Origin of the sequence: Streptomyces sp. NPDC079141 (genome assembly GCF_040686775.1) — a bacterium.
In the GTDB taxonomy this organism is placed as follows: Bacteria; Actinomycetota; Actinomycetes; order Streptomycetales; family Streptomycetaceae; genus Streptomyces.
This window is the reverse complement of record NZ_JBFBLP010000005.1, coordinates 1-108,488: the sequence shown is the minus strand read 5'-3', so window position 1 is coordinate 108,488 and position 108,488 is coordinate 1. Positions and strand designations below refer to the sequence as shown.

115 protein-coding genes, 1 rRNA gene and 4 pseudogenes (1 of these 120 running past the window's edge) are annotated in these 108,488 nt (G+C 70.6%); 56 read left to right on the top strand and 64 right to left on the bottom strand.

The genetic code is table 11. The features are described 5' to 3' along the window. The 3 genes from ugpC to AB0Q90_RS17190 all read left to right on the top strand — a co-directional run. A protein-coding gene (gene ugpC, locus AB0Q90_RS17200) for a sn-glycerol-3-phosphate ABC transporter ATP-binding protein UgpC (protein ID WP_363161315.1) crosses the window boundary here: on the top strand, window positions 1–76 show its end. 1,013 nt of this gene lie to the left of the window's left edge; only the last 76 of its 1,089 coding nucleotides appear in the window; the start codon falls outside the window, past its left edge; its stop codon occupies window positions 74–76. Window positions 77–281: 205 nt separating this feature from the next. Continuing rightward, window positions 282–737 carry a hypothetical protein gene (locus AB0Q90_RS17195; protein WP_363161316.1) on the top strand — a complete coding sequence of 152 codons (456 nt, stop codon included), beginning with the start codon at window positions 282–284 and terminating at the stop codon, window positions 735–737. Between the two features lie 37 nt (window positions 738–774). Beyond that, on the top strand, window positions 775–1,509 hold the full coding sequence (locus AB0Q90_RS17190) for a nucleotidyltransferase family protein (protein ID WP_363161317.1): 735 nt from the start codon (window positions 775–777) through the stop codon (window positions 1,507–1,509). A 116-nt stretch (window positions 1,510–1,625) separates the two neighbouring features. On the opposite strand, the gene AB0Q90_RS17185 is transcribed toward AB0Q90_RS17190, so the two are convergent. From AB0Q90_RS17185 to AB0Q90_RS17160, 6 genes are all read right to left on the bottom strand, one after another. Next, window positions 1,626–3,233 carry a DoxX family protein gene (locus AB0Q90_RS17185; protein WP_363161318.1) on the bottom strand — a complete coding sequence of 536 codons (1,608 nt, stop codon included), beginning with the start codon at window positions 3,231–3,233 and terminating at the stop codon, window positions 1,626–1,628. A gap of 117 nt (window positions 3,234–3,350) precedes the next feature. Then, complete coding sequence (gene rlmB / locus AB0Q90_RS17180; RefSeq protein WP_363161319.1) at window positions 3,351–4,292, bottom strand: 23S rRNA (guanosine(2251)-2'-O)-methyltransferase RlmB; 942 nt, start codon at window positions 4,290–4,292, stop codon at window positions 3,351–3,353. Between the two features lie 85 nt (window positions 4,293–4,377). Further along, entirely contained in the window at window positions 4,378–5,775 is a 1,398-nt protein-coding gene (gene cysS / locus AB0Q90_RS17175; RefSeq protein ID WP_363161320.1) for a cysteine--tRNA ligase, read from the bottom strand. A gap of 53 nt (window positions 5,776–5,828) precedes the next feature. Continuing rightward, complete coding sequence (ispF, locus tag AB0Q90_RS17170) at window positions 5,829–6,326, bottom strand: 2-C-methyl-D-erythritol 2,4-cyclodiphosphate synthase (protein ID WP_363161321.1); 498 nt, start codon at window positions 6,324–6,326, stop codon at window positions 5,829–5,831. Then, window positions 6,316–7,077, bottom strand: a complete 762-nt coding sequence (gene ispD, locus AB0Q90_RS17165; RefSeq protein WP_363161322.1) for a 2-C-methyl-D-erythritol 4-phosphate cytidylyltransferase — start codon at window positions 7,075–7,077, stop codon at window positions 6,316–6,318. Before ispD ends, ispF begins: the two co-directional genes overlap by 11 nt. Window positions 7,078–7,372: 295 nt before the next feature. Then, a complete protein-coding gene (locus AB0Q90_RS17160) occupies window positions 7,373–7,855 on the bottom strand; it encodes a CarD family transcriptional regulator (RefSeq protein WP_003953493.1) in 483 nt (160 codons plus the stop codon). 612 nt (window positions 7,856–8,467) lie between these two features. Between AB0Q90_RS17160 and AB0Q90_RS17155 the strand changes: the two genes are divergently transcribed. Continuing rightward, on the top strand, window positions 8,468–9,148 hold the full coding sequence (locus tag AB0Q90_RS17155) for a DUF461 domain-containing protein (protein ID WP_363161323.1): 681 nt from the start codon (window positions 8,468–8,470) through the stop codon (window positions 9,146–9,148). Between the two features lie 95 nt (window positions 9,149–9,243). On the opposite strand, the gene AB0Q90_RS17150 is transcribed toward AB0Q90_RS17155, so the two are convergent. Continuing rightward, window positions 9,244–9,924 carry a response regulator transcription factor gene (locus AB0Q90_RS17150; RefSeq protein WP_015659563.1) on the bottom strand — a complete coding sequence of 227 codons (681 nt, stop codon included), beginning with the start codon at window positions 9,922–9,924 and terminating at the stop codon, window positions 9,244–9,246. Further along, complete coding sequence (locus tag AB0Q90_RS17145) at window positions 9,921–11,198, bottom strand: ATP-binding protein (protein WP_363161324.1); 1,278 nt, start codon at window positions 11,196–11,198, stop codon at window positions 9,921–9,923. Before AB0Q90_RS17145 ends, AB0Q90_RS17150 begins: the two co-directional genes overlap by 4 nt. A gap of 235 nt (window positions 11,199–11,433) precedes the next feature. Between AB0Q90_RS17145 and phoU the strand changes: the two genes are divergently transcribed. The 5 genes from phoU to AB0Q90_RS17120 all read left to right on the top strand — a co-directional run bounded on the left by phoU (window position 11,434) and on the right by AB0Q90_RS17120 (window position 14,066). Further along, window positions 11,434–12,123, top strand: coding sequence for a phosphate signaling complex protein PhoU (phoU, locus tag AB0Q90_RS17140; protein WP_363161325.1), 690 nt, complete (start codon window positions 11,434–11,436; stop codon window positions 12,121–12,123). 161 nt (window positions 12,124–12,284) lie between these two features. Further along, window positions 12,285–12,449 (top strand): hypothetical protein, encoded by a 165-nt coding sequence (locus AB0Q90_RS17135; RefSeq protein ID WP_363161326.1) that lies wholly within the window; start codon window positions 12,285–12,287, stop codon window positions 12,447–12,449. 119 nt (window positions 12,450–12,568) lie between these two features. Continuing rightward, entirely contained in the window at window positions 12,569–12,817 is a 249-nt protein-coding gene (locus AB0Q90_RS17130) for an SCO4226 family nickel-binding protein (RefSeq protein WP_363161327.1), read from the top strand. Between the two features lie 30 nt (window positions 12,818–12,847). Continuing rightward, entirely contained in the window at window positions 12,848–13,099 is a 252-nt protein-coding gene (locus AB0Q90_RS17125) for an SCO4226 family nickel-binding protein (RefSeq protein WP_363161328.1), read from the top strand. 469 nt (window positions 13,100–13,568) lie between these two features. Next, a complete protein-coding gene (locus AB0Q90_RS17120) occupies window positions 13,569–14,066 on the top strand; it encodes a hypothetical protein (protein WP_363161329.1) in 498 nt (165 codons plus the stop codon). A gap of 78 nt (window positions 14,067–14,144) precedes the next feature. Here AB0Q90_RS17120 and AB0Q90_RS17115 read toward each other — a convergent pair whose 3' ends face one another. Next, on the bottom strand, window positions 14,145–14,906 hold the full coding sequence (locus tag AB0Q90_RS17115) for a phosphoglyceromutase (protein WP_363161330.1): 762 nt from the start codon (window positions 14,904–14,906) through the stop codon (window positions 14,145–14,147). A 151-nt stretch (window positions 14,907–15,057) separates the two neighbouring features. Here AB0Q90_RS17115 and AB0Q90_RS17110 point away from each other — a divergent pair, with 151 nt between their 5' ends. After that, a complete protein-coding gene (locus tag AB0Q90_RS17110; RefSeq protein ID WP_363161331.1) occupies window positions 15,058–16,353 on the top strand; it encodes an MFS transporter in 1,296 nt (431 codons plus the stop codon). On the opposite strand, the gene AB0Q90_RS17105 is transcribed toward AB0Q90_RS17110, so the two are convergent. From AB0Q90_RS17105 to AB0Q90_RS17095, 3 genes are all read right to left on the bottom strand, one after another. Then, a complete protein-coding gene (locus AB0Q90_RS17105) occupies window positions 16,337–16,564 on the bottom strand; it encodes a hypothetical protein (RefSeq protein WP_363161332.1) in 228 nt (75 codons plus the stop codon). The genes AB0Q90_RS17110 and AB0Q90_RS17105 overlap by 17 nt on opposite strands. A gap of 321 nt (window positions 16,565–16,885) precedes the next feature. Beyond that, a complete protein-coding gene (locus AB0Q90_RS17100; protein ID WP_363161333.1) occupies window positions 16,886–17,098 on the bottom strand; it encodes a DUF397 domain-containing protein in 213 nt (70 codons plus the stop codon). After that, window positions 17,095–17,970, bottom strand: a complete 876-nt coding sequence (locus AB0Q90_RS17095; RefSeq protein ID WP_363161334.1) for a helix-turn-helix transcriptional regulator — start codon at window positions 17,968–17,970, stop codon at window positions 17,095–17,097. The genes AB0Q90_RS17100 and AB0Q90_RS17095 overlap by 4 nt, the downstream gene beginning before the upstream one ends. A gap of 155 nt (window positions 17,971–18,125) precedes the next feature. Between AB0Q90_RS17095 and AB0Q90_RS17090 the strand changes: the two are divergent. From AB0Q90_RS17090 to AB0Q90_RS17080, 3 genes and pseudogenes are all read left to right on the top strand, one after another. Next, window positions 18,126–18,368 (top strand): annotated as a pseudogene (locus tag AB0Q90_RS17090) (ATP-binding protein); the annotation flags it as partial. A 1-nt stretch (window position 18,369) separates the two neighbouring features. Then, window positions 18,370–18,615 (top strand): annotated as a pseudogene (locus tag AB0Q90_RS17085) (helix-turn-helix domain-containing protein); the annotation flags it as partial. A 61-nt stretch (window positions 18,616–18,676) separates the two neighbouring features. Then, window positions 18,677–19,273 (top strand): Uma2 family endonuclease, encoded by a 597-nt coding sequence (locus tag AB0Q90_RS17080; protein WP_363161335.1) that lies wholly within the window; start codon window positions 18,677–18,679, stop codon window positions 19,271–19,273. Window positions 19,274–19,281: 8 nt separating this feature from the next. Here AB0Q90_RS17080 and AB0Q90_RS17075 read toward each other — a convergent pair whose 3' ends face one another. Further along, window positions 19,282–19,746 carry a DUF2000 domain-containing protein gene (locus AB0Q90_RS17075; protein WP_363161336.1) on the bottom strand — a complete coding sequence of 155 codons (465 nt, stop codon included), beginning with the start codon at window positions 19,744–19,746 and terminating at the stop codon, window positions 19,282–19,284. On the opposite strand from AB0Q90_RS17075, the gene AB0Q90_RS17070 reads away from it, so the two are divergent. Then, window positions 19,745–20,554 carry an AraC family transcriptional regulator gene (locus AB0Q90_RS17070; protein ID WP_363161337.1) on the top strand — a complete coding sequence of 270 codons (810 nt, stop codon included), beginning with the start codon at window positions 19,745–19,747 and terminating at the stop codon, window positions 20,552–20,554. The two genes, AB0Q90_RS17075 and AB0Q90_RS17070, sit on opposite strands and share 2 nt — an antisense overlap. 9 nt (window positions 20,555–20,563) lie before the next feature. After that, entirely contained in the window at window positions 20,564–21,229 is a 666-nt protein-coding gene (locus AB0Q90_RS17065) for a class I SAM-dependent methyltransferase (protein WP_363161338.1), read from the top strand. On the opposite strand, the gene AB0Q90_RS17060 is transcribed toward AB0Q90_RS17065, so the two are convergent. The 5 genes from AB0Q90_RS17060 to mshA form a co-directional block, all read right to left on the bottom strand. Continuing rightward, window positions 21,211–22,002, bottom strand: coding sequence for a hypothetical protein (locus AB0Q90_RS17060; protein ID WP_363161339.1), 792 nt, complete (start codon window positions 22,000–22,002; stop codon window positions 21,211–21,213). The two genes, AB0Q90_RS17065 and AB0Q90_RS17060, sit on opposite strands and share 19 nt — an antisense overlap. Window positions 22,003–22,105: 103 nt before the next feature. Then, a complete protein-coding gene (locus AB0Q90_RS17055; protein WP_363161340.1) occupies window positions 22,106–23,086 on the bottom strand; it encodes a hypothetical protein in 981 nt (326 codons plus the stop codon). A 19-nt stretch (window positions 23,087–23,105) separates the two neighbouring features. Beyond that, window positions 23,106–23,624, bottom strand: coding sequence for a SigE family RNA polymerase sigma factor (locus tag AB0Q90_RS17050; protein WP_363161341.1), 519 nt, complete (start codon window positions 23,622–23,624; stop codon window positions 23,106–23,108). Between the two features lie 217 nt (window positions 23,625–23,841). Beyond that, window positions 23,842–24,342 (bottom strand): YbjN domain-containing protein, encoded by a 501-nt coding sequence (locus AB0Q90_RS17045; protein ID WP_363161342.1) that lies wholly within the window; start codon window positions 24,340–24,342, stop codon window positions 23,842–23,844. Next, window positions 24,335–25,672 (bottom strand): D-inositol-3-phosphate glycosyltransferase, encoded by a 1,338-nt coding sequence (gene mshA, locus AB0Q90_RS17040; RefSeq protein ID WP_363161343.1) that lies wholly within the window; start codon window positions 25,670–25,672, stop codon window positions 24,335–24,337. The genes AB0Q90_RS17045 and mshA overlap by 8 nt, the downstream gene beginning before the upstream one ends. 290 nt (window positions 25,673–25,962) lie before the next feature. Here mshA and AB0Q90_RS17035 point away from each other — a divergent pair, with 290 nt between their 5' ends. From AB0Q90_RS17035 to AB0Q90_RS17025, 3 genes are all read left to right on the top strand, one after another. Then, window positions 25,963–26,682, top strand: a complete 720-nt coding sequence (locus tag AB0Q90_RS17035; RefSeq protein ID WP_363161428.1) for a class I SAM-dependent methyltransferase — start codon at window positions 25,963–25,965, stop codon at window positions 26,680–26,682. A 235-nt stretch (window positions 26,683–26,917) separates the two neighbouring features. Then, window positions 26,918–28,000: a C40 family peptidase gene (locus tag AB0Q90_RS17030; protein WP_363161344.1), complete on the top strand. Its 1,083-nt coding sequence runs from the start codon at window positions 26,918–26,920 to the stop codon at window positions 27,998–28,000. Between the two features lie 312 nt (window positions 28,001–28,312). Then, on the top strand, window positions 28,313–29,602 hold the full coding sequence (locus AB0Q90_RS17025; RefSeq protein WP_363161345.1) for a SpoIIE family protein phosphatase: 1,290 nt from the start codon (window positions 28,313–28,315) through the stop codon (window positions 29,600–29,602). A gap of 15 nt (window positions 29,603–29,617) precedes the next feature. Here AB0Q90_RS17025 and AB0Q90_RS17020 read toward each other — a convergent pair whose 3' ends face one another. The 3 genes from AB0Q90_RS17020 to AB0Q90_RS17010 all read right to left on the bottom strand — a co-directional run bounded on the left by AB0Q90_RS17020 (window position 29,618) and on the right by AB0Q90_RS17010 (window position 31,365). Then, entirely contained in the window at window positions 29,618–29,953 is a 336-nt protein-coding gene (locus tag AB0Q90_RS17020) for a DUF2516 family protein (protein ID WP_363161346.1), read from the bottom strand. Window positions 29,954–30,058: 105 nt separating this feature from the next. Then, window positions 30,059–30,706 carry a hypothetical protein gene (locus AB0Q90_RS17015; RefSeq protein ID WP_363161347.1) on the bottom strand — a complete coding sequence of 216 codons (648 nt, stop codon included), beginning with the start codon at window positions 30,704–30,706 and terminating at the stop codon, window positions 30,059–30,061. A gap of 80 nt (window positions 30,707–30,786) precedes the next feature. Continuing rightward, window positions 30,787–31,365 (bottom strand): helix-turn-helix transcriptional regulator, encoded by a 579-nt coding sequence (locus tag AB0Q90_RS17010; protein WP_363161348.1) that lies wholly within the window; start codon window positions 31,363–31,365, stop codon window positions 30,787–30,789. Window positions 31,366–31,543: 178 nt separating this feature from the next. Between AB0Q90_RS17010 and AB0Q90_RS17005 the strand changes: the two genes are divergently transcribed. Both AB0Q90_RS17005 and AB0Q90_RS17000 read left to right on the top strand, forming a co-directional pair. Beyond that, window positions 31,544–32,467, top strand: a complete 924-nt coding sequence (locus tag AB0Q90_RS17005) for an NAD(P)-dependent oxidoreductase (protein ID WP_363161349.1) — start codon at window positions 31,544–31,546, stop codon at window positions 32,465–32,467. Between the two features lie 470 nt (window positions 32,468–32,937). Then, window positions 32,938–33,849 (top strand): annotated as a pseudogene (locus AB0Q90_RS17000) (RNA polymerase sigma-70 factor); the annotation flags it as partial. A gap of 69 nt (window positions 33,850–33,918) precedes the next feature. Here the strand turns inward: AB0Q90_RS17000 and AB0Q90_RS16995 are convergent. Beyond that, window positions 33,919–34,260 (bottom strand): helix-turn-helix domain-containing protein, encoded by a 342-nt coding sequence (locus AB0Q90_RS16995; protein ID WP_363161350.1) that lies wholly within the window; start codon window positions 34,258–34,260, stop codon window positions 33,919–33,921. A gap of 63 nt (window positions 34,261–34,323) precedes the next feature. On the opposite strand from AB0Q90_RS16995, the gene AB0Q90_RS16990 reads away from it, so the two are divergent. Beyond that, window positions 34,324–35,208 (top strand): NAD(P)-binding domain-containing protein, encoded by an 885-nt coding sequence (locus AB0Q90_RS16990; protein ID WP_363161351.1) that lies wholly within the window; start codon window positions 34,324–34,326, stop codon window positions 35,206–35,208. Here the strand turns inward: AB0Q90_RS16990 and AB0Q90_RS16985 are convergent. From AB0Q90_RS16985 to AB0Q90_RS16955, 7 genes are all read right to left on the bottom strand, one after another. Next, window positions 35,177–35,674 carry an HAD domain-containing protein gene (locus tag AB0Q90_RS16985; protein WP_363161352.1) on the bottom strand — a complete coding sequence of 166 codons (498 nt, stop codon included), beginning with the start codon at window positions 35,672–35,674 and terminating at the stop codon, window positions 35,177–35,179. The two genes, AB0Q90_RS16990 and AB0Q90_RS16985, sit on opposite strands and share 32 nt — an antisense overlap. A 15-nt stretch (window positions 35,675–35,689) precedes the next feature. Beyond that, entirely contained in the window at window positions 35,690–37,687 is a 1,998-nt protein-coding gene (locus AB0Q90_RS16980) for an ATP-binding domain-containing protein (RefSeq protein ID WP_363161353.1), read from the bottom strand. Window positions 37,688–37,727: 40 nt separating this feature from the next. Next, window positions 37,728–38,342 carry a TetR/AcrR family transcriptional regulator gene (locus tag AB0Q90_RS16975; RefSeq protein ID WP_363161354.1) on the bottom strand — a complete coding sequence of 205 codons (615 nt, stop codon included), beginning with the start codon at window positions 38,340–38,342 and terminating at the stop codon, window positions 37,728–37,730. A 34-nt stretch (window positions 38,343–38,376) separates the two neighbouring features. Continuing rightward, window positions 38,377–40,470: an aminoglycoside phosphotransferase family protein gene (locus AB0Q90_RS16970; RefSeq protein ID WP_363161355.1), complete on the bottom strand. Its 2,094-nt coding sequence runs from the start codon at window positions 40,468–40,470 to the stop codon at window positions 38,377–38,379. A 231-nt stretch (window positions 40,471–40,701) separates the two neighbouring features. Beyond that, window positions 40,702–41,595 (bottom strand): GntR family transcriptional regulator, encoded by an 894-nt coding sequence (locus tag AB0Q90_RS16965; RefSeq protein WP_363161356.1) that lies wholly within the window; start codon window positions 41,593–41,595, stop codon window positions 40,702–40,704. A gap of 177 nt (window positions 41,596–41,772) precedes the next feature. Continuing rightward, window positions 41,773–42,492, bottom strand: coding sequence for an HAD family hydrolase (locus AB0Q90_RS16960; protein WP_363161357.1), 720 nt, complete (start codon window positions 42,490–42,492; stop codon window positions 41,773–41,775). Window positions 42,493–42,521: 29 nt separating this feature from the next. Further along, on the bottom strand, window positions 42,522–43,400 hold the full coding sequence (locus tag AB0Q90_RS16955) for a winged helix-turn-helix domain-containing protein (RefSeq protein WP_363161358.1): 879 nt from the start codon (window positions 43,398–43,400) through the stop codon (window positions 42,522–42,524). 151 nt (window positions 43,401–43,551) lie between these two features. Between AB0Q90_RS16955 and AB0Q90_RS16950 the strand changes: the two genes are divergently transcribed. Next, entirely contained in the window at window positions 43,552–43,740 is a 189-nt protein-coding gene (locus AB0Q90_RS16950) for a hypothetical protein (protein WP_363161359.1), read from the top strand. A 35-nt stretch (window positions 43,741–43,775) separates the two neighbouring features. On the opposite strand, the gene AB0Q90_RS16945 is transcribed toward AB0Q90_RS16950, so the two are convergent. The 3 genes from AB0Q90_RS16945 to AB0Q90_RS16935 all read right to left on the bottom strand — a co-directional run bounded on the left by AB0Q90_RS16945 (window position 43,776) and on the right by AB0Q90_RS16935 (window position 46,882). Further along, a complete protein-coding gene (locus AB0Q90_RS16945; protein WP_363161360.1) occupies window positions 43,776–44,678 on the bottom strand; it encodes a GntR family transcriptional regulator in 903 nt (300 codons plus the stop codon). Between the two features lie 283 nt (window positions 44,679–44,961). Continuing rightward, entirely contained in the window at window positions 44,962–46,206 is a 1,245-nt protein-coding gene (locus tag AB0Q90_RS16940) for a GNAT family N-acetyltransferase (protein ID WP_363161361.1), read from the bottom strand. 61 nt (window positions 46,207–46,267) lie between these two features. Next, window positions 46,268–46,882: an aerial mycelium formation protein gene (locus AB0Q90_RS16935; protein ID WP_363161362.1), complete on the bottom strand. Its 615-nt coding sequence runs from the start codon at window positions 46,880–46,882 to the stop codon at window positions 46,268–46,270. A gap of 146 nt (window positions 46,883–47,028) precedes the next feature. Between AB0Q90_RS16935 and dtd the strand changes: the two genes are divergently transcribed. Then, on the top strand, window positions 47,029–47,466 hold the full coding sequence (gene dtd / locus AB0Q90_RS16930) for a D-aminoacyl-tRNA deacylase (protein ID WP_363161363.1): 438 nt from the start codon (window positions 47,029–47,031) through the stop codon (window positions 47,464–47,466). Window positions 47,467–47,480: 14 nt separating this feature from the next. Here the strand turns inward: dtd and AB0Q90_RS16925 are convergent, their stop codons facing one another. The 6 genes from AB0Q90_RS16925 to AB0Q90_RS16900 form a co-directional block, all read right to left on the bottom strand. Next, window positions 47,481–48,446, bottom strand: coding sequence for a folate-binding protein (locus AB0Q90_RS16925; RefSeq protein WP_363161364.1), 966 nt, complete (start codon window positions 48,444–48,446; stop codon window positions 47,481–47,483). A 10-nt stretch (window positions 48,447–48,456) separates the two neighbouring features. Further along, on the bottom strand, window positions 48,457–48,894 hold the full coding sequence (locus AB0Q90_RS16920; protein ID WP_363161365.1) for a transcriptional repressor: 438 nt from the start codon (window positions 48,892–48,894) through the stop codon (window positions 48,457–48,459). A 16-nt stretch (window positions 48,895–48,910) separates the two neighbouring features. Next, on the bottom strand, window positions 48,911–49,486 hold the full coding sequence (locus AB0Q90_RS16915; protein WP_363161366.1) for an FABP family protein: 576 nt from the start codon (window positions 49,484–49,486) through the stop codon (window positions 48,911–48,913). 204 nt (window positions 49,487–49,690) lie between these two features. Next, entirely contained in the window at window positions 49,691–50,524 is an 834-nt protein-coding gene (locus AB0Q90_RS16910; protein ID WP_363161367.1) for a hypothetical protein, read from the bottom strand. Continuing rightward, complete coding sequence (locus AB0Q90_RS16905) at window positions 50,521–51,705, bottom strand: hypothetical protein (RefSeq protein WP_363161368.1); 1,185 nt, start codon at window positions 51,703–51,705, stop codon at window positions 50,521–50,523. The genes AB0Q90_RS16910 and AB0Q90_RS16905 overlap by 4 nt, the downstream gene beginning before the upstream one ends. Continuing rightward, on the bottom strand, window positions 51,702–52,496 hold the full coding sequence (locus AB0Q90_RS16900) for a hypothetical protein (RefSeq protein WP_363161369.1): 795 nt from the start codon (window positions 52,494–52,496) through the stop codon (window positions 51,702–51,704). Before AB0Q90_RS16900 ends, AB0Q90_RS16905 begins: the two co-directional genes overlap by 4 nt. A 101-nt stretch (window positions 52,497–52,597) precedes the next feature. Between AB0Q90_RS16900 and AB0Q90_RS16895 the strand changes: the two genes are divergently transcribed. Then, window positions 52,598–52,960, top strand: coding sequence for a DsrE family protein (locus AB0Q90_RS16895; RefSeq protein WP_363161370.1), 363 nt, complete (start codon window positions 52,598–52,600; stop codon window positions 52,958–52,960). Here the strand turns inward: AB0Q90_RS16895 and AB0Q90_RS16890 are convergent. The 9 genes from AB0Q90_RS16890 to AB0Q90_RS16850 form a co-directional block, all read right to left on the bottom strand. After that, window positions 52,954–53,334: a VOC family protein gene (locus tag AB0Q90_RS16890; protein WP_363161371.1), complete on the bottom strand. Its 381-nt coding sequence runs from the start codon at window positions 53,332–53,334 to the stop codon at window positions 52,954–52,956. The genes AB0Q90_RS16895 and AB0Q90_RS16890 overlap by 7 nt on opposite strands. Before the next feature lie 10 nt (window positions 53,335–53,344). Beyond that, window positions 53,345–53,605 (bottom strand): DUF3099 domain-containing protein, encoded by a 261-nt coding sequence (locus tag AB0Q90_RS16885; RefSeq protein WP_363161372.1) that lies wholly within the window; start codon window positions 53,603–53,605, stop codon window positions 53,345–53,347. 92 nt (window positions 53,606–53,697) lie between these two features. Further along, complete coding sequence (locus AB0Q90_RS16880; RefSeq protein ID WP_003991226.1) at window positions 53,698–53,985, bottom strand: DUF1416 domain-containing protein; 288 nt, start codon at window positions 53,983–53,985, stop codon at window positions 53,698–53,700. Between the two features lie 33 nt (window positions 53,986–54,018). Next, on the bottom strand, window positions 54,019–54,864 hold the full coding sequence (locus AB0Q90_RS16875; protein ID WP_363161373.1) for a sulfurtransferase: 846 nt from the start codon (window positions 54,862–54,864) through the stop codon (window positions 54,019–54,021). A 125-nt stretch (window positions 54,865–54,989) separates the two neighbouring features. Further along, entirely contained in the window at window positions 54,990–55,070 is an 81-nt protein-coding gene (locus tag AB0Q90_RS16870; protein WP_350751515.1) for an Ms5788A family Cys-rich leader peptide, read from the bottom strand. Window positions 55,071–55,290: 220 nt separating this feature from the next. Next, a complete protein-coding gene (locus tag AB0Q90_RS16865; RefSeq protein WP_363161374.1) occupies window positions 55,291–56,028 on the bottom strand; it encodes a DUF2993 domain-containing protein in 738 nt (245 codons plus the stop codon). Between the two features lie 323 nt (window positions 56,029–56,351). Further along, a complete protein-coding gene (locus AB0Q90_RS16860; RefSeq protein WP_363161375.1) occupies window positions 56,352–57,437 on the bottom strand; it encodes a hypothetical protein in 1,086 nt (361 codons plus the stop codon). Between the two features lie 3 nt (window positions 57,438–57,440). Beyond that, a complete protein-coding gene (locus AB0Q90_RS16855; protein ID WP_188289428.1) occupies window positions 57,441–57,695 on the bottom strand; it encodes a MoaD/ThiS family protein in 255 nt (84 codons plus the stop codon). A 37-nt stretch (window positions 57,696–57,732) separates the two neighbouring features. Continuing rightward, the gene (locus tag AB0Q90_RS16850) at window positions 57,733–58,605 is read right to left on the bottom strand and encodes an alpha/beta fold hydrolase (RefSeq protein ID WP_363161376.1); all 873 of its coding nucleotides are present in this window, start codon (window positions 58,603–58,605) and stop codon (window positions 57,733–57,735) included. A 195-nt stretch (window positions 58,606–58,800) separates the two neighbouring features. Between AB0Q90_RS16850 and AB0Q90_RS16845 the strand changes: the two genes are divergently transcribed. The 7 genes from AB0Q90_RS16845 (at window position 58,801) to AB0Q90_RS16815 (ending at window position 66,543) form a co-directional block, all read left to right on the top strand. Beyond that, window positions 58,801–59,580, top strand: a complete 780-nt coding sequence (locus AB0Q90_RS16845; RefSeq protein ID WP_363161377.1) for a response regulator transcription factor — start codon at window positions 58,801–58,803, stop codon at window positions 59,578–59,580. Window positions 59,581–59,665: 85 nt separating this feature from the next. Continuing rightward, the gene (locus tag AB0Q90_RS16840; protein WP_363161378.1) at window positions 59,666–60,691 is read left to right on the top strand and encodes a LacI family DNA-binding transcriptional regulator; all 1,026 of its coding nucleotides are present in this window, start codon (window positions 59,666–59,668) and stop codon (window positions 60,689–60,691) included. Between the two features lie 209 nt (window positions 60,692–60,900). After that, the gene (locus AB0Q90_RS16835) at window positions 60,901–61,926 is read left to right on the top strand and encodes a trypsin-like peptidase domain-containing protein (RefSeq protein ID WP_363161379.1); all 1,026 of its coding nucleotides are present in this window, start codon (window positions 60,901–60,903) and stop codon (window positions 61,924–61,926) included. 19 nt (window positions 61,927–61,945) lie between these two features. Continuing rightward, window positions 61,946–62,113: a hypothetical protein gene (locus tag AB0Q90_RS16830; protein WP_363161380.1), complete on the top strand. Its 168-nt coding sequence runs from the start codon at window positions 61,946–61,948 to the stop codon at window positions 62,111–62,113. An 83-nt stretch (window positions 62,114–62,196) separates the two neighbouring features. Next, window positions 62,197–62,931 carry a response regulator transcription factor gene (locus tag AB0Q90_RS16825; protein WP_363161381.1) on the top strand — a complete coding sequence of 245 codons (735 nt, stop codon included), beginning with the start codon at window positions 62,197–62,199 and terminating at the stop codon, window positions 62,929–62,931. After that, on the top strand, window positions 62,928–64,382 hold the full coding sequence (locus tag AB0Q90_RS16820; RefSeq protein ID WP_363161382.1) for a HAMP domain-containing sensor histidine kinase: 1,455 nt from the start codon (window positions 62,928–62,930) through the stop codon (window positions 64,380–64,382). Before AB0Q90_RS16825 ends, AB0Q90_RS16820 begins: the two co-directional genes overlap by 4 nt. A gap of 82 nt (window positions 64,383–64,464) precedes the next feature. Further along, on the top strand, window positions 64,465–66,543 hold the full coding sequence (locus tag AB0Q90_RS16815) for a pectinesterase family protein (RefSeq protein ID WP_363161383.1): 2,079 nt from the start codon (window positions 64,465–64,467) through the stop codon (window positions 66,541–66,543). Window positions 66,544–66,548: 5 nt separating this feature from the next. Here AB0Q90_RS16815 and AB0Q90_RS16810 read toward each other — a convergent pair whose 3' ends face one another. From AB0Q90_RS16810 to AB0Q90_RS16800, 3 genes and pseudogenes are all read right to left on the bottom strand, one after another. Further along, entirely contained in the window at window positions 66,549–67,202 is a 654-nt protein-coding gene (locus AB0Q90_RS16810) for a hypothetical protein (protein ID WP_363161384.1), read from the bottom strand. Window positions 67,203–67,261: 59 nt separating this feature from the next. Next, window positions 67,262–67,750, bottom strand: a pseudogene (locus tag AB0Q90_RS16805) (ATP-binding cassette domain-containing protein); the annotation flags it as partial. A 215-nt stretch (window positions 67,751–67,965) separates the two neighbouring features. Then, window positions 67,966–69,786, bottom strand: a complete 1,821-nt coding sequence (locus AB0Q90_RS16800) for a bifunctional metallophosphatase/5'-nucleotidase (protein ID WP_363161385.1) — start codon at window positions 69,784–69,786, stop codon at window positions 67,966–67,968. Between the two features lie 191 nt (window positions 69,787–69,977). On the opposite strand from AB0Q90_RS16800, the gene mshD reads away from it, so the two are divergent. Beyond that, the gene (gene mshD / locus AB0Q90_RS16795) at window positions 69,978–70,904 is read left to right on the top strand and encodes a mycothiol synthase (protein WP_363161386.1); all 927 of its coding nucleotides are present in this window, start codon (window positions 69,978–69,980) and stop codon (window positions 70,902–70,904) included. Between the two features lie 30 nt (window positions 70,905–70,934). Here the strand turns inward: mshD and AB0Q90_RS16790 are convergent, their stop codons facing one another. Genes AB0Q90_RS16790 through AB0Q90_RS16770 form a run of 5 tightly spaced genes read right to left on the bottom strand, consistent with a single transcriptional unit; the run spans window position 70,935 to window position 75,268 of the window. Further along, entirely contained in the window at window positions 70,935–71,570 is a 636-nt protein-coding gene (locus AB0Q90_RS16790; protein ID WP_363161387.1) for an ABC transporter, read from the bottom strand. Further along, window positions 71,558–73,060 (bottom strand): ABC transporter permease, encoded by a 1,503-nt coding sequence (locus AB0Q90_RS16785; RefSeq protein ID WP_363161388.1) that lies wholly within the window; start codon window positions 73,058–73,060, stop codon window positions 71,558–71,560. Before AB0Q90_RS16785 ends, AB0Q90_RS16790 begins: the two co-directional genes overlap by 13 nt. Continuing rightward, window positions 73,057–73,917, bottom strand: coding sequence for an ABC transporter ATP-binding protein (locus tag AB0Q90_RS16780; RefSeq protein ID WP_363161389.1), 861 nt, complete (start codon window positions 73,915–73,917; stop codon window positions 73,057–73,059). The genes AB0Q90_RS16785 and AB0Q90_RS16780 overlap by 4 nt, the downstream gene beginning before the upstream one ends. Beyond that, the gene (locus AB0Q90_RS16775; RefSeq protein WP_363161390.1) at window positions 73,914–74,729 is read right to left on the bottom strand and encodes a zf-HC2 domain-containing protein; all 816 of its coding nucleotides are present in this window, start codon (window positions 74,727–74,729) and stop codon (window positions 73,914–73,916) included. Before AB0Q90_RS16775 ends, AB0Q90_RS16780 begins: the two co-directional genes overlap by 4 nt. Further along, window positions 74,726–75,268: an RNA polymerase sigma factor gene (locus tag AB0Q90_RS16770; RefSeq protein ID WP_363161391.1), complete on the bottom strand. Its 543-nt coding sequence runs from the start codon at window positions 75,266–75,268 to the stop codon at window positions 74,726–74,728. The genes AB0Q90_RS16775 and AB0Q90_RS16770 overlap by 4 nt, the downstream gene beginning before the upstream one ends. A 123-nt stretch (window positions 75,269–75,391) precedes the next feature. Between AB0Q90_RS16770 and AB0Q90_RS16765 the strand changes: the two genes are divergently transcribed. The 11 genes from AB0Q90_RS16765 to pstB all read left to right on the top strand — a co-directional run bounded on the left by AB0Q90_RS16765 (window position 75,392) and on the right by pstB (window position 87,024). Next, the gene (locus tag AB0Q90_RS16765) at window positions 75,392–75,778 is read left to right on the top strand and encodes a GntR family transcriptional regulator (protein WP_363161392.1); all 387 of its coding nucleotides are present in this window, start codon (window positions 75,392–75,394) and stop codon (window positions 75,776–75,778) included. Then, window positions 75,775–76,659, top strand: coding sequence for an ABC transporter ATP-binding protein (locus AB0Q90_RS16760; RefSeq protein WP_363161393.1), 885 nt, complete (start codon window positions 75,775–75,777; stop codon window positions 76,657–76,659). The genes AB0Q90_RS16765 and AB0Q90_RS16760 overlap by 4 nt, the downstream gene beginning before the upstream one ends. Then, window positions 76,656–77,651, top strand: a complete 996-nt coding sequence (locus AB0Q90_RS16755; RefSeq protein WP_363161394.1) for an ABC transporter permease subunit — start codon at window positions 76,656–76,658, stop codon at window positions 77,649–77,651. Before AB0Q90_RS16760 ends, AB0Q90_RS16755 begins: the two co-directional genes overlap by 4 nt. Beyond that, the gene (locus AB0Q90_RS16750; RefSeq protein ID WP_363161395.1) at window positions 77,648–78,547 is read left to right on the top strand and encodes a hypothetical protein; all 900 of its coding nucleotides are present in this window, start codon (window positions 77,648–77,650) and stop codon (window positions 78,545–78,547) included. The genes AB0Q90_RS16755 and AB0Q90_RS16750 overlap by 4 nt, the downstream gene beginning before the upstream one ends. A gap of 276 nt (window positions 78,548–78,823) precedes the next feature. After that, a complete protein-coding gene (locus AB0Q90_RS16745) occupies window positions 78,824–81,055 on the top strand; it encodes an RNA degradosome polyphosphate kinase (protein ID WP_363161396.1) in 2,232 nt (743 codons plus the stop codon). Continuing rightward, a complete protein-coding gene (locus AB0Q90_RS16740) occupies window positions 81,036–82,145 on the top strand; it encodes a CHAD domain-containing protein (protein WP_363161397.1) in 1,110 nt (369 codons plus the stop codon). The genes AB0Q90_RS16745 and AB0Q90_RS16740 overlap by 20 nt, the downstream gene beginning before the upstream one ends. A 41-nt stretch (window positions 82,146–82,186) precedes the next feature. Continuing rightward, window positions 82,187–82,609 carry an NUDIX hydrolase gene (locus tag AB0Q90_RS16735; protein WP_363161398.1) on the top strand — a complete coding sequence of 141 codons (423 nt, stop codon included), beginning with the start codon at window positions 82,187–82,189 and terminating at the stop codon, window positions 82,607–82,609. Between the two features lie 301 nt (window positions 82,610–82,910). Continuing rightward, window positions 82,911–84,038, top strand: a complete 1,128-nt coding sequence (gene pstS / locus AB0Q90_RS16730; RefSeq protein ID WP_363161399.1) for a phosphate ABC transporter substrate-binding protein PstS — start codon at window positions 82,911–82,913, stop codon at window positions 84,036–84,038. Window positions 84,039–84,141: 103 nt separating this feature from the next. Further along, on the top strand, window positions 84,142–85,146 hold the full coding sequence (gene pstC, locus AB0Q90_RS16725; protein WP_363161400.1) for a phosphate ABC transporter permease subunit PstC: 1,005 nt from the start codon (window positions 84,142–84,144) through the stop codon (window positions 85,144–85,146). Then, the gene (gene pstA, locus AB0Q90_RS16720) at window positions 85,143–86,204 is read left to right on the top strand and encodes a phosphate ABC transporter permease PstA (RefSeq protein WP_363161401.1); all 1,062 of its coding nucleotides are present in this window, start codon (window positions 85,143–85,145) and stop codon (window positions 86,202–86,204) included. Before pstC ends, pstA begins: the two co-directional genes overlap by 4 nt. Before the next feature lie 43 nt (window positions 86,205–86,247). Further along, window positions 86,248–87,024 (top strand): phosphate ABC transporter ATP-binding protein PstB, encoded by a 777-nt coding sequence (gene pstB, locus AB0Q90_RS16715; RefSeq protein ID WP_363161402.1) that lies wholly within the window; start codon window positions 86,248–86,250, stop codon window positions 87,022–87,024. Window positions 87,025–87,511: 487 nt separating this feature from the next. On the opposite strand, the gene AB0Q90_RS16710 is transcribed toward pstB, so the two are convergent. After that, window positions 87,512–88,510 (bottom strand): inorganic phosphate transporter, encoded by a 999-nt coding sequence (locus AB0Q90_RS16710; protein WP_363161403.1) that lies wholly within the window; start codon window positions 88,508–88,510, stop codon window positions 87,512–87,514. A gap of 7 nt (window positions 88,511–88,517) precedes the next feature. Continuing rightward, entirely contained in the window at window positions 88,518–89,138 is a 621-nt protein-coding gene (locus tag AB0Q90_RS16705) for a DUF47 family protein (protein WP_363161404.1), read from the bottom strand. A 224-nt stretch (window positions 89,139–89,362) separates the two neighbouring features. Here AB0Q90_RS16705 and AB0Q90_RS16700 point away from each other — a divergent pair, with 224 nt between their 5' ends. Then, window positions 89,363–89,704 (top strand): metal-sensitive transcriptional regulator, encoded by a 342-nt coding sequence (locus AB0Q90_RS16700; protein ID WP_363161405.1) that lies wholly within the window; start codon window positions 89,363–89,365, stop codon window positions 89,702–89,704. Window positions 89,705–89,737: 33 nt separating this feature from the next. Here AB0Q90_RS16700 and AB0Q90_RS16695 read toward each other — a convergent pair whose 3' ends face one another. Next, window positions 89,738–89,917, bottom strand: coding sequence for a hypothetical protein (locus AB0Q90_RS16695; RefSeq protein WP_363161406.1), 180 nt, complete (start codon window positions 89,915–89,917; stop codon window positions 89,738–89,740). Window positions 89,918–89,995: 78 nt separating this feature from the next. Beyond that, window positions 89,996–90,820 carry a hypothetical protein gene (locus AB0Q90_RS16690; RefSeq protein ID WP_363161407.1) on the bottom strand — a complete coding sequence of 275 codons (825 nt, stop codon included), beginning with the start codon at window positions 90,818–90,820 and terminating at the stop codon, window positions 89,996–89,998. A 594-nt stretch (window positions 90,821–91,414) separates the two neighbouring features. On the opposite strand from AB0Q90_RS16690, the gene AB0Q90_RS16685 reads away from it, so the two are divergent. Beyond that, complete coding sequence (locus AB0Q90_RS16685; RefSeq protein ID WP_363161408.1) at window positions 91,415–92,989, top strand: FAD-binding oxidoreductase; 1,575 nt, start codon at window positions 91,415–91,417, stop codon at window positions 92,987–92,989. A gap of 19 nt (window positions 92,990–93,008) precedes the next feature. Here the strand turns inward: AB0Q90_RS16685 and AB0Q90_RS16680 are convergent, their stop codons facing one another. The 3 genes from AB0Q90_RS16680 to AB0Q90_RS16670 all read right to left on the bottom strand — a co-directional run bounded on the left by AB0Q90_RS16680 (window position 93,009) and on the right by AB0Q90_RS16670 (window position 95,970). Continuing rightward, the gene (locus tag AB0Q90_RS16680) at window positions 93,009–93,719 is read right to left on the bottom strand and encodes a phosphatase PAP2 family protein (RefSeq protein ID WP_363161409.1); all 711 of its coding nucleotides are present in this window, start codon (window positions 93,717–93,719) and stop codon (window positions 93,009–93,011) included. Between the two features lie 204 nt (window positions 93,720–93,923). Next, window positions 93,924–94,931, bottom strand: coding sequence for a bifunctional lytic transglycosylase/C40 family peptidase (locus AB0Q90_RS16675; RefSeq protein WP_363161410.1), 1,008 nt, complete (start codon window positions 94,929–94,931; stop codon window positions 93,924–93,926). A gap of 124 nt (window positions 94,932–95,055) precedes the next feature. Further along, on the bottom strand, window positions 95,056–95,970 hold the full coding sequence (locus AB0Q90_RS16670; protein ID WP_363161412.1) for an oxidoreductase: 915 nt from the start codon (window positions 95,968–95,970) through the stop codon (window positions 95,056–95,058). Window positions 95,971–96,060: 90 nt separating this feature from the next. Between AB0Q90_RS16670 and AB0Q90_RS16665 the strand changes: the two genes are divergently transcribed. The 7 genes from AB0Q90_RS16665 to AB0Q90_RS16635 all read left to right on the top strand — a co-directional run bounded on the left by AB0Q90_RS16665 (window position 96,061) and on the right by AB0Q90_RS16635 (window position 104,056). After that, window positions 96,061–96,669 (top strand): TetR/AcrR family transcriptional regulator, encoded by a 609-nt coding sequence (locus AB0Q90_RS16665; RefSeq protein ID WP_363161413.1) that lies wholly within the window; start codon window positions 96,061–96,063, stop codon window positions 96,667–96,669. Window positions 96,670–96,967: 298 nt separating this feature from the next. After that, complete coding sequence (locus AB0Q90_RS16660; protein ID WP_003991275.1) at window positions 96,968–97,276, top strand: hypothetical protein; 309 nt, start codon at window positions 96,968–96,970, stop codon at window positions 97,274–97,276. Window positions 97,277–97,468: 192 nt separating this feature from the next. Beyond that, entirely contained in the window at window positions 97,469–98,299 is an 831-nt protein-coding gene (locus tag AB0Q90_RS16655) for a hypothetical protein (protein ID WP_363161414.1), read from the top strand. Beyond that, window positions 98,289–99,620, top strand: a complete 1,332-nt coding sequence (locus tag AB0Q90_RS16650) for a hypothetical protein (RefSeq protein ID WP_363161416.1) — start codon at window positions 98,289–98,291, stop codon at window positions 99,618–99,620. Before AB0Q90_RS16655 ends, AB0Q90_RS16650 begins: the two co-directional genes overlap by 11 nt. Next, complete coding sequence (locus AB0Q90_RS16645; protein WP_363161417.1) at window positions 99,617–101,176, top strand: SCO6880 family protein; 1,560 nt, start codon at window positions 99,617–99,619, stop codon at window positions 101,174–101,176. Before AB0Q90_RS16650 ends, AB0Q90_RS16645 begins: the two co-directional genes overlap by 4 nt. A 9-nt stretch (window positions 101,177–101,185) precedes the next feature. Continuing rightward, window positions 101,186–102,601, top strand: coding sequence for an ATP-binding protein (locus AB0Q90_RS16640; RefSeq protein WP_363161418.1), 1,416 nt, complete (start codon window positions 101,186–101,188; stop codon window positions 102,599–102,601). A gap of 15 nt (window positions 102,602–102,616) precedes the next feature. Further along, complete coding sequence (locus AB0Q90_RS16635; RefSeq protein ID WP_363161419.1) at window positions 102,617–104,056, top strand: type IV secretory system conjugative DNA transfer family protein; 1,440 nt, start codon at window positions 102,617–102,619, stop codon at window positions 104,054–104,056. Here the strand turns inward: AB0Q90_RS16635 and AB0Q90_RS16630 are convergent, their stop codons facing one another. Next, window positions 104,057–104,602, bottom strand: coding sequence for a GNAT family N-acetyltransferase (locus AB0Q90_RS16630; protein ID WP_363161420.1), 546 nt, complete (start codon window positions 104,600–104,602; stop codon window positions 104,057–104,059). 94 nt (window positions 104,603–104,696) lie between these two features. On the opposite strand from AB0Q90_RS16630, the gene AB0Q90_RS16625 reads away from it, so the two are divergent. From AB0Q90_RS16625 to AB0Q90_RS16610, 4 genes are read left to right on the top strand one after another with little or no spacing between them, the layout of a single operon-like run. Then, window positions 104,697–105,617: an ATP-binding cassette domain-containing protein gene (locus AB0Q90_RS16625; protein WP_363161421.1), complete on the top strand. Its 921-nt coding sequence runs from the start codon at window positions 104,697–104,699 to the stop codon at window positions 105,615–105,617. Further along, window positions 105,614–106,390, top strand: coding sequence for an ABC transporter permease (locus AB0Q90_RS16620; protein WP_363161422.1), 777 nt, complete (start codon window positions 105,614–105,616; stop codon window positions 106,388–106,390). Before AB0Q90_RS16625 ends, AB0Q90_RS16620 begins: the two co-directional genes overlap by 4 nt. A gap of 6 nt (window positions 106,391–106,396) precedes the next feature. After that, window positions 106,397–107,644 carry a histidine kinase gene (locus tag AB0Q90_RS16615; protein WP_363161423.1) on the top strand — a complete coding sequence of 416 codons (1,248 nt, stop codon included), beginning with the start codon at window positions 106,397–106,399 and terminating at the stop codon, window positions 107,642–107,644. Continuing rightward, window positions 107,641–108,312, top strand: coding sequence for a response regulator transcription factor (locus AB0Q90_RS16610; protein ID WP_363161424.1), 672 nt, complete (start codon window positions 107,641–107,643; stop codon window positions 108,310–108,312). The genes AB0Q90_RS16615 and AB0Q90_RS16610 overlap by 4 nt, the downstream gene beginning before the upstream one ends. Window positions 108,313–108,393: 81 nt before the next feature. Here the strand turns inward: AB0Q90_RS16610 and rrf are convergent. Continuing rightward, window positions 108,394–108,488 (bottom strand): 5S ribosomal RNA (rrf, locus tag AB0Q90_RS16605); the annotation flags it as partial.

Genomic DNA, 108,488 nt, shown 5'->3' with positions numbered 1-108,488 from the left:
CACGCTGCACGTCGTCCCGCGCTCCGGCGAGACCCACGTGTTCTCGACCTCCACGGGCGCGCGTCTCTCCGACTGAGGCACAGACCGGGCGTATCGCCCAGGTTGACGGCAAGGGCCCCGCAGGCTGCTGCGGGGCCCTTCTCGTTGTCGACAAATACCCCGGCAGACCGGTCATTTCGAGCAGTGAGCGTCAACCCATTACCCAAAAAGGGGCACCAGTTCATCCCCCGAACCGGTGACTAAATGTCGCCAAATCATTACCGGGCGCTACCCTCACTCGCGTGAAGCACTCCACTAACCAACAGACGCGTCGCGGCCGGGGCCCCGCCCGCCGTATCGGCCGCTCCCTCGCCCTCGTCCTGCCCGTCGTCCTGGTGCTCTCCGGGACCCTCGCGGTCACGCGGGTCAACTGGTCGGGGAACCCCTCGGACTCGGTGCTCACCGCGTCGGACGCCTCGGTGTCGGACGCCAAGCCGGGCGACACGCCCCGTGCCCCGCACGACGTGCTGCGCGACCAGCTGCTGACCGAGCTCCAGCAGGAGGACCCGGGCGTCGCGCTCACCCACCTCCAGGAGGCCGTGAACGGCCGCCCGTCGCTCGCCAGGCACTGCGCCTCCATCGCCCGTGCCCTGGGCCACGCCGCGGTCCGCCTGTACGGCCCGACGCGCGCCCAGTCCTACGCCCGCCCGGTCTGCGACACCTCCTTCGCGTCGGGAGTGCTGGCGGCGCACCACTGACACCTCCGGGAGCGGGACGCCGCCTTAGGGTTCGGGCATGACCGATCCGAACGCCGCGTCCCGCCCCGTGCAGGCCGTGATCCTGGCCGGCGGCCAGGGTTCACGGCTGCGTCCGTACACCGACGACCGGCCCAAGCCGATGGTCGAGATCCCCGGCACGGGGACGCCGATCATCGGCCATCAGCTCGCCTGGCTCGCCGAGGAGGGCGTGACCGACGTAGTGGTCAGCTGCGGCCATCTCGCGGACGTCCTGCGGGACTGGCTGGTCCATGCCGACCTGCCCGTGCGGGTCACGACGGTCGTCGAGGCCGAGCCCCTCGGCCGCGGCGGCGGCCTCAAGTACGCCGCCGCGCATCTGCCGCACCCCGACCGGCCCTGGTACGCCACCAACGGGGACATCTGGACCCGCTTCTCACTGCGGGACATGGCGGACTTCCATACGGAGCGCGACGCGGTCGCGACCCTTGCGCTGGCGCGACCGCGCATTCCCTGGGGCGCCGTGCGGACCGACGGGTTCGGGCACGTCACGGACTTCATCGAGGCCCCGCCGACGACGTACGAGATCAATGCGGGTGTCTACGTCTTCTCGCCGGAGTTCGCGGAGATGCTGCCCGAGCGGGGGGACCATGAGCGGACCACGTTTCCGCGGCTGGCGCGGGAGCGGCGGCTTGCCGGTTTTCCCCTTCCGCAGGGCGCCTACTGGCGTGCCATCGATACGGCGAAGGATCTGACCGAGGCTGCGAAGGAACTGGCGGCTCTGCGGTCGTCGTGACGGTCGGTGGGGGTTGAACGCGCAGTTCCCCGCGCCCCTTCAGGGGGCGCGGGGAACCAGGCGGGTTGTGATGTGCTGCCGGTGGGCTCAACCCAGGATGCCGCCCACCGGCCCGTCTACCCCAACAGGCCGCCCACCAGGCCCGGTTCACCGGAGGTGGATCCTCCGCCTCCCGAGCCGCCCGGCGTGCTGCCGCCGGTGGAGCCGCCCGAGGTCGGGCCCGAGCTGGTGCTGGGGGCCTCGTCCGCCGGAGTGGTCTGCTGGGGCGGGGCCTGGCCCGTGGTGCCCTGCGTCTGGCTGGGCGTACCCGCGGTGCTGGTGTCCCTGGTGGCGCCCGGCGTCGTGGCGGCGCCGGCCGTCGGGGCCGTGGTGGCGCCCTGGGTCGGGGAGGTGACGGCCGACGGGGTGCGCTTCTGGCGTTTGCCGGGCTCCGACGGGAGCGGGGAGCCGGGCAGTTCGTTGCGCGGGGGCTCGCCGGGGCCGGGGACGACCACGCGGTCGGCGTCGCGGACGGCGCCGCCGAGCAGCGAACCGATCAGCAGGGTCAGCCCGGTGACGATGGCGGTGATCAGGGCGCCGCGGCGCAGCACATAGCGGCGCAGCTCCCAGATCTCGGCGCGGGGGCCGAGCCGGCGCCAGGCGCCGCCCGCGAGCCGGCCGTCGATGGAGTAGACGGGGGCGCCGGCGATGATCAGCGGGGACCAGGCGGCGAGATAGATGATGTCGGGGGCGTCGTAGACCGGGACGCTCTTCCAGCTGACCGTGACGAGCAGCGCGGCCGACAGCAGCGCGCCGATCACTGCGGCGACCCGCTGCCAGCAGCCCAGGATCGTGAGTACGCCCACGATGACCTGGAAGAAGGCGATGACCAGGCCGGAGCCGACGGGGTGTTCGAGGGCGAACTGCCGTAGCGGCTCGGCGACTTCCCAGGGGTGCAGGGTGTTGAGCCACTTCATCATCGAGCCGCGCTTGCCGCCGTCGAAGTAGACGGGGTCGCACAGCTTGCCCATGCCGGCGTAGATGGAGATGAAGCCGAGGAAGATGCGCAGCGGGAGGAGAACCACGCCCAGGTTCATGCGGCGGCCCGGGTAATAGGCGTGCCGCGCGGGTTCGTCGCCCTGGCGCCGGGTTCGCGAGCCGTCGTCCGGGTCCGCGAACTGCTGGTCGTCGTAGGCGAGTTCCTCGTCGTAGACGCTGCCGACCTGGCGCATGTCGGGCAGCAGCCGGGTGCCGTCGCCGTCGGGCGGGGTGCGCTGTGCGCCGACGACGGGGGTCTCGACGGTCTGGGCGAGGTCGTCGTAACCGTCGTCGCCGTAGGGGCCGTTGTCCACGTCGACCCGCGGGATGACCTGGGTGGCGCCGGCGTCTACCGGTTCCTCGCCGTGGCGGACGCTGCCGCCCCGCACCGCCTGGAGCAGTCGGTGGGCGCCGGTGTCGTCCGGGGCGGACTTGCCGCTCCAGACGACCGGCCGACGGCGCGCGCCGGCCGCCGCGCCGACCACGGGCATGCGGGCGGTGTCCTCGCCGGCGGTCAAGTGCCGTGCGATCCGCGGTGATTGGGTGCGCCGCGCCGACGCGCCCAACTGCACGCGGAAGCTCGCATGATTGACGATGATCTGCGCCGGATCGCTCGGCACCTTCACCATGCTCAGCGCGGGAGCGTCGTCGAATCCCGACGAGCGGTCCCCCGTGGGTGTGCGGGGTGTTCTGGTGTCCACACTCATCTAACCGAGTGACGTGTGTTTAGGACACTGCTTTGACCTGCCGGATCTGTCCGGACCGCGTCAAGCTTGCCCTGAACACCCGGATTACCCCGTCCGGGTGAGGACACCGACACATGTTCAGGCGCGGCGGCGCGCCGCCTCGTACAGCACGATCCCCGCCGCCACACCGGCGTTCAACGACTCGGCGCCACCCGGCATCGGGATCCGCACCCGGAAGTCGCAGGTTTCGCCGACCAGGCGGGACAGGCCCTTGCCCTCGCTGCCGACCACGATGACAACGGGGCCGCCCAGGGCCTCCAGCTCGCCGAGTTCGACCTCGCCGTCGGCGGCGAGGCCCACGACGGCGATGCCGGCCTTCTTGTAGGCCTCCAGCGCGCGCGTGAGGTTGGTGGCGCGGGCGACGGGCGTACGGGCGGCCGTGCCGGCGGAGGTCTTCCAGGCGCCGGCGGTCATGCCGGCCGCGCGCCGCTCGGGGACGACGACGCCGTGGCCGCCGAAGGCCGAGACGGAACGGACGACGGCGCCGAGGTTGCGCGGGTCGGTGACCCCGTCGAGAGCGACGATCAGCGGGTCCTCCCCGTCGTCGTACGCGGCGCTCGCGAGGTCCTCGGGGTGGGCGTACTCGTACGGCGGGACCTGGAGGACCAGGCCCTGGTGGTTCAGGCCGTTGGTCATCCGGTCCAGCTCGGGACGCGGGGCCTCCATGAGGTTGATGCCGCCGCGTTCGGCCGCGAGCTGGAGCGCCTCGCGCACCCGCTCGTCGTTGTCGATGAACTGCTGGACGTAGAGCGTGTTCGCGGGCACGCCCTCGCGCAGCGCCTCGACGACCGGGTTGCGGCCGACGACCAGCTCGGAGGTGCCCTTGCCGCCCCGGCCGCGCGGCGCCGGACGGCGCTGGACCTGCTTGGCCTTGGCGGCGGCGATGCGGTTCTTCTTGTGCCCCTTGCGCATCTCGGCGGGCGGCGTCGGACCCTTGCCCTCCAGGCCCCGGCGTCGCTGGCCGCCACTGCCGACCTGCGCGCCCTTCTTGCCGGACATGCGGCGGTTGTTCGCGGCCATGACCTACCTGTTCTCTACGAAAGCAATATGTACGTCTATGCAGTGTGCCGCCCGGAGGCCCGGGCGGCACAATCGATCACTGCGCTCAGCGCGCGCCGAGACTCCAGCGCGGCCCCTGCGGACCGTCCTCGATCGCCAGCCCGGACTGCTTGAGCTGGTCCCGGATGGCATCCGCGGTGGCCCAGTCCTTACGGGCCCGCGCCGCCTCACGCTGGTCCAGGACCAGGCGTACGAGGCTGTCGACGACGCCGTGCAGGTCTTCGCCCCGGTCGGACTCCCCCGCCCACTGCGCGTCCAGCGGGTCCAGGCCGAGGACACCGAGCATGGCGCGCACCTCGGCGAGGCGGGCCACGGCGGCTTCCTTGTCGTCGGCGGCGAGGGCGGAGTTGCCCTGCCGGACGGTGGTGTGCACGACGGCGAGCGCCTGCGGGACGCCCAGGTCGTCGTCCATCGCCTCGGCGAAGGCGGTGGGCACCTCCGCGGCGGGCTCGACGGCGTGCCCGGCCATCTCCACCACGCGCTGCACGAAGCCCTCGATCCGCGAGAACGCGGACTCGGCCTCGCGCAGGGCCTCCTCGCTGTACTCGATCATCGAGCGGTAGTGCGGGGTGCCGAGGTAGTAGCGCAGCACGATGGGCCGCCAGTGCTTGACCATCTCGCTGACGAGCACGGAGTTGCCCAGCGACTTGGACATCTTCTCGCCGCTCATGGTGACCCAGGCGTTGTGCACCCAGTACTGGGCGAACTCGTCGCCGAAGGCCTTGGCCTGGGCGATCTCGTTCTCGTGGTGCGGGAAGATCAGGTCCAGGCCGCCGCCGTGGATGTCGAAGGCGGAGCCCAGGTACTTGTGGGCCATCGCCGAGCACTCCAGGTGCCAGCCGGGACGGCCGCGGCCCCACGGGGTCTCCCAGTCGGGCTCGCCCGGCTTGGTCGCCTTCCACATGGCGAAGTCGCGGGGGTCGCGCTTGCCGGAGACGCCCTCGTCGGGCTGGCGCAGGTCGTCGATGTCCTGGTTGGACAGCGCCAGGTAGCCCGGGAAGGAGCGCACGTCGAAGTAGACGCTGCCGTCCGCCTCGTAGGCGTGCCCCCGCTCGATCAGGCCGCGCATCATCTCGACCATCTCGGTGACATGGCCGGTGGCGCGCGGCTCGTAGGTCGGCGGCAGGCAGCCGAGGGCGGTGTAGCCGTCGTTGAACGCGCGCTCGTTCTCGTAGCCGATGGACCACCAGGGGCGGCCCTGGTCGGCGGACTTGGCGATGATCTTGTCGTCGATGTCCGTGACGTTCCGGACGAACGTGACGTCGTAGCCGCGGTACTCGAACCAGCGGCGCATGATGTCGAAGTTCAGCCCGGACCGGATGTGCCCGATGTGCGGTGCCGCCTGCACGGTGGCACCACACAGGTAGATCGAGACGCAACCCGGCTTGAGCGGGGTGAAGTCACGGATCTGCCGGGCGCTGGTGTCGTACAGGCGAATAGTCACGAGTCCAAGGGTAGTAGGCGTTCCCCAGTGCCTCCGACGGTTGTGGATAACAGTCAGCCTGCGGTTCTCGCCACCAGCGCGGTCGCCACGGCCATCAGGCCTTCACCCCTACCGGGGAACCCCAGTCCGTCCGTCGTCGCCCCGGAGACCGAGACCGGCGCTCCGGCCGCCTCCGAGAGAACCTTCTGCGCCTCGTCGCGGCGCTTGCCGATCTTCGGGCGGGGACCGACGACCTGCACCGCGATGTTGCCGATGACGAAGCCGGCCTCGCGCACGATCCGGGCCGCCTCCGTCAGCAGTACGACGCCGGAGGCGCCGGACCACTCGGGGCGCCCCGTGCCGAAGTGCTGCCCGAGGTCGCCGAGGCCCGCCGCGGAGAAGAGCGCGTTGCACGCGGCGTGCGCGACGACGTCCGCGTCGGAGTGACCGGCCAGACCGGTCCCCTCGCCCTCCCACTTCAGGCCCGCGCACCACAGCTCGCGGCCCTCCTCGAAGGCGTGGATGTCGGTGCCGATGCCGACCTGGGGAAGCAGCGGTGCCTCAGAAGCCATCGTTGAGCCTCCTGCGCGCGAGGACCGCCTCGGCCAGCACCAGGTCCAGCGGGCGGGTGACCTTGAAGGCCTCCTCGTGGCCGGGCACGACCACGACGGTCAGGCCGAGCTGCTCGACCATGCTGGCGTCGTCGGTGACGTTGTCGGTGACCGTCTCGTGGGCCCGGACCAGGGTCGCCCGGTCGAAGCCCTGCGGCGTCTGCACGGCACGCAGCCGGGCCCGCTCCGGCGTGGCGACGACCGGCTCGGGCTCGCCCTCGGCGGCCGGTTCGACCTCCTTGACGGTGTCGGCGAGCGGCAGGGCGGGGACCACGGCCACGGCGCCCTCCCGGACGGCATCGATCACGGCGTCGACGGTGTCCACGGGGACGAGCGGGCGGGCCGCGTCATGGACGAGGACGATGTCGTACTCGGGCGGCAGCGCGTCCAGGCCGAGCTTCACGGACTCCTGGCGGGTCTCACCGCCGGGGACGACCAGGAAGTCGGTCCGGTCGGGCAGCGCATGCGCGTCGAGCAGGGTCTTCACCTCGGCGGCGCCGTCCGGCGGGGCCACGACGACGACCAGGGAGACGGCACGGGACGCGGCCATCGCGTGTACCGCGTGAATGAGCATCGGGGTGCCGCCCAGCGCGCGGAGCGCCTTGGGGGCGCCAGGGCCGAGGCGCACGCCTCGGCCTGCGGCCGGGATGACGACTGCAGTGCGAATGGTCGTACGAGCCTGCGCGGGTGCAGGGCGCGATTCGTCAGACATCGGTTCCTGTCAGGTTTGTGTGCTGGCCTTGCGTGGGTATGGCCTGGGAAGTGCCGGGCGCGACGCCTTGACCGGACCCTTCCGTGACCCCGGTCGAGCCTGCTGCCCGGGCCCGGCACGCCAAGTATCGGGGGAACTCTCCCCGAAGGACGCACGGCGTGAAACGGCGCGCACAAATGAACATGCCGCAGCGCCCGGCGACTGTGAATACGTCATCGGGCACCGCGGCACTTCTTTTAGAGCGACACAGCTGTGTGCTGAGTGAGCTGAGCGGGCTGGCTGCCTGCCGGCTGCGTCAGGACGCGAGAACCTCGTCGAGCAGGGCCTCGGCCTTGTCCTCGTTGGTGTTCTCCGCGAGAGCGAGCTCGCTCACCAGGATCTGGCGGGCCTTGGCGAGCATGCGCTTCTCACCGGCGGAGAGTCCGCGCTCGCGCTCACGACGCCACAGGTCACGCACGACTTCCGCGACCTTGATGACATCGCCGGAGGCGAGCTTCTCCAGATTTGCCTTGTAGCGACGCGACCAGTTCGTGGGCTCCTCGGCGTACGGCGCGCGCAGCACCTCGAAGACCCGGTCCAGCCCGTCCTGACCGACCACATCACGCACGCCGACGAACTCCGCATTGTCCGCTGGCACACGTACCGTCAGGTCACCCTGGGCGACCTTCAGCACCAAGTAGGTCTTGTCCACGCCTTTGATCTGGCGAGTTTCGATGGCCTCGATCAGCGCGGCCCCGTGATGGGGATAGACCACGGTGTCGCCAACCTTGAACGTCATGTGACAGGTACCCCTTCCGTGGCTATCCAGGGTAACACGGAAACTGCGGGTTCTGAATGGCGTTTTCGCAGGTCAGGGCATATCTCGGGGCTTGACAACAGCAACAGGAACGTGCTTCGCGGGCCGTTCGGAAGGGGGTATTCGCAGGTCGGAGCGGCTCTCCGGGGGAGGTGAAACTCGCACGTTACACACATCCGGAGCCTCCGCCAAGCAGACGAACGTCCGCATATGTCCGGTTCCAAGTGTGCGACTTCCGCTACTCCGTTCGGTGTCCGGAGTCGGGTACCAGACGAATCCGGAATTGATCACGAGGATCGCTCGACGCACAGTCGTTGATCAATTTCCGGACGGTCGTGCATTCCTTCACGGAAAATTTGCGGATCACCGTCGCGGGTATGCCCACGGAACTTATGTGAATGCCGGAGGACCGTGGAGTCAAAGTGACTCGTGGGTCACTTGTGGGGGACGGGACGGGTGAAGGAGTGGCTCTTCGGGGCCTCAGGGGAGGGTCGGGTGCGGTGGCGCGGGAACGGCTCGGTAACCTAAGGCCGCTGACAGACACTTAGGGCGGCTTTATGCGCCCCCCGTTCGAGTCAAGGAGTTGCCGCCGCCGTGAGCAGCAGCCTTCGACGCGGCGCCCTCGCCGCCGCCGCCATCGCGTTCTCGATCGCCTCGCTCGCCGCGTGCGGCGCCGGCAACAACGCCCAGACGCTGGAGATCAAGCCGGACAACGCAGCCACCGCCGTCGGCGACATCAAGATCCAGAACGCGATCGTCATCACCCAGCCCGACCTGGAGTCGACCGGCCCCGCCGTCGTCGCCGCGACCCTGTTCAACAACGGCACCAGCGACCAGAAGCTGGAGTCGATCACCGTCGACGGCACCGACAAGACGGCCGAGCTCTCGCCCGCCAAGGGTGAGAGCCTGACCATCCCGGCCGGTGGCTCCCTCATCCTCGGTGGCGAGGACAACGCCTCCGCCGTGCTGCCCAGCAGCCGTGAGGCCATCAAGGACGGCAACGCCCAGAAGATCACCTTCACCTTCTCCAAGACGGGCGAGGTGAGCCTGCGCGCCTTCGTCGTGCCGTCCGAGAGCTACTTCACCGGCTGGGGCCCGACCGAGGTCCCGGCAGCGCCCGGCGAGGACACCGCGTCCCCGACGACGGAGCCGACGGACGAGGCCACGGGTGAGGCCACGGGCGAGGCCGAGGAGGGCAACGGCGCCACCGCGACGGACGCCGCCTCGGCCTCCGCGAGCACGGAGACGGACGAGCACGCGGCCGCCGGTCACTGAGCGGACGTACGGCGCCTGTGAAGCCGTAGAACGAAGGGCGGGGCCTCTGCGCGAGGCCCCGCCCTTCGTCGTACTCCTACGGTCTACGGCGTTGTTTACGGCTCAAACTTGTAGCCGAGGCCCCGCACCGTCACCAGGTAGCGCGGCGCGCCCGGGTCCGGCTCGATCTTGGCGCGCAGGCGCTTGACGTGGACGTCGAGGGTCTTGGTGTCGCCGACGTAGTCGGCGCCCCAGACGCGGTCGATGAGCTGCATACGGGTCAGGACGCGGCCCGCGTTGCGCAGCAGCATCTCCAGGAGGTCGAACTCCTTGAGGGGGAGGTCGACCTTGGAGCCGGAGACGGTGACGACGTGCCGGTCCACGTCCATACGGACCGGCCCCGCCTCCAGCGCGGCCGGGGTGACCTCCTCGGGCTCGCCGCGGCGGCGCAGGACGGCCCGGATACGGGCGACCAGCTCGCGTGACGAGAACGGCTTGGTGACATAGTCGTCGGCTCCTATTTCCAGCCCGACGACCTTGTCGATCTCGCTGTCCTTGGCGGTCACCATGATGACGGGGACATTGGAACGGCCGCGCAGCTGGCGGCAGACCTCGGTGCCCGGCAGGCCGGGCAGCATCAGGTCGAGGAGGACGAGGTCGGCGCCGTTGCGCTCGAACTCGTCGAGTCCGTCGGGCCCGGTGGTCGCGACCGCGACCTCGAAGCCCTCCTTGCGGAGCATGTACGACAGGGCGTCGGAGAAGGACTCCTCGTCCTCGACGACGAGCACACGGGTCACGGAAGGACCTCCGGGGCGGAAAGCGTTTCGTACGCGGTTGACTCGGGGGGTGTGACATGGGACGAGTGAGCGGACTGTCCGGCCTCGTCGTCGAGGGCGGGGTTCTGCGACGCACGGTCGCGGGCCGCGCCCGCCTCCGGCAGTCTCAGGGTGAAGGTGGAGCCCTGTCCCTCGGAGCTCCACACCGTGACCTCCCCGCCGTGCGAGGCGGCCACGTGCTTGACGATCGCCAGCCCCAGCCCCGTACCACCGGTGGCACGGGAGCGGGCCGGGTCGACGCGGTAGAAGCGCTCGAAGATGCGCTCCTTGTCCTTGTCGGAGATGCCGATGCCCTGGTCGGTCACGGCGATCTCGATGTGCTCCCCGCCGGGCGCGGTCACCCGGCGGGCGGCTATACCGACGCGGGTGCGGGCGGGCGAGTAGTTGACGGCGTTCTCGACGAGGTTGCCGAGGGCCGCGGCCAGCTGGCCCCGGTTGCCCCAGATGCTCAGCTCGGCGGTGCCGCCGGCGGCCATCGTGATCTGCTTCGTGCCGGCGGCGTGCCGGCAGCGGTCGATGGCCTCGGCGACCAGCTCGTCCACGCGGACGGGCTCGGCGTCCTCCAGCGGGTCGTCGTTCTGCACCCTGGAGAGGTCGATGAGCTCCTGCACGAGGTTGGTGAGCCGGGTCGCCTCGATCTGCATGCGCCCGGCGAACCGCTCCACCGCCTCCGGGTCGTCCGAGGCGTCCATGACGGCCTCGGACAGGAGGGAGAGCGCTCCGACCGGGGTCTTGAGCTCGTGGCTGACATTGGCGACGAAGTCGCGCCGTACCGCCTCTATCCGTCGGGCCTCGGTGAGGTCCTCGACGAGCAGGAGCACCAGACGGGAGCCGAGCGGGGCGACGCGGGCGGAGACCGCGAGGGCCTCGCCGCGTCCGGTGCCACGCCGGGGCAGGTCCAGCTCGACCTGGCGTATCTCGCCGTCGCGCCGGGTGTCCCGGGCCATCTGGAGCATCGGCTCCACGGACAGCTTGCCGCCACGCACCAGCCCGAGGGCGTACGCGGCGGAGCTGGCCTTGACGACGGCGTCGGCCTCGTCCAGTACGACCGCCGAGGAGCGGAGCACGGAGAGGACCGTGTCCACGCCCGGCGGGAGCACCGGATCGGTGTGCAGGGAGGTTCTGGTGGGTCGCGCCTGGTCGCGTTCGCTCCAGCGGAACGCCAGCATGGCGATGACACCGGTGAGTACCCCGGCGATCGCTGCCGCTGCGGCGACCGCCGCGTTCACGTCCATGCATCCAGGTTAGGCATGGCGTACGACATACCCACAGCCATCGGAGTGCGAGCTCGAACACTCGTCGCCCAGAGTTCACCCAGGAGCTAGTAATGGTTCATTTGGGGTGACGGAAACGGACGCGTACGGGGCCGAACGTGGGAGCGTGGGGTGCGAAGCGCCGGTTTCGACAGGACAGACACGCCGGGCCCCGGCCCCCAGAGCCCCCCGAACACACGCACGAGAGGGAACCCTGATGCGGGACGCGTACCACGAGGAACTTGACTCGATCAGCGACAGCCTGGTGGAGATGGCCCGCCTGGTCGGGTCGGCGATCGGACGCGCCACGACGGCGATCCTCGACTCCGACCTGAAGCTGGCCGAGAGCGTGATCGAGGCGGACCAGAAGGTCGACGACCTCCAGCACGACCTGGAGGCGCGGGCCATAGCGCTGCTCGCCCGTCAGCAGCCGGTGGCCACGGATCTCCGTATAGTCGTCACCTCGCTGCGTATGTCGGCCGACCTGGAGCGCTCGGGCGACCTCGCCCAGCACGTGGCGAAGCTGACCCGGTTGCGCTACCCGGCGCGGGCCATCCCGCACGACCTGCACGCCACGATCCTGGAGATGGGCCAGCTCGCGCAGCGCCTGATGGCGAAGGCGGCCGAGGTGATCGTCACGAAGGACATCGACCTCGCGCTCCAGCTGGAGCAGGACGACGACGAGATGGACCTGCTGCACCGCACGCTCTTCCAGCACCTGATGGACGAGCGCTGGAAGCACGGCATCGAGACCGCCGTCGACGTCACCCTGCTGGGCCGCTACTACGAGCGCTTCGCCGACCACGCGGTGGCGGTGGCCAAGCGCGTGGTGTTCCTGGTGACGGGCGAACACGCGGACGAGCTCCAGGCGGATGTGTCGCCGGTGGCGGGGGTTGAGGGGGCCTGAGGGGTCGGTCGGCGGGGTTGGTCGCTGCCCGTAGGGGCGCGATCACCGTCCGGGAGGGCGCCAATCCCTGCGCGGGGGCGTGCGAGAGCCTCCGTGCGCCGTTGATGCGCCCAGCGGAGCGGGCATGCAATGGGCACAGGCACGAGCCCTGAGGAGGGACCATGGCCGAATCCCCCGGCACGCCCGGCACGACGCCCGACCCCACGCAGGAACGCCAGACCGAGCAGCCCGCCGAGATCACGAACCTGATGCTGATCGGCGCGTGCGGCTGCGGATCGGGCTGTGGCTGCGGCTGCCAGTCCGGCAATCCGTGCCAGTGCGGGTGACGTCCGTACGACGATGAAGGGGCCCCGGCGCACTTGCCGGGGCCCTTCGTCGTGCCGTCGGAACGGTCGGGGCGCAGCATGGAGGTATGGGGCGGAAGCCCGGAAGGAGGTGGGCCGGCATGACGCAGTTCATGGACGTGCACCACGGGATGCAGGGCATCACGGCCGACCAGCTGATGGAGGCCCACAAGGCAGACCTCGCCATAGAGAAGGACGAAGGCGTGCACTTCGAACGGGCCTGGGCAGACCCGGTGTCCGGCATCGTCTACTGCCTGTCGGAGGCACCCTCGGCCGAGGCGGTCCTGCGCATCCACGAGCGCACCGGCCACAAGGCCGACGAGATCCACCCGGTGCCTCTGTCGGTCTGACGCGGCACGAAGAAGGAGACGGTGAGGGCCATGACACGGTTCATGGACGTCCACCACGGCATGCAGGGCATCACCGCCGACCAACTGGCCGAGGCCCACGAGGCCGTGCTCGCGACCGAGCGAGAAGAAGGAGTCCACTTCGAACATGCCTGGGCGGACCCGGAGTCCGGAACGGTCTACTGCCTGACCGAGGGCCCCTCGGCGGACGCGGTCAGCCGCGCCCACGAACGCGGCGGCGGCGCACGCCCGGACGAGATCCACGCGGTGCCGCTGGCGGTCTAGCGGGAACTGAATCCTCGTACGGGAAGACATCGAGCCAGCCGGCACGAAGCCCCCGGCCGGCGGAGGACTCGCAGGCCGGGGCGACCCGTGCGCCACCGGGGCGGACTGCCTGCCCCTGCCGAGGGCGGCCGCCCTCGTTCCTCTCGCCCGCCGCCTGCGGCCTGTCACCTGCGGCGTTGGGCGCAAAAGCATCGAAAGTACCTCAAGCACACCCCACATGGCCGATAATGTCCTATTAGTAGCCGGAACTCGGCACTAGGGTCCTGCCTCGGAGCTGCCCCCCACGGCCCGAGGCCATTGGCGCAGGGGGTGGGGGCGTATGGCGTGTTGCTGGCGACCGCTGCCGCGCGGTCCGCCCGGCCGTCTCGAAATCAGGCAGCGCAACTTCTCGCGGCCCACTACGTCGGGCCCCGCATCGCCCTGATTCACTCGGCACGACTTCCTTCCGTACGAAAGGAAAGGGAGAACAATGCGCCGTATCGCATTCGTGTTCGCCGCGGCCCTCGCCAGCGCCGGGCTGGCCATCGCGCCGTCCATGGCCGACAGCCCGCACTTCCTGTACGCGGATAACACCGTGAGCACCAGCACCGGAGCCCTGACGACCTCGTTCAAGGAGGCCGGACTGGGCACGGGCACCACCAGCGTCTCGATCACGCTCAGCGTCGACAGCGCGACCGCCAGCTACCAGTGCTTCAACAAGGCCGGCAACAAGCCTCAAGGCGTGCCGAAGTCGGCCGGGCCGACATCGCTGCTCGGCTCGGGCCAGTTCCCGGTCCGCCACGGGCAGACGACCGCCAGCCTGACCGTGGGCCCCGTCGCCTCGCCGATCAGCTGCCCGCCCGGACAGGCCCTGTTCCTGGAGGAGACCACTTACTCCGGCATCGTCGTGTCGGACGAGTTCGGTAACTCCATCCACGCCACTCCCGACCCGATCTCCAGTGGACCGATCCACGTCAGGGTCGGTTGACGGCTTGCCTGAAGCCTCACCGCAGCAACAAGCCCCTGCCCGCGGCACATTCGCGGGCAGGGGCTTGATCAGTCTGTGTTACTTCTTCTTGCCCTGGTTCTTGACCGCCTCGATCGCCGCCGCGGCCGCCTCGGGGTCGAGGTAAGTGCCGCCGGGGTTGAGGGGCTTGAAGTCCGCGTCCAGTTCGTAGGACAGGGGGATGCCCGTCGGGATGTTCAGGCCCGCGATGTCGGCGTCGGAGATGCCGTCGAGGTGCTTGACCAGGGCGCGGAGCGAGTTGCCGTGGGCGGCCACCAGGACCGTGCGGCCGGCCAGGAGGTCGGGGACGATGCCGTCGTACCAGTACGGGAGCATGCGCGTGACGACGTCCTTCAGGCACTCCGTGCGGGGGCGGAGCTCCGGCGGGATCGTCGCGTAGCGGGGGTCGGCGGACTGGGAGAACTCCGTGCCGTCCTCAAGCGGGGGCGGCGGGGTGTCGTAGGAGCGGCGCCACAGCATGAACTGCTCCTCGCCGAACTCGGCGAGGGTCTGGGCCTTGTCCTTGCCCTGGAGGGCGCCGTAGTGGCGCTCGTTCAGGCGCCAGCTGCGGTGGACGGGGATCCAGTGGCGGTCCGCGGACTCCAGCGCCAGCTGGGCCGTGCGGATCGCGCGCTTCTGGAGGGACGTGTGGACCACGTCGGGGAGGAGGTCGGCGTCCTTCAGGAGCTCGCCGCCGCGGACTGCCTCCTTCTCGCCCTTCTCGTTGAGGTTGACGTCCACCCAGCCGGTGAACAGGTTCTTCGCGTTCCATTCGCTCTCGCCGTGGCGGAGGAGGATCAGCTTGTACGGTGCGTCGGCCATGTGTAGGAGCGTAATCGAAGCCTTTGATCCCTTGCGCGTCCGCTCGAAGAGCGGACGGTTGACGGGATCTGTTAATTGAGTGGCCGATCATCGCCGGGCGTTTGTAAGTTGTGCTCACCGCCTGAGCCGCTTACACCCCGGGGGATCCCCTATGTCAGTCGCCGCCCTGAGACGTGCCGCCCGGGAGACCGTCTCCGGGCTCCCGCGTGAGTTCTGGTGGCTGTGGACCAGCACCCTGGTCAACCGGCTCGGCGCCTTCGTCGCCACCTTCATGGCGCTGTATCTGACACTCGACCGCGGCTACTCCGCCACTTACGCCGGTCTCGTCGCCGCCCTGCACGGCCTCGGCGGGGTGATCTCCTCCCTGGGTGCCGGGGTGATGACCGACCGGCTCGGGCGGCGGCCCACGCTGCTCGTCGCGCAGGCCTCCACCGCCGCGTCCGTCGCGCTGCTCGGGTTTGTGCACCACCCCGTCGCCATCGCGGGCGTCGCCTTCCTCGTCGGCATGGCCTCCAATGCCTCCCGGCCGGCCGTGCAGGCGATGATGGCCGACATCGTGCGGCCCGAGGACCGGGTGCGCGCCTTCTCGCTCAACTACTGGGCCATCAACCTCGGCTTCGCCGTCTCCTCCATGGCCGCCGGGTTCATCGCCGAGTACAGCTACCTCGCCGGGTTCCTGATCGAGGCGGCCATGACGGCGGTCTGCGCGGTCGTCGTCTTCCTGAAGCTGCCCGAGTCCCGGCCCGAGGGCGGCGGGACCGTCAAGGCGGAGGACGCGGTCGGGATGGGGACCGTGCTGCGCGACGGGCGGTTCATGGGTGTCGTAGGGCTGTCCTTCCTGGTCGCGCTGATCTTCCAGCAGGGTTCCGTGGGACTGCCCGTGGCCATGGGCGAGGCGGGCTTCACCCCGGCCGACTACGGACTGGCCATCGCCGTCAACGGCGTCCTGATCGTCGTCCTGCAGATCCCGGTCACCCGGTTCATCGAGCACCGCGACCCCGGCCGGCTGCTCGTGATCTCGTCCGTCCTCGCCGGCTACGGCTTCGGTCTCACCGCCTTCGCCGGGTCGGTCGGCGTCTTCGCCCTCACCATCTGCGTGTGGACACTGGCGGAGATCGTCAACGCGCCGACGCAGACCGGTCTCGTCGTCCGGCTCTCCCCCCTGCACGGACGCGGCCGCTACCAGGGCATGTACACCATGTCCTGGGCGGTGGCCTCGCTTGTCGCCCCGCTGATGTCCGGCCTCGTCATCGACCGCTACGGCGCCGAGTGGCTGTGGGCGGCCTGCGCCGTCATCGGTACGGCGGCGGGGCTCGGGTACGCGGCGCTGATGCGGACGCTGCCGACCGAGGAACCGGCCGCGGAAGCCCCGGCTGCCGCGAAGCCCGCCACCCGGGAGACCCATGGGCGGCGGGCTTCGGATCAGGCGCTCAGAAGGAGAGCGTGACGCCGACCTCGTGGTACTGCGCGGCGGTCGCCAGGGCCTGGCCCTGGACCGCGCCGATCTGGGCGCCGACCTGGGACAGCACGTCCGCGCTGCTGACGGCCGTGGGGCCGGCGGTGACGGTGGCGGCGGGGCCGCCGCTCATACCGCCGGAGACGGAGTCGAGGTCGGCGTCGGAGATTTCGAGGGTCTGGACCTGGGGAGCGGAGTTCATGGGGAAACTGCCCTTCACATGGGGATTCACGAGGGGGGAAAGCGTGTCGCGGGGGGCGGTGTGAGGGATCAAACCACGGAGCACCGCAGGCATCCACTGAACCGCCGCTCCCACCTGGGCAGTTGACGACCCCGGCTCCTCATCCGTGCAAACACGGTCACCGCTCAGGGGCAGTTTCTCTACATGTCCGCACCTCATAGCCTGCCCACAGGCCTTGCCGTCGCCACTGCGAAGCGGACATCTCCGCACCAACCGAGCGCCTACGCATCCCAGTTGCGCACGCCCTGTGCAGATTCCGGATTCCGGCTGTCCGGGTCCGGATCAGCCCTCGGACGCGTACGGCACGAAGTCGGCCCACGAGGAGGGCGAGAGGGTGAGGCGGGGGCTGGTTTCGCCGTATTTGGAGTCGCGGATGTGGATGGTGCGGGGGGCTACCGCGATCTCGACACAGGACTCGCCATCGTTGCCGCCGCTGTAGCTGCTCTTGAACCACGCCAGTTCGGAGGCGTCCCCGGCGGCGGTCTTGCGGATCATGTCTCTCCCAGCAGTTGCTCGATGAGGGCCAGCGACTCCCACGGAGGAAGGGCCTGCGCTCGGATGGTGCCATACCGCAGTTCAAGGATGCGCAGATGTTTTGGGTCCGAGGTAGGACGGCCGCTGAACGCCCCGTCCGAGCGCCCCACCGCTGTGCCGTCCGGGAACTTCAGCACCTCGATCCTTCCGTCCAGACCGGAGTGGACCTCGCAGCTCATCGGCATCACTTGAAGCACGACGTTGTGCAACCGCCCGATCTCAAGCAGATGTTCGAGCTGCCGTCGCCACACCATTGTGCCCCCGACAGGACGTCGTAGAACCGCCTCCTCCAGCACGAAGTGAATGGACGGAGCCGGATCGCGCTCGAACACCGATTGCCGGGCCAGACGGGCCGCCACCATACGGTCCACGTCGTCCGGGGAGTACGGCGGTTGCGCCGCACCGATCACGGCCTTGGCGTGCTCCTGCGTCTGCAACAGCCCGGCGATGACGTGGCACTCGTACACCCCGATCTCAACCGCCTGAGCCTCCAGCTTCCCCAGCTCCCGAACCTTCTTCGGGTACCGGACCTTCTTCACGTCCTCCCACATGGCCGCGATGAGCCCGCCCGCGTCCAACACCTCGTCGGACCGGTTCAGATACTCCTGCCGAGGAATCCGCTTCCCGCCCTCGATCTTGTAGACGAGGCCCTCGCCGTACCCGATCGCCGCCCCGAACTCCGGGGCTCGCATCCCCGCCGCCTCCCGCCGCAGCTTCAGTTGCCGTCCGACCGTGGCGATGACCGCTACGCCCCACTCGTCGTCCGGGTCCACCTCCCAACCCGGCTCGTCCGCCTCGGTCCTGAGCCGTCCCGCCTCCGCGTCCACCGACATCCCGCACTCCTCCGCCGTACCACCGAATCACGACGGCCCTTACCCGTACGACCGGTCCTGACAGCCCCTACATCACTGGACAACGACTGGACAGTCACTGTACGCAACGGCGTCGTCACTGTTCACGGTAAGCGCACACCACAACGCTGAGTGACGTGAATCAGGAAACCGCCGAACTCAACCGCCTCATCCGCAACTTCAGCATCCAACTGTCCCCCACACCCCGCGGCGCCCGCCTCGCCCGTCTCCTCGCCACCGAGCAACTCCGCAGCTGGGGACTGCCGTTCGAAGAGGCGGCCCATATCGTCGCCGAACTCGCCGCGAACGCAGTCACCCACGGACGCGTCCCGGGCCGCGACTTCCGCCTCACGCTCTACGTCGTCGGCGACACCCTCCGTACGCGACGTCAGCCCCGACGCCGTACGCCACGCCCTCACCACCGACCTGCCCCCCGAGCCCCTGTGCCGCCCGGCCGCCCTGCTGGCCCACCGCCTGGCCACCCAGCTACCGCCCCCACCCCCCTTCACAGCACCGGCACCCCAGCGCCACCCCCTCCAGAACTGCGACGGCTGCGACCACGCCTTCCGCGCCCCGGAACCCGGCCGCTGCCCCGACTGCCGATCAGACCTCCCAAAGGCCGCCTAGCATGAAAGCGACGATCCTTGCGCCCGGACTGCCTGGGCACGGACAACGAGGAGCGAGCGCCATGACCATCGCCCCGGACAACGCGCGACAGGGCGCCTCTCCTCTCTACCGGGCCATGCGGGACTTCGTGCAGTCCACGGACGACACCCTTCCCGGCAAGTTCGAGATCACCAAGGAAGGGATCGTCCTCGACATGATGTCGCCCTCCAAGCCGCACGAACTCACTGCGCTGCGCGTCCGGAAGCGCTTGGAGAAGGTGATGCCAGAGGTACTCGTGGCCCACACCGGCGAACCCGACGTCGAGGACGCCTCCGAGGGCATCATGCGCCGCCCCGACGTGATGGTGATCGCCGAGACGGAGATGGAGGGAGACGGCTCCTTCGACCCTCGCTCGATCATGGCTGCCGTAGAGATCGTCTCCCGCTCCAACCCCGACAACGACTGGATCAGCAAGGTCCGCGACTACCCACTCATCGGCATCCCCATCTACGCGATCTTCGACCCCCGTACCGGCACCGGCGCCGTCCTCACCGACATCCACCCCACCCCCGACGGCCCCCGCTACGCCACCCGCAAGGACTTCGTCTACGGCGAGGACGTCACCATCGCCGACTGGACGATTCCGACGGACGGTCTGCCGCTCTACCCGGCGACCTGAGTTGATGCTCAGGGGTGCATCCGCGCCCCCTTCAGCGCCTTGTCCACCGCGTTGCGCGGGCCGTACACCGCAAGGCCCACCACATCCAGCTCCGCCGTCCCCACCGCCCGCACCGCCGCCCGGTTGTCCCGGTCGTTGCCCGTCGAGAACAGGTCGCTCGTGAAGACCGCCCGGGGTAGCGCGCGAGAGAGCACGCGCGCGTGGGCGTTCTTCAGCGTCTCCTTCGTGCCCTCGAAGACCAGGACCGGCTGGCGGAACATCGGCAGGTACGGGACGCCGTCCGCGTCCTCGTAGGGCTCGCCGATCACCTCGGGGAGCTGCGTGCCCAGGCCGCTGACCAGGAACGCGGTGACGTTCAGGCGTTGCCAGGGTTCCAGGTCGTCCCGCAGCAGGACGGCGATCTTCGTGTCGAAAGCGCTCATGGGACGAGACTGCCGACCGCGGCCCGACCCCGTCTTGTACGTTCTTTGCATGGCCGCCCGGCAGGAAGTCACCGCGTGGCGTCCCCGCGTTCCGGGCGTCACGGAGGTCTTCCACGCCCACTTCACCGAGTACGCGTACCCGATGCACGTCCACGAGGCGTGGACGCTGCTCATCGTGGACGACGGGGCCGTGCGGTACGACCTCGACCGGCATGAGCACGGCACCCCGAACGACACGGTCACCCTGCTGCCGCCGCACGTGCCGCACAACGGCTCCCCGGCGACCCCGGACGGCTTCCGCAAGCGCGTGCTCTACCTGGACGGCACCCATCTCGACGACAGCCTGATCGGGGCCGCCGTGGACGGGCCGGACCTGCGGGATCCCGTACTGCGGCGGCGGGTGGGGCAGGTGCACACCGCGCTCGTGCGGCCCGGCGAGGAGCTGGAGGCCGAGAGCAGGCTGACGCTGATCGGTGAACGGCTGCGCGGGCTGCTGCGGCCAAGGCTCGTCACAGAGGTACCGGCCCGTGACCCCGCCCTCGCCCGGCGGCTGCGCGAGCTCCTCGACGAGCGGGTGGTCGAAGGGCTCTCGCTGGAGGAGGCGGCCGGGCTGGTGCAGGCCCACCCCGCCCATCTCGTACGGGCGTTCAGCACCGCGTACGGCATCGCCCCGCACCAGTACCTCAACTCCCGCCGCGTCGACCGCGCCCGCGGGCTGCTCCTCGACGGGCGGCCGATCGGCGAGGTCGCGGCGGCGACCGGCTTCTACGACCAGGCCCATCTCACCCGGCACTTCCGGAAGTTGGTGGGGACGACCCCCGGACAATATGCCGGGACAGGAAGGCGACGGACCTCTTAGTCTGCGCGTATGGACTGGCATGAGTGGCATGGTGCGTACGACAGTCCCGACTCCTACCTCGCCCGCCGGCTGGCCCTTGTCCAGCACCGCGTCCGGCTCGCCCTCGACGAGGCGCCACCGGGGCCGCTGAGGGCCGTCAGCCTCTGCGCCGGGCAGGGCCGCGATCTGATCGGCGTACTCGCGAAGCATCCGCGGGGCGGTGACGTCCGCGCCCGGCTGGTCGAACTGGACAAGCGCAACGTCGAGGCGGCGCGGGCGGCGGCCGCGGCCGCCGGGCTCTCCGGCGTCGAAGTCGTCGTAGGAGACGCGGCGTTGACCGATCACTACGCCGGTATGGTGCCCGCCGATCTGGTCCTGGTGTGCGGGGTCCTCGGCAATCTCACGGATGCCGACACCGAGCGCACCCTCGACCACTGCACCCGGTTGTGCCGGACGGGCGGCACGGTGGTGTGGACGCGGACCCGGCACTACGACACACGCGTGTGCGAGTGGCTGGAGAAGCGCGGCTTCGAACGGCTGTGGGTGACCGGGCCGGACATCCCGTACGGGGTCGGGGCGCACCGGTTCACGGGTACTCCCCGGCCACTGCCGGCCGGGGAGCGCATGTTCACGTTCGTGGGCTACGACGCCCTGCACCGCCCGGCGCCGGGCACGGCTCAGGTGACGTCTACGTAGTCGCCCGCGGACGTCGCCCCGCCCGTCGTGGACGTCTCGCTGAACGTCCAGCGCCAGTAGCCGTCGGCGGAGGCGGTGACCGTGGTCTTCAGGTAGCCGGTGGAGCCCGCCTGCACGATCTTGACCGTGTTGTACGTGCTGGTCCCCGCCTTGCGGAACTGGAGCTTGGCCGACTTGCCGCCGTAGCCGACGTAGGCGTGCTTGACCCAGTCGGCGCGGGTGAGCCTGCCGGTGACGGTGAGGGTCTTGCCCTTGGCGACCGGTTCCGGGGAGGCGTTGACGGTGGCCTTCGCCATGCGCTTGACCTGGACGGTGCCGAAGCCGGTCAGGTACTCCTCGGCGTCGGGCCGGCCGTCGGGGCCCCAGGTGCTGGCGGAGACGGCGATCTTCCAGGTGGTGGCGTCGTTGTTGGAGTCCAGCCGGTAGGGCGGGTCGATGTAGAGCTCGCCCTCGACGGACCCGTCCTCGTAGTAGGTCTCGCTGCCCGAGTAGATGCCCCCGCTCTGGGCTCCCTGCGCGACCGTGACGTCGTGGTACAGGAAGGGGGATGTCCCGACGTCGTTGTACGCGTAGCCCGAGGGCCGCTTGACGTCGAACGTGAAGTCGGGGGTCACCTTGGCGGTGGTGCCCACGATGATGGGCTTGCCGTTGTTGATGACCAGGTTCGACACCGTGATCCCGGTGTCTGCTGCCTCCGCGGCCGGCGCGGTGAACGCCACGAGGGCGAGCGCTCCCGCGAGCGCAACCGCGGAGCCGGATCTGCCTGCGCGCATGCACAACCTCTTCAGGTGGTTGGGGGGTTCTGGCTTCGGCAGGCTAACAACCGGCATGGGCACGACTGTTCGTGAGCCCCTCTTGTGAGCGGGGTTCAACTGCTCACTTGGAGACGACCCAGGGCTGCCACTTCTCGCTGGTGGCGGCCTGCGTGATCTGCTCCATGGTCAGCGGCGGTTCCTCCACGCGCGCGGGGCCGTGCTTGTTGTCCGTGCCGTTGGACACGGTGATCACGATCCGGGTGCCGTCCTTGCGCAGCACGTCGGCCGTGCGTCGTACGAAGGTCCCGTCCGTGTCCTCGTAGGCGATCTGTACCGAGCCGTCGTCGAGGTTGCGGGCCGAGCACGAGGTCTGGCGCAGGCCGGGATCGCGCCGTTCCTGGCAGGAGTAGAACTTCTTGAGGTCCTTCTCGTCGGCCTGGCGCGGCTTTTTGCCCTCGTCCTTGCCAGCTCCCTTCGCCGCTTCTTTCGCCGTGGACTTGTCGGGAGCCGTCCTGCCGCTCTTGTCCGTCTCCTCCGGTGTGCTTCCGGCGGCCTCTCGCGCCTCCTCCTTGCTGAGCGCCTCGACCGTGGTGAGCTGGAAGCCGCCCTGCACGCTCACGGCCACCTCGGCCTGCCCGCCGTCCGCGGTCATCAGCAGCCGTCCGCCCGCCTCGACGGGAAGGCCGCTGTCCTGCTTGTCCCCGTCCCACCACCGGTATCCGCCGGTCGCCGGGTCGCCGGGCAGCAGGTCCTTGAGGGTCTTCACCGCCGCCTCGCCGGTGAGGGCGGTCTTGCCTGCCGGGGCCGAGGTCCGGGATGCCGCCAGGGAGAATTCAGGGATGGTCACGGCGGATTCGGAACCCGCGGCCGTCGTGCCGCCCGCACCTTCTCCCCGCAGGCCGCCGAAGAGAACACCGCCCACGAGACCGACGCCGAGGGTGAGTCCCGCCGCGCCCCACTGTGCCTGCCTGCGTCGCCTGAGCCGCCGCCCCCTGGTCATTCCGCCGGTCACCAGATCGGTGGCCGGCGGCGGAAAGTCTCGTACGTACTCGTCCAGAACCTGCCCCAACCGGGGCCCGAAGTCCTGCTCTTCCTCATTCACCGTTGCTTGCCGCCTTCCTTCACAGTCCGACGAGAGCGTCGTGCTCGCCGCCGAGCGCCTCCCGGAGCTTCGCGAGCGCGCGCATGCTGCGGATCCGCACGCTTCCCGCGCTCAGACCGAGGTCGGCCGCGGTCTGGGAGACGCTTCTGTCCTCCCAGTACCGCAGCACGACCACGGCCCGGTCCTGCGGCGCCAGCTGTGCCAGGGCCTGGGACAGCGCCACCCGCAGGGCTGAGTCCTTCGCCTCCACCGACCTGTCCGGCAGGTGTTCGACCGGCCTCTCGTACGTCCGATGCAGCCGGACATACGAGAGGTACGTGCGCATCAGAACCGTGCGCGCGTAGGCCTGCGGATTGTCCGCCGAACGGACTTTCCGCCAGGACACGAAGATCTTCCCCAGGGCGGTCTGCACCAGGTCCTCGGCCAGATGCCAGTCCCCGCAGACCAGGAGCGCGGTTCGGAAGAGGCGTGGGCTCACGGCCTGCATGAACTGCTCGATCTCGGCCTGCCGACGAGCAGCCCCACCCCTGCCGACCATGGACCATTCCCTCCCGGTAACCCGTACGCGCTCACACCTGACATGACGCCGCGGGCTGCTCGCTTTGTTACGCGGCCGGCGCGAGAAGTTCGCCGGAGGCACCGGCTCATGCCGGCACAGGCGAAGGCCGCGGCCCTCATCTAAGAGAGCCGCGGCCTTCGACAGAGCCCGCCGTACCGGCGCAAGGCCTCCGCGGGCTGGATTCGGAAAGCGGGAATCAGCCCGCCGGACGCTGCGTCAGATGCGTGAACGCGTCCAGGTTGCGCGTCGACTCGCCCCGGGAGACCCGCCACTCGTACTCCCGGCGGATGGCGCTCGCGAAGCCCAGTTCCAGGAGGGTGTTGAAGGCGCCGTCGGCGGCTTCGAGGACCTGGCCGAGGAGGCGGTCGAGCTCTTCGGGGGTGATGGAGGTCAGGGGGAGCTTGGCGGTGACGTAGACGTCGCCCAGTTGGTCGACCGCGTAACTCACGCCGTACAGCTTGAGGTTGCGCTCCAGGAGCCAGCGGTGGACGCCGGGTTCGTTCTCGTCGGGGTGACGGATGACGAAGGCGTTCAGGGAGAGGGAGTGGCGGCCGAGGAGGAGGGAGACCGTCGTCGAGAGTTTGCGGGTGCCGGGGAGCTGGACCACGTAGGTGCCGGCGTCCGGGCTCTCCCAGGAGAGTTCGGCGTCCTTGAGGAAACCCTCGACGACCTGCGCTGCCTTGTCTGCCTCAGCCATGGTGCGAGCGTACGCGACGGCGGTGGGCCTGGGCCGCTGCCGTGTACACGTCCGCCGTGGCGGCGGCCGCGGTGTCCCAGCCGAAGGACTGGGCGTGCCGGGCTGCGGCGTCGCCCATGCGGAAGGACAGCTCCGGGTTGTCGGCGAAATCGCTCAGCACGCGCGCGTAGGCCTCGGGCTGGTGGCCCTGGACGAGGAAGCCGGTCCGGCCGTCGCGTACGGCCACCGGGAGGCCGCCGACCGACGCCGCGAGGACCGGGGTACCCGCCGCCTGCGCCTCTATGGCAACCAGGCCGAAGGACTCGCTGTAGGAGGGCATGACGAGCACCGAGGCGGCGCGGAACCAGTCCGCCAGCTGCTCCTGGCCGACCGGCGGGTGGAACCGTACGACGTCGGCGATGCCGAGGCGGGCCGCCAGCTTCTGGAGGCCCTCGGGCTTGGCGAGGCCGCTGCCGCTGGGGCCGCCGACCACGGGGACCACCATGCGGGAGCGCAGGTCGGGGCGCTGGTCCAGGAGTGCGGCCACCGCGCGCAGCAGGACGTCCGGGGCCTTCAGGGGCTGGATGCGGCCCGCGAAGAGCGGGATGAGGGCGTCCTGCGGGAGGCCCAGGCGGGCGCGGGCGGCGGCGCGGCCGTCGGCGGGCGAGAAGCGGTCGAGGTTCACACCGGGGTGGACCACGGCCACCTTGGCGGGGTCGGCCGTGTAGTGGCGTACGAGTTCGTCGGCCTCCTCCGCCGTGTTCGCGATGAGGCGGTCGGCGGCGGCGACGATCTGGGTCTCGCCGATGACGCGGGCGGCGGGCTCGGGGGTGTCGCCGGCGGCCAGGTTGGCGTTCTTGACCTTGGCCATGGTGTGCATGGCGTGCACCAAGGGGGCGCCCCAGCGCTGGGCGGCGAGCCAGCCGACGTGGCCGGAGAGCCAGTAGTGCGAGTGGACCAGGTCGTAGTGGCCGGGGCGGTGGCCGGCCCATGCCTGCATCACGCCGTGCGTGAAGGCGCACAGCTGGGCGGGGAGTTCCTCCTTGGCAAGGCCCTCGTAGGGGCCCGCGTCGACGTGCCGGACGGTGACTCCGGGCGCCATCTCGACGGTCGGCGGGAGGGCGGCGGTGGTCGCGCGCGTGAAGATCTCGACCTCGATGTTGATCGCGGCGAGGCGCTGCGCGAGCTCCACGATGTAGACGTTCATGCCGCCGGCGTCGCCGGTGCCGGGCTGGTGGAGCGGTGAGGTGTGCACGGAGAGCATCGCGACGCGGCGGGGGCGGCGGTGCAGACGCAGCCGCGGGGGTGCCGCCGGGGAGCGACGCCCGAGCCTGCTGACGTAGTGGCTCACGTGGCGGTCCTCCTCGCTGCGGGCATGCCTGCGGGAGGACGTGCGGGGCCCTCCACGGGGGTGCAACGCCGGAAGTGGCCACTCCATTTCCAGCCGCGGGTTCTTTGCCGAATCATTACCGACACTCGCTCAACCGTTCGAGAGCGGGAGGAGTCCCCCGGGCGCATACCCTCGTACACATGACAGCCCGCGCCGCCGCCCTCCCCCACGCTCGGCTTCGCTCGCGCGGGGGGACCCCCATCGTCGGCACGGTGACGCGCGGGACGACCAATCCGAACCGGCTGCGCCGCATGGACCGCTGGATCGCGGCGGCGCACGGCGCCGAGCTGCGCCGCGCCGCCGATCCCGTCGCCGTCGACCTCGGATACGGGGCGGCCCCCTGGACGGCGGTCGAGCTGCTCACGCGGCTGCGCGCGGCGGCGCCACGCGCGCGCGTGGTCGGCGTCGAGATCGAACCGGCGCGGGTCGCGGCGGCCCGGCCGTACGAGCGCGAGGGGCTCGTCTTCCGGCACGGCGGCTTCGAGATCCCGGTCCCCCAGCGGCCGCTGCTGATCCGGGCGGCCAACGTGCTGCGCCAGTACGACGAGGCCGAGGTGGCCGCCGTGTGGGAGCGGCTGTGCGCGCGACTGGCACCGGGCGGACTGCTGGTCGAGGGGACCTGCGACGAGATCGGGCGCCGGCATGCGTGGGTCGCGCTCGGCCAGGAGGGGCCGCGCACGGTGACCTTCGCGACCCGGCTGGGCTCCCTGGAGCGCCCCTCGGACCTGGCCGAACGGCTGCCGAAGGCACTCATCCACCGCAACGTCCCAGGCGAACCCGTGCACGCCTTCCTGCGCGACTTCGACCGCGCCTGGGCCGCCGCCGCGCCCTACGCCTCCTACGGCGCCCGTCAGCGCTGGATCCGCGCGGTGCGGGATCTGACGGCCGACTGGCCGGTGACGGACGGGCCGGTGCGCTGGCGGCAGGGCGAAGTGACGGTGGCGTGGGCGGCGTTGGCCCCCCGCGGATGACTCCGCACACCCGGTGACCTGCGGGGAACGATCTCCGTGAGTCGTTCGTCACAAAGGCGGGGAGATCGTCGTGCGGGGGCGGGAAAAGGGGGATGCACCAGAAGTCGCCGGTAGCCGCTGGTAGCCACCGGTAGCGCTGTGTCTGTCGGCACCTCTGTCGTTTTGCGCCGCGGCATGGCACGATCCCCCAGGCATCCGTAAGTTACTGACGGTAAATCAGGTTGGGGGAAGAGGTATGGGTACGGGCAGGCGCAGCCTGATCACTGCTGCCGTGACCGTGGTCTGCGCGGTCACCGTGCTGGCGACACCCGGGACCGCGTTCGCGAGTCCGAGCCCCAAGCCCACACCGAGCGCGTCGGCGAGCCCGTCGACTCCCGTGACCAACAAGGACCTTGAGGCCGTACGCAAGAAGCTCGACCGGCTCTACCACGACGCGGCCGTCGCCACCGACGCGTACAACGCCGCCGAGGAGAAGGCCGAGAAGCAGTCCGCCGAGATCGTGGCGCTGGCCAAGAAGATCGTGAAGGGCCAGAAGAAGCTGGAGAAGTTGAGGGACCGCGCGGGCGCCGCGGCCGCCGCCCAGTACCGCAGCGGCGGACTGCCCGACGAGGCCCGGCTGATGCTCAGCGACGACCCGCAGGAGTTCCTCGACGGCGCCGGCCGGGTGATCCAGGGCGAGCGCGCCACCAAGGGCCTGCTCGGCGAAATGACCCGCACCCAGCAGGACTTGGAGCAGTACGCCCAGGACGCCTCCGCCCAGTGGGAGAAGCTGGAGGCCAACCGCAAGGCGAAGGCCAAGGCCAAGAAGGAGATCAAGAAGCAGATCGCGGCGGCCGAGGAGCTGGAGTCCGAGCTGGAGGCGGAGGAGAAGAAGCGCCTCGCCGAACTGGAGCGGCAGGCCGCCCACGAGGCGCAGACCGCCTGGCTCGACTCCGGCATCCTCGACGAGATCGACGGCAAGGCGACCGCCCAGGGCAAGAAGGCCGTCGAGTACGCGACCGCCCAGATCGGCAAACCGTACGTATGGGGCGCCGAGGGCCCCGACAGCTTCGACTGCTCCGGCCTGACCTCACAGGCGTGGGCGAGCGCGGGCCAGGGCATTCCGCGCACCTCGCAGGCGCAGTGGCAGCAGCTCAAGCGCGTCGACACCAAGGACATGCGCCCCGGCGACCTCATCATCTACTTCGACGACGCCAGCCACGTCGGGGTGTACGTCGGCGACGGCGCGATCATCCACGCCCCGCGCCCCGGGCGCACGGTGACCCTCGCCGGGGCGGGCTCGATGCCGATTCTGGGCGTGGTCCGGCCGGGGGCGTGAGCGTCAGGGCCACAACTCCGGCCGAAGATATGACAAAAGCTGCGAGACGGGCGTCACGTGGTCCCGGTCACGTGACGCACCGCACGACCGCCGGCGCCGCAAACCCCGTACGGACGTGACGTTCGTCATTCCCGCACGTTTCCCGCCCTGCCCAACTGAGGTACGGAACGCGGCATATGACAGTGGCGTGCCGTCCAACGACGTGGCCTGCACCATTCCTTTACCGCGCCGACTACCGCTATGGTCCCCGTCGGTGGGTCGAGGTCCCTCGCACCCGCCATGCCCTCGGGGGGAGGGAAGGAACTCAGGACAATGCCCGTACCCGTACCGCGGCAGAGAGCGATCCCGGCCGTGGAGAGTGGTCAGGCGCAGGCCGCGCCCACAGCCGGCGGCCCCTCCAAGGACAACAACCACGCCAAGGACAACACCCACACGAACCTGACGCTGCTGCTGATCGAGGACGATCCCGGCGGTTCCACGGTCCTGCCCGAACTGCTGGACCGGGCCGGCCGGCCGATCCGGGTCCGCACCGCCCGCAACCTCACCGAGGCCGAGCGGCTGCTCACCGACGACGTCCACTGCATCCTGCTGGACCTCGCGCTGCCCGCCCCCGGCCGCGGCGACGAGGACGACGAGCTCGCCGTGCTCAGGCATGTGCTGGAGCTCGCACCCCGGCATGCCGTTCTCGCGCTCACCGCGTCCGGGGACGGCGAGCGCGGCGCCGAGGCGGTGCGCGTGGGCGCCCAGGACTACCTCCTGCGCGACGAGCTGGACGGCCGGCTGCTGAGCCGCGCGATCCGCTACGCCGTGGAGCGGAAACGTTCCGACTCGGCCGAGCGACGGCTCGCCGAGGGCCGCGTGCGGGCTCAGGAGAACCGCCGGCTGGAGCGCGGCCTGCTGCCCACACCGCTGCTGGAGGGCTCCTCACTGCGGTTCGCCGCGCGCTACCGGCCCGGGCGTTCGCGCGCCCTGCTCGGCGGCGACTTCTACGACGTCGTCCGCACCGCCGACGGCACCGTGCACGCCATGATCGGTGACGTCTGCGGGCACGGCCCGGACGAGGCCGCGCTCGGTGTGGAGCTGCGGATCGCCTGGCGGGCGCTGACGCTCGCGGGGCTGTGCGGCGACGAACTGCTGGGGACGCTGCAGCAGGTCCTGGAGCACGAGCGGGCGGACGACGAGATCTTCGCGACGCTGTGCACGGTCGACATCGCGCCGGACGGACGACGCGCGGGGCTGTGCCTCGCCGGGCACCCGTCGCCGCTGCTGGCCCGTCCCGGGCGCGCGGCGCGGCTGCTGCCGTACGACAACAACGGCCCCGCGCTCGGGCTGCTGTCCGGGGCCCGGTGGCCTCGGATGCAGGTGGAGCTGGGGGCCGAGTGGAGCCTGATGCTCTACACCGACGGTCTCATCGAGGGGCGGGTCGGTGAGGGCCGGGAGCGGCTCGGGCAGGACGGGATGGTGTCGATGGTGCGGCGCCAGCTCTCCGAGGGGCTGCGGGGAGAGGCGTTGCTGCGAGCGGCGGTTACGGAGGTTCGCGAGCTCAATGGGGGCGAGCTGACCGATGACGTGGCTGTGCTGCTGCTGGATCGGGCGGGCTGAGCGGGGCGCCGGCGCCTACCGCCCGCCGTTCCAGGGGCCGTAAGGGCCGTCGCTGCTCGAACCCCGGCGGCTGTTGCGGCCGCCGCCCGGGAGGCTGCGGATCGCCGGGCGTACGTCGACCATGTAGACGATGGTCGCGATGAGGCCGATGATCGGCAGGAACGACAGGATGTTGAAGATCAGGTTCACCACGAAGGCGAGCCCCAGGACGATCAGCCAGAACGGCTTGGTCTGCTTGCTCGCCGCCCGGTAGGCGTCCTCGCGGCGCGTGGCGGCGTCGATCAGCGCGAAGCCGCTGAAAAGGATCAGGGCCATGCTCAACAGCCACATGAAGTTTGTGAAGCCCTGCATCAGCACAACGTCCACCACCCGACTCGGCTCGTCCCTACGCGGTCACCGTACCCGTAGAACGGGCCGGACACCCCAAGGGTGCCCGGCCCGCCCAACTGACGTCGGCTACTTCGCGGGCGGCGTCGTCTTCTTGGCGGTGGTCTTGCGCGGGGTGGCCTTCTTGGCGGTGGACTTCTTCGCCGGGGCGGCCGCTGCGGGCTTGTCCTCGGCGGGCTTGTCCTCCTCCTTGACCTCGACGGGCTCGGCCTTCGGCTCGACGGCCGCGGCGAGCTCCTCGATCTCCTCGGCCGCCTCGCCGCGCCAGGTCTTCACGGCCTGTTCACCGTGCTCGGCGACCTTCTCGTAGGTCTCGCGGGCCTTCACGGCGTACTCGGCGGCGACGCCGACACCGCGCAGCGCGATGTCCTGGGCGCTCTCGCCGAACTTCTTCAGGTCGGCGTCGATCGTGGTGCCGAGCTTCTTCAGGTCGCCGTCGAGGGTGTTGAAGAACTCGGTGACCTTCGCCTGAAGGGTCTCCTGCGTCTCCTTGACGCGGGCACCGGCCTCCTTGGCGCGCGTGGCGGCCTTCTCCTGGACGGCCTTCGGGTCGGTGTTGCGCACGGCATCGATGCGGGCCGGGGCCTCGGCGCGCAGCTGCTCCACCAGACCGGGCACCTTCTTGGCCTCCTGGAAGGCCAGATCACCGGCGCCGGCGAGGAAGTAGAGCGGGGTCGGGTCCGTAACGGCCTTGCGGATGTCGTCGGTGATGGCCATGGTGATGGTCCTCCCGGGTCGCTTGCAGGTGAGGGTTTTTTGGTGTCCCGCGGCTGTGCGACCGGCCGATGGTGGCCGGTTCAGCCGGCCGACTGCTGCGGGTCTTGCGGGTCTTGCGCGTTCTGTGTGCTCTGCGTGTTCCGCCGCTTGGGCGAGCTGCGTCGCTTGCGCGGCTTCTGCTCGACGGCGTCCTCGCCGTCGCCGGACGTGCGGGTACGGCGCTCCACGGGCCCGGCGTCCTCGCCGTCCTGATCGCCCGTCGCACCGTCGCTCAACGAGACGTCACCGAGCGGGGCGTCGCCCGGCATCCCGAAGCCGTTCTCCTTGCGGAAGGACTCGTAGATCTGGAGCAGCACCTGCTTCTGCCGCTCGTTCAGCGTGGGGTCCGCGAGGATCGCGGCACGCGTCTCCACCTCGTCCCGGTCCCGCTCCGCGTCGAGGATGCCGGCGCGCACGTACAGCGTCTCGGCGGAGATCCGCAGGGCCTTGGCGACCTGCTGGAGCACCTCCGCGCTCGGCTTGCGCAGCCCGCGCTCGATCTGGCTGAGGTACGGGTTGGACACGCCGGCGGCGTCGGCGAGCTGCCGCAGCGACAGTTGCGCGTTGCGCCGCTGCTCGCGCAGATACTCACCGAGATTGCCGACGTTGAGCGTTGCCATATCCCCACCCTGCACCATCCGCGCTAACTATTGCAAGCACGTGCTTGCAAAAGTGCGCCACGTCATGTCGCGGCCGCCGATCCGCCGATGTCACATCCGGCCGGGCCGGTTCGTCCCAGTGTTCAGAGACGGACCGATCGTGCGGCGACGGACCGACGGAACCGGGAAGGTGAGGGACATGCGGGTGTTCGTGGCGGGTGGCAGCGGAGTGCTGGGGCGGCGGCTGGTGCCGCAGCTCGTGGCCCGCGGGCATCAGGTGACGGCTACGACGACGGACCCGGGCAAGCTGGAGCTGCTGCGGCAACTCGGCGCCGAGGCGGTCGTGATGGACGGGCTGGACCCGCTGTCGGTCGGGGCGGCGGTGGCCGAGGCGCGGCCGGACGCGATCGTGCACCAGATGACCGGTCTCGGCCGCGGCAAGCCGGACATGCGGCACTTCGACCGGTTCTTCGCCACCACCAACCGGCTGCGCACCGAGGGGACGGACCATCTGCTGGCCGCCGCGGAGGCGACCGGCGTGACCACGTTCGTCGCGCAGGGCTTCGGCAGCTTCAACGGCATCCGCGAGGGCGGCTGGGTGAAGACCGAGGACGACCCGCTGGACCCGCTGACGGGAACGGCGCTGGAGCCGATGGTGGCGGCGGTGCGCCATCTGGAGGACGCGGTCGTCAAGGCCGGCGGCGCGGTGCTGCGGTACGGCGCGTTCTACGGCCCGGGCGCCACCGACGACCAGGTCGAGCTGATCCGCAAGCGGCAGTTCCCGCTCGTCGGACGGGGCACCGGCTACAGCTCCTGGGTGCATCTGGACGACGCGGCGAGCGCCACGGTCCTGGCCGTGGAGCAGCACGCGCGGGGCGTGTTCAGCATCGTCGACGACGAACCGGCGCCGGCGAGCGAGTGGCTGCCGTATCTGGCGAGGTGCGCGGGCGCCAAGCGGCCGATGCGGGTGCCCAAGTGGCTGGCCCGGCTGCTCGCCGGGGACGTACCGGTGGTGATGATGACCGAGGGACGCGGCTTCTCCAACGCCAAGGCCAAACGGGAGCTGGGCTGGGAGCCGCACTACCCCTCATGGCGCGACGGCTTCAGGAAGGCGCTGGCATGACAACGGGAGACGCCGGCACGACCGCCGGAGGCGTCGGCGTCGACGTCACCACGACAGGCGCTGGCGCGAGCGCGGAAGGCACCGGTGCCACCACGGAACACGCCGACGCAACCGCCGAAGGCACCAGCGTCACCACGACAGGCGCCGGCACGAGCGCGGATGACATCGGCACGACCGCCGGAGGCGTCGGCACGACCGCCGGAGGCACCGGCGTCGCCACGGAACACGCCGACGCAACCGCCGAAGGCACCAGCGTCACCACGACAGGCGCCGGCACGAGCGCGGATGACATCGGCGCGACCGCGGAAGGCATCGGCGCGACCGCCGGAGGCGTCGGCACGACCGCCGGAGGCGTCGGCGCGACCGCCGGAGGCGTCGGCACGACCGCCGGAGGCGTCGGCACGACCGCCGGAGGCGTCGGCACGACCGCCGGAGGCACCGGCGTCGCCCCGCCAGGCGCTCGTACGACCACCCGTACCGACGACTTCGAGGACCTGCGCCCGCTGCTGTTCGCGATCGGCTACCGGATCCTCGGCAGTGTGAGCGAGGCCGAGGATGCGGTGCAGGAGAGCTGGCTGCGGTACGAGGCCTCGCCGACGCCGCCGGTGTCGCCCAAGGCGTTCCTGTCCGCCGTGGTCACCCGGATCTCGATCGACGTGCTGCGCTCGGCGCGCGTCCGGCGGGAGACGTACGTCGGGCCGTGGCTGCCGGAGCCGCTGCTCACCGACCCGTACGAGGATCCGGCGCGGTCGGCGGAGCTGGCCGACTCGCTGTCGATGGCGGCGCTGTTGCTGCTGGAGCGGCTCAGTCCGCTGGAGCGGGCGGTGTTCGTGCTGCGGGAGGTGTTCGGGTACGGCTTCCCGGAGGTGGCGTCGGCGGTGGGGCGGTCGGAGGCGGCGTGCCGTCAGCTCGCGGTGCGCGCCCGGCGCCACATGGACGAGGGCCGCCCGCGCTTCGAGGCCGACCGGCAGGAGCGCGAGGAGCTGGCGGCACGGTTCTTCGACGCGCTCCGGGAGGGCGACGTGGACGGACTGCGGGACCTGCTCGCCGCCGATGTAGAGGCGGTCGGGGACAGCGGCGGCAAGGCGCCGCAGCTGGCCAGGGACATCGCGGGCGCCGAGCGCGTGGCCCGGGTGCTGGGCGCGTTCTTCCCCCAGCTGCTCCGGATCGGCGTGACGCTGGAGCGGCACGAGGTGAACGGCCAACCGGGGGCGGTCTTCCGCGACCGGGAGGGCCGGATCCTCAACGCCCTCGCTCTCGATGTCGCCGACGGACGGATCCGCGCCATCCGCTCGGTCAACAACCCCGACAAGCTCACCCACATGGGCCCGGTCGCGGACGCCTGGGCGACCTTCGGCGAGCTGAAGAAGGCCCGCCACTGACCTTGAGTACCCACCTTTTTGTGGGTACTTGGCAGTGCGCGGCCCGTGCGTGAGGCTGGACGCAGGTGATCAGGAGGCCTCCGCCAGCCGCTCCAGGCGGCGGTGGCCCCAGTCGGAGAGGGGGCCGAGGAGTTCGGAGAGTTCACGGCCGAAGGCGGTCAGCGAGTAGACCGTCTTCAGCGGGAGCACGTCGTACACCTCGCGGTGCACCAGACCGTCCTCCTCCATCTCGCGCAACGCCTGGGTCAGCACCTTCTCGCTGAGGCCCGGCAGCCGGCGGCGCAGTTCGCCGGGGCGGTGCGGGCCTGACTCCAGCATCCAGAGCAGGCTCGTCTTCCACTTGCCGTCGATCACGGCGATCGCGGCGGTCACTCCGCAGACGTTCGGGTCCTGAGCACGGCTGCGCGTCATCGTCGCCCCTTTTGTTACGAGTATTCACATACGCGAGTGTTCACATATGGGAGTTGAAGCAGCATGTCCACGTACGACGACCAGTCTGCCGTCACCGTTCTCGGACTGGGTCCGATGGGCCGGGCGCTGGCCGGCGCCTTCCTGGACGCCGGTGTGCGGACCACCGTGTGGAACCGCACGCCGGGCCGGGACACCGAGCTGCTGGCCCGCGGCGCGGTGGGCGCCGCCACGGCCGCGGAGGCGGTCGCCGCGAGCCCGCTGACCGTGGTCAGCGTGGTGAACTACGACGCCTCCGACGCGATCCTGCGCAAGGACGACGTCACCGACGCCCTGAAGGGCCGTACGGTCGTGAACCTGACCGCCGACACGCCGGGCCGAGCGCGGGACACCGCCGAGTGGGCCGCCGCGCACGGCGTCCAGTACTTGGACGGCGCGATCATGACGCCGACGCCCAGCATCGGAACGCCCGACGCGGTCTTCATCCTCAGCGGCCCGAAGGACCTCCATGAGCGGCACCACCCGCTGCTCTCCGTCCTCGGCGGCACCCACACCCACCTCGGCGAGGACATCGGCCGGGCCGCCGCCTACGACATCGCCCTGCTCGACATCTTCTGGACGGCGATGGCGGGCTACGCGCACGCCCTCGCGGTGGCCCGCGCCGAGGGCGTGAGCGCCCGCGAGCTGACCCCCTTCGCGCAGGGCATCGGCGCGATCCTGCCGCCCCTGTTCGAGGAGTTCGCCAAGGACGTGGACGAGGGCACCTACTCCGGCGAGCTCAACCCGATCACCTCGGCGGTCTCCTCCATGGCCCACATCGTCCACACCTCCGAGTCCCACGGCATCGAGGCGAGCGTGCTGCGCGCTGCCGAGGGCCAGGCCCGCCGGGTGATCGGCCTCGGGCACGGCGGGGACGGCTTCATGCGGGTCGCCGAGCTGCTGGGCCGCTGATCCACTCCGCCAGCACGGCGAAGTCCGCGTCGGTCAGCCCGTACCGGTGGTCGACGCGGTGCAGGAGGGCGGGCGCCGGGTGCCGGTCCGCGACCCAGTGCCGGTCCACGTCGGTGATCTCGTCGTCGACCCAGACGAAGGGCCGGCCGGCCGCGCGGGCGAGGAGGGGCCGGGTCTTCCAGTGGAGCCCGCCGCGCTCCTCGGCGTCCGCCGGCCACTCCACCCGGGGCAGCTCCGGCAGCCCGAGCCAGGGCGCCAGCCAGAGGTTCGCGTCGTCCGTCCAGGTCGTCGCCCACACCAGTTCGCAGCCCAGGCCGGCCAGCCGCGGCCCGAGCGCGGGATCGACCCGGTCCAGCAGCGGGTGGGCGGCGGTCCGGGGCAGCCCGGCGGGGGCCCGGTGCACGGGGTACGGCCCCGGCGCCCCGAAGGGGATCAGCGTCCCGTCGATGTCGAGGAAGAGAAGCATCACCCCCAGGGTCCCTCAGAACGGCAGCCCCCTGGCATGCACCACGTCCAGCCGCGACACCGCCCGGGTCAGCGCCACGTACAGGCGGTGCAGGCCACGGGGTTCGGACTCCGCGATCGTCCTCGGCTCCACGACGACGACATGGTCGTACTCCAGACCCTTGGCGAGGCTCGCCGGCACCACGGTCAGCCGGTCGGTGGGGGTGAGTGCCGCCCGCAGGCGGGGTACGTCCGCGTCGGCCGCGACGACACCGACGGCGCCCTCCCGCGCGAGAGCGTCGCGTACGGCGGCCACGACCGCCGCGGGCACCTCGTCGGCCGGCGCCCGCCGCAGCGTCAGCTCGCCGTCCCGGCGCAGCGAACGGGCCGCCGGCACGTCCACGTCGAGGCGGGCGAGCAGCCGGTTGGCCAGTTCCGCGACGGCCGCGGGCATGCGGAAACCGGTGGAGAGCGGCACCAGGGCCGCGTCCGGCTTGCCCAGGTGACCGAGGAGCGTCCGCCAGGACCGTGCAGCCCACGGTGTGGTGCCCTGGGCCAGATCGCCGAGCACGGTCAGCGACCCGAAGGACGCCCGCCGTGCGATGGCCCGGCACTCCATCGGGGAGAGGTCCTGCGCCTCGTCGACGACGACATGGCCGTACCCCTCCGGGTGCTCGATCAGCCCGGCCAGTTCGTCGAGCAGGACGAGGTCGGCGGGCGACCAGCGCGCCGACTTCCACGACCGCGGTGGCTTCGTCCACAGCAGCGCCTTCTGCTCGTCGGCGTCGAGCAGGCCGTCGGCCGCCGCCGCCAACTCGTCGGGCCCGGTGAGGAGTTCGGCGAGCACCTCCTCGGGCCGCACCCGCGGCCACACCACGTCGACGTATCCGCCGACGCCGCGCGGTCCGCTCATCCTGCGCACCCAGGCGTTCGGCTGGAGTCCCGCCCGCCGCTCGGCCTGTCGCCGCAGGCACTCCACGGCCCGCGTCCGCACCCGTTCCCGCCCGACCCCGTACGGCAGGTCCTCGGCACGCACGTCCCGCACGATCCCCGTCAGCTCGCGGGCGTCGACCCGCCAGCGGTACGAGCCGTCCGGTACGACGAGCGAGTCGCCGTTCGCCTCGTCCACGCGCGCGTACAGCGCACGGCGCAGCACGCGCGCCATGCGGGCGTCGTGCTTGAGGGCGGCGGTCCGGTCGTCGTCGGTGCCGGTGGCGGGGTGGCGGGCGATCTCCTCTTCGAGGGTCGACTGGCGCACGCCGGTCTCACCGAGGGCCGGGAGCACCTCGGAGATGTAGGAGAGGAACGTGCGGTTGGGGCCGAGGATCAGCAGGCCGGAGCGCTGGATGCGCTGGGGGTGGGTGTAGAGGAGGTAGGCGGCGCGGTGCAGTCCGACGGCCGTCTTGCCGGTGCCGGGGGCGCCCTGGACGCAGATGGAGACGCCGACGTCCGCACGGACGAGGTCGTCCTGCTCGGGCTGGATGGTGGCGGCGATGTCCCGCATGGGGCCGACGCGGGGCCGTTCGATCTCCCGCGCGACGATCTCGCTGACCTGGGACTCACCTCGCCCGAGGTGCTCGTCCTCCAGCCCGGTGAGGTCGGCGGAGTCCCCGCGGCTGCCCGGCGCCCAGCCGAACCTCCGCCGTACGGCGACACCCTGCGGGTCGTGGGCGCCGGCCTGGTAGAAGGCGCGGGAGACGGGGGCGCGCCAGTCGACGACGAGGGGCGGGGCGGCGGGGTCCTCGGTGATCCGCAGCCGGCCGACGTGGTAGCGCTGCCCGGCGTGGGGGCCGGTGCCGAAGTCCAGCCGGCCGAAGAACAGCGGGCCTTCGGGCAGTTCGCGCATCGCCTTGGCGCGGCTGCGCAGCCGGTACCCGAGGACCTCGGCGTCGGCCCCGGAGGCGGAGACGTCCTCGCCGACGACGACCTGTTCGTCGGCGTCGGCGGCCATGGCGGTGAGGGCGGCGCGGCAGCGGTCGTGGTGGGTGCGTTCGTGGTGGAGGGCGTCCTGGAGGGTGGGGTCGGCTGACGTCATTCCACCGAGCGTACCGAATAACGTAACCGAGTTAAATTTTTTACCGTGACTCACTCAGTCGTGGCAGCCCCGCCTCCAGCAGCCCGAACGCCCGCTCGGCGGCGGCCACCGCGTCCCCCTTCACATCCGCCACGCTCTCCCCGCCCGCGATCCGCCGCCAGTTCTCCTGCGCGAGCACCCGCTGCACGGCAATGACCTGCCCCGCGGCCAGCCGCGCGTCCAGATCGCCGCCGAGCGCCTCCGCGAGGGCGGCCTCGGACCGCTCGAAGTAGCCGAACATCCGGGCCATCAGCGAGGGAGTCCCGTACAGCAGGGAGTGGAAGGCGAGCACCTGCGGATGGTCATTGAGCCCCGTGATCGGATCGCACCGCTCCAGCCCGTCCAGGAAGTGCCGCCGCAACGCCGCCACCGGCGTCGGCCCCTCCCCCACCACCCGCGCGGCCTCCCCCTCGTGATCGGCGATCCGGTACAGGACCAGGTCCTCCTTGGCCGGGAAGTACCGGAACAGCGTCGGCTTGGAGATCTCGGCGGCCGCGGCGACCTCCGCGACGGACACCGCGTCGAACCCCTTCTCCAGAAAGAGCCGCACGGCGATGTCCGACACGGCCTCGTACATCCGCCGCTTCTTGCGCTCCCGCAGGCCGATCTCGCTCATGGGTCGAGCGTACGCAGTGCGTCCGCCCGAGGGCTCAGGCCTGCAGCAGGCGCGCCAGATACCGGTTGGAGGTCTGTCGGGTGCTCAGACCCAGGGCGGCCCTGGCCGCGTTCAGGGTCATCGGGTACGAGGACAGGGCGCGCTGCACGTTGGGCGCGTCCAGGGAGGCCCGGGTGACCAGCCGGTCGAGGTCGATGTACGCCGAGCGCACGATCTCGATCCAGCGGTACAGCCTTCGGTCCTCCTCCCAGCCCTTGGTGGAGTCCGGGGGAAGTCTGCTGCTCCACAGGGCGTACATGCGCTCGCGGATCGACGCCTTGACCGGTGTGAGGTGTATGTGGCGCACCAGGTCGTACAGCGGGTCGCCGATCATCGCCATCTCCCAGTCGATGATGGTCAGCTTCCCGTCGTCGTGCAGCACGATGTTCCAGGGGTTGAGGTCGCCGTGCAGCAGGGAGGCCTGCCGACGGGTCACCCGGTGCCGGCCGAGGATGCCTGCCAGCCAGCCGCTGTCGGGCAGCCCGAGTTCCCTGGCCGCGACCTTGGACTCGGGGGGCAGCGAGCCGACCAGCCGGACCAGTTCGCCGCTCAGCCGGGTGTAGAAGTCGCGCCGGTCGTGGTCCTCCACGAGCTCCTCGTGGTCGACCAGGGTCAGCGCGACGAGCTGCTCCACCAGCTGGTCGGCCTCACGGCGGCTCAGTCCGTCCACCGGATGCCGGGGCGACCGGTCGGCCGAGGCCGGGCCTTCGTAGGAGTGGATCGCGAACTGGTCCCTGAAGTTGCTGGTGCCGAGCGCGAGGACGCGCGGGACCCGCACCCGCGTCTCGGGTGACTTCTCGATGGCCCTGAGCACCGCGTGCTCGTCGAGGAAGCCGCGTTCGCGCCGGGTCTGCGAGGCCACGGCCCGCCGGACGACGACGGGGAAGTCAGCGCCTTCCACCTGCACCACGGTGTTGAGGTGGGTGGCGCCCTTGAAGACACGGGAGGCGGGGGCGGCACCCTCGGCGTCCAGGGCCCGGTGCACGGCGGAACGCGGGAAGTCCAAACGTTCCGGCACACGTTCGTCGGGATCCCAGCTGATGGGCGTGACCCGGCGGACGATCTCGGTGCGCGGCCCGAGTGCGGAGGCCCACCAGCGGAACAGGATCCGCTCGATCTCGACCGCCTCCGGCACCCGGGCCAGGCGCAGGGGCCCCGCGGCGGCCACCACGGCCCGCTGCACCTTTCCGGCCGCCACCTCCAGCTTCTTCGTGTCGAGCGCATCACCGAGCTCGCTCGCCGCGCGCATCACGTCCGGGTAGACGGACTGGGCGCGCTCGAAGGCGATGTAGTGCCGCAGATCGCGGCCGAGACCGTTGACCGCCTCGGGCCGCCTGACCTCCTCCATCGCCTGCGCCCAGCGGTCGATCACCTCGTCCCACTGGTGCTCGGGGTACTGCATGCGCACCAGGTGGGTGGCGAGATCGTGCAGCGGGTCGCCGTATCCGGCCAGCTCCCAGTCGACGCAGATCAGCGGCGGGTCGTCGCCGTACGGAAGGATGACGTTGTCGCGGTGCAGGTCGGCGTGCAGGAGGCTGTGGGGGCGGCGGCACAGGGCGGGGACCCGCTCGGCGTAGCGCATCATGGCATCGGCGGGGATGCCCAACGACGCGAACAGACCGCCGAATACGGCCCAGTTGGGCAACCTGATCTGCCGCTCGGCCTCCTGGGCGAGGGCGCGCAGATAGCCGGCGCTGTCCTTGCCGTTGCGCGGCCAGTGCTCCGCCAGCGACGGCAGCCTGTCCTTGCGGACCTTCGTCAGCCCCGCCATGAAACCGGTCAGCGCCGTGACGAGGTGGTCGTCGACCGGCTTGCCGTTCGGGCAGACGACGGAGAGCGCCATGCCCTCCGCATAGCTGTACACGGAGGTGCCGCGGCCCCAGTACAGGCATTCCGGCGCGTGGGGCACCTGGCCCGACAGCGCCTGCAGGAGTGCCGCCTCGTCGGGCCAGGTCCTGATGACCACGGGCAGCGCGTCGGTGCGGCGCGTTCGCACGGTGACCAGCGTGCCGGGTTCCCGTTCGACCAGCCGGGCCATCGGTTCCGTGAGAGGGGCGGTGTGGTTCAGGTTGTGGTGCCCTTGCGTCACCGTCCCCTGTCTCCGGGCGCCGTCCACGAAACGGGTGAACGTGTCCCGGTCCGCGCACCTGAGCGAGGAAGGACTGGGCACCTGATGAAGGCCCACTGGCCGCTCCTGATTCCACGGGGAGCTGGAAAGGTGGAGACACATTAGTCCCGAGTGAAGACACCCACGACCGGAACCCCCTTCAGGACGACTGGAGTGACCGGTCGAGCGCTCCGACCGCAAGAGACAACGCGCTCATACGTCCGTTGTCACGTCCCCGACGCCCAATTTGTTCCACACGGAGTCGAACCAGGCCTGCATGCTCTCGACGAAAGCGGAGTCCTTGGACGGTCGTTCGCCGTCGCGGACGAAGTGGGTGAGGGGGGATCCGAGGCCCAGTACGTCGAGCACGGGCAGCTCGGTGTCGTCCTCGAACACCATCCGGCGCTCCACCAGCCGGTACGGCCCGAACAGCACGTCGTCGCGGTTGAGCACGTAGAGCTTGAACGCGGGTGTCAGCGGCACTCGGCCGACCCTCACCTCGACGGACGGCACGAGACCGTCGGCCCGCAGCTCCCGCAGCACACTCCGCAGGGTGGACAGGTGCCGTCGGGTTATGGCCCGAAGCCGCTCCTGGGGACGCGCGTCCCCGGAATTCTCCAGCGCCCGGGGGTAGGCCAGCAGGAGGTTCTCGGACGGCACCAGAATGCGGACGCTGATTTCCCGGGGGATGTCCTTCCCCTCCGCGTGCCGGGCCCTGATCAGCCCCGCCTGGACCTGGAGATGAGCGGTCAGCGACTGCGAGGTCAGGGTGAAGACGTCCAGGGTGACCTTCGGCCGGCGGAACGCGGCGTCGAGCCGATCACCCAATTGGGCTGCTGCCTGGACGCCGGTACGGCGTGCGGAGGACGGGCCCCGAACCACCCGGGTGCCGCTGCCCTGCCGGGCCTCGATCCAGCCCTCCCCGGCGAGCATCCGGAGCACCTTCTGCACGGTGTCCCGCGAGACACCGAACTCCTCGGCGAGCTGACGCTGGGTCGGCAGGGAGCTGTTGTGCGGGTACCGACCGCCGGACAGCCTCGACAACAGCTCGTCCGCGACGCGCTGGTACGCCTGCCCGCCTCCGTCACCCGCCTGCCCTGAGGACATACGCCGACCGTACCTCGGCTCCCCGCGCAGCAAACCAATTCCAGTCATATTGGCGGGCCATGAACCTCGGCGTTAAGGGATCTCAAGCCGAGGGCACAACCAATACACGGCAACCAGTCCAATTGGACGGCAAGTTGAACGCCCCCATCCGGATGGGAAGAAAGGGCGAGGCCAATGTCAGACCTGCTCCCGGATCACTCGCAGCAACGACCACAGCGACCCCACGACCGACGTGGCCCCGGCGTCCCGCAGCAGCTTCTCCTTGCGTCCGTTACGCGCGTAGCCCAGGAACGGGACGCCGGCGCTCTTCGCGGCCTCGTAGTCCGAGGGGGTGTCGCCGATCATGAGGGCCGCGGTGGGGGCCGAGCCCGTTGCGTTCAGGGCTCGGTGGAGGCAGTGGGGGTGCGGTTTGAGGTGGTGCAGGTTCTGGGTGCGGCCGTAGATGTGCGGGGCGAAGCAGCCGTCGAGGCCGCGGCCCGTCAGATAGGCGCGCACCACCCGCGGGGAGTTGTTCGTGACCACGGCCAGCCGCGCGCCGACCGCCGTCCAGGTGCGGATCAGCGGATCGGCGTACGGCGTCGGCATCGCGGAGGACGTCGCCCGCAGCTCCTCCTTGGTGAGACGTTCCTCCAGCTCGGCCACCAGGTCACTGCCGGGGTGCCGGCGGTCCACGGCGCGCAGCACGACGTGCGGGTCGAGGGTCTCGCGCTCGCCGTCCGTCAGCAGACCGTGCAGACCCCGCCCCTCCAGCCACTCCACCAGGTCGGTCGCCACCCGCTCCGCCGCGTGACCGGCGAACAGGCGGCAGACCGGCCCGTCGAAGTCCCACAGCACCACTCGGGCGTTCCTGATCAGATTCCGGAGTTGCTCCGTGTCGTTCTCGGTCTCGGCTGCCACCGGTTCAGTCTGCTTCGTATCAGAAGTCACTAGGAGAGTGTCAGGTCCGTCGTGATGGTTTCCCAGAGGGCGTCGAACCACTTCTGGGATTCCTCCACGAAGGCCCCGTCCCGCTCCGCGGCCTGCTTGGCGAAGGAGAAGAGGAGGGACTGGGAGCCGAGGGAGTCGTACATCTCCAGGGTCTGGCTCTCGTACTCCTCCGCCCGCTCGGTCAGCACGTAGTAGCCGATCAGCGCCTCCTCGCCGTTGAGCAGGTACAGCTTCACCGGCGGGGTGAACGGCAGGGCGCGGTAGGTGACATGGACGTCGATGCCGTGCGTGGAGCGTACGGCCTGGAGGTTGTGGCGCAGCACCTGCGCCTGGGCGTTGCGCATCTGCAGCCAGCGCTTGTGCACCGGATCGTCCTCGCCATGGCCCTCGACCAGGCGGGGGAAGGCCAGCGTGATCTTCTGGGAGGGCAGCAGAATGCGTACCTCGATCGACTCCGGGTGGATCTCGCCCGCATGGATCCGGCGCAGCGGCTCGCCCAGGGCCAGCATCAGGGTCTCGGCGGTGTGGCAGACGACGTCCACGCGCACATGGCGGGCGGCGAACGCGTCCACCAGACGGGGGGCGAGCCCGACCATCGTCGGCTGCGGCTCCCCGCGCGGCGCGGGCGGCGCGGCGATGCGCGGCGGGCTGCCCTTGCTCACGTTGCTGAGCAGTCCGTCCTCCTGGAGAGCGCGCAGGGCCTGGCGGACGGTGCCGCGCTCCACGCCGAACTCCTCGGCGAGCTCGGCCTGGGTGGGCAGGCGGTCTCCCGCCTTGAGGTCTCCGACGCGGATGCGTTCCCGCAGGACATCGGCGATCTCCTGGGGCGTGAGCCTTCTGCTGCCGTTCACTGCCACGTTCTCCTGGGTCACAACCAAACGCTACAACTCCACTCCATCTACGTGGAGTTGTTTGGTACTTGTTTATAAGTAGTAACCAAGTGGGGACAACATAATCAGAGTTGGTACCAACTTAGCCGAGTTGGCGGAATCTTTGGCTCAAGTTGGAAAACCAGAAGGGGGAACCATCGTGCCTGTCCTCGCCTTCCTCGCCGCAGTCTTCGTGATCGGCTTCGAGCAGACCGTAGAAGTGAAGTACGGCACCAGCGGCATCATCGGTCTGCTCCTGCTCACCATAGGCATCAAGGCCAAGAGCCCGGCGTTCAGCTCCGCCGGGGCCATCGTGCTCGCGCTCCTGGTCTCGGGGCCCGCCCTATGACCGAACCGTGCAGGGATCAACCGCTCTGGGGGCGATCAGCTCGTGAACATGAGCTCCGAACTGATCGTCTCCCACAGCGCGTTGAACCACAGATGGGACTGCTCCACGAACGTGGTGTCGCGCAGCCCGGCGCCCTGCTCGAAGGCGAACAGCATGGACTGGGTGCCCTCGGCGTCGTACATCTCCAGATGCTCGTGGTCGATCTCCTCCTCGCGGCGCATCAGCGTGTAGTACGCGAAGAGCGCCTCCGCGCCGTTGAGCAGGTAGAGCTTCACCGGCGGGGTGAAGGGCAGCGCGCGGAAGGTGACGTGCACGTCGATGCCGTGCGTGGCCCGCAGGGCGAGCAGGTTGTGCTGGAGGACCTGGCCCTGGGCGTTGCGCTGGGCGAGCCAGTGCCGGCGCAGCCGGCCGGTGGCCGTGATGTCCAGCGGGGCCGGGAAGGCGAGGTCGATGTGGCGGCTGGGCAGCAGGATGCGGACGTCGACCTTGGCCGGTTTCAGCTGTCCCGCGTGGATCCGGCGCAGCGGCTCACCGATGGCGAGGGTGAGGGAGATGGAGGTCAGGCAGAGGGCGTCGATCTCGACGTGCGGGGCGGCGAATGCCTCCGCTATCCGGGGCGCGAGGGCCACCATCGTCGGCTGCGGCGGCGCTCCGGGGCCGGTCAGCGCCCTGCCGGGGTCCAGGGCGACGGTCGCCGGGCTGCCTTTGGAGACGTTGGTGAGCAGTTGCTCCGACTGCAGGATGCGCAGCGCCTGGCGTACGGCTCCGCGCTCGACACCGAACTCGTCGGCCAGCCTGGCCTGGGTCGGCATGCGCTGGCCGGGCCGCAGTTCGCCGGATCTGATCCGGGCGCGCAGCACGTCGGCCACGTCACGGTGGGACTTCTGTGGCCGCTGCGACCTGTCCCGCCCATTGACGGAGGCGTGTTTCGGGTCCACGGCAAAACGGTACAACTTCCCGCCATCTTTGGGCAGTTCACGGGAAGGTGGTTATGAGACGCTTCCAAGCGGTCATAAGTACAGTGAAGTTGGTCGCCAACTTGAGCAACATGGTCAACCTTTTGGGGGGTTGGCGATCCGAGGCCCAGAATCCGGCTGGCCGGGCTCCCTTCCGGAGGGGAGCCGGGAGCCCGGTCAGTCTGCACCACCGCACAACAACCACAACTGAAGAGCACGCTACGGATGAGTACGGAGGACCAGGCCTGTCACCGACAGGAAGGGGCTAGAACAGGTCCGGGCACCAAGGCCGCCTGGACGTACGCAGCAGGGCGTCGGCCACCCGGGCGGCGCCCGCTCGTTCTTCCCGCACGCGGCCGAGCGCGGCCAGCCGTACGGCGGACTCGTCGCCGAGCCACAGCGTGGCCAGGTCGGAGAGGGTGAGGGCGAGATCGGCGCCGTCGGTGGTGGTCGCACAGCTCCCGGCGCCGTCCGCGCCCGCCTCGACCCGGTACCGCCCGCCGCCGTCCACCACATCGAGCACCAGCGACCCCGCGCTCTCGTACGTCCGCGCCTCCATGGCCCCTACGACGTCGAGGATCCGCACCCACATCCAGTCGGCCTGGGTGGTGAGCCGGGCGGCGCGCGGATCGGGGAAGAAGTGCGGCAGCAGATCGTCGGGCGCCCGCCACCCGGTCTTGACGGTGGTGATCCAGTCGATGGAACACAGATAGCGCCACAGGGCGCGTTCGGCCGCCGGAGTCACCCCGATCAGCCACTTCACCTTCGCCGTGTTCAGCGGCTGCTTGCCGTCGCCCCAGTGGTCGTCCGCCGTGTAGGCCACCATGCCCTCGACCTCGCCGGCGGCCGAGCGGTACACGGCGTAGTGGGGCTCGGCGAAGGCGTGGAAGAACTGGACGGTGCCGGTGGCCACCTGCCACCACAGGTCGTCGCGGCTGACCGCGCCGGGCTGGGCACGGCGCAGCCGCTCATGCAGTTCGGGCCCGAGTTTGCGTACGTCGGGGACGTCCACGAGGTCGATACGGCCGCCGTCCTCGGGGCCCGACCAGCGGGGGTCGAGGCCGGTGCGGGGGACGTCGATCGTCCACTCGGCCATGGTGGTGGCGGGGCCGAAGCCGTAACGGCCGTAGATCGGGTACTCGGCGGCGATGAGCGTGGCGACGGCGTCACCGCGCTCCCTGGCGGCCGTGAGGTCCCGCTCCATCATCCGGCCGAGCAGGCCGCGGCGGCGGTGGGTGGGCGAGACGGTGACGTTCGTGATCGCGTCGGACCGGACGGCGGCGCCGCCGACGGCGGTGAGCTGCTGGTCGAAGGAGCGGAAGGTGCCGACACAGCGGTCACCGTCGAAGGCGCCGAGCAGGCGGCCGGGGACGAACCAGGGTTCGCGGGCGGCGAGTTGCTCCGCCGTGAGGCTCGGTTCGCGCAGGAAGCCGGTGTTCACGGCGCGGTGCCAGCCGGGGAGCTCGGTCTCGGTGATCGGGCGGATGTCGATGTCAGCGCGGCGGGTCATGGCCTCACGGTAGGCGGGCGCGGATGGACTGTCGTGCCGTTTTCTCCGCGCCCCCTCGCCCTCAGACGAGCAGATCGTCGACCTGCGCCTCTCCCTCCCGGTAGCGGCGCGCGATCTCCGCGCTGCAGTCGTCGGTGGTGCGCTGCAGCCGCTGGCGCCGGCGGGAGACCTGCTGCTCGTAGCGGACGAGCCGGCCCATCGCCTCGGTCAGCTCCGGGTCCGTACGCGCCCCCAGGTCCGACAGTTCGACCTCGGCGAGCATCTCCGCCGCCAGCAGCCGGTACTCCTCGCTGTGCGGCGTCCCGAGCGTCACATGGCGGGCGGAGGAACGGTACCGGGCCGGTGCGTCCCGCAGGATCTCCGGGAGCCGCTCGACGACGGACGCCGCGCCCAGCGGCGAACGGCGGGCCAGCTCGGCCCGCAGGATGTCGATACGGCCCTGGAGCAGCCGTCGTACATAACTGAGGTCGGCCTCGTCGCGCTGTGCGTCCCGGCGCAGGGTGCGCAGCTCGGGCAGGCTCAGCACGGTCAGGTCGTGCTCGGGCGGATCCGCGGGCAGCCGCGGGCCGCCCACCTCCGTGGCGCTGCGCTGCACGGGCGGCCGGAGACGGCCCCGGTCTCCCGTGCGGGTCAGCGAGACAGCCCCGGGCGGCTGCCCGGTACTCGGTGTGCTCATGTGCCTCTACCGTCCCCTCGACCGGCGTGTGGAAGCATCGTGCCACCCCAAGTGGCCGCTATGTGACCGAGTGCCCCCGATCGGCCCCAGATGGGGGGTTAAGGATCAAATAGAGGTCCGGAAAAGCGGTACGGCATCATGTCCGCATGCGTGCAGTAGTACAGAGGGTGGACGGCGCGAGCGTCGTCGTGGACGGGGAACACGGTCCGGAGACAGTCGGGGCGATCGAGGGCGAGGGCCTGTGCGTCCTGGTCGGCGTCACCCACGAGGACACCAAGGAGAAGGCGGCCCAACTGGCCCGCAAACTCTGGTCGATCCGCATGCTGAGCGACGAGCGGTCGTGCAGCGACATCGACGCCCCGCTCCTGGTCATCAGCCAGTTCACCCTCTACGGCGACGCCCGCAAGGGCCGCCGCCCCACCTGGAACGCAGCCGCCCCCGGCGACATCGCCGAGCCCCTCGTCGACGAGGTCGTCTCCCAACTCCGCACCCTGGGCGCAACGGTGGCAACGGGCCGCTTCGGAGCGAAGATGCGGGTGTCCCTGACGAACGACGGCCCGTTCACCGTGCTGCTGGAGATCTAGGTTCCGCTGGAGATCTAGGGCTGAACGACGACTTCCTGCGCCGCCGCCGTCTCCCCCGCCATCAGCGGGGCGTCCAGTGGGACGTTGCGCTTGACCAGGGCCAGGGCGATCGGGCCCAGTTCGTGGTGGCGTGCGGAGGTGGTGATGAAGCCGATCTTGCGGCCGTCGGGGTCCTCGTCGGCGAGGCGGAGCTGGGTGCCGGCGGCGGGGAGGTGGACCTCGCTGCCGTCGAGGTGGAGGAAGACCAGGCGGCGCGGGGGCTTGCCCAGGTTCTGGACGCGGGCGACCGTCTCCTGGCCGCGGTAGCAGCCCTTCTGGAGGTGGACCGCGGTGCCGATCCAGCCCAGCTCGTGCGGGATGGTGCGGTGGTCGGTCTCGAAGCCGAGGCGCGGGCGGTGGTGCTCGACGCGCAGGGCCTCGTAGGCGAGGATCCCGGCCGGCGGGCCGGCCTTCTCGGCGTACGACTCCAGGTCGGCGCGGGGGATGAAGAGGTCGCGGCCGTGCGCGGTCTCGCGGACCACGGCGTCCTCGGGGACCTCGGCGATCGAGCCGGCCGGCAGGTGCACGACCGCGCGGTCGGCGGTCCGGTCGGCAACCTCGACCCGGTAGAAGAACTTCATCGACTCCAGGTAGGCGATCAGCGCCTCCTGAGTGCCGGGCTCCACATGGGCCCAGACCGTCGAGCCGTCGTCCACCAGGTACAGCGCGTGCTCGATATGACCGTGCGCCGAGAGGATCAGCGCCTCGGTGGCCTGGCCGGCCGGCAGGTCGCTGACGTGCTGGGTGAGCAGCAGGTGCAGCCAGCTGAGGCGGTCCTCGCCGGTGACGGCGACGACCCCGCGGTGCGAGAGATCGACGAATCCGGTGCCGTCGGCAAGGGCGCGCTGCTCGCGGAACAGATCGCCGTAGTGGGCGGCGACGCCTTCGTCCACGCCCTCGGCGGGGACGGCGCCGGGCAGGGTCAGCAGGGGGCTCTTCATAGCGCTAAGCCTACGACTCGGTAGTTGAAGTCTTCAGCGAGCACTCCTTGCACCGGCCGAAGATCGCGAAGTGCTTCATGTCGGTGTCGAACCCGAAGCTCTCCCGCAGCTTGGCCGTGAAGTCCGCGGCCACGGAGACATCCGCCTCGATGACGTTCGTACAGTCCCGGCAGACGAGGTGGATGTGGTGATGCCGGTCCGCGAGGTGGTACGTCGGCGCCCCGTGCCCCAGATGCGCGTGGCTGACCAGACCGAGCTCCTCCAGGAGCTCCAGGGTCCGGTAGACCGTGGAAATGTTGACCCCCGACGCCGTCCTGCGCACTTCGGCGAGGATGTCGTCGGGGGTCGCATGCTCAAGGGTGTCCACGGCTTCGAGCACGAGTTGCCGCTGCGGCGTCAGCCGGTAGCCGCGCTGCCTGAGGTCGCTCTTCCAGTCGGTGCTCACCACACCGACGAGTGTAGAACTACTTGAAGAAGGCGATCCCGTCGTCCGGCATGTCGTCGGGCAGGGCCTTGGCCCAGCGCTCGACGTCCTCCGGGGTGACGACCTTCTTCAGATGCGCGGACATGTACGGGCGCAGCTCGACCTCGGGGGTCTGCTTCTCGCCGACCCACATCAGGTCGCTCTTGACGTAGCCGTAGAGCCGCTTGCCACCGCTGTACGGTCCGGAGGCGGCGGTACGCGCCACGGCGTCCGTCACCAGGTCGATCTGCGGCTTCTTGGCGGCCATCTCGCCGTACCAGATCTCCACGACGCCGTCGTGGCGGACCATGGTCACCTCGACCTTGCGGTCGGCGTCGATGCGCCAGAAGCCGTGTTCGGACTCCAGGGCCCTGACCTTGTTCCCGTCGTTGTCCAGCACCCAGGTGTGGGACTGGTACTCCAGGAAGTCCCGGCCGTCGTGCGTGAAGCTGACCTCCTGGCCGAAGTTGCACTTCTCGTCACCGGGGAAGTCGTGCACGCCCGCGCCCGCCCAGTTGCCGAGCAGGAAGGCGAGGGGGACGAGGTCCTTGTGGAGGTCGGACGGAATCTCGATCATGAGCGGCAGTTTTCCTTGATACGGGTCAGCGCTGGCCCTGGTACAGCTTCTTCACGGTCAGCCCGGCGAAGGCGAGGACGCCGACGCAGACCAGGACCAGCAGGGCTGAGAAGAAGATCTCCACGGGGTGCTCCTTGATGAGCGGGGCGGGTACACGGGCCGGGCCCCAGCTTACGCGGCCGGGGCCCGCACCACGTGCCGAGGTCAGCCGAGCAGCTGGCTCTGCAGCACGACCGTCTGCTGGAAGGGCACGGTGAGCGCTTCGCCCTTGCGGGACTGGACGATCACGGCGAGGACGTCACCGGCGGAGAGGTAGGCCTGGCGGACGTGCTGGGCGCCGTAGGGCTTGGCCTCCACGAACACCGCCCTCTCGACGTTCGCGGGCTTGGGGATGTCGTCGATGGCCTCGTCGAGCTCGGAGATCGCGGCGCCGCGCACACCGTAGGCCGGGACGCCGTAGGGGGCGAAGGTGCCGTAGAGCACCGCGTCGACGACCTCGGCGGTACTGAAACGCAGCAGGTAGACGCGGGTCCGGGTGCCGTCCTGGGTGGTCCAGCCGCGGGCGGCGATGTGCCGCAGACCGTTCTCGACGAACTCCTGCCGCAGGATGTCGCGGTCCGCCTTCGCGGGGAACTCCGCCAGGAAGTCCTTCGTCGCCAGCCAGCCGTCGTCACCGCGCAGGGCCCGGTCCTCGGTCGCGCCCTCGGGCGCGGGCAGGACGAGGGCGCGCAGGTCGGCGTGGTGGGTGCCGGCCACGTTCGACGCGGCAAACGGCCCGGGGCTGCCCGACGGCAGCGGCGGCTTGGTGAGCACCGGGTAGTCCCAGCGCCCGTCCGACGCGGTCGCCAGACCCGGTACGTCCGTCCGCTCCATCCGGGTGATCCCGTACGCCGCCGACGCCCCGACCGCCGCGAAGACGGTGACGGCGGCGGTCCAGCGCAGTACGGCACGCAGGACCCGGCGGTCCTTGGGCGCCGGGGCCGGGGTCTCCGGGTGGTCCAGGACCGCGACGGGCGTCTGCTGCTCGTCCACGCTCATACCGCCTTCCCCGGCTCGGTGATCCGGTCGAGCTGCTCGGTGAACAGCATGGCGACCTCCTTGGCAAGCGGGCCGACACCGTAGGCGCTGGCGGTGATCAGGACGTTGCCCTCGTAGGCGGAGCAGAACAGGTAGTCCAGGTCCTCGCCCTCCCCCTCCGGGGACAGGTAGCACCGGGCGTTCTTGTGGCCCTTGATCTTCGGACCGTCACGGAAGACGTCGAAGGCGTCGAAGAGCTCGGTCCGGAACGTAGCGGTGTCGCGGACGGCGTCTCGGTTCTCCATCTGGGCCAGCACGAAGTTGACGGCGACATCGCCCTCGTAGTCACTGACATAGCTGCGTATCGCCATGCCGGTGATCCGCTGCTTGTCGATCTGCTTCTCCAGCTCTTGCCGCTGGGGGCGGGGCAGCTCGCGCAGCGACTGCTTCTCCAGGGCGGTGGCCCGGCCGCCGCTGAGCTCCGCGTCGGAGCCGAACTCGCCTACGTCCGGCCCCCTGGTCCAGCCGTCGGTGCCGTACGGCACGAGCATGCCGGCGAGCCCGGAGGCGGCTGCCCCCTTCGCCTCGCCGGACTTGTCGGCGGGGAGCTTCCAGACGGGGGCGCCCGCGTCCCGGTCGGCGTCCCGCACGGTGACGACGGTGTAGCCGACCCCGGCGACGAGGGCCCCGGCCAGCAGGAGCGACCCGGCGACGGCGGCGATACGGCCGCGGCGGCGGGGCTTGTGAGCGGGCGGGCCGGGCGGGACTTCGGTCTGGTCGTCGGCCCCGGCCTCGGCCCCGGCCTCGGTCTGGGTCCCGCCCTGGCCGTCGGCCGCCTCGGCCTGGTCCTCGACGCCGGCCCGGGTCTCGCCCTGGCCCTCAGCCCCGGTCTGGGTCCCGGTCCCAGTCTTGGTCCGGGTCCCGCCTTGACCCTCAACCTCGGTCTGGGTCCCGCCCTGGCCGTCGGCCGCCTCGGCCTGGTCCTCGACGCCGGCCCGGGTCTCGCCCTGGCCCTCGACCTCGGTCTGGGTCCCGGTCCCAGTCTTGGTCCGGGTCTCGCCCTGAGTCTCGGTCTCGGTCTGGTCCTCGGCCTGGGTCCCGGTCCCGGCCTGGGTCCCGCCCTGGCCCTCGGCCCCGGTTCCGGTTCCGGCCCCGGTCCCGGCCCCGGTCTGGTTCTCGGCCCCGGTCTCGATCTCGCTCACAGCCGCTCCATCTGCCGCTCGGCCAGGCCCAGGATCGTCTTCTTGGCGACCGGCTCGGCGCCGCTGACCCAGATCTCCAGCACGATGTCGTCACGCCAGGCGTAGGCCTCCGCGAAGTACCGCGGCTCGTAGCCCGGCTCGACCTCGGGGCGAGTGTGGACGTAGGCCTGACCGTTGCCGGTGCCGGGGATGCCCCAGCTGTCGACGCCCTCCTCGGACACGGTCATGCCCCGCTCGTCGCTGTCGTGGGTCGCCCAGAACTGGGAGTTCTTGGCCCGGCTCGCGGCCCCGAGGTTCCTCTCCTGCCGGTACTGCGTGAGCCGGATCTCCACGGTGTAGCCGTCGGTCTTCCAGCCGGTGGACGCGGAGCGGCGGAACCCGTCGCGGACCAGCAGGCCGAACGCGTCCCCCGCGTCCTCGTAGGTGCGGGCGTAGTCGGCCAGGTCCACCCAGCCGTCGTCGCCTCCGTACCCGGGCAGCCAGTCGACCTCCCCCGCCCCGGCCGGCTTCTTCAGCAGCAGCTTGCGCAGGTCGCCGTCGGTGGCGACCCTGCGGTCGCGCGAGGCCGGCAGCGGCTCGGGCCCCTCGCCCTCCGCCTGCTTCAGCGCCGGCTGGGACAGCGACGGCAGCTTCGTCGGCTCGCGGTCGGCCTGGACGACGTAGCCGACGCAGGTACCGGCCACCAGGCCGAGCACGGCGGCGCCGGTGAGCAGCAGCGCCGTACGGCCGCGGCGGCGCGGCGGCCGTACGGGCTCGGGCGCCGCCACTTCGGGCACTTCGGGTACTTCCACAACGCCCCCCACAGAGCATGAAGCGCCCATTCCGTATGCGCGCGCACAGGAGACCCATGGCCAACGCTCTTGGTTGCAGGGGAGTTGATTACGATTCAGTCATGGCGAAGAAGCTCGTGATCAAGGTGACGGCCGGGGCGGACGCCCCCGAGCGCTGCTCGCAGGCGTTCACGGTGGCCGCGGTGGCCGTGGCCAGTGGTGTCGAGGTGTCCCTGTGGCTGACCGGCGAGTCCGCCTGGTTCGCCCTCCCGGGCCGCGCCGCCGAGTTCGAACTCCCCCACGCCGCCCCGCTGCCCGACCTGCTCGACGCGATCCTGGCCGGCGGCCGGCTCACCCTGTGCACCCAGTGCGCGGCCCGCCGCGACATCACGGAGAAGGACGTCATCGAGGGCGTCCGCATCGCGGGCGCCCAGGTCTTCGTCCAGGAGTCCCTGGCGGACGAGACGCAGGCGCTCGTCTACTGAGACGCGTCCGTCCACAGGCAGAACGGATGGCCCGCCGGGTCGAACAGCACCCGTACGTCGTCCTGCGGCTGGTACTCGGCGAGCCGCGCCCCTTCGGCCATGGCCCGCGCCGTCTCGCTCTCCAGGTCGTCGACCTCGATGTCCAGGTGCAGCATCATCTGCTGGTCGCCGGGTTTCCGGGCGGGCCAGACGGGCGGCACGTACTCGGGCTCGGTCTGGAAGGCCAGGCCGGTGCCTCCGCCGGGCGGGCCGATGAGCACCCAGTCACGCTCCTGGGCACGCACGACGTACCCGAGCAGGCGCAGATAGAAGTCGGCGAGCGCACGCGCGTCAGGCGCGTCCAGCACCACGGTGGAGAGCCTCGTAGCCGCCATAGGTGTCTTCCTACTGCCGTCGCCTCTTGCCGTCCAGTTCGTCCCACCACTCGTCGGACTTCGGGTCGCCGGACGGGTCGTCCCACCAGCGGTCGTCGGGGCCCCGGCGGTTGGCGACCATCGCGGCGAGCGGCGGGATGAGCATCGCGACCACGCACATGCCGACGGCGACCGGCACGGACCACAGACGCACGACGCCCCAGGCCAGGACGAAGAGCGTGAGGCACGTCCCCATCATGGCGAAGTAGATATGACGCCGCCGTGCGTACATGTGTCCAGCGTAGGCCGGGCATGGCTGAAGGGCCGCACCCCTGGCGTCCAACCCGGAGGGTGCGGCCCTTCAGCCGTTCATGAGGTGCCGTGTCAGACGGCGATCGCGACCTCCGCCAGGCCGCCCTGCTGGGCGACGACGGTGCGGTCCGCGGTGGCGCCGGGGACGAGCGCCCGGACGGTCCAGGTGCCCTCGGCCGCGTAGAAGCGGAACTGGCCCGTGGCGGAGGTGGGGACCTCCGCGGTGAACTCGCCGGTCGAGTCCAGCAGGCGGACGTATCCGACCACCGGCTCGCCGTCCTTCGTCACCTGGCCCTGGATCGTGGTCTCACCGGGCTTGATCGTCGAGGCGTCGGGGCCGCCGGCCTTCGCTCCACACATGATGAATCTCCTGAGGTCTTGAAGGTCGGGGGCTTACTTGTTGGCGCCGAGCTCGATCGGCACGCCGACGAGGGAGCCGTACTCGGTCCAGGAGCCGTCGTAGTTCTTGACGTTCTCCACGCCCAGCAGCTCGTGCAGGACGAACCAGGTCAGCGCGGAGCGCTCGCCGATGCGGCAGTAGGCGATGGTGTCCTTGGCCAGGTCGACCTGCTCGTCGGCGTAGAGCTCCTTGAGCGCGTCGTCCGACTTGAAGGTGCCGTCGTCGTTGGCGTTCTTCGACCACGGGATGTTGCGGGCGGTCGGGACGTGACCCGGGCGCTGCGACTGCTCCTGCGGCAGGTGGGCCGGGGCGAGCAGCTTGCCGGAGAACTCGTCGGGCGAGCGGACGTCGACGAGGTTCTGCGAGCCGATGGCCGCCACGACCTCGTCGCGGAAGGCGCGGATGGAGGTGTCCTGCGCCTTGGCCTTGTACTCGGTCGCCGGGCGCTCCGGGACCTCCGTGCCGTCGACCAGCTCGCGGGCGTCCAGCTCCCACTTCTTGCGGCCGCCGTCGAGGAGCTTGACGTTCTCGTGGCCGTAGAGCTTGAAGTACCAGTAGGCGTAGGACGCGAACCAGTTGTTGTTGCCGCCGTACAGGATCACCAGCGTGTCGTTGGCGATGCCCTTCGCCGACAGGAGCTTCTCGAAGCTCTCCTGGTCGATGAAGTCGCGGCGGACCGGGTCCTGCAGGTCCTTGGTCCAGTCGATGCGGATCGCGTTCTTGATGTGGTTCTTCTCGTAGGCGGACGTGTCCTCGTCCACCTCCACGATCGCGATGTTGCTGTCGTCCAGGTTGTCCTGGACCCAGTCGGCGTCGACCAGGACGTCGCTGCGGCTCATGCTCGTTCTCCTCCGGGGCAGTTGCGGCGAGGTGTGCAAGTGAGAGGTCGGCGCGGTCCGGCTGCGGACGGCGCACGGATGCCCAGGGCAGGGCAGCGGGGAGTGCGAGAGTCGGTGCTCTTCGCTCAGAAGGGGCGACAGAGCATGGCGGCGACGCGGCACAGGTCTACTGCCCGCCGCTTCGTGAGATCCGCCTGTCGCTTCATGTTGTCGATCGTAGGGATGGACAGGCGGGCGTGTCACCGGGGTGTCGCATTCTGAGACGCGATCGTCCGCGATGTGGGAATGGATCGGCGTCAGGGCCGTCCCCGCACGGCTTTCGGGCCGGTGTTTCCGTCGTCACATCTACGGTGCGGACGGCGGCGTCTCGTCTTTCGGACACCCGGTGTCCATCCGGGTGTCGGGCGGCCGTGGCCGACTGCCGTACTACCCCGCGAGCCGGACGTTCGAACCCTGCACGGTGATCTCGACACCGTTCCTCGCGGCCTCGACCTTGTCCAGCTGGATGCCGCCGGGGAGCCCGTCGATCTGCTGCTCGAAGTCGGTGATGTCGCGGGCCCGGGACTCGGCGATCTCGACACCGCCGAAGGTGGGCAGCGAGTCGGCGTGCACCTTGACCGTGTCGCCCTCGGCCGTCACCGAGCTGAGCACGTACACCGGGTTGGGCAGCTTCACTCCGAGGACGGTGGCCTCGACGGCGACCCTGATCCTGCCGTCGCCGCCGTCGGAGAGGCCCACGACGCTGGCGGTGACGCCCGGACCGACCTCCGTGGGCTCGGACTTGGCGGTCTTGAGCAGCTCGGCGTAGGTGATGGAGGCGGTGCCGGTGGCGGTGGCCGCGGTGGCGGAGCTGTAGTCGCCGGAGAACTCGACGCCCTTCATGTTCGCCTTGAGCCCGTCGATGCGGATCGTCTCGCCGTCGGTGCCCGCGGTGGCCTCGTAGTCCTCTATGCCGACCTCGACGTCGTCCAGCTCGCCGCTGACGACCTGGGTGAGGAAGGGGAAGCCCTTGATGGACACGTCGGGGGTGGCCGCGAGGTTCTCCGTCGTCTTCAGCCGGTCCGCCGCCTCGTCCTCGGCGAAGCCGACGGCGAGACGGTCGGCGAGCACGAAGAGGGCGCCGAGGACGGCGACGACGATCAGAGTTGTCCGCAGTGCGCGCATGTCCGGTGTTCCCCCACCTAGGCGGCCACTGACGACCGGGTGGCCGCCTTCGGGGAGCGTAACCCTGCGGTGTGCGGGGGCCGGGGAATTGTCGATCACCTGTGACAGGGGGGTGCGCTCGCCCCCTGCTGGCTAGGCACCGTGCGTTGGGGTGCCGTGGGGGTGGGTCGCGCAGCCCGGCGCTACGGGGTGCCGCCTCTCTTTGGCAGCGGGGCCGCCCCAGGCGGCACGCATGCCCGCAGGATCAGCGGCTTCATCGGCACCGCCTGCTCGGGCGGGCGCCGGCCCAGGCCGGACGCGTGCCCGCGGGCTGCGTAGGCCTGCTACCCCAGCGCCCGCCCCAGCACGTACACCGCCGGTGCCGCCGCCGCGAGGGGCAGGGCCACGCCTGCTGTGAAGTGGACGAACCTCGACGGGTAGTCGTAGCCGGCGACCCGGTGGCCGATCAGGGCGCACACCGCCGCGCCCGCGCCGAGCAGGGCGCCGTTCGTGCCCAGGTCCGTCATTCCGCCGACCGCGATGCCCGCGCCCGCCGCAGCGAGCAGGGAGACGACCACGGAGGCCGGCGTCGGCAGGGGCAGCGCGCGGGCGAGGACGGCGACCGCGACCGCCGCCGCGCCCACGGTCACCGCGTCCGCGTCGGCCGCGAGGTGGCCCGCCGCCACGATGGCCAGCGCCGCCGAGGCGACCGTGGCCATCAGGCCGTACATGCGCTCGTCGGGGTCGGCGTGGGAGCGGAGCTGGAGGACGAGGGTGAGCAGGACCCAGACGCCCAGGGTGCCGAGGATCGCCGAGGGCGCGCGGTCGGCCGCCAGCAGCGCCACGTCCGCCGTCAGCGCGCCCGCGAACGCCAGCGCGATGCCCTGCCGGGCCGGCCACATGCCGTTCAGCCGGAACCAGCCGGCCGCGGTGACGGCCTGGAGGACGACCAGCGGGACGAGCAGGGCGTACGTGCCGACCGCCGCCGTCCCGGACAGCAGCAGCCCCAGCAGCGCCGTGAGCGCGGCCGGCTGCATGCCGGGTTCGATGATCGGGGAACGCCCTTCGAGCCGGGCGCGCTGGGCGTCGGTGACACGGGCGTTGCCGCCGAGGGTGGCGGGGCCGTAGTCATCGGAAGCAGGGGGTTCAGGGGCCGGCGGCGCGTAGGCGCCCGCGTCGTACCCCTGCGGCGGCAGATACGCCGTGTCCGCGGCCGTCGCGACCGGCGCCTGCATCTGCGTCTCCCAGGTCTGCCCCTGCCACTGCTGGGTGTACTGCTGGGCGGCCTGCGGGTCCTCGTACGGCTGCTGCTGCCCGGGCCAGGCCTGCTGCGCCGGGTACTGCTGCTGGTACGGGTCGTACCCCTCGTACCCCTGCTGGTACTGCTGGTACTGCTGGCCTTCATACGGCTCGTACGGCTGGTTCGTCATCGCTCACCCTCCTGCGAACGGCGGGAGCACCTCGACCGTGCCGCCGTCGGCCAGCCGTACCGTCTCATGTCCGCGGGTGCCCACGGGGTCACCGTCGATGAGGAAGGAGCATCGCTGCAGGACGCGCGTCAGTTCCCCGGGGTGTCGCTCGCGCACCGCGGCGAGCGCGTCGGCGAGCGTGGCCGCGTCGTACGGCTCCTCGGCGACCCCGGCCGCGGCCTTCGCGGCGGCCCAGTAGCGCACCGTGACCTTTGCCATCTGGATCCTCAATCGATTGACGGTGAACACCGCCAGGCTAGCCCGCCCGGGCCCCGGCCCAGTCCCCGATACGGGCCAGCAGGTCGTCGGCCGCCGCGTGCTCGGCATGGCCCATGCCGGGCTCCAGCCAGAGCTCGCCGTGCTCGCCCGCGGCGGCGGCCAGCATGTTCGGGTGGTCGACGGGGAAGTAGCCGTCGCGGTCGCCGTGCACGATCAGCAGCGGCGTCGGGGCGATCCGCGGCACGGCCTCCACCGGGGACAGCGGAACCGGGTCCCACTCCCGGTGGTGGATACGGGTACGGAGTCCGTAGCGGCCCACCAGCCGGCCCTCGGGGCGCGTTACCAGCCAGTGGAGCCGGCGCATAGGGGCCGTACCCCGGTAGTACCAGCGGGCGGGGGCACTCACCGAAACCACCGCGTCCGAATGCGCATCCGTGCGCCCTTCACGCCCCGGAACGTGCGGGGCGTACAGCGCCGCGTGCCGGAGCACCACCGAGCCGCCCATGGAGAAGCCGACGGTCGCCACGCGCGCGTGCCCGAGCTCGCGCGCCCAGGCCACCGCGGCGGCCAGATCGAGCACCTCCCGGTCCCCCACCGTGGACCGCCCGCCCGACCGGCCGTGGCCCCGGAAGGAGAACGTGACCACGGCCCCGTACTGCGCGAACGCCGTCGCGATCCGCCGTACGTGCGGCCGGTCGACATCACCCGTGAAACCGTGCGCGATCACGAACACCAGGTCACCGGGAGGTGGCGCTCCGGCGTCGTATACGGCCGCACCCGGGTCGTATACGGAATCGATCGTCACCCCGTCGTCCGTGCACAGAAACGTCCGGATAGGGGTACGTCTGTGCGTCTCAGAGTTCGGAACAGCCGTCGAACGCGTCGCATGACCTGCCGGACCAGTCCTCATGTGGGCTATTCTGCTGGGCAGAGGACTCGGGCAGTGAAGCCCCCGGGTCCTTTTGTGCTTTCGGAAGCGTTGTATACGACGCGGGAAACCGCAGGTGTACAGGGCCCGGAGCGCAGAGCAGACACGCAGTACCGCAGTGCCGCTACGCCGCTGTGCCGCAAACGTCCTCGCAGGGACCGAGGAGGAACCAGACGTATGAGTTCGCTGCTGCTCCTGACCAATGCCCTCCAGCCGTCGACGGAGGTACTCCCGGCCCTCGGCCTGCTCCTGCACAACGTGCGAGTGGCACCGGCGGAAGGCCCCGCCCTCGTCGACACCCCCGGTGCCGACGTCATCCTCATCGACGGCCGCCGCGATCTGCCGCAGGTGCGCAGCCTGTGCCAGCTGCTGCGCTCCACCGGACCCGGCTGTCCGCTCATCCTCGTCGTCACCGAGGGCGGCCTCGCCGCCGTCACCGCCGACTGGGGCATCGACGACGTTCTCCTCGACACCGCCGGCCCCGCCGAGGTCGAGGCGCGCCTGCGCCTGGCCATGGGCCGCCAGCAGATCGTCAACGACGACTCCCCGATGGAGATCCGCAACGGCGACCTGTCGGTGGACGAGGCGACCTACTCCGCCAAGCTCAAGGGCCGGGTCCTGGACCTGACCTTCAAGGAGTTCGAGCTCCTGAAGTACCTCGCCCAGCACCCGGGCCGCGTCTTCACCCGCGCCCAGCTGCTGCAGGAGGTCTGGGGCTACGACTACTTCGGCGGTACCCGCACCGTCGACGTGCACGTACGACGGCTGCGCGCCAAGCTCGGCCCCGAGCACGAGTCGCTGATCGGAACCGTCCGGAACGTCGGTTATCGATTCGTTACTCCCGAGAAGGGCGACCGTTCCTCCGACGAGGCGAGGGCCAAGGCGAACCCGCCAAAGCCGGAAGATGCGGACGAGACGGCCGCTCTGGACGCCACCGAGGTCAGCGCGGACGCCTAGGCGATCACAGGACTCGCCCAGACGGGGCACAGGGAAGCTCCCGTACGCCCTGCCCAGAGCGGGTCCATCCGCGTAGACTCCGCGCGTGGCCAAGGTGACTCGGGATGATGTGGCGCGGCTGGCAGGGACCTCCACTGCCGTCGTCAGCTATGTCATCAACAACGGACCCCGGCCGGTCGCCCCGGCCACGCGCGAGCGTGTCCTCGCCGCGATCAAGGAACTGGGGTACCGGCCGGACCGGGTCGCCCAGGCGATGGCGTCGCGGCGCACGGACCTCATAGGCCTGATCATCCCGGACGCCCGTCAGCCCTTCTTCGGCGAGATGGCGCACGCGGTCGAACAGGCCGCCTCCGAGCGCGGAAAGATGGTCCTCGTCGGCAACACCGACTACATCGGTGAGCGCGAGGTCCACTATCTGAGAGCCTTTCTCGGCATGCGGGTCTCCGGGCTGATCCTCGTCAGCCACGCCCTGAACGACCTCGCCGCCGCGGAGATCGAGGCGTGGGACGCGCGCGTGGTGCTGCTGCACGAGCGCCCCGAGGCGATCGACGACGTCGCCGTCGTCACGGACGACCTGGGCGGCGCGCAGCTCGCGGTGCGGCATCTGCTGGAGCACGGCTACGAGTACGTGGCCTGTATGGGCGGTACGGCCGAGACCCCCTCGGTCGGCGACCCGGTCTCCGACCACGTCGAGGGCTGGCGGCGCGCGATGGACGAGGCCGGGCTCCCCACCGAGGGGCGGCTCTTCGAGGCGCCGTACAACCGGTACGACGCGTACCGGATAGCGCTCGACATTCTCGCCGGGCCCCGGCGTCCCCCGGCGATCTTCTGCTCCACCGACGACCAGGCCATCGGTGTGCTGCGCGCGGCGCGTGAGCTGCGGATCGACGTTCCCGGTGAGCTGGCGGTGGCGGGGTTCGACGACATCAAGGAGGCGGCGCTGGCGGATCCGCCGCTGACCACGATCGCGAGCGATCGGTCTGCCATGGCTCGGGCCGCGGTTGATCTGGTGCTGGATGACGGGTTGCGGGTTGCCGGGTCGCGGCGGGAGCGGTTGAAGGTGTTTCCTTCGCGGCTTGTCAGCCGGCGGTCGTGCGGGTGCGCCCAGTAGCTCGGGTGGTTCTGTCGTTTCGCGGCTGACTGTTGCGTGTGGTTTCTCGCGCCGTTCCCCGCGCCCCTGTCGGGGCCCTTGTCTGAGCGTTCTCTGAGAGGTGTCCGCTTCTTTGCGAGAAGCGTCTTTATAACGGGCATACGAGGTTCTGCCGGGCTTCTCAGTAAGTGCTCAGGAAGCTCTCATGGTCGGGCGACATGCTCATTTCCATGACCGAGAGCTTCCGCCGCAGCGGCGAGTACGAGGACCCGTACCAGGGCCAGCAGCAGCAGTACGCCTCCTCCCCCGTGAACTCCGAGTGGCCTGCCCCGCCGGCGTACCAGCCCGCGGAGCCGGTCACCGTGGAGCCCGTGCCCGCCCCCGCCGCCCCGAAGAAGCGGACCCGGGGTCCCATCGCCCTCCTCGCCGCCGTCGCGATCGTCGCCGCGGCCGTGGGCGGCGGCACCGCGTACGCCGTCCAGGAGCTGACCGGCAGCGACACCGTCACCGCGAGCACCACCACCAGCGTGCTGCCCTCCAGCAAGAAGGGCGACATCGCGGCCATCGCCGAGACGGTCAGCCCGAGCATCGTCGAGATCAGCGCCACCTCCAGTTCCGGCGAGTCCACCGGTTCCGGCGTGATCATCACCAGTGACGGCGAGATCATCACCAACAACCACGTCATCTCCGGCGCCTCCTCGATCAAGGTGACGACCAGCGACGGCAAGGAGTACACCGCCGAGGTCGTCGGCACCGACAGCAGCAAGGACCTCGCGCTGATCAAGCTGGAGAACGCCTCCGGCCTGAAGGCGGCCAGCCTCGGGAACTCCGACGGTGTGCAGGTCGGCGACACGGTCGTGGCGATCGGCTCCCCCGAGGGCCTGACCGGCACCGTGACCAGCGGAATCGTCTCGGCGCTCGACCGCGATGTCACCGTCTCCACGGACGAGGGCCAGCAGCAACAGCAGCAGGGCGGTGGCGGCTGGCCGTTCGAGTTCGGCGGCCAGGAGTTCAACGGCGACACCGGCTCCTCCACGACGACGTACAAGGCGATCCAGACGGACGCGTCCTTGAACCCCGGCAACTCCGGCGGCGCGCTGATCGACATGAACGGCAACATCATCGGCATCAACTCCGCGATGTACTCGTCCGCTTCGACCTCCTCCGACGCCGGCAGCGTCGGCCTCGGCTTCGCCATCCCGGTCAACACCGTCAAGTCCGACCTCGCGACGCTGCGGTCGGGCTCGCAGAGCTGATCCCCTCAAGGAGTACGTCATGATCAAGCAGGTTTCCCGCACGGTGGCCGACACCGACCCGGCGAGCTTCGCGCTGGCCCTGGAGGTGGCGTACGAACTGCACGCGCCCGCGGCGAGGGCCCCGGAGCTGGCCACGGGCCGCACGACGCCCCGCCGCGCCCGCCGCCGTACGACGGCCCGCGCGTAACCGCTGCCCCACGCACCCGCGGGGAACATGCGAGGCTGAATGCATCGCCCCCCGTCCCTCCGCACCCGAGGAACCCGAAGCCCATGAGCCCCGCCGAAGGCGACCGTGACCCCCAGCGCATCCTCATCGTCGACGACGAGCCGGCCGTGCGCGAAGCACTCCAGCGCAGCCTCGCCTTCGAGGGATACGACACGGAGGTCGCCGTCGACGGCGCCGACGCCCTGGAGAAGGCCACGGCCTACCGGCCCGACCTGGTCGTCCTCGACATCCAGATGCCCCGCATGGACGGCCTGACCGCCGCGCGCCGCATCCGCGGGGCGGGCGACACCACCCCGATCCTGATGCTGACGGCCCGCGACACGGTCGGCGACCGCGTCACCGGCCTCGACGCGGGCGCCGACGACTACCTGGTCAAGCCGTTCGAGCTGGACGAGCTGTTCGCCCGGGTGCGGGCGTTGCTGCGCCGCAGCTCGTACAAGGCGGCGAACGCCTCTGCGGTCGAGGACGACGAGGCCCTCACCTTCGCCGACCTGCGCATGGACCTCGCCACGCGGGAGGTGACGCGGGGCGGGCGGCCGGTGGAGCTCACCCGTACCGAGTTCACGCTCCTGGAGATGTTCATGGCACACCCGCGTCAGGTGCTGACGCGCGAGCAGATCCTCAAGGCGGTCTGGGGCTTCGACTTCGAGCCGTCGTCGAATTCGCTGGACGTGTACGTGATGTACCTGCGGCGCAAGACCGAGGCTGGCGGCGAGCCGCGGCTCGTGCACACCGTGCGGGGCGTGGGGTATGTGCTGCGCCAGGGCGGCGCCGAGTGAGAAAGGTGCTACGGCGCTTCCGCGCGCTGCCGATTCGCTCGCGGCTGGCGTTGCTGGTGGCGGCGGCGGTGGCGTTCGCGGTGGCGGCGGTTTCGGTGACTTGCTGGTTCATTGTGCAGGGGAAGCTGTACGCGGAGCTGGACAACGACCTGGAGTCCAGCGTCCGTCAGTCACAGCCGGAGGCCGCGGTGGCCGCCGCCCTCAACACCTGCGCCCAGTCCCCCTCCGACGCGGTGCTCTTCGGACCGCGGTTCAAGGGCTACACCCAGCTCGTGCAGACGGACGGCACTGCCTGCCTGTTCGGCGGTTCCGAGGCTCTGGTGAAGGTCACCGACAGCGACAAGAAGGTCGCCGAGAACCCGCAGGTCAGCAGGGCGACGCTCCGCAACGGCACGGACAAGGACGGAAACCCGGTACGCGTGCTGACCACGGCCCTGGTCGTGGACGACGCCAACAGTCACTACGTCCTCAAGGACACCGCGCTGCTCATCGCCGTGCCCCTCAGCAGCACCAAGTCCACCCTCAACGAACTCGCCCTCATCCTCCTCCTCGTCTCCGGCATCGGAGTCCTGGGCGCAGGTGCCGCAGGCCTCGCGGTAGCCCGTGCCGGCCTCCGCCCCGTGGACAAGCTCACCGAGGCCGTCGAACACGTGGCCCGGACAGAGGACTTGAGCGTCCGTATCCCCGTGGAGGAGGACAGCGAGGACGAGATCGCGCGTCTCTCCCGTTCCTTCAACTCGATGACGTCCTCCCTGGCCAGCTCCCGCGAGCTCCAGCAGCAGCTCATCGCGGACGCCGGCCATGAACTCCGTACCCCCCTCACCTCCCTCCGCACGAACATCGAGCTGCTGACCCGCAGCGAGGAGACGGGCCGCCCGATCCCGGAGGCGGACCGCAAGGCGCTGATGGCCTCGGTGAAGGCGCAGATGACCGAACTGGCCGCCCTGATCGGCGACTTGCAGGAGCTGTCGCGCTCGGAGGGCCAGCGGGGCGAGCGCGTGCAGGTGGTGTCGTTGGAGGACACCGTCGAGTCCGCCCTGCGCCGCGCCCGCCTGCGCGGCCCGGAGCTGACGATCACGGCCGATCTCCAGCCCTGGTACGTACGGGCGGAACCGACGGCCCTGGAGCGCGCGGTGGTCAACATCCTCGACAACGCGGTGAAGTTCAGCCCCGAGGCAGGCACCATCGAGGTGTCCCTGGCCGCCGGCGTCCTCACCGTCCGCGACCACGGCCCCGGCATCCCCGCCGAGGAACTCCCCCACGTCTTCGACCGCTTCTGGCGCTCACCGTCGGCCCGCGCCCTCCCCGGCTCCGGCCTCGGCCTGTCCATCGTGGCCCGCACGGTCCAGCAGGCGGGCGGTGAGGTGTCGTTGGCCCGCGCGGAGGGCGGCGGCACGGTGGCGACCGTACGGCTGCCCGGGGCACCGGTGCCGCCGCCCGAGGTCCCCTAGGGCCTGACGGCAACCTTCCCGTCCCCCGCGGCAACTCCACGTCGACCCGCCCCGTACCGAACGGAACGAACGGAGCCGACACATGGAAACCCCCCACGCGCAGCACCCCAGCCGCAAGCCGCGCCACCGCAGAAGGCGTACGGCGGTGGCGGTCGGCCTGCCCCTCGCCCTGACCTCCGCCGGCGCGCTCGCCTACGGCACCGACCTCGGCGTCTTCGGCGAGGACGCCCAGCGCACCGCCTCCGCGGCCACCGCCCCCGCCTGGGCCTCCGCCACCGCGGACGGCTTCGCCTCCGTCAACGCGCTGGGCCAGAACGGCACTTACGGCGGCCGCGACGGGAAGACGGTGACGGTGAAGTCGCTTGCCGACCTGGAGAAGTACGCGACCGCGCCCGAGCCGTACGTCATAGTCGTCGCCGCAACCATCACCATGAACCCGGTCGGCAAGGAGATCAAGGTCGCGAGTGACAAGACGATCGTCGGCTCCGGGACCTCCGGACAGATCGTCGGCGGCGGCTTCTTCCTCGGCACCGGCGTGCACAACGTGATCATCCGGAACCTCACCATCCGGGACTCGTACCAGGGCGTCTGGAACGACAAGGACCACGACTTCGACGCGATCCAGATGGACGGCGCCCACCACGTCTGGATCGACCACAACGACCTGCGGCACATGGCCGACGGCCTGATCGACGTCCGCAAGGACAGCACGAACATCACCGTCTCCTGGAACAAGCTGAGCCAGAACAACAAGACGTTCGGCATCGGCTGGACCGAGAACGTCGTCACCGACATCACGATCCACCACAACTGGTTCCGCGAGACCGAGCAGCGCAACCCGTCCACGGACAACGCGGCCCACGCGCACCTCTACAACAACTACCTGGAGGACACGGCGGGCACCGACATCAAGTCGTCGTACGGCAACTACTCGCGCGGCAGGACGAAGATGGTCCTGGAGAACTCCTACTTCCAGGGCTTCACCAATCCGGTGATCAAGGACAGTACGGCGGCGATCGTGCAGCGGGGCAACACCTTCGTCGGCACCAGCGGCCGCAACGAGAGCGGCGGTACGGCCTTCGACCCGAAGACGTACTACGCGTACACGCTGGACAGGACGGCGGATGTGCCGGCGCTGCTGAAGTCGGGGACAGGCCCGCGCAGTTCGATCGGCACGACCGCGACCACCCTGGCCGCCGCGGCCACCACCCTCACCGTCGCCAAGGACGGCAGTGGCCAGTACTCCACGGTCCAGGCCGCCGTGAACGCCGTACCGGCGAACAACCCCTCCCGGGTCGTCATCGCCGTCAAGCCGGGCACGTACCGCGAGACGGTCAAGGTCCCGGCCAACAAGCCGCACGTCACCATCCAGGGCACCGGCGGCAGCCGCAAGGACACGGTGATCGTCTACAACAACGCGTCGGGGACGCCGAAGCCGGTCGGCTCGGGCACGTACGGTACGGCGGGCAGCGCCACGGTCGCGGTGGAGGCGGACGACTTCCAGGCCCGCAACCTGACCATCACCAACGACTTCGACGAGGCGGCCAACCAGTCCCTCTCCGGCCACCAGGCGGTGGCCCTGCGCACGGCCGCCGACAAGGTCTACCTCGACTCGCTCATCGTCAACGGCGACCAGGACACCCTGCTCCTGGACACGGCGGCCAAGGAGAAGCTCGGCCGGGTCTACGTCAAGAACTCCTACATCACCGGCAACGTCGACTTCATCTTCGGCCGGGCCACGGCCGTGATCGACCAGTCGGTCATCACTCTGAAGAAGCGCTGGAACGGCACGTCGGCGGGGTACATCACCGCCCCCAGCACCCCGGCCGACCGCAAGGGCCTCCTGATCAACCGCTCGGCGGTCAACGGCGACGTATCGAACGCCAGCTTCTACCTCGGCCGCAACTGGCACGCCGGCGGCGACACCACCCTCCGCCCCCAGACCACGGTCCGCAACACCACCCTCAGCGCCGCCATCAAGTCCACCCCCTGGTCGGACATGGGCGGCTTCTCCTGGAAGAACGACCGCTTCGCCGAGTACCAGAACACCGGCGCGGGCGCGGGCTCCGCGAGCAGCGACCGCCCCCAACTGACCGACGCCCAGGCGGCGGACCAGGAGACGGCCGACTGGCTGGGGGACTGGACGCCTACGGCTTCCTGACGCCGTCAGCCGGTGATGGAGAAGAAGATCGTGTCCTGGGTGTACCAGTCGATGTTCTTCGTGGCGTACTCCCACTCGGTGTGCTCGAACTCCAGCTTCTCGATGATCTGTTGGAGGTCGTACCGGAAGCTCTCGTCCATCCGCTCCAGCACCGCACGGTAGGCGTCGGCAGCGGGCTTGGCCTTGGACAGGGGGAACATGCCGATGTGGGGGCCGTCCACGGGACAGGGAATGTGGAAGGGGATCTCCTCCGGCGGTCCGGCGAAGACGTGATCGTGCAGCAACAGTTCAGGACTCACGTCCAGGCGGCGCAATTCATCGTCGAGCAGCCCGAAGAAGGTGGACGGCTTGGAGTACACGCCGAGGTCGGAGGGGTCGGACGCGTTGCAGTCGATGATGTGCTGGAGGGCGCGGTAGTAGGCACCGGCGGCGTACTCCGCGTCCGCACTCGCGTGGCCGGCTATGAGGTGCTCCAGCGCCTCGGGGATGGCCAACCCCCAGTCAATGCCCTGGCGTTCGAGTTCGGCCTGGCTCCTCTGCGCCCTCTCTCGCATCATGCCGAGAACGCGCTGCTGGTCAGAGGAGAGCTTCCCGGCGGCCCCGAGGAACCCGAGGACGTCGGCCTTGTCAGCCGTGCTGTACGAGATGATCCGACTCATGATCACCATGCTGCCAGCCGCCACTGACAACCGACTCGGGAAGCAAGCGACTGCCGGGGTCAGGAACCCCGCCAGAAGACCAGTTCCACGATGATCTGGGGGTCTTCTGCGCGCGGCACGAAGGTGTAAGTGAGCCAGCCGTTCCCGTAGTCCAGGTAGAACACGTGAGCGACCGGGTGTCTCCCTGTCCCGGTTTGCGTCCGCTTCACCCGAGGGGGGGTGAGTACCGGCGTCGCCCCCGCCCCCGCCAGCCGGGCGTACGCCCCGCCCCGCGCCACCAGTTCCCCGTGCGTGCCCGCTTCGACCAGGCGGCCCTCCTCCACGACCACGATCCGATCCGCGTCCGGCGCCAGCGAAAGGTCGTGGGTGATCACGATCGTCGTGCGGCCCGCCATCAGGCGCCGCAGCGGCCGAACCACCTGCCGGGCCGCCACTGCGTCCAGGCCCGCCGTGGGTTCGTCCAGGATGAGGACGGGGGCGGCGCGGAGCATCGCGCGGGCGATGGCGATGCGTTGGAGCTGGCCGCCGGAGAGGGCTGCTGTGCCGGGGCGATGTGGGTGAGCGGCCAGAAACGGCGGAAGGCCTCGCGGACTTCGCGGCCGTCCGCTTCTTCTGCTGGCCGGGGGCGGCGGCGTTCTTGCAGTTCTTCTTGGCGGGGGTGACCTTCGGGAATTCCAGACCGGTCGGCGAGAACGGCGAAGGCGGTGGCGGCCAACAGGCCGACCACCGCCTTCGCCGCGAACGGCAGAGGGATCCTCTCAGCTCACGATGCCGGGGGGCTGATGACCGTGATCCGGTTCGCGGCCGGCGGCGCGATCGGGTTCGTGGCCGAAGAGTTGGCCGTCAGGTACTTCTCCAGCACCGCCAGGTCGTCCGCGCCGACCAGGTCGTTGGTGCCCTGGCCCAGCGTGGTGATGCCGTCGCCGCCGCCCGCGAGGAAGCTGTTCGTCGCGACGCGGTAGGTGGCGGCCGGGTCGATCGCGGCACCGTTGAGCAGGATCGAGTCCGTGACGACGCGGTCGGCGCCGGTCTTGGTCATGTCCAGCGTGTACGTCAGGCCCGTCGACGGCAGGAGGATCTTCGGCGCGGCCGCGTTCGCACCGCTGACCTGCTCCTTGAGGATCTGGATCAGCTGTGCGCCGGTGAAGTCCTGGAGGTTCACCGTGTTGGAGAACGGCTGGACCGCGAAGCCCTCGGCGTAGGTCACCACACCGTCGCCCTCACTGCCCTTGGCCGCGTAGGTCAGACTGGCCCGCACACCGCCCGGGTTCATCAGCGCCAGGTCGGTCTCCGGGTCCAGCTCCTTGGCGTACGCGAACTGCGCGTCCGCGATCAGGTCGCCCAGCGGGGACTCGGTGCCCGTGGAGGCGATGTCGGCGGAGATGTAGCCGATCGGGCGGTTGCCGACGGGCGCCGCGAGGGTGTTCCACTTGGTGATCAGCTCGGTCATGTCCGTCGCCTTGTCGACGGTCCGGGTGACCACGTGGTTCGCCGACTCGACGGACGTACGGGCGATGTCGCCCGTCCAGCGGTCGTACGTCAGCGTCGTGTCCGTGTACAGGCGGCCGAAGGACGCGGCCGAGGTGACCGTGCGCGGGTTGCCCGCCGGGTCGTTGATGGTGCAGGCGTAGGCGGCGTGCGTGTGGCCGGTGACCAGCGCGTCGACCTTCGGCGTGATGTTCTTGGCGATGTCCACGATCGGGCCGGAGATGCCGTCACCGGCGCCCGGGGAGTCGCAGTCGTAGTTGTACGCGGCCGAGGCCGGGGCGCCGCCCTCGTGGATCAGCGCGACGACCGACTTCACGCCCTGCTTGTGCAGCACCCGGGCGTACTTGTTGATCGTCTCGACCTCGTCCTTGAACTTGAGGCCCTTGACGCCGTCGGCGGAGACGACACCGGGGGTGTCCTCCAGGGTCACGCCGATGAAGCCGATCTTGACGCCGTCCTTCTTCCACACCGTGTAGGGCTTGAGGATCGGCTTGCCGGTGTTCTCGTCGAGGACGTTGGCGGCGAGGTACGGGAAGTCCGCGCCCGCGAAGCCCTCGTCCATGTAGCAGCCGTCGGTCGGGTGGCAGCCGCCGTTCTGCAGGCGGGCCAGTTCCCTCGCACCCTCGTCGAACTCGTGGTTGCCGACGGACGTGACGTCCAGGTCGAGCTTGTTCAGCGCCTCGATCGTGGGCTCGTCGTGGAAGAGGCCCGATATCAGCGGGGAGGCGCCGACCATGTCGCCGCCGGCGGCGGTGATGGAGTACTTGTTGCCCTCGCGCGCCTGGCGCAGGTGGGTGGCGAGGTACTCGACACCGCCCGCGTTGATGGTCTCGGTGGTGCCGTCCTCGTGGAGGTGCGTGACCCGACCGTCGCGGCCGGCCGGGGGCTCCAGGTTGCCGTGCAGGTCGTTGAACGACAGCAGCTGCACGTCCTGGTAGCGGCTGGCGCCGACGCCCTTCTTGTCGCTCTCCCCCGCGGACGCGGTCGTCGGCAGCGCGGCGGCCAGAGCACCGGCGGTGGCGAGGCCCGCCGCGGCGGCGAGGATCAGGTGCGTCCGTCGTCTGCGGCGCTGGTGCGGCTGGGACATGGCTGGCATACGCCCCCCTGTGAGTCGTGTGAAGTCATGAAGTCGTGAAGTCGCCTGTGTCCCCTGAGGACTGTGACGACAGTGGCCCCGTCCCGGCGCAGCCTAGAGTCAACGCGCGTAGCGCGGTAGGTGGTTCATGGTTACATCCTGGTTTCCCTTTTGCCGCCACTTTGCGGGGGCCTCCGCTTACTCTCGTACGCATGACCAGCGACGACACCGCACAGCCCGGCCGGAACCGCTCCATCGAGACCCGTTCCGCACTCTCCCCGGGCCAGATCGAGGCCGTGCTCGCCCTGCTCGCGGACGCCGCCCACAACGACGGCCAGCAGGCGGTCTCCGAGCAGGGCCGGCTGCAACTGCGCGGCGGAGAGCGCGAGGGCGTCTCGCATCTGCTGCTGACGGTGGACGGCGAACTCGTCGGGTACGCCCAGCTGGAGGACACCGATCCGGTGGAGGCGCCGGCCGCCGAACTGGTCGTCCACCCCGCACACCGGGGGCACGGCCACGGACGGGCGCTCGGTACGGCGCTGCTGGCCGCGTCCGGCAAGCGGCTGCGGGTGTGGGCCCACGGCGGGCACTCGGCGGCGCGTCATCTGGCGCAGGTGCTGGGGCTGACACTCTTCCGCGAACTACGACAAATGCGGCGATCGTTGGCCGATCTGGAGCTGCCCGAGCCGGGCCTGCCGGGCGATGTGACGATCCGTACCTTCGTGCCCGGGCAGGACGACGCGGCCTGGCTCGCCGTGAACGCCGCGGCCTTCGCCCACCATCCCGAGCAGGGCTCCCTCACCCAGCGCGACCTCGACGACCGTATGGCCGAGCCGTGGTTCGACCCGTCCGGCTTCTTCCTCGCCGAGCGCGCGGGCGAGCTGATCGGATTCCACTGGACCAAGGTGCACGCCGAGGAGGGCCTCGGGGAGGTGTACGTCCTCGGCGTGCGGCCGGGTGCGCAGGGCGGCGGGCTCGGCAAGGCGCTCACCGCGGTCGGCCTGCGGCATCTGGCGGGGCAGGGGCTGCCCACGGCGATGCTGTACGTCGACGCCGACAACAAGGCGGCGGTGTCGGTGTACGAGCGGATGGGGTTCGCGACGTACGAGACGGATCTGATGTACCGGACGGAGACGTGAGCACTCTCGGCCGCGCAGGCGTGAGCGCCCTCAGCCGCGTGCCCTGAACCGCCGCACCGGCTCCGTCCCGCAGACCCCCCACGCCACGGCCGCCGCCGCCAGCACCACGCCCCACCGCTCATGGGCGGCGGCCCACCGCGGGTCGGTCACGGCCACGAACAGCTCCCACTGCTCCGGCACGAGCGTCGGTGCCAGTACGGCCGTGACGAGCAGTCCGGCGCCGACCGCCGGGCCGGACTGCGGCTCCGCGGTGCGGCGGACGGCGAACGCCGCGCCGGCCAGGGCCAGGGCGCAGACCGCCGCGGCCTCCACGGTGGTCGCGCCCACGGGCGGGCGCAGCGGGCCGGGCACCAGCAGCACCGCGGCCGTCCACCACAGCGCCGCGACCGGCACGGTCAGCGCCAGCCGCAGTGCCTGACGGACGGGGCGGCGGGTCGGCACCGTGGCCGTCGTGTGGCGGGCCGGGTCGTCCAGGAGGAACGCCAGGCCCAGCGCGAAGGCGAGGGCCGCGGCACGCAGCGCGCTGAGGGCGAGCCAGGGGTCGAAGGTCTCGGGGAACAGTCGCGTCGACCCGGCGAGCAGCAGCCCGGCCGCCGCGCCCGCGCCCAGCGCCCGCCGGGGCAGGGTCCGCCAGACCGGCAGGAGCAGATCGGTCACTGCTCGCATCCGTCCTTCTCCTCGATCCCCTTCACTCCGAGCAGCTGCGCCGCCCGCGCGGTGGTCACCCCGGGAGCCGTCAGTTCCGTCCACTGCTCCTGCACGCGGGCCGTCACCTCGGACCGCGGCCGGGTCAGCAACTCCCGTACGACATCGGTCTGGGCGGCCGACATCGACAGCGGGTCCGTCGGCGACAGCACGATCGCCGAGCCGCTCAGGCTGTCGTCGAGGCGTACCGCCCGCAGCGCGTCCAGGGGTTCGGACTGCCAGCCGAGGGCGAGCCACATCACGGTCACCATCCGCCCGTCGCACAACTCGCTGCCGGCCTGCTCGCTGCCCGCGACCAGTACGGCGGCGACGGCGGCGGAGAACTCCGGGACCCGGTTGCCGCCCCACCGCGTGCCCACGGTGACCTCGTGCGCGGCGTCCAGGGGTGCGAGGGCGCCGTCGGCGGAGAGGCCGTAGCGCGCCTCGACCCGCTGGCGGACGAGGAGACGCTGCTCGTGGGCGGTGCCGCCGGCGAGGTTCTCGACCTCGTCCACGACCTGGGCCCACGCGCCGGTGCGGGGCTCCCACTCGGGGTAGGCGCAGTACGTCGACCGGCCGCGCTGCGCGCAGTCCTGCGCCGGGTCCGAGGTGGCCCGTTCGCGGGCCGCCGTGAGATCCGCCGTGGTGCCGCCGGACTGGGCGTAGCCGCCCAGCAGGGCCAGGGCCACCGCACCGCCGAGCGCGACGCGGACGGTCCTGATCCCGCGGCCGCCGCCCACCAGTACGGCGAGCAGACCGACCGTCAGCCCGAGGCCCAGCAGGTAGAGGGCGTGCCAGGCGGCGGGACGGCCCAGCAGCTCGGAGGGGAGCGTCTCGGTGCCGGACTCGCCTGCGACCGGGAACAGCCAGCGAGTGGATTCGTCGCCGCCCGGCGACACGCCGAGGACGAGGAAGAAGAGGAGGAAGACGACCAGCAGCGGGCCCACGACGGCCGACTTCACCAGCCGGGCCAGCAGGACCCCGCCCGCGCCGAACAGCAGCACCGTCAGCGGCCCGGCGAGCAGTTCGCCCGGCGAACCGTGCCCGACCGCCCCCGCCTTGAGCGCCTCCCAGCCGAACTGCACGCCCACGAACGCCGCGGTCAGCAGCGCCGCCGGCACGACGGACAGCACATGGGCGGCCGTACGGCGCCACGGCGGGATCACCAGCGTCGCGAAGTGCCGTTCGGTGTCCCGCCGCCAGGAGCGCAGCACGGCCTGGTGCGCGCCGAGCAGGACGGCCAGGCCGACGAGCACGGCCGGGCCCTGGGTGTCGCGGTCGGCGTCCTGGAGGGCGGGGAAACCGTCGTAGGAGTCCCGGGTGTGCCAGACGATCCAGGCGAGGTACAGCGCGAAGGCGACGAGGACCGGGATCGAGCGCAGGAGTCTGCGGGCCTCGAAGCGGGCGAGGGCGAGGACGCCCATGGTCGGCACCGGTACCGGCCGCACCGGGGCCTGGACGATCGTGCTCATGCCGCCACCTCCACGCCTTCGCCGTCGAGGGTGAGCAGGTAGCCGTCCTCCAGGGTGGGTTCGAGGAGGTCGGCGCCGGGCGGCGGGTCGCCCACGTTGCGGAAGGTGCCCGTGCCGGTGCGCCAGCCCGCCTTCGCGTGGGGGGCGCGTTCGGTGCTGCTCCAGACGTGGCCGGCCGCCCGCGCGGTCAGCTCGGCGGGGGTGCCGTCGAAGCGGATGCGGCCTGCGGCCATCACCAGGACGCGGTGGCAGAGCATCGCCACGTCCTCGGTCTGGTGGGTGGACAGCAGTACGGTCCGGCCCTCGCCCGCCCGGGCGATCAACTCCCGGAACCGCATGCGCTGTTCGGGGTCCAGGCCGACGGTGGGCTCGTCGAGGACCAGGAAGCCGGGCTCGCCGACGAGCGCGGCGGCCAGTGCGACCCGCTGCCGCATACCGCCGGACAGCTTCTTGATGCGCCTGCCGCGTACGTCGCCCAGGCCGACCTCCTCCAGCACGCGCCGCACCTCGCGATGGCGGGCGGCGCGGTCGGTAAGCTCCTTGAGGATCGCCACGTAGTCGACGAACTCGAAGGCGGTGAAGTCCGGGTGGAAGCCGGGCGTCTGCGGCAGGTAGCCGAGCGATCGCCTGACCTCCTGCCGGCCGCGCGCCGAGCCGGGGTCGTGCCCGAGCACGGTGAAGGACCCGCGCTGGGCGGGCACGGCGGTGGCGAGCACCCGCAACAGGGTGGTCTTCCCGGCGCCGTTGGGCCCGAGCAGCCCGGTGACCCCGTGGGTGAGCCGCAGCGACACGTCGTCGAGGGCGCGGGTGCCGCCGTAGTGGAGGGTCAGGCCCGAGGCGGAGACGGTGGGAGTCATACGGCGCTCCTGAGGAAGACGTCGAATCGGTCACGTACGAGGAAGAGCAGGCCGACGGCGAGGGCGGCGACCGCGGCGGCCACGCCCTGTCCGGCCGCGGTGAACGGCACGAGCGGGCCGTCTCCGGCCTCCGCGGCGGCGAGCAGCGCGACCCACACCCCGCCGACCAGGGAGGGCGCCAGCACCGGGCCCAGCCGCGGGGTCAGCGCGAGGCCGGCCGCGGTCAGGGCGAGCGCGGGCAGCAGCCAGGCCAGGGCGCGCAGGCCGTAGGAGGGCAGCGCGAGGGTGGCCAGTCCGTTGAGGCCGAGACCGGCGGCGAGGACGGCGAGCGTACGGATCATCAGCAGCCGGAAGCCGTGCACGGGGCTGACCACCGCCATCTCGTACGTCGGGTCCAGCGCGGGGCCGTAGGACAGCGCGACGCCGGCCAGCGGCAGCATCGGCGCGAGGGCGAGGAACAGCGTGGGCGAGCCGGCCGAGTAGACCACCCCCACGGTCGTCACCAGCAGCAGCACCACCGCCGCCAGCCAGGAGCGGCGCAGCACGGGTGTCGCCGCGAGCAGCCGCGCGGTGTGGTCGGCGACGCCGAGCCGCAGCAGCAGCGCCTCGAACAGTCCGGGCCGGGGCGCGTCGAGTTCGGCGTCGAGCCGCTCCCAGCCGGCGTCGAGCGCGACCGGGTCGCTCACCTCGGCGAGCACTCCACGGCAGGGGGCGCAGGCGGCGAGGTGGGTGTCCGCCGACCACAGCAGCGGCGGGGTCAACTCGCCCCGCGCATAGGCCCGTACGTCGTCTTCGTCCAGGTGCCAGGTCATGCCAGTGCCTCCCGCAGTTGCTTGCGGGCCCGCATCGCCCGCGTCTTGACCGTCCCCGGCGGGATGCCCAGGACGACGGCCGCCTCGCGGGTGGTCAGCCCGTCGATGACCGTCGCCTGGAGCACCGCCCGCAGCTCGGGCGAGAGCCGCACCAGGGCTCCCGCGAGGTCCCCGTGCTCCACCCCCGCGAGCACGCGGTCCTCCGCGGACGCCTCCTCCCGGTGCCGCAGCCGGGCCAGCGCCTGCCGCAGCCGCCCCCGCGCCCCGTCGCCGCGCAGCGCGTCGACCAGCCGCCGCGACCCGATCCGCCACAGCCACCCGGCGACGTCCCCGTCCTCCCGGTAGCGGGCGGTCCCCCGCCACACGGCGAGGAACGTCTCCTGTACGACGTCGTCGACGATCCCGGCGTCGGCGCACCGGCCCCGCAGGCGTGCGGTCAGCCAGGGCGCGAACCGCCGGTACAGCTCCTCGAAGGCGCGCCGGTCCCCGTCCGCCGCGACGGCGCGCAGCAGTTCCCCGTCGCTTCTCGTTTCGCTCACGTCACCTCATCGGACGAGGTCGGTCGATCGGTTCACAGAGGTTCCAAGGAATCACGCTTGACTTCCGGGCACCCCTTCCACCACCCTTTCACTACTCAATTAGTGAAAGGGTGGTGGAAGCGAGTGGTCGAGTACCGCATCGACCGGCGCAGCGGCGTAGCCACCTACCTCCAGATCGTCCAGCAGACCAAACAGGCCCTGCGCCTGGGCCTGCTGACACCCGGCGACAAGCTCCCCACGGCCCGCGAGGTCGTGGAGGCCACCGCCATCAATCCGAACACCGTTCTGAAGGCCTACCGCGAGCTGGAGCGCGAGGGCCTGGTCGAGGCCCGCCGCGGCCTCGGCACGTTCGTACGGAAGTCACTGGGCGCCACGCCCGCCGACTCCCCGCTGCGCACGGAGCTGACGGCATGGGCGGTGCGGGCCCGCAAGGCCGGCCTGGAGCACGACGACGTCGCTGCCCTTTTCACTTCCGTACTGGACGAGCACTTCAAGGGGGACCAGGGATGACCGACACCGCCATCGAGGCGGCGGGGCTGGGCAGGAGATTCGGCCGACGTCACAAGAAGGCCCTGGACGGCTGCGAGTTCCGGCTGCCGGCCGGCCGCATCTGCGCCGTGGTCGGGCCCAACGGCGCCGGCAAGTCGACGCTGCTCGCGCTCGCCGCCGGGCTGCTCAGGCCCACCGAGGGCAGCATCACCGTGCTCGGCAGCACCCCTGCCGCGGCCCGCGAGCGCCTCGCGTACGTCGCCCAGGACAAGCCCCTGCACCCCCAGCTCACCGTCGCCGACACCCTGCGCCTGGGCCAGGAGCTCAACCCCAGGCGCTGGGACGCCGCCACCGCCGGGCGGATCGTCGCCGAGGGCGACCTCGACCCCGGCGCCAAGGTCCGCACGCTCTCCGGCGGCCAGCGCACCCGGGTCGCCCTGGCCCTCGCCCTCGGCAAGCGCCCCGAAGTGCTGCTCCTGGACGAGCCGATGGCCGACCTCGACCCGCTCGCCCGGCACCAGCTGACCGGCACCCTGATGGCGGACGCGGCCGAGCACGGCACCACGGTTGTCATGTCCTCGCACGTCGTGGCGGAGCTGGAGGGCTCCTGCGACCACCTGCTGCTGCTCGGCGCCGGCCGGGTCCGGCTCGCCGGCCCGCTGGAGGACCTGCTCGCCGCGCACACCCTGGTCACCGGCCGGGCCGAGGACTCCCTTGACCCGCACACGGTCGTCGAGTCCCGCACCACCGGCCGCCAGCGCATCGCGCTGATCCGCCCCGAGGGCCCCGTCGGCCCCGGCTGGCAGCCCACCGAGCCGACCCTGGAGGAGCTCGTCCTGGCCCACCTGCGCTCCCCCGAGGCCCCCGCGCTCCGCCTGGACACCGAGGAGGCGGCCGTATGACCGCCGTGACCGTGGACGCGCCCGCCACCCGCACCGCGCCCCGCTTGAGGGGCCTGCTCTGGGCGATGCTGCGGATCCACCGCTCGGCCCTGTGGTTCTGGCTGATGCTGCTGGCGGTCTTCGGCGGAGCACTGCTGTGGGTGTACGGGCCGGGCGCCGACGCCGCCTGGGACGAGTACCGGCAGATGCAGTGCGGCTCCGACAACCCCGGCCTCGCCTGCGACTACACCGGTCCCGCCATGACCCGCTACGACCAGGTCCTCGGCGTGACCGGCGCGCTGATGTACTGGCTGCCGACGCTGATCGCCGCCTGGGCGGGCGGCGCGCTCATCGGCCGCGAACTGGAGAACGGCACCGCGCGCCTTGCCTGGACGCAGTCCGTCTCCCCGGCGCGCTGGCTGGCCGCCAAGCTCGCCGTCCCGGCCGCCCTGATCGTCGTAGGCATGCTCACGCTCACCCTGCTGCACCGCCTGGTGTGGACCTCGGGCGGCGAGCTGCACACGACCATCGGCTGGCGCGTGTGGCACGACGACACCATCTTCGCGGCCAACGGCACCCTCGCCACCGCCTACGCCCTGCTCGGCCTCGCCCTCGGCGCCCTGGTCGGCCTGCTCCTGCCGCGCGCCCTGCCCGCGCTCGGCATCGCGGCCGCGGTCGTAGTGGTCCTCCAGAACAAGCTCCTGGAACTGCGCCCGCACCTGTGGCCGGCCGAGACCGCGCTCGCCGGGGACGACTACCCCGAGACCGTCGGCATGATCCTCGACGGCGGCGCCCTCACCTCCACCGGCGCCCGGGTGCCGATCCCTGACTGCATGGGCTTGCCCCGCTGCCTCAGCGACCGCGACATCACCGGCTTCTACGCCGACTACCACCCCGCCTCCCACTTCTGGCCCCTCCAGCTCGTGGAGACCGGCATCGTCGTGGGCGTGGCGGCCGTCGTCGTCGCGGCCTCGTTCTGGCTGCTGAACCGCCGCACCGGAGCCGCCTCATGACCGCCGTCACCGCCGCCGCCGTTCCCACCGCCCGCACCGCGCCCCGCCCGAGGGGCCTGCTCTGGGCCGTGCTGCGGCTGCACCGCGCGGCGCTGGTGCTGTGGGGCCTGGCGCTGGCCGCGGTCACCGCGTACCTGATCTACCTGGCCTCCCTCACGGATGAGGCCGCGCGGGGCCTGAGTGCCTGTGCCGACCCCGCCACCGACCGGCTGCCGTCGTGCGCTTCGGTCGACGCGATCACCGCGGACCAGACCTACTCCGAGGGCATCGGGCTGGTCACCGGCGTCATCGCCTACCTGATGTTCCCGGTGGCCGCCTGGGCGGGCGCCGCGCTGATCGGCCGGGAGCTGGAGAACGGCACCGCCCGGCTGGCCTGGACCCAATCGGTCACTCCGGTCCGCTGGCTGGCCGTCAAGCTCGCCGTGCCGGCCGTCCTGCTCGCCGTGGGCACGAGCGCCGCCGTGCTGCTCCACGTCTGGGCCCGCGGCAACGACGACCCCAACCTGGTCAACGAGTGGTACTTCCCGGACAGCTTCGTCGGCACCGGCCCCACCGCCGTCGCCTACGCCCTGGCCGGCCTCGCCCTCGGCGCGCTCGCCGGGATGCTGCTCGGGCGGGCCCTGCCCGCGGCCGGCACGGCCGTCCTGGCCTGCCTGGCCCTCTACAACCTGCTGGAGGCCCACCGCGAGGACCTGTGGTCGACGGTCACCCGGGACAAGGCGGGCTGGGAAATACCCCGCTCGGCCATGCAGGTGTCCTCCACACAGACGGAGGTGACCCTCCACCCCCAGTCCCACTTCTGGCCCCTCCAGTACGTGGAGAGCGGCCTCCTCCTCGGCATCACCGCCGTGGCCGTGGCGGCCTGCTTCTTCCTGCTGCGCCGCCGCGCCTCCTGAACTCCGGGGCCGTACGTCTCTCCTACGGGGGGAGGGACGTCCGGCCCCGGCATGTAGACGCCCGGGAGCCCCCGCTCGATATCCCGCACGCCATGTCTCCGTAACCATCGGTTCAGACGACCTTGCGACGCTCGGCGAATGAAGCCCGCCGTGCCAGAGCCTTCGCCGCCCCCAAAGGGAACCGCGACGAACGGGGACGCCCGACGCCTCGCCACCGTGCTGCCGCCCGCACCGTCCGACGCGCCCGTTTCCCTGGAAGCGCGGAAGAATAGGTCCATGAGCCAGCCCAACGCCCAGGCACAGGTCCAGCACGCCCAGCCCTCCGTGGGTTCCATAGCCGCGCACCGCTCGCGCACGGTGGCCGGTTCGGTCTCCGACCTGGAACCCGACATCGACGCCGACCTCGACTCCTACGAGGAGTCGCAGACCGACGGCGCCCCCCTGCCCCAGGGCCGTTTCCTGGACCGCGAGCGCAGCTGGCTGGCGTTCAACGAGCGGGTTCTCGAACTCGCCGAGGACCCGACCACTCCGCTGCTGGAGCGGGCCAACTTCCTGGCCATCTTCGCCAGCAACCTGGACGAGTTCTTCATGGTCCGGGTGGCCGGCCTGAAGCGCCGTATCGCCACCGGCGTCGCCACCCGCTCCGCCTCCGGCCTCCAGCCCACCCAGGTGCTGGAGATGATCTGGGCCCGCTCGCGCGAGCTGATGGCCCGGCACGCCGCCTGCTTCCACGAGGACGTCGCCCCCGGCCTGGCGGAGGAGGGCATCCACCTGGTCCGCTGGAGCGAGCTGACGGAGAAGGAGCAGGCCCGCCTGTTCACCCTCTTCCGGCACCAGATCTTCCCCGTGCTGACCCCGCTGGCCGTCGACCCCGCGCACCCCTTCCCGTACATCTCCGGCCTGTCGCTGAACCTGGCCGTCGTCGTGCGCAACCCGGTCAGCGGCCACCGGCACTTCGCCCGGGTCAAGGTGCCCCCGCTGCTCTCCCGCTTCCTGGAGTCCAGCCCCGGCCGCTACGTCCCCATCGAGGACGTCATAGCCGCGCACCTGGAAGAGCTGTTCCCGGGCATGGAGGTGCTGGAGCACCACGCCTTCCGCATCACGCGCAACGAGGACCTGGAGGTCGAGGAGGACGACGCCGAGAACCTCCTCCAAGCGCTGGAGAAGGAGCTCATGCGGCGCCGCTTCGGGCCGCCGGTGCGCCTGGAGGTCGAGGAGTCCATCGACCGCGAGGTGCTGGACCTCCTGGTGCGCGAGCTGAAGATCAGCGAGGCCGAGGTGTACCCGCTGCCGGGTCCGCTGGACCTCACCGGCCTGTTCCGCGTCGCCTCCCTGGACCGGCCCGAGCTGAAGTACCCGAAGTTCGTCGCCGGCACCCACCGCGACCTCGCCGAGGTCGAGTCGGCGTCCGCGCCCGACATCTTCGCGGCCCTGCGCAGCCGGGACGTCCTGCTGCACCACCCCTACGACTCCTTCTCCACCTCCGTGCAGGCGTTCCTGGAGCAGGCGGCCGAGGACCCGGACGTCCTCGCCATCAAGCAGACCCTGTACCGGACTTCGGGCGACTCCCCCATAGTCAACGCGCTCATCGACGCCGCCGAGGCCGGCAAGCAGGTCCTCGTCCTGGTCGAGATCAAGGCCCGCTTCGACGAGCACGCCAACATCAAGTGGGCGCGCAAGCTGGAGGAGGCCGGCTGCCATGTGGTCTACGGCCTGGTCGGCCTGAAGACCCACTGCAAGCTGTCCCTGGTGGTCCGCCAGGAGGGCGACACGCTGCGGCGCTACAGCCACGTCGGCACCGGCAACTACCACCCGAAGACGGCCCGCCTGTACGAGGACCTGGGCCTGCTGACGGCCGACCCCCAGGTGGGCGCCGACCTCTCGGACCTCTTCAACCGCCTGTCCGGCTACTCGCGCCGGGAGACCTACCGCCGTCTGCTGGTGGCCCCCAAGTCGCTGCGGGACGGCCTGATCTCGCGGATCAATAAGGAGGTCCAGCACCACCGTGCGGGCCGTCCGGCGTTCATCCGCATCAAGGTCAACTCGATGGTCGACGAAGCGATCATCGACGCCCTGTACCGCGCGTCCCAGGCGGGCGTGCCGGTCGACGTCTGGGTGCGCGGCATCTGCGCCGTGCGCCCGGGTGTGGCGGGCCTGTCGGAGAACATCCGGGTCCGCTCGATCCTCGGCCGCTTCCTCGAACACTCCCGGGTCTTCGCCTTCGGCAACGGCGGCGAGCCCGAGGTGTGGATCGGCAGCGCCGACATGATGCACCGCAACCTCGACCGCCGCATCGAGGCACTGGTCAGGGTCACCGACCCGGCCCACCGGGCGGCCCTCAACCGGTTGCTGGAGACCGGCATGTCCGACACCACCTCCTCCTGGCACCTCGGCCCGGACGGCGAATGGACCCGGCACGCGACCGACGCCGAAGGCCAGCCCCTGCGGAACGTCCAGGAGATGCTCATAGACGCCCGGAGGCGCCGGCGTGGCACAGCAACACCTTGACCCGACGGAACCCACGGCCGCGCAGGTGACCGGAGACGCCCTCGCCGGCTACCTGCGCGCCCAGGCCATGGAGTTCCTTCGCGCCCTTCGGCTGCACCGGGAGGCCGGCGGCACCGACCCCGGCCGGGCCAGGACCCGCGCCGGGGAGAACGGCCCGGACGAGTCGGTCGACGCGGCCCGCGCCCTGCGCCGCTCGGCCCGCCGCATCAGCGGCAGCCTGCACACCTTCCGCCCCCTGCTGGACCCCGAGTGGTCGGAACGCATGCGCCCCGAACTGGCCTGGCTCTCCGGCACCCTGGCCCTGGAACACGCCTGCGCGGCCCGCCTGGACCGCCTGCTGGCGGCCCTGCACAGGCTGTCGGGGGCTACGGCCTTCCCGGCACAGTCGGGGGCGGAGGGGATCCGCGTGAACGCGGGCGCGGAGGCGGCACCCGGCAGCACCGGCCCCGCCGCCGGCACAGAGCGCGGCAACCTCACGGTGGGCGCGGCCAAGGCAGGCGCCCTGCTGGAACGCCAGCTCACCCTGTCCCGGACCCGGGCCCACTCCACCGCCCTCCAGGCCCTCGGCTCCTCCCGCTTCCACGCGGTCGCCGACAACATCGCCGTACTCGCCAGCGAGGTCCCCCTCACCGCCGGCGCCGGCACGACCGACCTGCATCCCCTGGCCGGCGCGGCCGAGGAGCGCCTCACCGACGCCGTGGGCGCCCTGCCCCTGCTCACCGCGGGCCACCCCTACAACGCCGAGGCCCTGATCCACGGCCTGTCCCCGGACCCGGCCCCGCATCCCCAGGACGCCCCCTGGCACCAGGTCCGCCTGCTGCTGCGCCTGCACCGCTACGCCCGGGAGGTCCTCGTCGGCAACGAGGCCCCCGTGGACGTACGGCTCCTGGCCGCGGGCCAGGCCCTCGACCACCACCGCGACGCCTCGGAGGCGGCGGCGGCCGCGGCCTCGGCGGCGCGCACCCCGCGGATCGCCCCGGCGACGGCGTACGCCCTCGGCGTGCTCCACGCCGACCAGCGCCACGAGGTGGAGGCGGCACGTTTCGCGTTCCAGCGTTCCTGGCAGAAGCAGACCGTCGGCACCCCTTGAGACCAACCCCTTGACCCGCTCAAGGAGGCGGTGAACCCCTGGTGACGCAAACCGACGACACGACCGTCCAGGCGGCCGGCTGTGTGCTCTGGCGCCGCTCCCCGGTCGACGGCGAGCTGGAGATCTGTCTCGTGCACCGGCCGAAATACGACGACTGGTCGCACCCCAAGGGCAAGCTCAAGCGCGGTGAGGACGCCCTCGCCGGTGCCCTGCGCGAGGTCGAGGAGGAGACGGGCTACCGCGCCTCGGCCGGTACCCGGCTCTCCACCCTCCAGTACCTGGCGAACGGCCGCCCCAAGCAGGTCCGCTACTGGGCGGCCGAGGCCACCTCGGGCGGCTTCACCCCGAGCACCGAGGTGGACCGCATCGTGTGGCTGCGGCCCGACGCCGCCCGGCAGCGCCTCACCCAGCCCCGCGACCGGGTCCTGGTGGACGAACTGGTCCACCCCATGGAGCACCCGTAGACGTCCCGCCGGGTGCGTGACCACTCAGGTGCTTAGAGTGACCGATGACAGAAGAGACCAGGTAGAGCCAGCAGTGGGCCGGAAATCGACCCGTGTCCTCGACGTAAGCGTTCCGTGACCTCACCGCACTGTCCACAGGGGTTCACCCCTCGTTCATTTACGGCCATCGGCCGCTTCACCTGTTCTGCCTAATTTCGGCCTTACGCGGTGTGGCGCGCGCTTCGGAAGACGCGTCCGCATCACCACAGTCCTCGCACGCCGCCGAATTCAGGACGGCGGCTCCTGGAAGGAACTCCCTCAAGTGAAGCTTCAGCGCATGAACCGGCGGGCCCTCGCTCTCGGTGCTCTCGCCGTCTCCGGCGCCCTGGCCCTCACGGCGTGCGGCTCCGATGACACGAGCAACGGTGGCGACAGCACCTCGGGTGCGACCGCCGCCGCCGGCAACATCAAGTGCGACGACGCCAAGGGCCAGCTCCTCGCCGACGGCTCGTCCGCGCAGAAGAACGCGATCGACCTCTGGGTCAAGGCCTTCACCTCCGCCTGCCCCGACATCCAGATCAACTACAAGGGCGGCGGCTCCGGCGCCGGTGTCACCGCGTTCACGCAGGGCACGGTCGCCTTCGCCGGCTCCGACTCGGCCCTCAAGCCGGAAGAGGTCACCGCCTCCAAGGAGATCTGCGAGGGCGGCCAGGGCATCGACCTCCCGATGGTCGGCGGCCCGATCGCCGTCGGTTACAACGTCCCGGGTGTCGACAAGCTGATCCTGGACGCCGCGACCACCGCCAAGATCTTCGACAGCAAGATCACCAACTGGAACGACCCGGCGATCGCGAAGCTGAACCCCGAGGCGAAGCTTCCCGACCTGAAGATCCAGGCGTTCCACCGCTCGGACGAGTCCGGCACCACGGACAACTTCACCAAGTACCTGATCGCCTCCTCCCCGGAGAACTGGAAGTACGAGGGCGGCAAGGCCTGGCAGGCGAAGGGCGGCCAGTCGGCCTCCGGCTCCTCCGGTGTCGCCCAGCAGGTCAAGCAGACCTCCGGCGCCATCAGCTACATGGAGCTGTCGTACGCCAAGGACGGCATCAACGCCGCCGCCATCGACACGGGCGCCGGCGAGCCGGTCGAGGCCAACGTCGAGAACGCCACGGCCGCCATCGCCGCCGCGAAGGTCGTCGGCACCGGCAAGGACCTCTCCCTGGAGCTGGACTACGCCACCAAGGCCGAGGGCGCCTACCCGATCACCCTGGTCACGTACGAGATCGTCTGCGACAAGGGCAACAAGGCGGACACCCTGCCCGCCACCAAGGCGTTCCTGACCTACATCGCGAGCGAGGACGGCCAGAAGGTCCTGGCCGACAACGACTACGCCCCGATGCCGACCGACATCATCACCAAGGTCCGCGAGACCATCTCGGGCCTGAGTTGACCTGAGTGTGCGGCCCGGTCCCCAGGGGCCGGGCCCGCACCGTCCGGTGCACCGCCGCCAGGAGCCGCATCTTTTTGTGCGTCTCCGCAGACCGGAGAACTCAATGGACACGACACAGATAACTGACGCACCTCCCCCCACGCCTCAGCCGAGGGCAGCCGCGCGCAAGCGCACGGCCCGCGGCGCCACCCGGCCCGGAGACCGCATCTTCCTCGGTCTCACCCGCGGCTCGGGCATCTTCCTGCTGGCGACCATGGCCGCCATCGCCGTCTTCCTGACCTGGCGTGCCGCTATCGCCATCAGCGAGGACGAGGGCAACTTCCTCACGACCTTCGAGTGGAACACCAGCGCCCAGCCGCCGGTCTTCGGCATCGCGGTCCTGGCCTACGGCACGATCGTCTCCTCGATCATCGCCATGGTCATCGCGGTCCCGATCGCCGTCGCCATCGCGCTGTTCCTCACCCACTACGCCCCGCGCAAGCTGAGCGGCCCGATCGCCTACGTGATCGACCTGCTCGCCGCCGTGCCGTCCATCGTGTACGGCCTGTGGGGCGCCCTGATCCTCGTACCGCACATGAACGGCCTGTTCGGCTGGCTGAACGACTACCTCGGCTGGACCGGTCTGTTCGACTGGGAGGGCGGCGCCGCCCGCTCGATGCTGACCGTCGGCATCCTGCTCGCGATCATGATCCTCCCGATCATCACCAACGTGAGCCGCGAGGTCTTCCGTCAGGTCCCGCAGATGCACGAGGAGGCCGCCCTGGCCCTCGGCGCCACGCGCTGGGAGGTCATCCGCATGTCGGTGCTGCCCTTCGGCCGCTCCGGCGTGATCTCCGCCTCGATGCTGGGCCTCGGCCGCGCGCTCGGCGAGACGATGGCCGTCGCCACCGTGCTCTCCCCGGACTTCCTGATCCACGGCAGCCTGCTCAACCCGGGCGGCGGCACCTTCGCCCAGAACATCGCCAGCAAGTTCGGTGAGGCGACGGAGTTCGGCCGGGACGCGCTGATCGCCTCCGGTCTGGTCCTGTTCGTCATCACGCTGCTGGTCAACGGCGCGGCCCGCGCGATCATCGCCCGCCGCAAGGAGTACTCGGGGGCCAACGCATGAGCACCACGACCGCACGCGTCCAGCACCCGTCCTCCCTCCAGGGCGCCCGGCTGCCGAAGTGGTCCCCCTGGGCAATCGCCGCGGGCTCCCTCGCGCTCTCCATCGGCGGCAGCATCGCCGCCGGCATCGAGAGCCGCATCCAGTGGGGCCTGATCGCCGCGATCCTCTTCGTCCTCGGTACGTACGCCATCGCCGGCCGCGTCGAGGGCCGCCGCCAGGCCAAGGACCGGGTCGCGACCTCGCTCGTCTGGGTCGCCTTCCTGGTCGCCGTGGTGCCGCTGGTCTCCCTCGTCTGGACGACCATCTCCCGCGGTGTGAAGGTCCTCGACACCTACTTCCTGACCCACTCCATGGGCCTGACCGCCGACTCCGAGCCGGGCGGCGGTATCTACCACGCCATCATCGGCACCCTGGAGCAGGTCGGCATCGCCACCCTGATCGCCGCGCCGATCGGCGTGATGACCGCGATCTACCTGGTGGAGTACGGGCGCGGCGCCCTGGCCCGCGCGGTGACGTTCTTCGTCGACGTGATGACCGGTATCCCGTCGATCGTCGCCGGTCTGTTCATCCTCAGCCTGCTGCTGATCTTCGACATGGGCTTCTCCGGCTTCGCCGGCGCGCTGGCCCTGGCGATCCTGATGATGCCGGTGGTCGTCCGCTCCACCGAGGAGATGCTCAAGCTCGTCCCGAACGAGCTGCGGGAGGCCTCCCTGGCCCTCGGCATCCCGAAGTGGCGCACGATCCTGAAGGTGGTCCTGCCGACCGCGATCGGCGGCATCACCACCGGTGTCATGCTGGCGGTCGCCCGTATCGCCGGTGAGACCGCGCCCGTGCTGCTGCTGGTGTTCGGCAACCCGTTCATCAACAACAACCCCTTCGAGGGCCCGCAGGCGTCGCTGCCGCTGTACATCTACCAGCAGTACTCGCAGAGCGCGGGCTCGCCCGCGGCGTACGACCGTGCCTGGGCGGCGTCCCTGACGCTGATCGCCTTCGTGATGATCCTCAACCTGGTGGCCCGCGGCATCGCCCGCTGGAAGGCCCCGAAGACCGGTCGCTGACCGCGGCCCCTCAGCGACTGAAGACTTTGGAAGTGAAGTAGTTATGGCCAAGCGAATCGATGTAAGCGGTCTGTCCGCCTACTACGGCGCCCACAAGGCGATCGACGACATCTCGATGACCGTCGAGCCCCGCTCGGTGACGGCCTTCATCGGCCCCTCCGGCTGCGGCAAGTCGACCTTCCTGCGCACCCTGAACCGTATGCACGAGGTCACCCCCGGCGGTCGCGTCGAGGGCAAGGTGATGCTCGACAACGAGGACCTGTACGGCACCGGCGTCGACCCGGTGACGGTCCGCCGCGAGGTGGGCATGGTCTTCCAGCGCCCGAACCCGTTCCCGACGATGTCGATCTTCGACAACGTGGCGGCGGGCCTGCGCCTGAACGGCAGCTACAAGAAGAGCGAGCTCAGTGACATCGTCGAGCGGTCGCTGAAGGGCGCCAACCTCTGGAACGAGGTCAAGGACCGGCTGAACAAGCCCGGCTCCGGCCTGTCCGGCGGTCAGCAGCAGCGTCTGTGCATCGCGCGGGCGATCGCGGTCGAGCCGAACGTCCTGCTGATGGACGAGCCGTGCTCGGCCCTGGACCCGATCTCCACGCTGGCGATCGAGGACCTGATCGGCGAGCTGAAGGAGCGCTTCACGATCGTCATCGTGACGCACAACATGCAGCAGGCGGCCCGTGTCTCGGACCGCACCGCCTTCTTCAACCTCTCGGCGGTCGGCCAGCCCGGCAAGCTCATCGAGATCGACGACACGGAGCGCATCTTCTCCAACCCGTCGGTCCAGGCGACGGAGGACTACATCTCGGGCCGCTTCGGCTGATCCTCCCCACGAACCCCTCGCGGTGCTGCATGGCGGTGCCACCGCGAGGACGAAAAGGGCCCGCCCCCTGGCTCCCGGGGGGCGGGCCCACTCGTTTGCGGCGCTGTCAAGCGCTCAGCAGACGTGGCTATTTCGTACCATCTGTGCCTGTTGCCGCTCATTAGAGAGGTCTACTCTCGGTCGGCAGGAGAAGAAAGGTGGTGTGTAGTCATGATGCAGGGCATCGGCCGGGTCATCGCGGCCGCGCTACTCGCCGGAGCCGCTGTCGTTGGCGCCTCGGCTCAGGCCTTCGCCAATGCTCAGCCGCCCACCAATGGCGGGAACGGAGCGGGGCAGAGCGGACAGTGCACCGGACCGGCGGATGAACGTCCGCACTCCTGCCAGAGCCCGCACGGAGCCGGCGAATAGCGAAACCTCACACAGACCCCCCACCTTCACAGGCCCCGGGATGCAAGGCCCTGGGGCCTTTCTCCTGCCTGCGGCCGCATTACAGGAACGCCAGGTGCACGACCCCGAACGCGCAGGCAGCCACCGCCGCAGCCGCCGGCATCGTGATGAACCAGCCGAGGATGATGTTCTTGGCGACTCCCCACCGCACGGCGTTGACCCGCTTGGTGGCCCCCACGCCCATGATCGCCGAGGTGATCACATGGGTCGTGGAGATCGGCGCCTTGAACAGGAACGCGGTCGTGAACATGATCGACGCGCCGGTGGTCTCCGCGGCGAACCCCTGCGGCGGGTCCAGCTCGATGATCTTCCGCCCCAGCGTCCGCATGATCCGCCAGCCACCCGCGTACGTGCCCAGCGACAGCATCACGGCGCAGACGATCTTCACCCACACCGGGATCGGGTCGCCGTAGTCCTCGACATCGGCGATGACCAGCGCCATCACCACGATGCCCATGGTCTTCTGCGCGTCCTGCAGACCGTGGCCGAGGGCCATGCCCGCCGCGGACACGGTCTGCGCGATACGGAAACCGCGCTTGGCCTTGTGCGGGTTGGCCCGGCGGAAGATCCACATGATCGCGGTCATCACCAGGTAGCCGGCCAGCATGCCCACCACCGGTGACACGAACATCGGGATGACGACCTTCTCCAGCACCCCGTCCCAGTACACGGTGGTCCCGCCGGCCAGCGCAGCACCCACCATGCCGCCGAACAGCGCGTGCGAGGACGAGGAGGGCAGCCCGAAGTACCAGGTGATGAGGTTCCAGGTGATCGCGCCGACCAGGGCGGCGAAGAGGATTCCCATCCCCTTCGACCCCTCGGGCGTCTGGATCAGCCCCTCACTGACGGTCTTGGCGACACCGGACCCCAGAAAGGCACCGCCGAGATTCATCACGGCCGCCATGGCCAGCGCCGCGCGAGGCGTCAGCGCCCGCGTCGACACGGACGTGGCGATGGCGTTGGCCGAGTCGTGGAAGCCGTTCGTATACGTGAAGAAGAGCGCGACCGCGATGGTCACGACCAGAGCAAAGGTGTCCATGAAGGGCTCAGGACTCCTTGACGGCGATGGTCTCCACCGTGTTCGCCACGTGCTCGAACGCGTCGGCCGCTTCCTCCAGCACGTCCACGATCTGCTTGAGCTTCAGCACCTCGATGGCGTCGTACTTGCCGTTGAAGAGATGAGCGAGCAGCTTCCGATGGATCTGGTCGGCCTGGTTCTCCAGCCGGTTGACCTCGATCCAGTACTCGGTGAGGTTGGCCATCGTGCGCAGATTCGGCATGGCCTCGGCGGTCAGCTCGGCGGCCCGGGCCAGCACCTCGATCTGCTGCTCGACGCCCTTGGGAAGTTCCTCGACGTTGTAGAGGACGACCAGGTCGACGGCCTCCTCCATGAAGTCCATGATGTCGTCGAGGGAAGACGCGAGGGAGTAGATGTCCTCGCGGTCGAACGGCGTGATGAACGAGGAGTTCAGCTGGTGGAAGATGGCGTGCGTGGCGTCGTCACCTGCGTGTTCCGCGGCCCGCATACGCTCTGCGATCTCGGCCCGGGCAGGTGCGTCCGCCCCGAGCAGTTCCATCAGGAGTTTCGAGCCCGTGACGATGTTGTCCGCGGAAGCGGCGAACATGTCGTAGAAGCTCGTCTCCCTGGGGGTCAGACGAAAGCGCACGTGGGGTCCTCGGGGTGCTTCGGTTTCGGTCAGGCTGATGCTAGGCGCATCATCCGGCCACGGCTAATGGGCCGTCCCCCAGTGTCGCCCATCAGGCACAGTGTTCAGCACGGGGGCCGTCCGGTGGTCCAGTCCAGCCGTCGCCCTCGGCATCGGCCACAGGCCCTATACCCAGCAAAGTTCGGTACGATATACCCAGTAGGGGTATATGTCTGGAGGACGCAATGACGACGACCGAGGCCGGCGCCACGGCGCCCTCCGTGCCTGAGGCGCACGAACACGCCACCCACGGCTACCACCACCAGAAGGACGAGCACCTCAAGCGACTGCGCCGCATCGAGGGCCAGATCCGCGGCCTGCAGCGGATGGTCGACGAGGACGTCTACTGCATCGACATACTCACGCAGGTCTCCGCCTCGACCAAGGCCCTGCAGTCCTTCGCGCTCCAGCTCCTGGAGGAGCATCTGCGCCACTGCGTCGCCGACGCGGCCGTCAAGGGCGGCGACGAGATCGACGCGAAGGTCGAAGAGGCCACGAAGGCGATCGCGCGCCTGCTGCGCACCTGAGCCCGAGCCCGTTCCGAAAGGGGCGCCCCCGGCTCACTCGCCGGAGGCGTCCCCGCGCTCCTGGGCCACTTTCAGCACCTCGTCGATGCTCTCAAGGCTGAGCCGGTCCTCGCGGGCGGCCGAGGCCGCGATGATCAGGTCTCCGCACAGCTCGATCTCGGCGAGGGCCACGTGGTCCTGAACTGCCGTACCGCCGACCGGAGCCACGTGCATCACCTCTTCTCTGCCGTCACCGACTTCCTAGAGTAGGGAGCGGCCTACGCACCGCGCATGGCACGGAAGGGCTAGTCCTTACTCGGCGATCTTCCCGGCGTAGATGTCGCCGTGGTCGGGCAGCCGTACGTCGACGGCGACGCCGAAGTCGTAGAGCAGCGTGGTGGAAGCAACCGCGACGCTGCCCTCCACACCCCCCTGCCCGTTGACGAACCGGAACCGATGCCGGACCTTGCGGATCCGCCCCGCCTCGTCGAGATACACGTCGAACGGCACCTGAGCGGTGGCGAACCCTTTCGCCGCGGCGGCCAGCGAGTCCCGCCCACCCCGCGAAGCCCCCTCGGCGGCCCGCGTCAGATCGGCGGTACCGCGATAGTGCCGCACCGCGACCCCCGCCAACTGCTCGTCCCCCACATACGACACACTCCGCGCCCCCCGCAGCAGCTCGGCCGCGGCAAACGGATCGGTGGCCCCGCCGGTGACGAGATTCCCGTCCGACAACGCCGCGGTCTCCACCCGCACCCACTTGTCGGCAGGCACCCCGGCCCCCCGGTTCTTCATGAACAGGGCACCGGGCGCAAGCAGTTCGGTAATGGGCCGATGGACAGTCTCCCCCGCGGGATCCTGCGGCAGCAGCACCTTCAGCCGCCCCATCCGCTTGCGGTAGTCGTACACACCCTCGCCCCGAATGGTGACCCGGGTCCCCCCGGTCGCCATCTCCATGGATGTACGCGCCTTGGAACTACGGGCATCCTCAAGCCGCTCAGCGGCCCCCCGCACAACCGCAAGCCCACTGTCACTGCCACCACCCCTGTCCCCCTCACCACACCCACCGCAGACGACTCCCACGAGCCCCGCCGCGACGACGGCAGCCCCCCTCCGTCTGTACTGCCGCACCGCCATCGCCTGCCTCCGTCACGGACCCCCTGTCGATCGGGTTAACGACGCGTCAGCGGCCTCGGTAACGTGGTCACCGTGGCGCACCAGGACAGCACGACCACCCCTCCCGAACACCGCACAACCACCACCGAACAAGGCCGCTTCTGCACAGCCGAATGCACCTGCGGCTGGCGAGGCCCAGCCAGAAGAGCCAGAAGCCAGGCCCGCACAGACGCGGAACAACACGTGGCGGCATAGGCGGGCAGGTCCGGCGCGGCCACCCTCCAGCCCGCCCGGCATCCGAGGACCAGGCCGTAACCGTCCCGAACCCCCACCCACCCGCAGGGGCAGTACTTTCAGCCCGCCCGGCGTTTGAGGACGAGGCCGTAACCGTCCCGAACCCCCACCCACCCGCGGGGGCGGTATTTCAGCCCGTCCGGCGTTTGAGGACGAGGCCGTTCAGGCCGAAGCGGGGGTCCGGGGGCGGCAGCCCCCGGGGACGGGACGGGTAGGGGCGGCGGGGGCGAAAACAACCCCACGCCCACCCCCACGACCCCGCACCATGGAACCCCGCCCCCCACCACCCCGTCTCGTTCCACGTAACCCACGGGAGGCGACATGGAACGGCGCACCTTCATCGCCGGCGGCGCAGCCGCACTCGCAGCGACGACAACAGCGGCCTGCACAGGCACGGACACAGCCACCGGCACAGCCACAGGCACCAAATCCGGCCACGCCACCCCCCCACTCCGCACCACCAGCGCCACCACCGCCCCCACCAACACCACCTGGTCCGCCCTCGCCCGCGACCTCGACGGCCCCCTCATCCGCCCCGGCGACACCGCCTGGAAGGCCGCCCGCCAGCTCTACAACACCCGCTTCGACACCCTCAAACCCGCCGCCGTCGCCTACGTGGCCCACCAGGAAGACATCCGCACCGCCCTCGCCTACGCCCACGCCCACCACCTCCCCGTAGCCATCCGCAACGGCGGCCACTCCTACGCAGGCTGGTCCTCCGGCAACAACCGCCTGATCATCGACGTCTCCAAGCTCAACCGCGTCCGCGCCTCCGGCAACACCGCCGTCATCGGCGCCGGCGCCAAACTCATCGACGTCTACCGGGCACTCGCCGCGAAGGGCGTCACCATCCCCGCCGGCTCCTGCCCCACCGTCGGCGTCTCCGGCCTCACCCTCGGCGGCGGCCACGGCGTCGTGTCCAGGGCCTACGGCCTGACCTGCGACAGCCTCACCCAGGCCACCCTGATCACCGCGGACGGCAAACAGCTCACCGCCGACGCCACCACCAACAAGGACCTCTTCTGGGCCCTGCGCGGCGCGGGCAACGGCAACTTCGGCGTCGTCACGGAACTCCGCTTCAAGACCCACCCCGCACCCCAGGCCGTCACCGCGTACATGTCCTGGCCCTGGTCGAAGGCCGCCACGGTCCTGAAGGCCTGGCAGGAGTGGGGCCCCACCCAGCCCGACGAGATCTGGTCGTCCTTCCACCTCGCGAACGCCGCCGGCGGCACCCCGACCGTCTCCGTCGCCGCGTTCTCCCTCGGCACCTACGGCGAACTCCAGAACGCCGTGGACCGTCTCGCCGACGGCCCCGGCGGACCCGGCTCCGCGACCAGCGTCGCCCTGCGCCGCCGCTCGTACGAGGAGTCCATGGAGCTCTACGCCGGCTGCTCCTCCTTCACCACCGACGCCCAGTGCCACCTCCCGGGCCCGACCCCCGGCCGCTCCCCCGAAGGCGCCCTGCACCGCGAGACGTACGCGGCGAAGTCGGACTTCTTCGACCGTTCGATCTCGACGGCCGGCATCCAGACCCTGCTCAAGCAGATCCAGAACGTCCGTGGCGGCTCCGGCAGCATCGCCCTCACGGCCCTCGGCGGCGCGGTCAACCGCGTCTCCCCCACCGCGACGGCCTTCGTCCACCGCCGCTCCCGCATGCTGGCCCAGTACATCGCCGCCTGGCAGGCGGGCACGAGCGGCTCCACCGCCCAGTCCTGGCTGACCTCGGCCCACGGCGCGATGAAGCCGTACGCGTCGGGCGCGGCGTACCAGAACTACACGGACCCGAGCCTGACAGACTGGCGGAAGGCGTACTACGGAGACGCGGCGACACGCCTGACGAAGCTGAAGAAGCAGTACGACCCGACGGGGTTCTTCACGTTCCCACAGGCGCTGTGAGCCGGTTCGGGCAGCCGGTTCAGGCCGCCAGGTCCCGCTCCTCGGCGCCCGCCTTCTCCTCCCGCGCACCGGGGATGAGGGCGCCCTGACCGTCGTACGACGAGGCCTTCCGCGACCGGATCAGCCACCCCGCCCGGGGCGAACGCTGGATCGCCTTCATCAGCGGGGTCAGCAGTGCGGCGGCGACCGGGGACAGCAGCAGCGTGACGGCGGTACCGAGCGCGAAGCCGCCGATGACGTCCGTCGGGTAGTGCACGCCCATGTAGACCCGGCAGAACCCTTCGAGCAGCCCGAGCGCGATCCCCGCGAGCCCGAACTTCCGGTTGGCGACGAACAGCCCGACACCCATGGCCATGGTGATCGTCGCGTGGTCGCTCACGAAGGAGTAGTCGGTCTTGCCGGAGACCAGGACGTCCAGCCCCTGGTGGTCGAGGAAGGGCCGCGGCCGCTCCACGAAGCCCCGTATGGGCACGTTGACCAGAACGGCGATGCCCGCGGCCAGCGGTGCCCAGACCAGAGCGGCCACGGACGAGGCGGCGTCCTCCCCGCCCTTGCGCCGCACGGACCACCAGCACCACACCACGAGCAGCACCATGGCGAGCAGCAGCCCGTACTCACCGACGTACTCCATGACCCGGTCGAACCACTGCGGTGCGTCCTTGGCCAGGCCGTTGATGTCGTAGAGCAGCTCGACGTCGGGGTTCGACCCGGATGCGGCGAGTCCAGCCATGATGCTGCGGCCCCTTCGTCGTCTCTCCCGGCACACCTGTTCGTGCGCCGCTCTGCCACCCCCGTGGTTGTAGATCCGCGCTCGGCTACGTCAACAGGAACGCACGGCCCCCATTGATACGTTCCACACTCCACTGAATGATCACGCAGACGTTATCGAAGAGAGATACATCGCCGCAGCTCAGGGGGTGGGTTCACGCTGCGTCTACACGGTGGTGGGGAGCGCTTTCGCGCCATCTTCGGTCACTCGGGTGGCGCCGAAGTAGTCAGGGGTGTCGATCGGGTCGAACCGGATCACAGCACCTGTTCTCGGGGCGTCGATCATGTACCCGCCGCCCACATAAATGCCGACATGCCGGATGGCCCGGGAGTTGGTGAGGTCGTCCGAGAAGAACACCAGGTCCCCCGGCAACAGCTCCTCACGGGACGGATGCGGGCCCGCGTTGTACTGGTCGTTGGCGACTCGGGGCAGCGAGATCCCGACACTTTCGTAAGCGGCCTTGGTCAGCCCGGAGCAGTCGAACCGCCCGCCGTCCTCGGCGGTGCCGTCACCGCCCCACAGATAGAGCGTCCCGAGCTTCTTCTGCGCGTAGTGGATGGCCCCGGCGGCCTGCTCGGACGGATCCACCCGGCCGACGGGAGCGGCGAAGCTCTCCTCCAGCGTCGTGATCGTCTTCACGTAGTTCCGGGTCTCCTCGTACGGCGGCACACCCCCGTACTTGATGACCGCGTACGCCCCCGCGTTGTAGGACGCGAGCATGTTCTTCGTCGGGTCGCCGGGGACGTCCTTCACATACGAGGCGAGCGTGCAGTCGTACTTCGCGGCCGACGGAATCGCGTCATTCGGGTCCCAGACGTCCCGGTCGCCGTCCCCGTCGCCGTCGATGCCGTGGGTGGCCCAGGTGCCCGGGATGAACTGCGCTATCCCCTGCGCCGCCGCCGGGCTCTGCGCCTTGGGGTTGAATCCGCTCTCCTGGTACAGCTGGGCGGCGAGCAGGGCCGGGTTGATCGCGGGACAGAGGTTGCCCCACTCCTGCACCAACCCCGAGTACTCGGCCGGCACCGACCCCTTGGCCAGCGTCTTGCTCCCGCCGCTCATGCCGTTGACGAGATTCCCGGCGACGACGTAGACCCCGACGACGAGCAGCATCACGAAGCCGAGCCCCGCCGCGACACCCGCGCCCGCCACGACCCACGCCTTACGCACCGTCAACCGCCCCTCACCGCCCGGGAGTCCGCCCGCGCCAGTTTAGGAGCTTCCCCGACGGAATCGGCGGCAACCGGCGGGACGGCGCCGTTACCGCGGCAGCCGCCCTCGGCCTCCGGCCCGCCGGGTCTCAGGCGCTGGCCGCGCCCACGGTCAACGGGCAGACCACACCCGTAAGTTCCTCCGACACCGTCCACAGCCGCCGCGCCACCGCGGCGTCACTGGCCGCCGCCGTCCGCCCCACCAGCGTGGGCGCACCCCGGAACTCACCCATCCCGTCGGGCCCGACATAGCTCGCCCCGGGCAGGTCCTGCGTCGCGGCGTACAGCGTGGGCAGCGCACCCGCCCGGTCGTCCTGCGCGAGGAAACGGTTGCCGACCTTCATGAAGGCCCGCGCCATCGGGCTCGCCGCGTGACTCTGGAGGTTGGTGGCCGAGTAGCCGGGGTGCGCGGCCAGGGCCCGGACCGTCGAGCCGGACTCGGCAAGGCGGCGCTGGAGTTCCAGCGTGAACAGCAGGTTGGCCAGCTTGGACTGGGCGTAGGCGCGCTGCGGGTTGTAGTCGGCGTCCTGGTTCAGGTCGTCGAAGTGGATCCTGGCCCCGCCCCAGCGGTGGGCGCCGGAGGAGACGGTGACGACGCGGTCGGTGACGTAGGGCAGCAGCAGGTTCGTCAGGGCGAAGTGCCCCAGGTGGTTGGTGCCGAACTGCATCTCGAAGCCGTCCTTGGTGCGCTGCTTCGGGAGCATCATCACGCCGGCGTTGTTGACCAGCAGATGCAGCGGGCGTCCCTCCCAGGAGGCGGCGAACTCCCGCACGGAGGACAGGTCCGCCAGATCCAGGCGCCGCACCTCCGTGCTGCCGTTCACCGTGTCCGCCGCCGCCCGCCCCCGTTCCGGATCCCGTACGGCGAAGACCACATGGGCACCCGCACGCGCCAGCGCGTCCGCCGCCGTGAGCCCGATGCCGCTGTTGGCACCGGTGACGACGGCCGTGCGGCCGGTGAGATCGGGGAGGTCGCTTGCATTCCACTTGCTCTTGTCAGCCATGCAATCGAATGTAGGCGCCGACAACAATGATGTCAACGACAACAAAGATGCCGATGGCAACAATGATGACGTCGCCAAGATCGGGATACGATGGTGCCCATGCCCGAGAGCCGCCCCTACCACCACGGAGACCTGCGCTCCACCCTGCTGGCCGGTGCCGAGCGCACCCTGCGGGAGAAGGGAGCCGGCGCGCTCTCACTGCGCGAACTGGCCCGCGAGGCCGGCGTCAGCCATGCCGCGCCCGGCCGCCACTTCAAGGACAAGCAGGCCCTGCTCAACGCCCTGGCCCTGGCCGGCTACGACCGCCTGGACCAGGTTCTGCGGACGGCCGACGACCCGTCCCTCCCCCTGGAACCCCGGCTCACCGCCCTCGCCCGGGCCTACCTCGGCTTCGCCATCGACAACGCCGAGCTCCTGGAGCTGATGTACGCCCGCAAGCACGACCCCGACGCCTCCGAGCTGATGACGGCCGCCGTCGACCGCACGGTGGGCGCACTGGCGCGGGTGCTCGCCGACGGCCAGCAGCGGGGCGAGATCACCGAGGGTGACCCCGTGCGCCTCACCCTCGTCACCGGCGCGAGCCTGCACGGACTCGCCTCCTTCACGGCCACCGGCCTGCTCGCGCCCGAGGAGGCCCTGGCCTCCATCGAGGAGCTGGTGCACACCCTGCTCCACGGCCTCAAGCCCCGCGGCAGATAGCCTTCACCCGGAGAACATCGGCACGACCCGTCACCCGACCGGCCGTCAGAAACGGCCAGGGCGGCGGGACATGCCGTAAGAGGGGTCAACGACGGAACCACACACAGGTTCCGCATCGACCTCATTGCCCGGCGTGACCAGCCGTGATACACAGAGTGACCGGACAGTCATTCGTACGAAACCCGCCAATCAATGACGCCAAGTCGACATACGACAGCGAAATTGTCGGCGACAATGAGGCCTGACCTCTGCGCCCGTGCAGAGGAAGCGGAACTACCCAACAGGGGCGGTGACTTACATGCTCTTTGCGGCCGACAAGGGAGACATCAACACCATCATCGGCGGGATCGCTCCGGACTGGGGCCCCTTCGGCAGCCTGGGCAACGAGGCCAAGGTGATGATCGAGGTCGTGATGGCGGTCGCCATTCTGCTCTGCCTCGGAATCGCCATCTGGGGCGCCGCCAAGCAGCGCATCGGCGCGACCGCGCTGCGCGACACGTTCAGCGCGGAGCAGGGCAAGGGCCTCATCATCGCGGGCCTGACCGGCGTCTTCATCATCGGCTCACTCGGCACGCTCTTCACCATCGTCTACGGCATGGCCGTGTAGCCGCCACAGCCACCGACATCCAGTCCCCCTCCGGGCACGCCAGGTCCGGTCCCCTCCATCCCACCCGCCCGTCGTGCCCACCGGCTGAGGTTGCGTTTCCCTGATGTCGAGTCACCACACCGCGCCCGCGCGGGAACCAGCACGGCTACCGTCGTACTCCTACGGCTACGACGGCGAGGGGGCGTACCCGACATGAGTCTCGGAGACGACCGCGAGCCCTCCGGCGGTTACGGCGGCACGGGCCAGACCCGGACGCGGCTGCCCGAGGGCGGCGGCGACGTGTACGGAGGCGCACGACGGGCCGGCCGTTCGTCGTCCCGGAGTCTGGTGACCGTGGTCGGCGTGGTCGTCCTGCTGATTGCGGCGATCGCGTTCGCCAACCGTGGAGGAGACGATTCCGCATCCACGGGCGGAGCCGAGGACAAGCCGGAGGCCGCGAGCACGGCAGCGAGCGGCGACCAACCGGTGCGGTCGGAGACGGGCGGGATTCCGACGGGGTTTGCGCGGGATGAGGAGGGGGCGCAGAGTGCGGCGGCGAATTATGCGGTGGCACTCGGCTCGGCCGACATGTTCAGCAAGGCCAGGCGTGACGCCATCCTCCAGAGCATCATCACGCCCTCCCGCGTTCCGGAGTTCGAGGCGAATCTGGACCAGGCGTACACCCCGGCGTTCAACCAGGCCGTCGGTCTGAACGAGGACGGCTCGTCACCTGCGGGCTACATCTTCGTATCTCGTACGAGCCCGATCGGCACCAAGATTATTAAGGCTTCAAACGCCAACGCGACCGTAGAAGTCTGGTGCAACGGCCTTCTCGGACTGGCCGGCGAGAACTCAACGAACCCAGTCACGAGCAGTTGGTTCACCATGACCATGCACCTTGCGTGGTCCGACGGCGGCTGGAAGATCGTGACGCACTCCCAGAAGGAGGGCCCGTCACCTGTCCCCGGCGACGAGAGGGCGTCCACCGCCGACGAGATGGCGAAGGCCGTCGAAGAGTACGGAGGGTTCACGTATGCCCGCTAGTTCGCATCGCACGCTGCAGATCACTGGCCTCCTTGCCATCGTGCAAGCGGGAGCTGTGCTGTTGGCTACGCAGGCCGCTGCCGCGCCCACCCCCTCTCCGACACCAACCCAAAGCAGTGACTGCTCGCTAATCGCTCCTCCTGCCAGGAAGTACTGCGAAGAGGGCGGCAACTCCGGCGGCTCCGGAGGCACCAGCACCCTGGACCCCACCTCCACCCTCGACCCCCTCTCCTCCCTCGCAAAGGGCTGCGCCGACGCCGCTGCCTGGACCGTCGACAAGCTCAGCGAGGCCGTCGAGGACACCGCGAACGTCGACTTCACGAACCCCAAGTTCCTTCAGCAGTACGCCGTCGTCTTCGCGGCGTCGACGATCCTCACGCTGCTTCTCTGGCTGCTGGCCGTGGCCAAGAGAGCGGTGCGCGGCGTGCCGCTCACCACCGCGCTCAGCGAAGCGATCGGGTTCCTCTGGCTGACCGTCCTCGCGTCCGCGTTCACGCCGCTGATCCTCTACACGGTCGTGTCCGCCACGGACGGCATCTCCGAGGTCCTGGCCAAGACGACCGGCGACCAGACCGACACGTTCTTCGGCACGTTCTCCGGCGCCCTGGAGAAGGGCGAGGACATCGGCGGCGGACCGATCATGCTGATCGTCGTCTCGCTGGTCAGCATCCTCGCCGCCGGAGTGCTCTGGCTGGAACTGGTCATCCGCGCCGCCCTGCTCTACGTAGGCGCCCTCCTCGGCACCGTCGTCTACGCGGGCCTGGTCGACAAGAACCTGTGGGGCCATGTCCGCCGCTGGGCGGGCATCATGATCGCCGTCATTCTCGTCAAGCCGGTCATCGTGATCGTGCTCGGGCTCGCCGGCGCGCTCTCCACCGACGAGGGACCCGACGCCTTCTCCGCCGTGGTCTCCGGCCTCGCGATCATCCTGCTCGCCATCTTCGCCTCGGCGATGATCTACCGCTTCGTCCCGGGCTTCGGCGACGAGATCGCCGGTTCCCGCAACAACCGCATCATGCAGAACGCCGAGAGCAAGGCCGCCGCGGTCATCAGCTCCCCCGCGACCCTCGTCGCCCAGGGCATCAAGACCCACAGCACCCGGGCCGACAACAACGGCGGCCAGAACGCGAGCAGTGCCCGCCCCGCCAACCAGACGGCCGGCGGAGTCGCCGCGCACAGCTCCCGACCCACGAACGGAGGCGGCGGATCTGTCCCCTCCGCCGCACCCGTGCCCCGCTCGGGCGGCAGCCCGGTGAACACCCCGCACGCCAGCAACACCCGCAACAGCAGTACCAACCGCACGGGAGGTGAAGGGCGTTGACGACCGAGTCCCACGTGTCCCATCCGGTCACGCCCCGCCGTACATATCTGATCGGCCGCGCCCGGCCGAACGCGATCGTCGGCCGCAACCGCGAGACCGGCGAGATCGCGTTGATCATCCTGGGCGCGTTCCTCGGCATGATGTGCGGGCTCCTCGTCCCCGTCCTGTCCCTGCGCATCGTGCTGCTGATGGGCTTCCCGATGCTGGCGCTGGCCGCGGTCTACGTGCCGTACAAGCGCCGGACGTTCTACAAGTGGTTCGAGATCAACCGCAGCTTCAAGCGGACCGTGCGCCAGGGCACTCTCTACCGGTCGTCGGCCATGGAGGCGGGCACCCGGATCGACGGCCGTGAGGTCGAGGTCGGCCCGCCGCCCGGCATCGGCCGCATCGCCTGGCTCGCCGCGCCGTTCGGCCCCGACGAGATCGCCGTACTCCTGCACGCGGACCGCCGTACGGTGACCGCCGCCATCGAGATCGAGGGGCCCGGCGTCGGGCTGCGGGACTCCGAGGACCAGGAAGCCCTCGTCGACCGCTTCGGCACGCTGCTCAAGCACGTGGCCAACGGCGACGGCTTCGTCACCCGGCTCCAGATGCTCGCCCGCACCCTCCCCGCCGACCCCGACGCCCACGCCAAGGACGTCGCCGTACGCGGGGACGAGAAGGCGCTGCCGTGGCTGCAGCAGTCGTACGACCAGTTGCAGTCGATGGTGTCGACCAGCAGTGAGCAGCACCGGGCGTATCTCGTCGCGTGCATGCACTACAACCGCGAACTGGCCGCCGAGGGCCACGCCATGGCCCGGGCGGCCCGCCCGCAGCAGGGCCGGAAGGTCGACAAGGACGCCGGTCTCGCCGTCGTCATGGCCCGTGAGCTGACCGACATCTGCTCGCGGCTCCAAGAGGCCGACATCCGCGTACGGCAGCCGCTGGGGCAGGGGCGGCTGGCCTCGCTGATCCACTCCATGTACGACCCGGACCACCCGATCGACCACATCCAGGCGATGACGAAACGGAATGCCTGGCCGGCCGAGCTCGACGCCATGGAGCCCACCTTCCTCCAGGCCAAGACCCGGGAGTCCTCCACCCGCGCGCCCTGGTGCCACGCCACCGCCTGGGTGAAGGAGTGGCCGATGACGCCCGTCGGCGTCAACTTCCTCGCGCCGCTGCTGGTCCACACCCCGGACGTCATCCGCACGGTCGCCGTCACGATGGACCTCGAACCCACCGAGATCGCCATCGAGCGCATGCTGACCGAGAAGACCAACGACGAGGCGGAGGCGTCCCGCGCCGCCAAGATGAACCGGACCGTCGACCCGCGCGACATCGCCGCCCACAACCGCCTCGACCAGCGAGGAGAGGATCTGGCGAGCGGCGCGGCCGGCGTCAACCTCGTCGGGTACATCACCGTCTCCTCGCGCTCCCCGGAGGCCCTGGCCCGCGACAAGCGGACCATCCGGGCGTCGGCCGGAAAGTCGTACCTGAAGCTGGAGTGGTGCGACCGCGAGCACCACCGTGCCTTCGTGAACACGCTCCCGTTCGCCACCGGCATTCGAAGGTAGGGCCGCCGCATGCGGGATCCGATGTCCATCCTCACCGACGCCTTCACCTCGTTCCTCTTCGGCAAGGTCGAGACGACCCGGCTGCCCGTGCGCACGTCGACCGGGCAGGCCCAGGCCGTCTACCTGCCCACGGCCGCGCCCGGCCTCGGCGACTCCGGCGTCATCATCGGCCGCGAGGTCTACTCCGGGAAGGGCTACATCTACGACCCCTTCCAGCTCTACGGCCAGCAGCTCCCCGCCCCGCACTGGCTCGTCCTCGGCGAGTCCGGCAACGGCAAGTCGGCGCTGGAGAAGACGTACGTCCTGCGGCAGTTGCGCTTCCGCGACCGGCAGGTCGTCGTCCTCGACGCGCAGGGCGAGGACGGCGTCGGTGAATGGAACCTGATCGCGCAGGAGTTGGGGATAACTCCTATCCGGCTGGACCCGACGGCCGCCCTGGACCACGGGATCCGGCTCAACCCCCTGGACCCGGCGATCACGACGACCGGCCAGCTCGCGCTGCTGCGCACCATCATCGAGGTCGCGATGGGCCACGGCCTCGACGAGCGCTCCGGCTTCGCCCTCAAGGTCGCCCACGCCTACGTCAACGAGACGATCGTGGAACGCCAGCCGGTCCTGACCGACATCGTCGAGCAGCTACGGCACCCCGAGCCGGAGTCGGCCGAGGCGATGAACGTCGACATAGACGACGTACGGGCGTGGGGCCTGGACGTCGCGCTGGTGCTGGACCGGCTAGTCGACGGTGACCTGCGCGGCATGTTCGACGGTCCGACGACGGTCGGCATCGACCTGGACGCGCCGCTCATCGTCTTCGACCTGTCCCACATCGACCGCAACTCCATCGCCATGCCGATCCTGATGGCGATCGTCGGCGTGTGGCTGGAGCACACCTGGATCCGCCCCGACCGGAAGAAGCGCATCTTCCTGGTCGAGGAGGCCTGGCACATCATCAACAGCCCGTTCGTGGCCCAGCTGTTCCAGCGGCTGCTGAAGTTCGGGCGCCGACTGGGTCTGTCGTTCGTCGCCGTCGTCCACCACCTGTCCGACGTCGTGGACGGAGCGGCGGCGAAGGAGGCCGCGGCGATCCTGAAGATGGCGTCGACCAGGACGATCTACGCCCAGAAGGCCGACGAGGCGAGAGCCACGGGCCGGGTGCTCGGGCTGCCGCGCTGGGCCGTGGAGATCATCCCGACCCTGACCCCGGGCATCGCGGTGTGGGACGTCAACGGCAATGTCCAGGTGGTCAAACACCTGATCACGGAGACGGAACGCCCACTGGTCTTCACCGACCGCGCGATGACGGAGTCGTCCGCCGACCGCGACCGGACCGACGACGCCCTGCACGCCGCCGAACTGGAGGCGGAGGAACGGGCGGCGGCCTTCATGGAACAGCACCTCGGCGACTCCGAGTCGACCGTGGCGTAAGGGGAGGGCGACGGCGTGCGCACAGACGACCGGCGGCGGGAGACCCCGGGCGGCATCCCCGACGGGCTGCTGATCGGCATACTCGCCTTCCTCCTCGGCATGACCCTGCTGGTGTGGACGGCGACGGGCCTGGCCGGCGTGTTCGCGCACGGCGCCTGGCCGAGCGGCGTCACCTTCGCCCGCACGCCGCTCGCCCTGCGCTACCTCTTCGGCGCCCCGCACGACCTCCCCGGCGCCTGGCCCGAGACGCCCGAGGCGGAGCTGTCGGGGTACGGGCTGTTCTGGGGCCTGTTCATCGGCCAGCTGATGGTGCTGATCGTGCTGACCGTGTTCGTGATGGGGACGTTCGCCCGGTGGCGGGCGGTCAGGGCGCGGCAGCGGGAGGAGCGGCTCGCGGGGCCGGTGCCGGAGCCCGTGCAGGCGCAGATCCCGCACGAGGTGCCGGCACCGAGGCCGCAGCCGGCGCAGCCCCTCCAGGAAGCGCCTGCCGCACCGCCGCCCCCACGGTTCGACACCGAGCAGACGGGCGGTGGGGAGAAGATCCTCGTAGCCCCGAGGGAAACCCGTCAGACAGCCGCGGCGCAGGCAGTACGGGACGCGGACGGCCCCGCCCTCGTCGTCACCTCGAACCCGAGGCTCTGGCAGGAGACGAAGGACGCGAGAGCCAAACTGGGCCCGGTCCACCTCTACGACCCCGCCCACCTCTGCGACACCCCGGCCCGCCTCCACTGGTCCCCCACCACCGGCTGCGAGGACAAGCAGACCGCCACCGCACGGGCCGCCGCGCTCCTCGCCCCGATCCGCCCCGCCTCCAAGCTCGACGCAGCCGTGGCCGACGTAGCCGAAACGCTCCTGCGGAGCAGCCTGCACGCCGCCGCCATCGACGGCCGCACCATCCGCCATGTCCACCGCTGGTCCCAGGGCACCCAGATCCAGGACGCCGTCCGCATCCTGCGTACGAACCCCAAGGCGGCCCCCGGCGCCGCGGGCGAACTCGAAGCCGCGCTCACCGCACATCCCGAACGCCGGGACATGGCCCAGCAGTTGACGACCCGCGCCCTCTCCGCCCTCCTCACCGTCAACATCCGCGAGGCCTGCACTCCAAACCGAACTGATGCACTCGCCTTGGATTCCTTCGTCCACGAAGGGGGCACGCTTTATCTGGTGGGGGAGTCCATCGAGGATCCGCGTACGAATCCTGGCGCGATGCCCCTGCTCACCGCCCTTGCCTCAAGCGTGGTCGAGCGCGGCCGGCGCATGGCCGAACGGTCATCCTCCGGTCGCCTCGACCCACCACTGACGCTCGTCCTGGACGACGTCGCGGCCGTGGCTCCGCTTCCCCAGCTCCCGGAGCTGCTGGCCACCGGAGCGGACCGGGGCCTGCCGACCCTGGCCCTGCTCCGGTCCCGGGAACAGGCCCGCACCCGCTGGCCGGACGCGGAACTCCCGGCCTGATCAGCCGCGTTCGAGCACGAACTCCAGCTCGGACTCCTCCGAGGCCGCCGCCAGCGGCACGACGACCCCGCTGGGCGCGAACCCCACACGGCGGTAGAAGCGCTGGGCCCGCCCGTTGTCCTCGTGCACGATCAGCCGCACGCGCTCGGCGCCGTGCGCCCACGCCCACTCCAGAGCCGCGTCGAACAGCACCTCGGTGAGCCCGCTGCCCCGCTCCTCGGGCCGCACGAACACCCCGACGACATGCCCCTGCTTGCGCTCCACCGGGAACCCGGCCCAGTCCGTCGTCCCGGGCTCCTCCAGCAGCACGGTCACGGTCCCGACCCAACGCCCGTCCGGCGCCTCGGCGATGACCGTCTGCGCCCCGTCCGCACCCTCGGCGCCCGAGGCCGTCCGCTCCTGCCAGAAGGAGTCGGGCCGCCCCAAGGCCTCCTCATAGGTCTCCAGGAAGGCCAGCGGCGCCACCGGATCCTGGAGCGCCACCAGCCGCAGCTCCTTCGCGGCTGGCCACTCATCGGCACGCAGGGACCGGATCACATAGCTCATGCCGGCCACAGTAGTACCGGGGTACCAGCCCTCTCACCTCGAATACTGCCCGCGGTCCGACGCCCCGGCCCCGCGCCCGGAGCACGATCGAGGCATGATTACGGCACAGGACCTCACCAAGCGCTACGGCGACAGGACGGCGGTGCGCGACCTCACCTTCACCGTCCGCCCCGGCACCGTCACCGGCTTCCTCGGCCCCAACGGCGCCGGCAAGTCCACCACGATGCGCATGCTCCTCGGCCTGGACACCCCGACCAGGGGCCACGCCAGGATCGGCGACCGCTCCTACGCCGACCACCCCGCGCCCCTGCACGAGATCGGCGCCCTCCTGGAGGCCCGCTCGATCCACCCGGGCCGCACGGCCCACCACCACCTGACCGCGCTCGCCCTGACCCACGGCATCCCCAGGTCCCGGGTGGCGCACGTGCTGGACCTCGCCGGACTGACCGAGGCCGCCCACCGCCGGGTCAAGGGCTTCTCCCTCGGCATGGGCCAACGCCTGGGCATAGCGGCCGCGTTGCTCGGCGACCCCGCCACGGTCGTCCTCGACGAGCCGGTCAACGGCCTCGACCCCGAGGGCGTCCTGTGGATCCGCAACCTCCTCAAGTCCCTGGCCGCGGAAGGCCGTACGGTCTTCGTCTCCTCGCACCTGATGAGCGAGATGGCCCTGACCGCCGACCACCTGATCATCATCGGCCGCGGCCGCCTCCTCGCCGACACCACCGTCGAGGACTTCGTACGGCAGTCCGGCGCCGCCACGGTCAAGGTCGTCACCCCGGAAGCCGCCGCCCTCGTACGACTGCTCTCCGCGCCGGGCGTCGAGATCACCACCACGGCCCCCGGCACCCTCGACGTACGCGGCACGGACGCCGAACACATCGGGCGCACGGCCGCCGCCCACGGCATCCCCCTCTTCGAACTCACCCCGAGCACCGCCTCCTTGGAGGAGGCGTTCATGGATCTCACGCGCGACTCGGTCGAGTTCGCCCCGACCGTGGAAGGAGCAGCGGCATGACCGCCACCGCCCCGGGCGTCACCCAGTCCCGCGTCCTGCGCGCCGAATGGCACAAGCTGTGGACGGTCCGCTCCACCTGGATCAGCCTCGCCCTCGTCCCGCTGCTCACCATCGGCGTGGGCCTGGCCATCGCCGGCAGCTACGAGTCCGGCGGAGGCGACGAGGACGTCGACACCGTCCTGCTCACCCTGCTCGGCATGCAGTTCACGACGATCATCGTGGGCGTCGTCGGCATCCTGTCCACCGCGGGCGAGTACTCGACGGGCCTGATCCGCTCCACCCTGACGGCCGTGCCGCGCCGCCTGCCGGTCCTGTGGGCCAAGGCGGCCGCGCTCGCCGCCGTCACCTTCGCGCTCGTCCTGGCCACCAACTTCCTCACCTTCCCCCTCGCCCAGACCTTCCTCACCGACACCGACCAGGCGGCCTCCCTCGGCGACCCCGGCGTCGTCCGCGCCCTCGTCGGCAACGCCGCGGGCCTCGCCCTCGTCGCCGTGACGGCCCTCGGCATCGGCTCCGCCGTCCGCTCCGTCCCGGGCAGCATCGGCGTCCTCATCGGCGCGGTCCTGATCCTCCCGGAGGTCCTCAGGATGCTTCCCTACGACGTGATCGACGACGCCGTCCGCTACTTCCCCGCCAAGGCCCTCGACGCCCTCACCCACGCCGAACCCACCTCCGCCGTCGCCTCACCGGGCACGGCCCTGCTCGCCCTCGCCCTGTGGGCGACGGCCATGCTCACCACGGCAGCACTCCTGCTGAAGCGACGAGACGTGTGAGCCACCATGAACACCATGGCGGAAGACCGAACGGCCGAGCCCCTCACCCAGTACGTCCAGCGCGCCATCACACGGGTCCGGGCCTTCGACAGCCGCCACCCACTCCCGTGGGACCTGCTGATCACGGGCTTCTACGTCATCGCGGCCCTGATCGACGCCACGGGCGGCGGCTGGGAGAGGATCACCGAGAACCCAGCACTGCCCGACTGGCTGATCGTCAGCATGTCGCTCGGGTTCTCCGTGCCGCTGCTGTGGCGCCGCACCCACCCGCTCGCCGTCCTCGCCGCCATGCTCCCGGTCGCGATCGTCAACGCGGCCACCGGCGCCCTGCTCCAGGCCTCGCTCATCCTGCTCGTCGCCCTGTTCAACGCGGCCCTCCGGGTCCGCCTGCGCACCCTGCTGTGGCTCTACGGCGCGGTCCTCGTCCCGTACCTGGTGGCCGCGATCCGCTACCCCGCCGAACAGGGCCCCGACCAGAACCTCGTCCCGGCCGCCATGAGCCTCGCTCTCTCCGCGATGTTCGGCATCGCGGTACGCACCCGCAAGGACTACCTGGCCTCCCTCGTCGAACGCGCCCGTCAGCTGGAGGTGGAACGCGACCAGCAGGCCCGCCTCGCCACCGCCGCCGAACGCGCCCGTATCGCCCGCGAGATGCACGACATCATCGGCCACAACCTCTCCGTCATCACGGGCCTCGCCGACGGCGGCCGCTACGCCGCCGCCAAGTCCCCCGAACGAGCCGCCCAGGCCCTCACCGCCATCTCCACCACCAGCCGCCAGGCCCTCACCGAACTACGCCGCCTCCTCGACGTCCTGAGCGAGGACGAGCCCGCGGAGCCTGACCTCACCCCCCAGCCCGGCCTCACCGACCTCGACCACCTCCTGGAGGGCGTCCGCGCGGCCGGCCTCCCCGTCGAGACCACGACCAAGGGCACCCCCACCATCACCCCGGGCCGCCAGCTGACCCTCTACCGAGTCATCCAGGAAGCCCTCACCAACACCCTCAAACACGCGGGCCCCAAAGCCACTTCACGCATAGAGCTGTCCTACGGCGAAGGCGGCGCCGTCACCCTCACGGTCACCGACACCGGCAGCGGCGGCGGCGACGACCTCGACACCACCGCGGGCCGCGGCCTCCCCGGAATGCGCGAGCGAACAGCCCTCTACGGCGGCACACTTGAGGCCGGCCCACGCCCACACCCCGAACGGGGCTGGCGAGTCCACCTTCACCTCCCGGAGGAAACCCCGCAGTGACCACGGTCCTCATCGCCGACGACCAGCCCCTCCAGCGCTTCGGCTTCCGCATGCTGCTGGAGAGCCAGGACGACATGACGGTCCCGGCCGAGGCCGCGAACGGCAGCGAGGCGGTCCGGCTCACCGCCGTCCACAACCCCGACGTGGTCCTGATGGACGTCCGCATGCCCGGCCTCGACGGCATCGAAGCCACCCGCCGCATCGTCGCCACGGGCTCCCGCACCCGCGTCCTGATCCTCACGACCTTCGACCTCGACGAGTACGCCTACGCCGGCCTGCGCGCCGGCGCCTCCGGCTTCCTGGTCAAGGACGCCCAGCCGGAAGAACTGCTGGCCGGCGTCCGCGCGGTGGCAACGGGCGACGCGGTGGTCGCCCCCAGCCTGACCCGACGCCTCCTGGACACCTACGCCCACCACCTCCCGACGGGCACCCCGACCGGGCAGCCGGAACCCGAGGACCCCCGGCTCGCTCCCCTCACGGAACGCGAGCGCGAGATCCTCACGGTCATCGGCATGGGCTGGACGAACACGGAGATCGCGGACCGCCTCCACCTCGCCGAATCGACGGTGAAGACGCACGTCGGCCGCGTACTCGCGAAGACGGGTTCCAGGGACCGGATCCAGGCCGTGATCCTGGCGTATGACACGAAGCTGGTGGAGCCGGCCTGAAAGGGTCCTGAAAGAGTTCTGAAAGGGTCCTGAAATGCAGAAAGGCCCACGCCATATGGCGTGGGCCTTTCCCTAAAATTTGTTCGGCGGCGTCCTACTCTCCCACAGGGTCCCCCCTGCAGTACCATCGGCGCTGTGAGGCTTAGCTTCCGGGTTCGGAATGTAACCGGGCGTTT

What these genes read in the sequence shown, in the direction of transcription:
- AB0Q90_RS16830 (WP_363161380.1), top strand. Translation starts at nt 61,946, where the DNA reads ATGATCAAGCAGGTTTCCCGCACGGTGGCCGACACCGACCCGGCGAGC.
- AB0Q90_RS17095 (WP_363161334.1), bottom strand. Translation starts at nt 17,970, where the DNA reads ATGTCGGTGGACGCGGAGGCGGGACGGCTCAGGACCGAGGCGGACGAG.
- AB0Q90_RS16925 (WP_363161364.1), bottom strand. Translation starts at nt 48,446, where the DNA reads ATGAAGAGCCCCCTGCTGACCCTGCCCGGCGCCGTCCCCGCCGAGGGC.
- AB0Q90_RS16835 (WP_363161379.1), top strand. Translation starts at nt 60,901, where the DNA reads ATGACCGAGAGCTTCCGCCGCAGCGGCGAGTACGAGGACCCGTACCAG.
- AB0Q90_RS16810 (WP_363161384.1), bottom strand. Translation starts at nt 67,202, where the DNA reads ATGAGTCGGATCATCTCGTACAGCACGGCTGACAAGGCCGACGTCCTC.
- AB0Q90_RS16870 (WP_350751515.1), bottom strand. Translation starts at nt 55,070, where the DNA reads ATGAAGCGACAGGCGGATCTCACGAAGCGGCGGGCAGTAGACCTGTGC.
- AB0Q90_RS17100 (WP_363161333.1), bottom strand. Translation starts at nt 17,098, where the DNA reads ATGATCCGCAAGACCGCCGCCGGGGACGCCTCCGAACTGGCGTGGTTC.
- AB0Q90_RS16790 (WP_363161387.1), bottom strand. Translation starts at nt 71,570, where the DNA reads ATGCGAGCAGTGACCGATCTGCTCCTGCCGGTCTGGCGGACCCTGCCC.
- AB0Q90_RS16800 (WP_363161385.1), bottom strand. Translation starts at nt 69,786, where the DNA reads ATGCCAGCCATGTCCCAGCCGCACCAGCGCCGCAGACGACGGACGCAC.
- AB0Q90_RS16855 (WP_188289428.1), bottom strand. Translation starts at nt 57,695, where the DNA reads ATGGCAAAGGTCACGGTGCGCTACTGGGCCGCCGCGAAGGCCGCGGCC.
- AB0Q90_RS17120 (WP_363161329.1), top strand. Translation starts at nt 13,569, where the DNA reads ATGCGCCGTATCGCATTCGTGTTCGCCGCGGCCCTCGCCAGCGCCGGG.
- AB0Q90_RS17015 (WP_363161347.1), bottom strand. Translation starts at nt 30,706, where the DNA reads ATGGCCATCACCGACGACATCCGCAAGGCCGTTACGGACCCGACCCCG.
- AB0Q90_RS16875 (WP_363161373.1), bottom strand. Translation starts at nt 54,864, where the DNA reads ATGAGCCGCAGCGACGTCCTGGTCGACGCCGACTGGGTCCAGGACAAC.
- AB0Q90_RS17185 (WP_363161318.1), bottom strand. Translation starts at nt 3,233, where the DNA reads ATGAGTGTGGACACCAGAACACCCCGCACACCCACGGGGGACCGCTCG.
- AB0Q90_RS17010 (WP_363161348.1), bottom strand. Translation starts at nt 31,365, where the DNA reads ATGGCAACGCTCAACGTCGGCAATCTCGGTGAGTATCTGCGCGAGCAG.
- AB0Q90_RS16690 (WP_363161407.1), bottom strand. Translation starts at nt 90,820, where the DNA reads ATGGCGGTGCGGCAGTACAGACGGAGGGGGGCTGCCGTCGTCGCGGCG.
- AB0Q90_RS16865 (WP_363161374.1), bottom strand. Translation starts at nt 56,028, where the DNA reads ATGCGCGCACTGCGGACAACTCTGATCGTCGTCGCCGTCCTCGGCGCC.
- AB0Q90_RS17035 (WP_363161428.1), top strand. Translation starts at nt 25,963, where the DNA reads ATGGACCGCTGGATCGCGGCGGCGCACGGCGCCGAGCTGCGCCGCGCC.
- AB0Q90_RS17020 (WP_363161346.1), bottom strand. Translation starts at nt 29,953, where the DNA reads ATGCAGGGCTTCACAAACTTCATGTGGCTGTTGAGCATGGCCCTGATC.
- AB0Q90_RS16745 (WP_363161396.1), top strand. Translation starts at nt 78,824, where the DNA reads ATGAGCCAGCCCAACGCCCAGGCACAGGTCCAGCACGCCCAGCCCTCC.
- AB0Q90_RS17115 (WP_363161330.1), bottom strand. Translation starts at nt 14,906, where the DNA reads ATGGCCGACGCACCGTACAAGCTGATCCTCCTCCGCCACGGCGAGAGC.
- AB0Q90_RS16850 (WP_363161376.1), bottom strand. Translation starts at nt 58,605, where the DNA reads ATGAGGACTGGTCCGGCAGGTCATGCGACGCGTTCGACGGCTGTTCCG.
- AB0Q90_RS16965 (WP_363161356.1), bottom strand. Translation starts at nt 41,595, where the DNA reads ATGTCCTCAGGGCAGGCGGGTGACGGAGGCGGGCAGGCGTACCAGCGC.
- AB0Q90_RS16815 (WP_363161383.1), top strand. Translation starts at nt 64,465, where the DNA reads ATGGAAACCCCCCACGCGCAGCACCCCAGCCGCAAGCCGCGCCACCGC.
- AB0Q90_RS17130 (WP_363161327.1), top strand. Translation starts at nt 12,569, where the DNA reads ATGACGCAGTTCATGGACGTGCACCACGGGATGCAGGGCATCACGGCC.
- pstB (WP_363161402.1), top strand. Translation starts at nt 86,248, where the DNA reads ATGGCCAAGCGAATCGATGTAAGCGGTCTGTCCGCCTACTACGGCGCC.
- AB0Q90_RS16665 (WP_363161413.1), top strand. Translation starts at nt 96,061, where the DNA reads ATGGTGCCCATGCCCGAGAGCCGCCCCTACCACCACGGAGACCTGCGC.
- AB0Q90_RS16615 (WP_363161423.1), top strand. Translation starts at nt 106,397, where the DNA reads ATGAACACCATGGCGGAAGACCGAACGGCCGAGCCCCTCACCCAGTAC.
- AB0Q90_RS17005 (WP_363161349.1), top strand. Translation starts at nt 31,544, where the DNA reads ATGCGGGTGTTCGTGGCGGGTGGCAGCGGAGTGCTGGGGCGGCGGCTG.
- AB0Q90_RS16710 (WP_363161403.1), bottom strand. Translation starts at nt 88,510, where the DNA reads ATGGACACCTTTGCTCTGGTCGTGACCATCGCGGTCGCGCTCTTCTTC.
- AB0Q90_RS16910 (WP_363161367.1), bottom strand. Translation starts at nt 50,524, where the DNA reads ATGAGCGTGGACGAGCAGCAGACGCCCGTCGCGGTCCTGGACCACCCG.
- AB0Q90_RS16880 (WP_003991226.1), bottom strand. Translation starts at nt 53,985, where the DNA reads ATGTGTGGAGCGAAGGCCGGCGGCCCCGACGCCTCGACGATCAAGCCC.
- AB0Q90_RS17045 (WP_363161342.1), bottom strand. Translation starts at nt 24,342, where the DNA reads ATGGCTGAGGCAGACAAGGCAGCGCAGGTCGTCGAGGGTTTCCTCAAG.
- AB0Q90_RS16630 (WP_363161420.1), bottom strand. Translation starts at nt 104,602, where the DNA reads ATGAGCTATGTGATCCGGTCCCTGCGTGCCGATGAGTGGCCAGCCGCG.
- AB0Q90_RS16995 (WP_363161350.1), bottom strand. Translation starts at nt 34,260, where the DNA reads ATGACGCGCAGCCGTGCTCAGGACCCGAACGTCTGCGGAGTGACCGCC.
- AB0Q90_RS16750 (WP_363161395.1), top strand. Translation starts at nt 77,648, where the DNA reads ATGACCGCCGTCACCGCCGCCGCCGTTCCCACCGCCCGCACCGCGCCC.
- AB0Q90_RS17145 (WP_363161324.1), bottom strand. Translation starts at nt 11,198, where the DNA reads ATGGACGTGAACGCGGCGGTCGCCGCAGCGGCAGCGATCGCCGGGGTA.
- AB0Q90_RS16935 (WP_363161362.1), bottom strand. Translation starts at nt 46,882, where the DNA reads ATGAGCACACCGAGTACCGGGCAGCCGCCCGGGGCTGTCTCGCTGACC.
- AB0Q90_RS17050 (WP_363161341.1), bottom strand. Translation starts at nt 23,624, where the DNA reads ATGGTCGGCAGGGGTGGGGCTGCTCGTCGGCAGGCCGAGATCGAGCAG.
- AB0Q90_RS16700 (WP_363161405.1), top strand. Translation starts at nt 89,363, where the DNA reads ATGACGACGACCGAGGCCGGCGCCACGGCGCCCTCCGTGCCTGAGGCG.
- AB0Q90_RS17070 (WP_363161337.1), top strand. Translation starts at nt 19,745, where the DNA reads ATGGCCGCCCGGCAGGAAGTCACCGCGTGGCGTCCCCGCGTTCCGGGC.
- AB0Q90_RS16655 (WP_363161414.1), top strand. Translation starts at nt 97,469, where the DNA reads ATGAGTCTCGGAGACGACCGCGAGCCCTCCGGCGGTTACGGCGGCACG.
- AB0Q90_RS16680 (WP_363161409.1), bottom strand. Translation starts at nt 93,719, where the DNA reads ATGGCTGGACTCGCCGCATCCGGGTCGAACCCCGACGTCGAGCTGCTC.
- AB0Q90_RS16620 (WP_363161422.1), top strand. Translation starts at nt 105,614, where the DNA reads ATGACCGCCACCGCCCCGGGCGTCACCCAGTCCCGCGTCCTGCGCGCC.
- AB0Q90_RS17160 (WP_003953493.1), bottom strand. Translation starts at nt 7,855, where the DNA reads ATGACGTTCAAGGTTGGCGACACCGTGGTCTATCCCCATCACGGGGCC.
- AB0Q90_RS16895 (WP_363161370.1), top strand. Translation starts at nt 52,598, where the DNA reads ATGGCGAAGAAGCTCGTGATCAAGGTGACGGCCGGGGCGGACGCCCCC.
- AB0Q90_RS17125 (WP_363161328.1), top strand. Translation starts at nt 12,848, where the DNA reads ATGACACGGTTCATGGACGTCCACCACGGCATGCAGGGCATCACCGCC.
- AB0Q90_RS16890 (WP_363161371.1), bottom strand. Translation starts at nt 53,334, where the DNA reads ATGGCGGCTACGAGGCTCTCCACCGTGGTGCTGGACGCGCCTGACGCG.
- AB0Q90_RS17080 (WP_363161335.1), top strand. Translation starts at nt 18,677, where the DNA reads ATGACCATCGCCCCGGACAACGCGCGACAGGGCGCCTCTCCTCTCTAC.
- AB0Q90_RS16885 (WP_363161372.1), bottom strand. Translation starts at nt 53,605, where the DNA reads ATGTACGCACGGCGGCGTCATATCTACTTCGCCATGATGGGGACGTGC.
- AB0Q90_RS16980 (WP_363161353.1), bottom strand. Translation starts at nt 37,687, where the DNA reads ATGACGTCAGCCGACCCCACCCTCCAGGACGCCCTCCACCACGAACGC.
- AB0Q90_RS16650 (WP_363161416.1), top strand. Translation starts at nt 98,289, where the DNA reads ATGCCCGCTAGTTCGCATCGCACGCTGCAGATCACTGGCCTCCTTGCC.
- AB0Q90_RS16845 (WP_363161377.1), top strand. Translation starts at nt 58,801, where the DNA reads ATGAGTTCGCTGCTGCTCCTGACCAATGCCCTCCAGCCGTCGACGGAG.
- AB0Q90_RS17030 (WP_363161344.1), top strand. Translation starts at nt 26,918, where the DNA reads ATGGGTACGGGCAGGCGCAGCCTGATCACTGCTGCCGTGACCGTGGTC.
- AB0Q90_RS16625 (WP_363161421.1), top strand. Translation starts at nt 104,697, where the DNA reads ATGATTACGGCACAGGACCTCACCAAGCGCTACGGCGACAGGACGGCG.
- pstC (WP_363161400.1), top strand. Translation starts at nt 84,142, where the DNA reads ATGGACACGACACAGATAACTGACGCACCTCCCCCCACGCCTCAGCCG.
- AB0Q90_RS16695 (WP_363161406.1), bottom strand. Translation starts at nt 89,917, where the DNA reads ATGCACGTGGCTCCGGTCGGCGGTACGGCAGTTCAGGACCACGTGGCC.
- rlmB (WP_363161319.1), bottom strand. Translation starts at nt 4,292, where the DNA reads ATGGCCGCGAACAACCGCCGCATGTCCGGCAAGAAGGGCGCGCAGGTC.
- AB0Q90_RS17135 (WP_363161326.1), top strand. Translation starts at nt 12,285, where the DNA reads ATGGCCGAATCCCCCGGCACGCCCGGCACGACGCCCGACCCCACGCAG.
- AB0Q90_RS17190 (WP_363161317.1), top strand. Translation starts at nt 775, where the DNA reads ATGACCGATCCGAACGCCGCGTCCCGCCCCGTGCAGGCCGTGATCCTG.
- phoU (WP_363161325.1), top strand. Translation starts at nt 11,434, where the DNA reads ATGCGGGACGCGTACCACGAGGAACTTGACTCGATCAGCGACAGCCTG.
- AB0Q90_RS16780 (WP_363161389.1), bottom strand. Translation starts at nt 73,917, where the DNA reads ATGACTCCCACCGTCTCCGCCTCGGGCCTGACCCTCCACTACGGCGGC.
- AB0Q90_RS17075 (WP_363161336.1), bottom strand. Translation starts at nt 19,746, where the DNA reads ATGCAAAGAACGTACAAGACGGGGTCGGGCCGCGGTCGGCAGTCTCGT.
- AB0Q90_RS17110 (WP_363161331.1), top strand. Translation starts at nt 15,058, where the DNA reads ATGTCAGTCGCCGCCCTGAGACGTGCCGCCCGGGAGACCGTCTCCGGG.
- AB0Q90_RS16975 (WP_363161354.1), bottom strand. Translation starts at nt 38,342, where the DNA reads ATGAGCGAGATCGGCCTGCGGGAGCGCAAGAAGCGGCGGATGTACGAG.
- AB0Q90_RS17065 (WP_363161338.1), top strand. Translation starts at nt 20,564, where the DNA reads ATGGACTGGCATGAGTGGCATGGTGCGTACGACAGTCCCGACTCCTAC.
- ispF (WP_363161321.1), bottom strand. Translation starts at nt 6,326, where the DNA reads ATGGCTTCTGAGGCACCGCTGCTTCCCCAGGTCGGCATCGGCACCGAC.
- mshD (WP_363161386.1), top strand. Translation starts at nt 69,978, where the DNA reads ATGACCAGCGACGACACCGCACAGCCCGGCCGGAACCGCTCCATCGAG.
- pstA (WP_363161401.1), top strand. Translation starts at nt 85,143, where the DNA reads ATGAGCACCACGACCGCACGCGTCCAGCACCCGTCCTCCCTCCAGGGC.
- AB0Q90_RS16825 (WP_363161381.1), top strand. Translation starts at nt 62,197, where the DNA reads ATGAGCCCCGCCGAAGGCGACCGTGACCCCCAGCGCATCCTCATCGTC.
- AB0Q90_RS16985 (WP_363161352.1), bottom strand. Translation starts at nt 35,674, where the DNA reads ATGCTTCTCTTCCTCGACATCGACGGGACGCTGATCCCCTTCGGGGCG.
- AB0Q90_RS17105 (WP_363161332.1), bottom strand. Translation starts at nt 16,564, where the DNA reads ATGAACTCCGCTCCCCAGGTCCAGACCCTCGAAATCTCCGACGCCGAC.
- AB0Q90_RS16670 (WP_363161412.1), bottom strand. Translation starts at nt 95,970, where the DNA reads ATGGCTGACAAGAGCAAGTGGAATGCAAGCGACCTCCCCGATCTCACC.
- dtd (WP_363161363.1), top strand. Translation starts at nt 47,029, where the DNA reads ATGCGTGCAGTAGTACAGAGGGTGGACGGCGCGAGCGTCGTCGTGGAC.
- AB0Q90_RS16775 (WP_363161390.1), bottom strand. Translation starts at nt 74,729, where the DNA reads ATGACCTGGCACCTGGACGAAGACGACGTACGGGCCTATGCGCGGGGC.
- AB0Q90_RS16755 (WP_363161394.1), top strand. Translation starts at nt 76,656, where the DNA reads ATGACCGCCGTGACCGTGGACGCGCCCGCCACCCGCACCGCGCCCCGC.
- ispD (WP_363161322.1), bottom strand. Translation starts at nt 7,077, where the DNA reads ATGTCTGACGAATCGCGCCCTGCACCCGCGCAGGCTCGTACGACCATT.
- AB0Q90_RS16915 (WP_363161366.1), bottom strand. Translation starts at nt 49,486, where the DNA reads ATGATCGAGATTCCGTCCGACCTCCACAAGGACCTCGTCCCCCTCGCC.
- AB0Q90_RS16685 (WP_363161408.1), top strand. Translation starts at nt 91,415, where the DNA reads ATGGAACGGCGCACCTTCATCGCCGGCGGCGCAGCCGCACTCGCAGCG.
- AB0Q90_RS16785 (WP_363161388.1), bottom strand. Translation starts at nt 73,060, where the DNA reads ATGAGCACGATCGTCCAGGCCCCGGTGCGGCCGGTACCGGTGCCGACC.
- AB0Q90_RS16660 (WP_003991275.1), top strand. Translation starts at nt 96,968, where the DNA reads ATGCTCTTTGCGGCCGACAAGGGAGACATCAACACCATCATCGGCGGG.
- AB0Q90_RS16940 (WP_363161361.1), bottom strand. Translation starts at nt 46,206, where the DNA reads ATGACCCGCCGCGCTGACATCGACATCCGCCCGATCACCGAGACCGAG.
- AB0Q90_RS16860 (WP_363161375.1), bottom strand. Translation starts at nt 57,437, where the DNA reads ATGACGAACCAGCCGTACGAGCCGTATGAAGGCCAGCAGTACCAGCAG.
- AB0Q90_RS16990 (WP_363161351.1), top strand. Translation starts at nt 34,324, where the DNA reads ATGTCCACGTACGACGACCAGTCTGCCGTCACCGTTCTCGGACTGGGT.
- AB0Q90_RS16640 (WP_363161418.1), top strand. Translation starts at nt 101,186, where the DNA reads ATGCGGGATCCGATGTCCATCCTCACCGACGCCTTCACCTCGTTCCTC.
- AB0Q90_RS17025 (WP_363161345.1), top strand. Translation starts at nt 28,313, where the DNA reads ATGCCCGTACCCGTACCGCGGCAGAGAGCGATCCCGGCCGTGGAGAGT.
- AB0Q90_RS16760 (WP_363161393.1), top strand. Translation starts at nt 75,775, where the DNA reads ATGACCGACACCGCCATCGAGGCGGCGGGGCTGGGCAGGAGATTCGGC.
- AB0Q90_RS17060 (WP_363161339.1), bottom strand. Translation starts at nt 22,002, where the DNA reads ATGCGCGCAGGCAGATCCGGCTCCGCGGTTGCGCTCGCGGGAGCGCTC.